Annotated in this window: 72 protein-coding genes (1 of these 72 cut by a window edge); 43 read left to right on the top strand and 29 right to left on the bottom strand. The window is 63.9% G+C overall.

The window, feature by feature from the left end; all coding sequences use genetic code 11:
• The 5 genes from BLQ85_RS04450 to BLQ85_RS04430 form a co-directional block, all read left to right on the top strand.
• The coding region (locus BLQ85_RS04450) for an electron transfer flavoprotein subunit beta/FixA family protein (protein WP_074575174.1) at nt 1–740 on the top strand (740 nt) is incomplete at its 5' end.
• 11 nt (nt 741–751) lie between these two features.
• On the top strand, nt 752–1,684 hold the full coding sequence (locus BLQ85_RS04445; RefSeq protein ID WP_074575066.1) for an electron transfer flavoprotein subunit alpha/FixB family protein: 933 nt from the start codon (nt 752–754) through the stop codon (nt 1,682–1,684).
• 117 nt (nt 1,685–1,801) lie between these two features.
• Nucleotides 1,802–3,592 carry an acyl-CoA dehydrogenase gene (locus tag BLQ85_RS04440; RefSeq protein ID WP_074575065.1) on the top strand — a complete coding sequence of 597 codons (1,791 nt, stop codon included), beginning with the start codon at nt 1,802–1,804 and terminating at the stop codon, nt 3,590–3,592.
• A 73-nt stretch (nt 3,593–3,665) separates the two neighbouring features.
• Entirely contained in the window at nt 3,666–4,628 is a 963-nt protein-coding gene (locus BLQ85_RS04435; protein WP_074575064.1) for an NAD(P)H-dependent flavin oxidoreductase, read from the top strand.
• Nucleotides 4,629–4,646: 18 nt separating this feature from the next.
• The gene (locus tag BLQ85_RS04430; protein ID WP_074575063.1) at nt 4,647–5,714 is read left to right on the top strand and encodes an acyltransferase family protein; all 1,068 of its coding nucleotides are present in this window, start codon (nt 4,647–4,649) and stop codon (nt 5,712–5,714) included.
• Between the two features lie 3 nt (nt 5,715–5,717).
• Here BLQ85_RS04430 and BLQ85_RS04425 read toward each other — a convergent pair whose 3' ends face one another.
• On the bottom strand, nt 5,718–6,065 hold the full coding sequence (locus BLQ85_RS04425; RefSeq protein ID WP_074575062.1) for a DOPA 4,5-dioxygenase family protein: 348 nt from the start codon (nt 6,063–6,065) through the stop codon (nt 5,718–5,720).
• Between the two features lie 340 nt (nt 6,066–6,405).
• Here BLQ85_RS04425 and BLQ85_RS04420 point away from each other — a divergent pair, with 340 nt between their 5' ends.
• The 4 genes from BLQ85_RS04420 to BLQ85_RS04410 all read left to right on the top strand — a co-directional run bounded on the left by BLQ85_RS04420 (nt 6,406) and on the right by BLQ85_RS04410 (nt 22,987).
• The gene (locus tag BLQ85_RS04420) at nt 6,406–8,664 is read left to right on the top strand and encodes a peptidase domain-containing ABC transporter (RefSeq protein WP_074575173.1); all 2,259 of its coding nucleotides are present in this window, start codon (nt 6,406–6,408) and stop codon (nt 8,662–8,664) included.
• A complete protein-coding gene (locus tag BLQ85_RS04415; RefSeq protein WP_074575061.1) occupies nt 8,661–10,139 on the top strand; it encodes an HlyD family type I secretion periplasmic adaptor subunit in 1,479 nt (492 codons plus the stop codon). The genes BLQ85_RS04420 and BLQ85_RS04415 overlap by 4 nt, the downstream gene beginning before the upstream one ends.
• A 169-nt stretch (nt 10,140–10,308) precedes the next feature.
• The gene (locus BLQ85_RS24130; protein ID WP_139200884.1) at nt 10,309–10,860 is read left to right on the top strand and encodes a hypothetical protein; all 552 of its coding nucleotides are present in this window, start codon (nt 10,309–10,311) and stop codon (nt 10,858–10,860) included.
• Nucleotides 10,861–10,885: 25 nt separating this feature from the next.
• Nucleotides 10,886–22,987: a calcium-binding protein gene (locus tag BLQ85_RS04410; RefSeq protein WP_139200883.1), complete on the top strand. Its 12,102-nt coding sequence runs from the start codon at nt 10,886–10,888 to the stop codon at nt 22,985–22,987.
• 100 nt (nt 22,988–23,087) lie between these two features.
• Here BLQ85_RS04410 and BLQ85_RS04405 read toward each other — a convergent pair whose 3' ends face one another.
• Both BLQ85_RS04405 and BLQ85_RS04400 read right to left on the bottom strand, forming a co-directional pair.
• A complete protein-coding gene (locus BLQ85_RS04405) occupies nt 23,088–24,005 on the bottom strand; it encodes a DUF7164 domain-containing protein (RefSeq protein ID WP_074575059.1) in 918 nt (305 codons plus the stop codon).
• On the bottom strand, nt 24,005–24,691 hold the full coding sequence (locus BLQ85_RS04400) for a class I SAM-dependent methyltransferase (protein WP_175456039.1): 687 nt from the start codon (nt 24,689–24,691) through the stop codon (nt 24,005–24,007). Before BLQ85_RS04400 ends, BLQ85_RS04405 begins: the two co-directional genes overlap by 1 nt.
• A gap of 190 nt (nt 24,692–24,881) precedes the next feature.
• Here BLQ85_RS04400 and BLQ85_RS04395 point away from each other — a divergent pair, with 190 nt between their 5' ends.
• Together BLQ85_RS04395 and BLQ85_RS04390 are read left to right on the top strand one after the other, a co-directional pair.
• Nucleotides 24,882–25,970, top strand: a complete 1,089-nt coding sequence (locus tag BLQ85_RS04395) for a PA0069 family radical SAM protein (RefSeq protein WP_074575057.1) — start codon at nt 24,882–24,884, stop codon at nt 25,968–25,970.
• A 61-nt stretch (nt 25,971–26,031) separates the two neighbouring features.
• Nucleotides 26,032–26,463 (top strand): GNAT family N-acetyltransferase, encoded by a 432-nt coding sequence (locus BLQ85_RS04390; RefSeq protein ID WP_074575172.1) that lies wholly within the window; start codon nt 26,032–26,034, stop codon nt 26,461–26,463.
• 13 nt (nt 26,464–26,476) lie between these two features.
• Here the strand turns inward: BLQ85_RS04390 and BLQ85_RS04385 are convergent, their stop codons facing one another.
• From BLQ85_RS04385 to BLQ85_RS04340, 10 genes are all read right to left on the bottom strand, one after another.
• The gene (locus BLQ85_RS04385) at nt 26,477–27,145 is read right to left on the bottom strand and encodes an amino acid ABC transporter permease (RefSeq protein ID WP_074575056.1); all 669 of its coding nucleotides are present in this window, start codon (nt 27,143–27,145) and stop codon (nt 26,477–26,479) included.
• Nucleotides 27,146–27,237: 92 nt separating this feature from the next.
• On the bottom strand, nt 27,238–28,020 hold the full coding sequence (locus BLQ85_RS04380) for a transporter substrate-binding domain-containing protein (RefSeq protein ID WP_139200881.1): 783 nt from the start codon (nt 28,018–28,020) through the stop codon (nt 27,238–27,240).
• 132 nt (nt 28,021–28,152) lie between these two features.
• Nucleotides 28,153–29,835: a phosphoethanolamine transferase gene (locus BLQ85_RS04375; RefSeq protein ID WP_074575054.1), complete on the bottom strand. Its 1,683-nt coding sequence runs from the start codon at nt 29,833–29,835 to the stop codon at nt 28,153–28,155.
• Between the two features lie 37 nt (nt 29,836–29,872).
• The gene (fghA, locus tag BLQ85_RS04370) at nt 29,873–30,745 is read right to left on the bottom strand and encodes an S-formylglutathione hydrolase (RefSeq protein ID WP_074575053.1); all 873 of its coding nucleotides are present in this window, start codon (nt 30,743–30,745) and stop codon (nt 29,873–29,875) included.
• A 5-nt stretch (nt 30,746–30,750) separates the two neighbouring features.
• On the bottom strand, nt 30,751–31,857 hold the full coding sequence (locus tag BLQ85_RS04365) for an S-(hydroxymethyl)glutathione dehydrogenase/class III alcohol dehydrogenase (protein WP_074575052.1): 1,107 nt from the start codon (nt 31,855–31,857) through the stop codon (nt 30,751–30,753).
• Nucleotides 31,858–32,056: 199 nt separating this feature from the next.
• Nucleotides 32,057–33,250 carry a glycerophosphodiester phosphodiesterase gene (locus tag BLQ85_RS04360; RefSeq protein ID WP_074575171.1) on the bottom strand — a complete coding sequence of 398 codons (1,194 nt, stop codon included), beginning with the start codon at nt 33,248–33,250 and terminating at the stop codon, nt 32,057–32,059.
• Nucleotides 33,251–33,441: 191 nt separating this feature from the next.
• Nucleotides 33,442–34,584, bottom strand: a complete 1,143-nt coding sequence (gene dnaJ / locus BLQ85_RS04355) for a molecular chaperone DnaJ (RefSeq protein WP_074575051.1) — start codon at nt 34,582–34,584, stop codon at nt 33,442–33,444.
• A gap of 199 nt (nt 34,585–34,783) precedes the next feature.
• Nucleotides 34,784–36,727 carry a molecular chaperone DnaK gene (gene dnaK, locus BLQ85_RS04350; protein WP_074575050.1) on the bottom strand — a complete coding sequence of 648 codons (1,944 nt, stop codon included), beginning with the start codon at nt 36,725–36,727 and terminating at the stop codon, nt 34,784–34,786.
• A gap of 151 nt (nt 36,728–36,878) precedes the next feature.
• Nucleotides 36,879–37,439: a nucleotide exchange factor GrpE gene (gene grpE / locus BLQ85_RS04345; RefSeq protein ID WP_074575049.1), complete on the bottom strand. Its 561-nt coding sequence runs from the start codon at nt 37,437–37,439 to the stop codon at nt 36,879–36,881.
• A gap of 125 nt (nt 37,440–37,564) precedes the next feature.
• The gene (locus BLQ85_RS04340; RefSeq protein ID WP_074575048.1) at nt 37,565–37,900 is read right to left on the bottom strand and encodes a winged helix-turn-helix transcriptional regulator; all 336 of its coding nucleotides are present in this window, start codon (nt 37,898–37,900) and stop codon (nt 37,565–37,567) included.
• A gap of 129 nt (nt 37,901–38,029) precedes the next feature.
• On the opposite strand from BLQ85_RS04340, the gene BLQ85_RS04335 reads away from it, so the two are divergent.
• Nucleotides 38,030–38,620, top strand: a complete 591-nt coding sequence (locus BLQ85_RS04335) for a carboxymuconolactone decarboxylase family protein (protein WP_074575047.1) — start codon at nt 38,030–38,032, stop codon at nt 38,618–38,620.
• Between the two features lies 1 nt (nt 38,621).
• Here BLQ85_RS04335 and BLQ85_RS04330 read toward each other — a convergent pair whose 3' ends face one another.
• Nucleotides 38,622–39,323 carry a GntR family transcriptional regulator gene (locus BLQ85_RS04330; RefSeq protein ID WP_074575046.1) on the bottom strand — a complete coding sequence of 234 codons (702 nt, stop codon included), beginning with the start codon at nt 39,321–39,323 and terminating at the stop codon, nt 38,622–38,624.
• A 153-nt stretch (nt 39,324–39,476) separates the two neighbouring features.
• On the opposite strand from BLQ85_RS04330, the gene BLQ85_RS04325 reads away from it, so the two are divergent.
• Complete coding sequence (locus BLQ85_RS04325) at nt 39,477–40,508, top strand: Bug family tripartite tricarboxylate transporter substrate binding protein (protein ID WP_083336731.1); 1,032 nt, start codon at nt 39,477–39,479, stop codon at nt 40,506–40,508.
• A gap of 65 nt (nt 40,509–40,573) precedes the next feature.
• Here the strand turns inward: BLQ85_RS04325 and BLQ85_RS04320 are convergent, their stop codons facing one another.
• The 6 genes from BLQ85_RS04320 to BLQ85_RS04295 all read right to left on the bottom strand — a co-directional run bounded on the left by BLQ85_RS04320 (nt 40,574) and on the right by BLQ85_RS04295 (nt 46,570).
• Nucleotides 40,574–40,888 carry a winged helix-turn-helix transcriptional regulator gene (locus BLQ85_RS04320; RefSeq protein ID WP_007868603.1) on the bottom strand — a complete coding sequence of 105 codons (315 nt, stop codon included), beginning with the start codon at nt 40,886–40,888 and terminating at the stop codon, nt 40,574–40,576.
• 146 nt (nt 40,889–41,034) lie between these two features.
• Nucleotides 41,035–42,096, bottom strand: a complete 1,062-nt coding sequence (locus BLQ85_RS04315; RefSeq protein WP_074575044.1) for a Gfo/Idh/MocA family protein — start codon at nt 42,094–42,096, stop codon at nt 41,035–41,037.
• A 27-nt stretch (nt 42,097–42,123) separates the two neighbouring features.
• On the bottom strand, nt 42,124–43,116 hold the full coding sequence (locus tag BLQ85_RS04310) for a Bug family tripartite tricarboxylate transporter substrate binding protein (protein ID WP_074575043.1): 993 nt from the start codon (nt 43,114–43,116) through the stop codon (nt 42,124–42,126).
• 16 nt (nt 43,117–43,132) lie between these two features.
• Complete coding sequence (locus BLQ85_RS04305) at nt 43,133–44,122, bottom strand: sialic acid TRAP transporter substrate-binding protein SiaP (RefSeq protein ID WP_074575042.1); 990 nt, start codon at nt 44,120–44,122, stop codon at nt 43,133–43,135.
• 161 nt (nt 44,123–44,283) lie between these two features.
• A complete protein-coding gene (gudD, locus tag BLQ85_RS04300) occupies nt 44,284–45,660 on the bottom strand; it encodes a glucarate dehydratase (RefSeq protein WP_074575041.1) in 1,377 nt (458 codons plus the stop codon).
• A 64-nt stretch (nt 45,661–45,724) separates the two neighbouring features.
• Nucleotides 45,725–46,570, bottom strand: a complete 846-nt coding sequence (locus BLQ85_RS04295) for a FadR/GntR family transcriptional regulator (RefSeq protein WP_074575040.1) — start codon at nt 46,568–46,570, stop codon at nt 45,725–45,727.
• 154 nt (nt 46,571–46,724) lie between these two features.
• Between BLQ85_RS04295 and BLQ85_RS04290 the strand changes: the two genes are divergently transcribed.
• From BLQ85_RS04290 to BLQ85_RS04225, 14 genes are all read left to right on the top strand, one after another.
• A complete protein-coding gene (locus tag BLQ85_RS04290; RefSeq protein WP_074575039.1) occupies nt 46,725–47,534 on the top strand; it encodes an NAD-dependent epimerase/dehydratase family protein in 810 nt (269 codons plus the stop codon).
• Between the two features lie 14 nt (nt 47,535–47,548).
• The gene (locus BLQ85_RS04285; protein ID WP_217631798.1) at nt 47,549–48,442 is read left to right on the top strand and encodes an SMP-30/gluconolactonase/LRE family protein; all 894 of its coding nucleotides are present in this window, start codon (nt 47,549–47,551) and stop codon (nt 48,440–48,442) included.
• Nucleotides 48,443–48,505: 63 nt separating this feature from the next.
• Nucleotides 48,506–49,477 (top strand): TRAP transporter substrate-binding protein, encoded by a 972-nt coding sequence (locus tag BLQ85_RS04280; protein WP_074575038.1) that lies wholly within the window; start codon nt 48,506–48,508, stop codon nt 49,475–49,477.
• A gap of 102 nt (nt 49,478–49,579) precedes the next feature.
• Nucleotides 49,580–50,068, top strand: a complete 489-nt coding sequence (locus BLQ85_RS04275; protein WP_074575037.1) for a TRAP transporter small permease — start codon at nt 49,580–49,582, stop codon at nt 50,066–50,068.
• Between the two features lie 12 nt (nt 50,069–50,080).
• Entirely contained in the window at nt 50,081–51,379 is a 1,299-nt protein-coding gene (locus BLQ85_RS04270; protein WP_074575036.1) for a TRAP transporter large permease, read from the top strand.
• Nucleotides 51,380–51,393: 14 nt separating this feature from the next.
• Nucleotides 51,394–52,968 carry a galactarate dehydratase gene (gene garD, locus BLQ85_RS04265; RefSeq protein ID WP_074575035.1) on the top strand — a complete coding sequence of 525 codons (1,575 nt, stop codon included), beginning with the start codon at nt 51,394–51,396 and terminating at the stop codon, nt 52,966–52,968.
• A 35-nt stretch (nt 52,969–53,003) separates the two neighbouring features.
• A complete protein-coding gene (locus tag BLQ85_RS04260) occupies nt 53,004–54,107 on the top strand; it encodes a lactonase family protein (RefSeq protein ID WP_074575034.1) in 1,104 nt (367 codons plus the stop codon).
• 53 nt (nt 54,108–54,160) lie between these two features.
• Nucleotides 54,161–55,150, top strand: a complete 990-nt coding sequence (locus BLQ85_RS04255) for a Bug family tripartite tricarboxylate transporter substrate binding protein (RefSeq protein ID WP_074575169.1) — start codon at nt 54,161–54,163, stop codon at nt 55,148–55,150.
• A gap of 51 nt (nt 55,151–55,201) precedes the next feature.
• On the top strand, nt 55,202–55,984 hold the full coding sequence (garL, locus tag BLQ85_RS04250) for a 2-dehydro-3-deoxyglucarate aldolase (RefSeq protein ID WP_074575033.1): 783 nt from the start codon (nt 55,202–55,204) through the stop codon (nt 55,982–55,984).
• Nucleotides 55,985–56,038: 54 nt separating this feature from the next.
• Nucleotides 56,039–56,929 (top strand): 2-hydroxy-3-oxopropionate reductase, encoded by an 891-nt coding sequence (glxR, locus tag BLQ85_RS04245; protein WP_074575032.1) that lies wholly within the window; start codon nt 56,039–56,041, stop codon nt 56,927–56,929.
• A gap of 96 nt (nt 56,930–57,025) precedes the next feature.
• Nucleotides 57,026–58,003 carry a Bug family tripartite tricarboxylate transporter substrate binding protein gene (locus tag BLQ85_RS04240; protein ID WP_074575031.1) on the top strand — a complete coding sequence of 326 codons (978 nt, stop codon included), beginning with the start codon at nt 57,026–57,028 and terminating at the stop codon, nt 58,001–58,003.
• A gap of 150 nt (nt 58,004–58,153) precedes the next feature.
• Nucleotides 58,154–59,122, top strand: a complete 969-nt coding sequence (locus tag BLQ85_RS04235; protein WP_074575030.1) for a TRAP transporter substrate-binding protein — start codon at nt 58,154–58,156, stop codon at nt 59,120–59,122.
• A 20-nt stretch (nt 59,123–59,142) separates the two neighbouring features.
• Complete coding sequence (locus tag BLQ85_RS04230) at nt 59,143–60,216, top strand: aldose epimerase family protein (RefSeq protein ID WP_254779684.1); 1,074 nt, start codon at nt 59,143–59,145, stop codon at nt 60,214–60,216.
• A gap of 47 nt (nt 60,217–60,263) precedes the next feature.
• The gene (locus BLQ85_RS04225; RefSeq protein ID WP_074575168.1) at nt 60,264–61,163 is read left to right on the top strand and encodes a dienelactone hydrolase family protein; all 900 of its coding nucleotides are present in this window, start codon (nt 60,264–60,266) and stop codon (nt 61,161–61,163) included.
• Nucleotides 61,164–61,241: 78 nt separating this feature from the next.
• On the opposite strand, the gene rpoD is transcribed toward BLQ85_RS04225, so the two are convergent.
• From rpoD to ggt, 3 genes are all read right to left on the bottom strand, one after another.
• Nucleotides 61,242–63,719 carry an RNA polymerase sigma factor RpoD gene (rpoD, locus tag BLQ85_RS04220; protein ID WP_074575028.1) on the bottom strand — a complete coding sequence of 826 codons (2,478 nt, stop codon included), beginning with the start codon at nt 63,717–63,719 and terminating at the stop codon, nt 61,242–61,244.
• Nucleotides 63,720–64,110: 391 nt separating this feature from the next.
• Nucleotides 64,111–66,108 carry a DNA primase gene (dnaG, locus tag BLQ85_RS04215; RefSeq protein WP_074575027.1) on the bottom strand — a complete coding sequence of 666 codons (1,998 nt, stop codon included), beginning with the start codon at nt 66,106–66,108 and terminating at the stop codon, nt 64,111–64,113.
• 68 nt (nt 66,109–66,176) lie between these two features.
• The gene (gene ggt, locus BLQ85_RS04210; protein WP_074575026.1) at nt 66,177–68,045 is read right to left on the bottom strand and encodes a gamma-glutamyltransferase; all 1,869 of its coding nucleotides are present in this window, start codon (nt 68,043–68,045) and stop codon (nt 66,177–66,179) included.
• 106 nt (nt 68,046–68,151) lie between these two features.
• On the opposite strand from ggt, the gene BLQ85_RS04205 reads away from it, so the two are divergent.
• Nucleotides 68,152–69,084, top strand: coding sequence for a LysR family transcriptional regulator (locus BLQ85_RS04205; protein WP_074575024.1), 933 nt, complete (start codon nt 68,152–68,154; stop codon nt 69,082–69,084).
• A gap of 19 nt (nt 69,085–69,103) precedes the next feature.
• Here the strand turns inward: BLQ85_RS04205 and BLQ85_RS04200 are convergent, their stop codons facing one another.
• Nucleotides 69,104–69,871 carry a 3-hydroxyacyl-CoA dehydrogenase gene (locus BLQ85_RS04200; RefSeq protein WP_074575022.1) on the bottom strand — a complete coding sequence of 256 codons (768 nt, stop codon included), beginning with the start codon at nt 69,869–69,871 and terminating at the stop codon, nt 69,104–69,106.
• 171 nt (nt 69,872–70,042) lie between these two features.
• The gene (locus BLQ85_RS04195; protein WP_007868547.1) at nt 70,043–71,086 is read right to left on the bottom strand and encodes a Fe(3+) ABC transporter substrate-binding protein; all 1,044 of its coding nucleotides are present in this window, start codon (nt 71,084–71,086) and stop codon (nt 70,043–70,045) included.
• Between the two features lie 132 nt (nt 71,087–71,218).
• Between BLQ85_RS04195 and BLQ85_RS04190 the strand changes: the two genes are divergently transcribed.
• Nucleotides 71,219–72,097, top strand: a complete 879-nt coding sequence (locus BLQ85_RS04190) for a patatin-like phospholipase family protein (RefSeq protein ID WP_074575167.1) — start codon at nt 71,219–71,221, stop codon at nt 72,095–72,097.
• Nucleotides 72,098–72,266: 169 nt separating this feature from the next.
• Here BLQ85_RS04190 and BLQ85_RS04185 read toward each other — a convergent pair whose 3' ends face one another.
• Complete coding sequence (locus BLQ85_RS04185) at nt 72,267–72,815, bottom strand: phasin family protein (protein ID WP_074575166.1); 549 nt, start codon at nt 72,813–72,815, stop codon at nt 72,267–72,269.
• 278 nt (nt 72,816–73,093) lie between these two features.
• Here BLQ85_RS04185 and BLQ85_RS04180 point away from each other — a divergent pair, with 278 nt between their 5' ends.
• The 13 genes from BLQ85_RS04180 (at nt 73,094) to BLQ85_RS04120 (ending at nt 86,375) form a co-directional block, all read left to right on the top strand.
• A complete protein-coding gene (locus BLQ85_RS04180) occupies nt 73,094–74,041 on the top strand; it encodes a histone deacetylase family protein (protein WP_074575020.1) in 948 nt (315 codons plus the stop codon).
• 61 nt (nt 74,042–74,102) lie between these two features.
• The gene (locus tag BLQ85_RS04175; RefSeq protein ID WP_074575018.1) at nt 74,103–75,062 is read left to right on the top strand and encodes an NAD(P)H-binding protein; all 960 of its coding nucleotides are present in this window, start codon (nt 74,103–74,105) and stop codon (nt 75,060–75,062) included.
• Between the two features lie 6 nt (nt 75,063–75,068).
• On the top strand, nt 75,069–75,512 hold the full coding sequence (locus BLQ85_RS04170) for an acyl-CoA thioesterase (protein WP_074575015.1): 444 nt from the start codon (nt 75,069–75,071) through the stop codon (nt 75,510–75,512).
• Nucleotides 75,509–76,255 (top strand): nitroreductase, encoded by a 747-nt coding sequence (locus BLQ85_RS04165; RefSeq protein WP_074575013.1) that lies wholly within the window; start codon nt 75,509–75,511, stop codon nt 76,253–76,255. The genes BLQ85_RS04170 and BLQ85_RS04165 overlap by 4 nt, the downstream gene beginning before the upstream one ends.
• A 134-nt stretch (nt 76,256–76,389) precedes the next feature.
• Complete coding sequence (locus BLQ85_RS04160) at nt 76,390–78,270, top strand: ABC transporter permease (RefSeq protein WP_074575011.1); 1,881 nt, start codon at nt 76,390–76,392, stop codon at nt 78,268–78,270.
• The gene (locus BLQ85_RS04155) at nt 78,270–79,040 is read left to right on the top strand and encodes an ABC transporter ATP-binding protein (RefSeq protein ID WP_074575009.1); all 771 of its coding nucleotides are present in this window, start codon (nt 78,270–78,272) and stop codon (nt 79,038–79,040) included. Before BLQ85_RS04160 ends, BLQ85_RS04155 begins: the two co-directional genes overlap by 1 nt.
• Nucleotides 79,033–79,689, top strand: a complete 657-nt coding sequence (locus BLQ85_RS04150) for an ABC transporter ATP-binding protein (RefSeq protein ID WP_083336742.1) — start codon at nt 79,033–79,035, stop codon at nt 79,687–79,689. Before BLQ85_RS04155 ends, BLQ85_RS04150 begins: the two co-directional genes overlap by 8 nt.
• Before the next feature lie 74 nt (nt 79,690–79,763).
• On the top strand, nt 79,764–80,120 hold the full coding sequence (locus BLQ85_RS04145) for an FKBP-type peptidyl-prolyl cis-trans isomerase (protein ID WP_007868513.1): 357 nt from the start codon (nt 79,764–79,766) through the stop codon (nt 80,118–80,120).
• Between the two features lie 100 nt (nt 80,121–80,220).
• On the top strand, nt 80,221–81,417 hold the full coding sequence (gene pncB / locus BLQ85_RS04140; protein WP_074575006.1) for a nicotinate phosphoribosyltransferase: 1,197 nt from the start codon (nt 80,221–80,223) through the stop codon (nt 81,415–81,417).
• Between the two features lie 36 nt (nt 81,418–81,453).
• On the top strand, nt 81,454–82,746 hold the full coding sequence (locus BLQ85_RS04135; protein ID WP_074575005.1) for a citrate transporter: 1,293 nt from the start codon (nt 81,454–81,456) through the stop codon (nt 82,744–82,746).
• A gap of 6 nt (nt 82,747–82,752) precedes the next feature.
• A complete protein-coding gene (locus BLQ85_RS04130; RefSeq protein ID WP_074575003.1) occupies nt 82,753–83,739 on the top strand; it encodes a 2-hydroxyacid dehydrogenase in 987 nt (328 codons plus the stop codon).
• A 41-nt stretch (nt 83,740–83,780) separates the two neighbouring features.
• Nucleotides 83,781–85,139, top strand: a complete 1,359-nt coding sequence (gene rmuC / locus BLQ85_RS04125; protein WP_371327259.1) for a DNA recombination protein RmuC — start codon at nt 83,781–83,783, stop codon at nt 85,137–85,139.
• 24 nt (nt 85,140–85,163) lie between these two features.
• Entirely contained in the window at nt 85,164–86,375 is a 1,212-nt protein-coding gene (locus tag BLQ85_RS04120; RefSeq protein WP_074575001.1) for an MFS transporter, read from the top strand.
• Here the strand turns inward: BLQ85_RS04120 and BLQ85_RS04115 are convergent.
• From BLQ85_RS04115 to earP, 3 genes are all read right to left on the bottom strand, one after another.
• Nucleotides 86,353–87,216, bottom strand: coding sequence for an LOG family protein (locus BLQ85_RS04115; RefSeq protein ID WP_074574999.1), 864 nt, complete (start codon nt 87,214–87,216; stop codon nt 86,353–86,355). The two genes, BLQ85_RS04120 and BLQ85_RS04115, sit on opposite strands and share 23 nt — an antisense overlap.
• A 108-nt stretch (nt 87,217–87,324) precedes the next feature.
• The gene (gene efp, locus BLQ85_RS04110; protein WP_007868500.1) at nt 87,325–87,879 is read right to left on the bottom strand and encodes an elongation factor P; all 555 of its coding nucleotides are present in this window, start codon (nt 87,877–87,879) and stop codon (nt 87,325–87,327) included.
• Between the two features lie 117 nt (nt 87,880–87,996).
• Nucleotides 87,997–89,130: an elongation factor P maturation arginine rhamnosyltransferase EarP gene (earP, locus tag BLQ85_RS04105; RefSeq protein WP_074574997.1), complete on the bottom strand. Its 1,134-nt coding sequence runs from the start codon at nt 89,128–89,130 to the stop codon at nt 87,997–87,999.
• Between the two features lie 64 nt (nt 89,131–89,194).
• Here earP and uvrC point away from each other — a divergent pair, with 64 nt between their 5' ends.
• Nucleotides 89,195–90,898, top strand: partial view of an excinuclease ABC subunit UvrC gene (gene uvrC, locus BLQ85_RS04100; protein ID WP_074574995.1) — the 5' portion only. Its footprint extends 267 nt past the window's final position; the window shows 1,704 of its 1,971 coding nt (coding positions 1–1,704); the start codon lies at nt 89,195–89,197; the stop codon falls past the right edge of the window.

The raw sequence follows: 90,898 nt of genomic DNA, 5'->3' as shown, positions 1-90,898 counted from the left end.
TGGTCCCCGTCAAACGTGTAGTCGACTACAACGTGAAAGTCCGCGTCAAATCCGATGGCAGCGGTGTCGACATCGCCAACGTCAAGATGAGCATGAACCCGTTTGACGAGATCGCCGTCGAGGAAGCCACGCGCCTGAAAGAAAAGGGCGTCGTCACCGAAGTCATCGCCGTCAGCTGCGGCGTTGCGCAGTGCCAGGAAACCCTGCGCACCGCCATGGCGATCGGCGCCGACCGCGCCATCCTGGTCGAGACCGCCGAAGAACTGCAGCCCCTGGCCGTGGCCAAGCTGCTCAAGGCCCTGGTCGAGAAAGAACAACCCCAGCTCGTCATCCTGGGCAAGCAGGCCATCGACGACGACTGCAACCAGACCGGCCAGATGCTGGCCGCGCTGCTGGGCTGGCCCCAGGCCACCTTTGCCTCCAAGGTCGAGGTCGAAGGCGGCAAAGCCAAGGTCACGCGCGAAGTCGACGGCGGGCTGGAAACCCTCTCGCTCACGCTGCCGGCCATCATCACCACCGACCTGCGCCTCAACGAGCCGCGCTACGTCACCCTGCCCAACATCATGAAGGCCAAGAAAAAGCAGCTCGACAGCCTCAAGCCCGAAGACCTGGGCGTGGACGTCAAGCCGCGCATCAAGACCCTGAAGGTCAGCGAGCCGCCCAAGCGCAGCGCCGGCGTCAAGGTGGCCGACGTGGCCGCCCTGGTGGACAAGCTCAAGAACGAAGCCAAAGTAATTTAAGGACTGATGACATGACCGCACTCGTTATTGCCGAACACGACAACGCCAGCATCAAGCCAGCGACCCTGAACACCGTGACCGCTGCCGCCCAGTGCGGCGGTGAAGTCCACGTGCTGGTGGCCGGCAAGGGCGCCGAAGCCGCCGCCAAGGCCGCCGCCGCGATTGCCGGCGTCGCCAAAGTCATCCATGTCGAAGGCGAGCACTTCGCCCACGGCCTGGCCGAGAACATGGCCGCCCAGGTGGTGGCCATTGCCTCCGCTTATTCGCACATCCTGTTTCCCGCCACCGCCTCGGGCAAGAACATCGCCCCGCGCGTGGCCGCGACGCTGGACGTGGGCCAGATCTCCGACATCACCAAGGTTGATGCTGCCGACACCTTTGAGCGCCCGATTTACGCCGGCAACGCGATCGCCATCGTGCAAAGCCTGGACGCCACCAAAGTCATCACCGTGCGCACCACGGGCTTTGACGCGGCAGCCGCCAGCGGCGGCTCGGCCGCGATCGAAACGCCGGCCGGTGTGGCCGACAGCGGCAAGTCGAGCTTCCTGGGCTCGGAGATCGCCAAGAGCGACCGCCCCGAGCTGACGGCGGCCAAGATCATTGTTTCGGGCGGACGCGCGCTGGGCTCCAGCGAGAAGTTCAGCGAAGTGCTGACGCCGCTGGCCGACAAGCTGGGCGCGGCCCTGGGCGCGAGCCGGGCCGCCGTCGATGCGGGTTATGCGCCCAACGACTGGCAGGTGGGCCAGACCGGCAAGATCGTGGCGCCCCAGCTCTATATCGCCGCTGGTATTTCCGGCGCGATCCAGCACTTGGCCGGCATGAAGGACAGCAAGGTCATTGTGGCGATCAACAAGGACCCCGAAGCGCCCATCTTCAGCGTGGCCGACTACGGCCTGGAAGCCGACCTGTTCACGGCCGTGCCTGAGCTGGTTGCGGCACTGTAAGTACTGAACTCCCTCCCCTGTTGGGGGAGGGCAGGGGGGAGGGTCGGCAGCGCTCGCTGCGGCCCCCTCCCAACCTTCCCCCCAGTGGGGGAAGGAGCAAGAATTTCGGAGACAAAAATGAGCTACACCGCCCCCGTCAAGGACATGCTGTTTGACATCCAGCACCTGGCCAATATCGAACAGATCGCCAAAATCCCGGGCTTTGAAGAGGCCGGCCTGGACACCGCGCAGGCGGTGCTCGAGGAATGCGCGAAATTCAATGAAGGCGTGCTGGCCCCGCTGAACCGCGACGGCGACATCAATCCCTCGAGCTGGAAAAACGGCGAAGTCACCACCACGCCCGGCTTCAAGGAAGCGTTCAAGCAATACGTCGAAGGCGGCTGGCAAGGCCTGCAGCACCCGGCTGATTTCGGCGGCCAGGGCCTGCCCAAGACCATAGGCGCGGCCTGCGGCGAAATGCTCAACTCGGCCAACATGAGCTTCGCGCTGTGCCCGCTGCTCAGCGACGGCGCCATCGAGGCGCTGCTGACTGCCGGCTCCGATGATCTCAAGGCGGTCTACCTCGAAAAACTCGTGAGCGGCCAGTGGACAGGCACCATGAACCTGACCGAGCCGCAGGCCGGCTCGGACCTGGCCATGGTGCGCAGCCGTGCCGAGCCCCAGCCCGACGGCACTTACAAGATTTTCGGCACCAAGATCTTTATCACCTATGGTGAGCACGACATGGCCGAGAACATCGTGCACCTGGTGCTGGCCCGCGTGACGGGCGCGCCCGAAGGCGTCAAAGGCATCAGCCTGTTTGTCGTGCCCAAGTTCATGGTCGGCAAGGACGGCGCCCTGGGCGCGCGCAACGACGTGCACTGCGTGAGCATTGAACACAAGATGGGCATCAAGGCCTCGCCCACCGCTGTGCTGCAGTACGGCGACCATGGCGGCGCCGTGGGCTACATCGTCGGCGAGGAAAACCGCGGCCTCGAATACATGTTCATCATGATGAACTCCGCGCGCTACGCCGTCGGCATGCAGGGCATCGCGATTGCCGAGCGCGCCTACCAGAAGGCCGTGGCGTTTTCGAAAGACCGCGTGCAGAGCCGGCCCGTCGATGGTTCGATCAAGGCCAGCGCGCCCATCATCCACCACCCCGACGTCAAGCGCATGTTGATGACCATGCGCGCCTACACCGAAGGCTGCCGGGCCATGGCCTCTGTGGCCGCCGCGGCTTACGACGCGGCCCACCACCATCCCGATGCCGAGGTGCGCAAGCAGAACCAGGCTTTTTATGAATTCATGGTGCCGCTGGTCAAGGGCTACAGCACCGAGATGAGCCTGGAAGTCACCTCGCTGGGCGTGCAGGTGCATGGCGGCATGGGCTTTATCGAGGAAACCGGCGCGGCGCAGTATTACCGCGACGCCAAGATCCTGACGATTTACGAAGGCACGACCGCCATCCAGGCCAACGACCTGATAGGCCGCAAGACCTCGCGCGACGGCGGCCAGGTGGCCAAGGCGATTGCCGGCCAGATCGAAGCCACCGAAAAACAACTCGTCAAGCAGGGCAATGCGGATGCCGTCGCTGTGGCCAAACGCCTGAAGGCCGCGCGTGAGGCCTTTGTCGATGTGGTGGATTTTGTGGCCGGCAATACCAAGGCCAGCCCCAATGCGGTGTTCGCCGGCAGCGTGCCCTATCTGATGCTCGCGGGCAATGTGGTCGCCGGCTGGCAGATGGCCCGTTCGCTGCTGGTGGCGCAGGAACAGATCGCGCAGGGGACCGACGTGGCCTTCATGCAGGCCAAAGTCACCACCGCGCGTTTTTACGCCGACCACTTGCTGACCAAGGCCCCCGGCCTGCGCGACAGCATTGTCGAAGGCGCCGACAGCGTGACCGCGCTGGCGCTGGACGCGTTCTGACAGGGCTGCCGCCACTCACCGGCGGCAGCCTGTTTTCCTGAATCCCCCTGTCTTTGATACCCACGGAGCCACCATGTCCAGACTGCCCGGCGCATTGAACCAGCTGCCCTTGCCCATCATCGGCTCGCCGCTCTTCATCATCAGCAACCCCAAGCTGGTCATCGCGCAGTGCAAGGCCGGCGTGGTGGGCGCCATGCCCGCGCTCAATGCGCGCCCGGCATCGCAGCTCGATGAGTGGCTGGCCGAAATCACCGAGACGCTGGCCGCCCACAACAAGGCCAACCCCGACAAGCCCGCCGCGCCCTTTGCCATCAACCAGATCGTGCACAAGTCCAACGACAGGCTGGAGCACGACATGGAGCTGTGCGTGAAATACAAGGTGCCCATCTACATCACCAGCCTGGGCGCGCGCGAGGACATCAATGCGGCGGCGCACAGCTACGGCGGGGTGGTCCTGCACGACATCATCAACAACAAGTTCGCGCGCAAGGCGATTGAAAAAGGCGCGGACGGCCTGGTGGCCGTGGCCGCCGGTGCGGGCGGCCATGCGGGCGTCAAAAGCCCTTTTGCGCTGATCCAGGAAATTCGCCAGTGGTTTGACGGCCCGCTGGCGCTGTCGGGCGCCATCTCCACCGGCGGCGCGGTGCTGGCCGCGCAGGCCATGGGCGCCGACTTTGCTTATATAGGCTCGGCCTTCATCGCCACCGACGAGGCGCGCGCCGCCGACGCCTACAAGCAGGCCATCGTCGACGGCAGTTCCGACGACATCGTCTACAGCAGCCTGTTTACCGGCGTGCACGGCAACTACCTCGCGCCTTCGATTCGCGCGGCCGGCATGGACCCGGACAACCTGCCCGAGGGCGACGTCAAGACCATGAACTTCGGCGGCGGCGAAGGCAGCAAGTCCAAGGCCTGGAAAGACATCTGGGGCTGCGGCCAGGGCATAGGCGCCGTCAGCAAGGTGCAAAGCGCCGCAGCCTTTGTGGAGCAGCTCAAGCGCGAATACTTTGACGCGCGCCAGCGGGTCTGCGCCTAGCAATTCGGTAGCGACCTGATGACGGCACCTCAGCGCCTCCAGGGCCTTGACGCCCTCAAAGGCCTGGCCTGCGTGCTCATCGTCTGGCACCACCTGGCTTTTTACGGACCCATGTCGGACGTGGTCTACGGCTATGCGCCCGGGCTCATGGACTGGCTTTATGACTACGGCCGCATGGCGGTGCAGCTCTTCCTGGTGGTGGGCGGCTTCCTGGCCGCCGCCTCGCTGGCGCCAAAGGGCACGGCTGTGTTCGACGCCGCCGGGCCTTTGATCCTGCGCCGTTATGGCCGCTTGGTGAAACCCTATCTGGTGGCACTGGCCGCCAGCGTTCTGGTGGCCGCGCTGCTCAGGCCCTGGTTTGACCACCCCTCGGTGCCCGCGGCGCCCACGCTGCTGCAGTTGCTGGCCCATGGCCTGTTGCTGCAGGACCTGCTGGGCCAGGAGTCGCTGTCGGCCGGCGTCTGGTATGTGGCGATGGATCTTCAGCTTTACGCGGTGGCGGTGCTGGTGTTTGCCGCTTCGCGGCGCCTGCGCACCAGCACGGCGGTGTCGGCGGGCGCCATGGCCGTTTTGCTGATCGCGTTGCTGTCCTTGCTGGTGTTCAACCGGCAACCGTCCTTTGACATCACCGCGCTGTACTTCTTCGGCGCTTACGCGCTGGGCATGCTGGCCTTCTGGGCTTCACGCGAGGCGGGTGCGCGCCGCGGGTTTTGGCTCTCGGCCATTGCCGTCCTGGGCACGCTGGCCCTGGCGCTGGATTTCCGGGGGCGGCTGGTCGTGGCCGTGGTGACTGCGCTGGTCCTGGTGTGGCTCAGCGGCGCGCCGCAAGATGCCTGGCCGCTGCGCTGGCTGCGGCAGCGCCGGCTCCAGCAGCTGGGCCGCATCTCGTACTCGGTGTTCCTGATCCACTTCCCGGTCTGCCTGCTGGTCAATGCCGTGGTCAGCCACTTCTGGCCCACGCAGCTTGCCGCGAATGCGCTGGGCATGCTGCTGGCGTTTGTGCTGTCCCTGCTCGCGGGGCAGGCGCTGTACCGCTGGGTGGAATCCGCGCCCCTGCGGTTGGCCCCTCGCAAGCTCAGCGCCTGAACCTCAACGCCTGAACATCTCGAGCTTGAGCTCGGCCGGCTGGCCCAGCCATGAGGCATGCGTGGTGTGGTCCGCCAGGTCGTCACCCGTCACCCCGTGCACAAACACATCCAGGCCCTGGCGCTCGCTCTCCAGCCAGGGGATGATGCGGTCGAACTCCGCGCTGTCAAACGACAGCTGGCAGCTCCAGCGCGGGTGCGGCCCCACTTCGCGTTCATGCACGCGGCCCACACCCACATGGAACAACTCGCCGGCCCGGCTTGCCAGCGCGCGCGCCTGCTCCACGGTGTCCGGCCCGAAATAGAGATGGGCGTGGTAGTGGCGGTGGATGTTTTCGGGGCGTTGAATCATGGCGGACACGAATATAGGGGGTGTTCGGGATCAATTATTGCGGCTTGGCCGTGCCATGGCGCAGGCAAGGGCTTTGCCTGCTGCTGTTGCGGGCTCCTCTGTTTAGAGGAGGCCTGCGGCCGCAAATGTCGGCCCATTTACAAATGCACTGGTTTTCCCTGGAAAAAATTCCAGGAATGCAACACAGAAGAAGAAATAGTAGTTGCCAAGTGTTTTTTGACTCTAAACTGATCCGGCCGTGTTAGCAGGCGCCAGGAGGCGCACTGGCAGGAGATAAATGAAACGCGCAAGTGGCGCGACAAATAACAGTAGCTGGTTCAAGCGCAACGGGTCGGGGATGATGGATAAAAAAGTATCGGGCGATGCCTTCTTCTGGGCATTGCAGGGGGTCTGCGCCTTACATCGCAAGCCGTTTTCGGATGCGCTGGCGCGGCAGCAATTGGCGGCGCCTTACACAACCCGCTCCTTGCTGGAGGCCATGCAGGCCTACGGCTTTGACGCTGTTCACCACAAGGCCAAGGCCGAAAAGCTGAACAAGGAAAGTTTTCCACTGATCGCCTGGCTGCAGCCCAAGGCGGCCAACCCCGCTCCGGCCCAGGCGGCCGGTGAGGACCCAAAAGACCCCGGCACGGAAGAAGCGCAGGCACCCGAACAAACAGCGCCCGCCCTGGTCCTGCAGGCCGATGCCACCAAGCTGCTGCTGATCGAAGCCGGCGACGCCAACCCGCGCACGCTGGAGCTGGCCGAGTTTGCCCTGCGCTACAGCGGCCACATCACGCGCGTGACGCCGCAGGCCGACCCGGCCGCCGACCCCGACAGCGACGCCCAGGCGCGGCAGTCGCGCAAATTCGGTTTCAGCTGGTTTGTGCCCGAGCTGCTCAAGCACAAAAAACTCTGGCAGGAGGTGCTGCTGGCCTCCCTGGTCATCCAGCTCATCGCGCTGGCCGCGCCGCTCTTTACCCAGGCCATCATCGACAAGGTGGTGGTGCACCGCACCGAAAGCACGCTCATCGTCATCGCCATCGGCATGCTGGTGTTCATGACTTTCTCCGCGGCGCTGTCCTGGTTGCGCCAATACCTGGTGCTGCACACCGGCAACCGGGTCGATGCGGTGCTGGGCTCCTCGGTGTTCGAGCGTTTGTTCAAGCTGCCGCCGCTGTACTTCCAGCACCGGCCCACCGGCGTCATCGCGGCGCGGCTGCACGGCGTGGAAACCATTCGCGAGTTCATCGCCAGCGCGGCCGTCACGCTGGTGCTGGACTTTCCCTTTTTGCTGATCTTCGTCGCCATCATGTTTTATTACAGCGTCACCCTGACGCTGATCGTGCTGGCCATCCTGGCCGTCATCGTCGGCCTGAGCCTGGTGGTGGCGCCGCTGTTCCAGGCGCGGCTGCAGGAGCAGTTCCAGATGGGCGCGCGCAACCAGGCTTTCCTCACGGAATATGTTGTGGGCCTGGAAACCGTCAAGTCGCTGCAGCTCGAGCCCCAGCTCAACAGCAAATACAGCGGCTACCTCGCCAGCTATTTGCAGGCCGGCTTCGCCACCAAGCAGCTGGCCAATACCTACAACACCGCGTCCAACCTGCTTGAACAATTGATGAGCCTGCTGATCCTGGGCATAGGCGCTTACACCGTCATGCACAGCAAGGAGTTCACCATCGGCATGCTGGTGGCCTTCCAGATGTTCTCGGGCCGTCTCTCGCAGCCCATGCTGCGCCTGGTGGGCCTGTGGCAGCAGTTCCAGCAGGCCAGCCTGTCGGTCGCGCGCCTGGGCGACTTGATGAACGCGCCGATAGAGCCCTATTCAGTGATTCCCGCGCGCGACACCGCGCGCAAGGGCGAGATACAGATCCACGACATCGCCTTTAAATACGCCGAGCACCTGCCGCTGGTGTATGAAAACCTCTCGCTGAATGTCAAGCCGGGCCAGATGATAGGCATCATGGGCCCCTCGGGTTGCGGCAAAAGCACCTTGGCCAAGCTGCTGCAGGGCTTTTACCAGCCCAGCGCCGGCCGCATCCTGATCGACGGCATAGACATACGCTACCTCTCGGCCAACGAGCTGCGCAGCCACTTCGGCGTGGTGCCGCAAGAGACCATGCTGTTCAGCGGCACCATCTACGACAACCTGCAGATGGCCAGCCCCAACGCCACCTTTGAGCAGATCACCGCCGCCTGCAAGATGGCCGAGATCCACAGCGTCATCGAGGCCCAGCCCCAGGGCTACCAGACCGAAATCGGCGAGCGCGGCGCCGGCCTCTCGGGCGGGCAGAAGCAGCGTATCGCCATTGCGCGCGCGCTGCTCAAGCGCCCCAGCATCCTGGTGTTTGACGAAGCCACCAGCGCGCTCGACGGCCCCACGGCCGAACACTTCGCGCAAACCATCAATGCCCTCAAGGGCAAGGTCACCATGCTCTTCATCACCCACGGCCTGCCCAAGGGCCTCAAGATAGACGCGGTGTTCCGCCTCACGGCCACGGGCGCGCAGCTGATGTCGCCCGCGCCAGGCCAGCCCGGCAAGGTCACGTCCATGGGCCATACACCTCACAGCGGAGGCGCCACGCTGCGCACCGTGCCCAAGCCGGAGGGCGAGGAATGAGCGCCATGCCCCCCAACGCGCAGCAGGCCGGTTCACCGCAACCAGAGGCCCCGGCCGCCGCCGCGCAGGCCTCCACACAAGCTTCCGCCAAGGTCGTTCCGCTGCGCCCGCCCAGCCAGTGGCATGACCCGCTCAGGCTGATACAGAACGAGCCCCCCAGCGAGTTCGGCCGCATCGTGCTGTGGTCCGTCTCGGCGCTGGTGTTTATCCTGCTCATCTGGGCCGCCATCGGCAAGCTCGACATCATCGCCACGGCCGAAGGCAAACTCGTGCCGCAAACCCTGGTCAAGATCGTGCAGCCCGCCGAGCCCGGCGTCGTCAAGGAACTGCTGGTCAACGAAGGCGACACCGTCAAGCGCGGCCAGGTGCTGGCGCGGCTGGACACGACGCTCGCCAGCGCCGACAAGGCCGGCATCAGCAGCGACCTCGCCACCCAGCAACTGCAGATGCGCAGGCTCGAGGCCGAACTGGCCGACCAGCCCATGCTGCCCAAGGCCGGCGACGACCCGCAACGCTTTGCCCATGTGCAAAGCCAGTACATCGCCCACCGCAAAGCCTTTCTCGACAGCCTGGACCAGGAAAAGTCCATGCTCACCAAAGCCGAGCATGAGAAAAAAGGCGCAGCCGAAATGCTCACCAAGCTGCAGCAAACCTTACCGACCTACCAGCGCACCGCCGCCGCGTACGAGAAGCTCGAAAAAGAAGGCTTTATGGGCAGCCTGGCCGCCGCCGACAAGCAGCGCGAAGCGATAGAAAAAGCCAAGGACCTCGACGCCCAGCAATCCGCCGTGCAGGCCTTCACCGCCACCATCGCCGCGCAAACCAAAAAAATCAGCCAGCTGCAAAGCGCCTACAAAAGCGAGCTGCAAAAAGAGCTGGCCGAAGTTCGCGCCAAAACCGCGCAGCTGCAACCCACGCTCGACAAAAGCATTTACAAGGAAGGCCTGATGGAGCTGCGCGCCCCGCAAGACGGCGTCATCAAAGACCTGGCCACCACCACCGTGGGCGCCGTCGTGCAGCCCGGCAGCGTGGTGCTGACCTTGGTGCCCCAGGGCGAGCAGCTGTTTGCCGATGTCTCCATCAAGAACGACGACGTGGGTTTTGTGCAAGTGGGCCAGTCGGCGCAGGTCAAGCTCGCGGCCTATCCGTTTCAAAAGTACGGCATGTTGATGGGCAAGGTGATCCACATCAGCGCCGACGCCACGCAGAACAACCAGGGCAGCGGCAGCGCGTCATCAGCCAGCGCCGGCTCAAGCGCTGCCGATGCCGCGGCGGCTGCGGCTGCCGCCATGGCCACCTACAAGGTGCGCGTCAAGCTCGATGAGCAGGTTCTCAAGGATCCGCAGGGCAAGGCCCTGGTCATCACGCCGGGCATGCAGGTGGTGGCCGAGATCAACCAGGGCAAGCGGACGGTGCTGGAGTATTTGCTGTCGCCTGTGCAGAAGGCGGTGCAGGAGTCGGGGAGGGAGAGGTGAGGGGGTACATGGTGCTTATTCAGATGCTGGCGAGAAGAGGGGAAAGGTCACTGCCGGCTAACACAAGAATTGGCGCAATGCTGTTTAGTGGTTTTAATTTGATTGGAGTATTGCTGTGAAGGCCTCCCAATGTAGTGACCCCGTTCAATCACCCATTAAGCGTAGCCGCTTGATCATCGGTTGGGGCGTGGTGATCGGGCTGAGTTTTTTAGAACTGATGGCTTCTCTATATGGCAGGCCTTCGGTGCTTGTGCCGTATCCAGAAATCACCGCATTTGTTGCCGCAGTCGGCCAGTGGGTTCCGATGGTGCAATCCTTTGCGCGTTGTGCGGCAGGCCTTGATACGGGAAGTGGACTAATGTTGGCGTTAGATGCAGTTTTTTTTCCAATCAAACTTGTCGCACTCTACTATGCACATCCCAGACAACTACTGCAATTAGTTAGAGGTTGGCGAGCAGTTTGGGGCGCCTTTTACGTCTTCTTGTTTGCCGCGGTTGCGTTGGTCCCCACCTACATCTGGGGCTGGTTATTTGCACCTGGAGACGCTGGACTAGCTTCAATCAATAGAAAGACTTCAGCGCTATGTGCCGGCGGTGGAGCAGCCTTCTTTGCAGCTTTGATTCAGGGTGGATTCGCGTTGTCATGCGCGTACTTTTCCGTCGTTATCTTGAGATCCGTTTTCGATAGCTTGGTCAGAGTGTTCACCATTCACGAACGCTAATTTTTAGTCCTTCGAGGGGAAATATATGGGAATTTTGCTCAAATACGAACAATACGGCGAGTGGCGTGATGCTCCCGCTAACGACGGCACCGCAGTCATGATTGGTGCGATTGCCTCCGAAAGCGTCGATAAGGCACTTAGTTGGCTTCTAACAGCCTCGCCTAAGTTGGTCCAAGATGTTATTTCAGGTGCCCGCATCAACGAAGTCAATGCGTTGGCAAATTACGGGCTCTCAGCCAGTTTGCACCGAAAGTTGACCGAAATTGCGAGTCAGGTGACAAATCCCGTTGCGCTTGCCTATTACGAGCGACTCATCGCCGAAGCCGCGGGCGACATGAATGCATCGCGAATTGCGTTGGCCAATGCTCTTGGGCTGCCGCAGAACCTCGAGTTGGCAGATCTTGCCCGCAGGGCTTACGGCGAAAAGGTCGCGGCAGCCATCAGCACTGGGGTGAGCTCGTTTGCTGGTGCAGCGTGGACGGCATGGAAACTCAAAGTAATTATCGATAATCCTGACAATTTAACGCCTGAAAAGGTGGCTGAAGGGTACCGCAAAGAACTGATTAACTTTTCAACGAGTGCCATTGGTGAGATAACCGCCGGCTATCGAAAATTCATCAACACTGGCGTGGTGCTTGAAATGCCCACTTGGTTGAAGCGCTTTGCTCAGCCGCAAGCCGCTCCTGCCGCCGTTTTGACAGGGGCAACGGGGGCGAGGGCTCTGTACATAATCGCCCGCAGTACGATCGCGGGGGCCCTTTCCAGTCTTGCTTTTGAAGGTGGTTGGATGGCCGGTACTGTCCTTAAGGACGTCAGTTTTTTTGGTACGCCGCTGCAGGACTGGTTCAGCGGAGGAATTGGCGCGATAGCGAGTTTGTTTGAAGATCCTCGCGCGCATTCCGAGCCAATCGCACTGCTAGCGGGTGTATTGTCTCGTGTAGCTCCGCGTTCCAATGTTGATCAGCTTGCGGCCCTGTTAAAAGCAGCGACGCTGGAAGACAACCCACTAAAAGAATCGGTCGCGATATTTGCGCAAATCTACCGTGCAGTTACGGGCAGTCCTCTGGCGCAACTGCCGACTACAGAGTTGGCCTTCGCCAAATTGGTTGGGAACTTTTTTGTCCAGCAAGCGAACGCAAGTTTTGACGGCACGTTGGTGTTGTTACCTCAGAACATTAAGCCGACGCACATCGCTCATCTGTATGCATTGGTACAACTCAACTCATTTGCCATTGAGGGCTTGAACTATTCAAGCTTTAACGGCAATGGGGAACTGGATATTTATGATCCTGTCGAAAAAACAGGAACGTTAACCACGGATTGGGTGAAGGACCGCACAGCATTGTTGGCTGCTCTTGTTGCAAGCCGTACAGCCAACAATGACAGCATTGGTTACAGCAGTCTTCTGCGGAATGATCGCAGTTATGAATTTCGCTACATCGATCCCACAACGGGGGTAGAGCGCATTCTTCTTGGGGAGAATACCGCTCGCCAGGGTGGCGTCACGGGGCCGGTACCTAGCCAATTGATTGCTTTTGGCGATGACCAAGCCAACTTCCTCACTGGCTCGGACAATAAGCTAGAGGATCGCCTTTACGGCGGTGGTGGCAATGACACCTTGAGAGGCAAAGCCGGAGGCGACTATCTCGAAGGTGATGCGGGCGATGACACACTGGATGGTGGCGCTGACGGCGACACGCTGGTGGGTGGCGCAGGCGCCGACGTTTACCTGTTCTCCGGCGTCTTTGGCAAAGACACTATCCTCGATGCGGACGGGTTGGGCCAGATAAAAATTGATGGCTTGACCATTGACACTGCCAAAGCTTCGGGCCGGCGCAACGTATGGATTGCTGAACTCAGTTCGGGGGCCAAGGTTGAACTGACTGTCTACGACGATGCCCGTTCAGCGACCGGCAAAAAACTCGTCATTACCCGTCCCGGCAGTGTGGACAATTCTGTCACCATCAATAATTTTGACCTGATCAAGGCCCAAAACGGCGGTTACCTGGGTATCCAGCTCGCAAGTGCGGTCAAGCTCGTTTTGCAAGAAGGGGGAGGCAGCAATCCCTTCACGGACACCAGTTTTAATCCCGCCACAGTCAGCGGTTCCAGTTTGATCGACGAAGGAAGCGGCAGCCCTTACGTCCTCTTCCTGAACATTGCTGCCAAGGCGGGCGATACCATCACGCTGAGTTTGTCCGCGATGGGAGACAAATTCAAAGTCGTCCTGGGCGACAGGACGGTGGATGCCGATGGCGCCGTGATCACCTTGGCCGAAGGCCAGGACAAGGTCACTTTTTCGCTGGTGCAGACAGGCGATGTGACCGCCGACGCCAATGGACTTCTCAGCGCGAGTTACCAGGGAAGCAATCAGACTGCCGATTCCAACCCTTGGACCATCAACCTCAAGGATGCGGGGGAAGTCGCCAAGACCTTCATTGGCGACCAGCGCGGCCAAACCGTCACCAACCCGCAAACCGGCGACCAGTCCTACGACTGGGCCAGTACTAGCTGGACGGCGGAGGGCGTGCTCACCGGAGGGGTTGTTGATGCCGGCTACAAGGATGTGATCAAGGGAGGTGCCGGCAATGACAAGATTGACGGCAAAGGCGGCAATGACCTTCTTTATGGTGATGACGGTAACGACGAGATCGACGGCGGAACTGGCGACGACCTGATAGGCGGCGGCAAGGGCAGCGACACCATCAATGGCGGTGCGGGCAATGACATCATCCTGAGCGCTACCAGCGTGGCCGGCTCCCAGCGTGGAGGGCCTACCGACAACTGGGATCCTTCATTGCTCTACCACGGCGGCGGCACCGAGATGGACGATGCGTCGGACGCCATCGATGCCGGAGATGGCAGCGACCTGGTGTATGCCGGCCGTGGCGACGACCGCATTGAAGGCGGTGCAGGCGACGACAAGCTCTGGGGCCTGGAGGGTGATGACATCATTGAGGGTGGTCTTGGGGACGATGAGCTGCGCGGAGACGGCGTTAACACACCGGGTGGCTATGACTACACTCCGGCCGCGAATCACGGCAGCGACTTTCTGGATGGCGGCGAGGGTAACGACAAGCTCTGGGGATACGGCCAGGACGACTCGCTGTTTGGCGGCGCGGGCAATGATGTTCTGTGGGGTGACGCGTCCAGCTCAGTTTTGTCGGGCGAATACCACGGCAGCGATTATCTCGATGGAGAGGATGGCGACGACATACTGGTCGGTTATGGAAAAGCCGACACCCTGTATGGCGGGGCCGGCAATGACATTCTGATCGGTGACGCCGCGGAATCCGAACTCGCGGGCCAGTACCACGGCGACGATTACCTCGACGGAGAGGATGGCAACGACCATCTCACGGGCAACGGCGGCAATGACACGCTGTATGGCGGGGATGGAGCCGATGTGCTTTGGGGCGATGCTGCGGAGCTTGCCGGCCAATACCATGGGAGTGACTACCTGGACGGAGAAGCCGGTGACGACATTCTTTACGGCTTTGGGGGCAGTGACACTCTTTACGGCGGTGACGGCGACGACTCTATGGAGGGTGACGCTGCGGAGTCCGTTATCGCCGGCGAATACCAGAGGGATGACTACCTGGATGGGGAGGACGGAAACGATCACCTCTGGGGCGGCGGGGGAAATGACACGCTGTATGGCGGAGATGGTGACGATCAAATAAAGGGCGATGCGGATGAATCTTTGCTGGCAGCTGAATACCATGGGGACGACTACATCGACGGTGAAGACGGCGACGACCTGATCATCGGCGATGGTGGCAATGACACCCTGTATGGCGGAGACGGTGACGACGAATTGCAGGGCGACGCCCGTGAAGAAGATCTGGCCGGCGAATACCATGGCGACGATTACCTGAACGGGGAGGGCGGCAACGACACGCTGTTCGGCGCGGGAGGCGACGACACGCTTTACGGCGGGGAAGGTAACGACAACCTGCTGGGTGATGGGGTTGAATCCGATGTGTCCGGCGAATACCACGGCAACGACTTCCTCGATGGCGAGGCGGGCAATGACAACCTGACGGGTAACGGCGGAGACGATACGCTGATAGGCGGCACCGGCAACGACAAGCTCTATGGCGATAACGATGATGAAGACTTTTTGCAAACCCAGTACCACGGAAATGATTCTCTGGATGGTGGCGACGGTAACGACTACGCCGAAGGCGGTGGTGGCGAAGACACCGTCCTGGGCGGCGCCGGGGACGACGTTCTCTGGGGCGACGCAGCCGAAAGCAAGGTCAGCCTGGAGTTCCATGGCAACGACACCCTGGACGGCGGGGCCGGTGCGGACGTGCTGGTTGGCGGCGGCGGAAATGACATCCTGCTCGGCGGTGATGGCAATGACACTCTGCGCGGAGACACTGGCAACGACCGCCTCGAAGGCGGCGCCGGCGACGACATCCTGTTGGGGGGTGACGGCGACGACATCCTGATCGATACCGAAGGCAACAACACTTTCGACGCGGGTTCGGGCAATGACACCGTCACCATGGGTGACATGGACAACAACCTGCAGGGTGGTGAGGGAAGCGACACCATTGCCGCGGGCAATGGCCACAACATCGTCAACGGCGGCTCCGGGAACGACAGCATTACTGCGGGTAATGGCAACAACACCTTGAGTGGCGATGACGGCAATGACACCATCACTGCAGGCAGCGGGAACAATACTCTCAGTGGTGGAGTCGGGAACGACAGCCTCACCACCGGCGACGGCGACAACACCTTGAACGGCGACGACGGTGATGACACCATCGTGGCAGGTGACGGCAACAATAATCTCAGTGGTGGAGTCGGCAACGACAGCATCACGGCCGGCGACGGCGACAACACCTTGAACGGCGACCAGGGCAGCGACACCATGACCGCCGGTTCGGGCAACGACACGCTGAACGGCGGTGAGGGTAACGATATGCTCTCAGCCGGTAACGGCAACAACATCCTGCTGGGGGGTAACGGCAACGACAGCCTGACCTCCGGCACGGGTGTCGACAACCTGAGCGGCGGCTACGGCAACGACACGCTGCATTCGGGTGGCGGCAACGACGTGCTCAACGGCGGTGACGGCGACGACATGCTGTACGGCGAAGGCGGCAACGATGTGCTCTACGCCAGCCGCGGCAATGACACGCTGGCCGGCGGCGACGGCCTGGACACCTATGTGCTGAACTACAGCGCCGACCGCAGCAAGGTGGTCGATAACTCCGTCGAGGGTTCGGTCGTCAAGCTGGGCGCGGCGGGCATGAAGTTCGAAGACCTGTATGCCACTCGGCGAGCCAATGACCTGGTGGTCGAGGTGCGCGGCACCTCGGCGTCCATGCGCATCAAGGACTATTACGCTTCCACCCAGACCTCCTGGGTGTTTGAGGATGCGCAGGGTAACACCACCACGGGCGAAGCACTCGTGGCGGCCAGCCAGACGGATTGGGCCCAGCTGCAGGCGAATTTGCTCAAGGATTTCCAGTCCAGCGCCTTGGGTTCAATTTCGCGGGGCTACTCCGATGGCGGCTACACGCAGCGGGTTGATGGTTCGTGGTACCGGGCCGCCAGTTATGAGGTGGACATTTCCAAGGCCTATGTCAAGAGGACGGAGCTCTTCAAGGATCTCTCGGGTGTAATCACTGCTCACGTTGCTGCTGAGGAATGGAGCGGGGATCTGCCATCGCAGCCCGCCACGGACACGACTGCCACGGTCACCTTTCAAACAAACGCGGTTGCCGACGGTACAACGACGCTTCAGTCCTATAACTATGCCTTCAACTTCGAAAATGCGTGGAGTTCGGTGAACTGGACAAAAGATCCCAGTTCCCACTTTGAATCGGACTGGAATCTTGTGTATGACGCCGGCCTGATGGGCTACATTGGCTACACACGGGTTGACATCGATACGGACTACTACACGGGCAAAGTCAACCAACTGACCTTCCAGGACCCTGGCGCGCCCGCGCTGGCCGGCAATTTGCCGAGCTATGTCGCAGTTGACTTCTGGCACCGCCAGGACAGCTACAACCTCGGCCTCTCGATACTGGCCGACGGCGACCAGACGGTGTCGGCCGACGGCTATTCAGCCGTGATAGGCGGCACCGGCAATAACATAATTTACGGCGCCGGTTTTGCCTATGGCGGCACCGGCAACGCGCAGCTGATAGGCGGCGGCACGCTGATGGCCGGCACCGGCGACCAATTGCTGCAGTTCGGTCAAACCATGGTGGTCGGTGACGGCCACGACACAGTGGTGGGCCGCGACAGCAGCCGCATCCTGGTCAACCCGGACAACCTGGGTATAGACCTGATTGGCCAGAGCTTCGATTGGGAATCCGACCTAGACAACTTCGGGCAATCTCTGGAGATCAAGGCGATTTACCAGGCCCTGGGTTTTGAAGACTGGAAAAAGAACTACCAGTATGGCGGGAAACACCGCCTGGACTTCGGTGAAGACTTCGTGGGCTATTTCGATTCCCTGGAGGATGCACGCGCCGCCTTTGTCCCTAGCGACGCCTGGCCCACGTTCGACATCGCGATGGCTTATGCCTTCACGACCTGGCGATATGTGGAGCCTTTGACGGCGCTGTACAAGACGCCCTACACCAGCGTGGAAGACCCGGCCAGCGGGTTGGTCGCCAGCAGCTATTACGCTGCGCATGGCATCACGCCCACCCTGCTGACGGCGAATGATTTTGCGGCATTGCAGCCGCTGCTCCAGGCCGAGCTGCTGCCCCAGGGTATCGTCAGCTTTGGCCCCGGGCTCTCGCTGGCGGACCTGACCCTGTCTTGGGGAGAGGCGGTGGGCTCCCTCGACGGCGCCACGCATGTCACACTCGACATTCTGTGGGGAGCCGACCAGGGCATACGCATCATGATGCCGCGCACTGGCGATGGGCTGAACAGCGTGGTTCAGCAGTTTGAGTTCTCCGACGGCACGGTCAGCAGCCTGCTGGACCTGATCGCCCTGGCGCCGCCCGCGCCCGACTTTGACCTCGGCTATGCCCGGCTTTACGCGGGCATGGGTGCGCAGACCGCAGATGCGGCCGACGTGGCCGGCATTCGCGCAGCAGTCGCATCCGCCGGCGAACTCAAGGTCGAGAGCGATGGTGTGGACCTCGTGATCTCCATCATCGGCAGCAGCGACAGCCTGCGGATTACCGGCTGGTATGCCGATTCCAGTGCCATGTCTCAGGCGGTGCTGTTCACCTCGGGCGGGGCCACGCTTTCCGCGGACGAGTTGACCGGCAAGGGCTTGCTCAAGGACGGCAGCGCTGGCGACATGGACCTGTACGGTGTACCCGACTTTGCCACCACCTTTATCGCAGGGCCGAATACCCGCATGACGGGCAATTCGGGCATGGACATCTATGTCTATAACGCGGGCAGCGGCGAGGTGCACATCAGCGACCCGGGCGGCGGCACCGTGCGTTTTGGCAGCGGCGTCAGCGCCACCGCCACACTGGGCCTGGGCGATGGCTCGCTGCTGATCCAACTGGGAAGCCAAGGTGACCAGATTTACCTGGAAAACTTCGACCCAAGCGACGCCGAAAACTTCGAAAGCGTGTCGGACTTCGAGTTTGCCAACGGCAGCACGCTGAGCCTGCAGGACTTGCTGGACCAGGGCTTTGACCTGTCGGGCACCTCGGATGCCGACACCATCACCGGCACCAGCGTGACCGACCGCATGCTGGCGGGTGCGGGCGACGACCTGCTGCAAGGCGGCAGGGGCGACGACACGCTGGACGGCGGGGCCGGCAGCGATGTGTATCTCTTCAGCCGCGGCGATGGTGTGGACACTATCCACGAAGGCGATGCAACGCCTGGCAATGTGGACACCATCCGCTTTGATGATTCCGTCAGCGTGGCGGACGTCAGGGTCAGCCGCGAAGGCTTGAACCTCTACCTCAGCATGGACGGCAGCACGGATCGCATCGAGATCAGCAACTGGTTTGCTGAGGGCGCCGACACGGTGGAGCAGGTCGAGTTTGCCGATGGCACGGTGTGGGGCAAGGCCGAGCTGGAAGCCAGGTTGCCGATAGCCATCACGGGAACCGAAGGGGATGATGAGCTGAGCGGCTCGGAGGCCTTTGAGGTTTTCAACGGCCAGGGCGGCAATGACATACTGAGCGGCGGCGCGGGCAACGATGTGTACCTGTTCAAGCGCGGCGACGGCCAGGACATCATCGACGACTATGACGAAACCCTGGGCAATATCGACACCATTCGATTTGACAGCGGCATTTCAGCGACCGACGTCAGGGTCACTTTCGATTCCTATGGGCATTTGTCCCTGAGCATAGACGGCACCGAGGACCGTATCCAGCTCAACTCCTGGATGCAAGGCGAGGCCTACCAGGTCGAGCGGGTGTTGTTTGCCGACGGCACCGTGTGGCAGCAGGAAGACCTGGCTGCCATGGCTGTGTTTGGTCCTACCGAAGGTAATGACTACCTGGAAGGAACGGAAGACGGTGATTTCCTGAGAGGCCTGGGTGGCGCCGACGAGCTGTACGGGCAGGGCGGTAACGACATCATTGCCGGTGGCAGTGGTGACGACTACCTGGACGGCGGAGCGGGCGATGACCTGCTGGAGGGCGGTACTGGTAACGACACCCTGAATGATGGTGCCGGCAACGATGTGTACCTGTACAGCCGGGGCGACGGCTCTGATCGCATCCAGGATTATGACGAGACGGTTGGCAACATCGATACCCTGCGGTTCTATGACGGAACGATCACCACCGCTGACATCAAGGTAACCCGGGGCCTGACTGACCTGTATCTGCACATCGAAGGCACGGGTGACCGGATTGCCCTTAACGACTGGCTAGGCGATGAAGGAAGCCGGATTGAGCAGGTTGAGTTTGCCGATGGCACGGTGTGGGATGCTGCCATGCTGGAAAGCCTGATCACCATGGCATCGGGCACTGAAGGTGACGATTCCCTGTACGGTACGGAGGCCTCGGAGGTGCTCAATGCACTTGGTGGCGACGATGATCTTGTGGGTAATGGTGGTGACGACACGCTTGATGGCGGTGCGGGGAATGACTACCTCGAGGGCGGTACAGGTAACGACGTGTACCTGTTCGGCCGCGGCAGCGGGAATGACGAGATTTTTGACTACGACGAAACCGCCGGCAATATCGACACGGTCCGTTTCGACGCAACAGTTGCTCCCGGCGACATCAAGCTCACGCGTGACAGTTCCAGCCTCTTCCTGACGATTGACGGGACGAGCGACCGGATTACCTTGGGTGGCTGGTTTGCGGACCAAGCCCACCAGGTCGAACGAATCGAGTTCGCCGACGGAACGGTCTGGACCAAGGCCGACGTGGAGTCATTCCCCGTGGTGTTTGCGGGCACCGAAGGCGATGACATGCTGGCGGGTACCGATGGTGCCGACCTGCTCGAAGGCGGTGGCGGCAATGACACCCTCAATGGCGGTGCCGGCAACGACGTTTACCTGTATAAGCTTGGAGACGGCTCGGACACCATCAACGAATACGATCCCCTGGACGGCAATGTTGATACTGTCCGTTTCGACAGCTCGGTGACCGTGTCTGACGTCCAGGTAACGCGTGATGGCAGCAATTTATACCTGGGAATCAACGGCACGGCAGATCGGATCACGCTGGCCAGCTGGTTTAGCAATGCCGGCAGGCGGATAGAGCAGGTCGAGTTTGCCGATGGCACGATTTGGGATACCTCGGCCCTGGCGGCGACGGCGGTGTTCTCGGGTACTGCGGGCGATGATGTCGTGATGGGGTCAGCGCTTGGCGACGTGATCGATGGCGGCACGGGCAACGATACGCTCTATGGCGGCACAGGTAACGATGTATATCTGTACAAGCGCGGCGACGGCTCGGACACCATTGGCGAGTCCGATGACACCGTGGGCAATATCGATACCCTCCGCTTCGGCGATGCGGTGCTGGCGAGTGATGTCAAGATCACTCGCAATGCGTGGCATCTCTTTTTGCAGATAGAGGGTACGGCTGATGTGATCACGGTGAAGAACTGGTTCTTTCACGAAAGATACCGGATTGAGCAGATCGAGTTTGCCGATGGAACCGTGTGGGACAAGGCCCAGGTAACTGCCTTGGTGGCGGCCGCCGTGTTCGTCGGCACCAGCGGCGATGATTATCTGTGGGGAAGCGCGGATGTTGAGACGATGGAGGGCGGGGCCGGTAACGACACGCTTCGCGGTGAAGCCGGTAACGACGTTTACCTGTACAAACGGGGCGACGGCACGGACACCATCACCGATCACGACGAATCCGCAGGAAATATCGACACGGTCCGCTTCGACAGCTCGGTGACAGTGGCCGACATCAATGTGACCCGGGACCAGGCCAATCTCTATTTGGGCATCAATGGCACGACGGACCGCATTATCCTGAGCAACTGGTTTGATGGCGATGCCGACAAAGTCGAGCGCGTCGAGTTCGCCGACGGTACGGTATGGGGCCTGAGTGATCTGCTGGACTTGAGCATTATTCGTGGCACGGCAGGGGACGATTCCCTGTCCGGCACCGTGGGTGCCGACGTACTGCAAGGGCTGGGCGGTAACGACCTGCTGAGCGGTGGCTTTGGTAACGATGTCTACCTCTACAAGCGCGGAGATGGGTCGGACACCATCGCCGATTCAGACTCTCAGAGTGGCAACGTCGATACCGTGCGTTTCGACAGCTCGGTGGCCGTGTCGGACGTCAAGGTGACTCGCGATGGCTACAACATGTACCTGAATATCAACGGGACTTCGGACCGGATCACGCTGCGGGACTGGTTCAGCAGCAATAACAACAACGCCTACAAAATCGAGCAAATCGAGTTTGCCGATGGTACGGTCTGGGGTACCTCAGCCCTGGCAGCCATGGCGGTGTTTGGCGGAACCGCAGGCGATGACTCCTTGATGGGCTCTGTCCAAGGTGATGTGATGGACGGAGGGGCCGGCAATGACCTGATCAATGGCAATCTTGGCAACGACGTCTACCTGTATAAGCGGGGGGACGGCTCGGACATGATCAGCGAATACGACACGGCGGTGGGCAATATCGACACCCTGCGCTTTGATAGTTCAATAGCAGCCGCCGATATCAAGTTCAACCGTGACCACTGGAATCTCTACCTGAGCATAGAGGGCACGACGGACGTGATCACGCTGGGCAGGTGGTATTTGAACGACGCCTACAAGATCGAGCAGGTGGAGTTTGCTGACGGTACGCTGTGGAACAAGACCGATTTTGCCGCCATGGCGGCTGACGTGGTTTTTGGCGGCACTGAGGGCAGCGACACCCTGTACGGAGTTGCAAGCAATGACATCCTGAAAGGGCGTGGTGGCAGCGACTCGCTTTACGGCGGGGATGGTTTCGATGTGCTGGAAGGCGGTGCGGGAAATGACTCCCTTACGGGCGGCATTGGCAGTAACTACCTTGATGGAGGTGACGGGTCCGACACCTTGAGCGGTAGCGAGGCTGACGCCGACCTCTTCATCGGTGGCACCGGAAACGACGTGGTCAACCTCGGCAATGGGAAAGACCTCATCGCCTTCAATGTCGGCGACGGACAGGATACGGTGTACGCAAGCGGTGCATCCGTGAGCCCGAACGACACCATTAGCCTGGGCGGTTCCGGTTTGAACTATGCCAACCTGAGCCTGCAAAAGAGCAGTAACGACCTGGTGCTCAAAATCAGTGCAACGGACCAGCTGACTTTCTACAACTGGTACGGCAACACCGCCAGCCGGAGCGTGCTGAACCTGCAATTGGTATCCGAAGCCATGGCCGCCTTTGATGCGAATTCCACCGACCCGCTGCTCAACAAAAAGGTACAAACCTTTGACTTCCAGGGCCTGGTCGGCGCGTTCGACGCGGCGCGCACGGCCACACCGGGGCTGAGCAGTTGGGCGCTGAGCAACGGGCTCACGCAGTTCCACCTGGCGGGCAGCGACAGCGAAGCCCTGGGCGGCGACCTGGCCTACCACTATGGCGCGGACGGCACGCTGGCCGGCATGGGCCTGGGCAAGGCGCAGGAAGTGCTGACGAATGCGCAGTTTGGTGCGCAGGCGCAGGCCGTGCATTCGACGGCCAGCTTGCAAGAGGGGCTGATTCGACTGGGCTAAGCGGATGGTGAGTGCCGCGGCTGATTTGGTTCAGCCGCGGCAAGCCCGTGTCACGGCTTGGGGCGGGTCTGCTTCCGTACCGCAGTTCCGGCGCGCAGGTTCAGTACGGGTATTGCGTCGCCGACTTGATGTCGTCCAGCGGCGTGGCCGCTATCCAATGGGCGTACTGGTTGACCTTGCGGGTGTCCAGGCCGGTCGGGTTGATGTGCTTGTAGCCGCCATTGCGAAACTTCGACTTTGAAAAATAATCGTCGGTGTGGATCGCGTGGATGTGCAGCGTGAACTCGTCGATATGACCGACGACATAACTTTCGAGGTCCAGGATGCGCTGGTAGGAATGGCGTAAAAAAGCCTGGTGGTTTTCATTGGCCGCAATCTCCCCCGCATACAGGGTGATCACGCCCTTGAACCAGCCCGGCCACTGGCCTTCGCCATGGGCGTCAAAGTGTTCGAGCAAGCGCTCGCACCAGTAGGTTTGCCGCTCCAGGAAGAAGAGGACCAGCGAGGATTCGGCGAGGATGGACGAACCGCAGCCGAAGCTTCTCTGGTGGGCGACGCCGTGGGCTTCGCAAAAGGCGACCATCTTGTCCCACACTTGCTGGTTCTCCGCATAACGGCCGCGCCCCAGCACCGGGAAGTTGGGGCGAAAGTTTGCCAGGTGGCGGGTCAGGAAGACATCGGCGTCGGTGCGAAGCAGCCATTTGTACCGGCCGGCCAAGTGGGCCGTGTGTGGGCCTGAAACGCAGGCGATGGAGTTGATGAAGTGGTAACCCTTCCAGCGCCCCTCGCGGGAGATGGGCTCTGCGGCGATTTTGATGACACCGGGGTCGCCTTCGGGCAAGCGGTCCCAGGCTTTGGGGTGGCAGACCACAATGAGGTCGGAGCGGCGCCAGACACCTGAATGGATCCAGCTTTTGTAGATCCAGCCGAATTCTTCATACATGGACGGGTGGTCGTCGATGTAGAGCAGTATGCCGAGGTCCTTCTCGTGTGCCTGCGCGGAAGTTGTTGGGGCCATCAGAAGTTGCGGTAGGTATAGGAGTTGCCGTCTATCACCTCGGTGTGCGAGACGATGCTGGCCAGCAGGTGCGCCGGCTTGAAGGGGGCGCCCGTGCCCATGCGCGTCACGGTGGGCGGGTTGGCATTGATGTCGCCGACCAGGCGGTCAAAAGGCATGGGGCTGGTCTGGTAGCCGCGCAGCAGGAAGAACTGCATGACTTCCGAACGCATCCAGGCCCAGCGGTCATGCCAGATGAAATCACGCTCGGACCACACGGAGATGTGGGACTCGTGGTGGTCCAGATTGGCCTTGGCCGTATCGTAGTAGCTGAACTCGGGGGCGATGACCAGCAGGTAGCCGCAGCGGTAGGTCAGGAAGTTCAGCAGGTCCAGGCCCCTGGACTTGGGCAGGTGCTCTATGCAGTCGCCGATCACGACCAGGTCATAGGTTTCGTTTTTGTGGTGGTGGATCAGGTCGTAGGCGTCCATCACGCGGACGTCGTTGTACTTGGCGCGGAGGTCGAACTGGGCCACGTAGTCGGCTGAGATTTCCGTGGCGCGTATGTGGGCTTGCGGTGCGGCCTGCCTGACCAGCTCCGCGTATTTGCCTTGGCCCGCGCCTATGTCGAGGACGGTGGTGGGCGAGATTTTCCGTATGACTTCAAGCGTCAGCGGGTCGAACACGGTTTCCGAGAGTCCAGCCACAGGTTTCTTTCCGTGAGGTGTTGTGAAGAGTGGGTGAGCGTCTGCGTTTGTCCCAGTTCGCAACCTTAAACGAAGACGAGGGATGGCCCGGCTGTGGGCCGGAAAAATGTTTACAAATAAGGCATGGATGAGTGCTTGATGGCGGTGGCTGGCCACTTTATACTGTATATAAATACAGTATTTAAGTATCATGTCCGAAGCCACCATCCCCCTGCACGCCATCAAGGGCCGCGGCACCGCCACGCGCATCGCGCACCGGTTTGAAAAAGACGTGCGCACGGCCTGGGACGACGGCTGGGGCACGCTGGAAGAGGGAATGGTGGGCGAGGCGCCGCGGCTGGAAACCACGGTGACGATGGAAGATGCCCGCAGTGCCATTGTGCGCAACGACTCGCCGGACATCTTTTTTGACTACAGCATCAATCCCTACCGGGGTTGCGAGCATGGCTGCGTGTACTGCTATGCGCGGCCCACGCACAGTTACCTCAATCTTTCGCCGGGCCTGGACTTCGAAACCAAGATCATCGCCAAGCGCAATATCGCCGAGGCCTTGCGCGCCGACCTGGGCAAGCGCAGCTATGTGCCACGCCTGCTCAACATAGGCTCGGGCACCGACTGCTACCAGCCGGCCGAGCGCGAGCTGCGGCTCACGCGCGGCCTGATCGAGGTGATGCGCGATACCTGCCATCCGTTTTCTTTGATCACCAAATCCAGCGGCGTGGAGCGCGACCTGGACCTGATCGCTCCGCTGGCGGCCGACAAGCTGGCCGCCGTGTACATCACCATCACCACGCTGGACGGCGAGCTTGCGCGCAAGCTGGAGCCACGCGCCGCGGCGCCGCACCGCCGCCTGCGCACCTTGCGCACCCTGGCCGAGCACGGCGTGCCTGTGGGCGTGAGCGTGGCGCCGCAGATTCCCTTTGTGAACGAGGACATGGAGCAGGTACTGGAAGCCGCCTGGGAGGCCGGCGCGCGTTCGGCGTTTTACACGGTGATCCGCCTGCCCTGGGAAGTGGCGCCCCTCTTCAAGGAATGGCTGGAGCTGCACTACCCTCAGCGCGCCGCGCGCATCATGGCGCGCATCCAGGAGATGCGCGGCGGCAAAGACTACGACAGCGATTTCGCCTCGCGCATGAAGGGCTACGGCCTGTGGGCCGACCTGATCAAGCAGCGCTTTGAGAAATGCTGCAAGCGCCTGGGTTTTAACCGGCAGCGTGTGGAGCTGGACTTGAGCCGCTTCAGGCCGCCGGGTGCTGCGGGGCAGGGCAATCTGTTCTGACGGCCCGGCAGCTTGGGGTCGCGAGGGCTATAGTGCAAGCCCAACATTGAAGGAGTTCATCTTGGCATTCGAATGGAAACATTCATCGGAGGGCGTGGACTGGGACGCGCTCTCGCATCTTTACCGGATCGCCCCTTTGGGCGAGAAGAAACCGGCGGACCTGAAAGTCGTGTTCTCCAACAGCCTGTTCAAAAGTTTTGTGTACGAGGGCGGCCAGCTGGTTGGTGCGGGCCGCGCGCTGGCCGACGGCATGGACTGCTCGTATATCTGCGACATCGCGGTGCACCCGAAGCACCAGGGCGTGGGCCTGGGCAAGGAGATTGTTGCCTCGCTGGTCGGCCTCTCGAAGGGCCACAAGAAGATCATCCTCTATGCGGTGGCCGGCAAGGAGCCGTTTTACCGCAAGCTGGGCTTCAGGCGTATGTTGACGGCGATGGCGATTTTCAGGAACCAGGAGCAGGCGCTGCAGAGCGGACTGATCAGCGAGAACTGAAGCGATCCAATTTCTAGCGCAGATAGCTGCGGTTCAGCTGCACTTCAAGCTTGCTCTGCAGCTTCTCAAAAGTGGCGCTCATGGCCCAGTAAATGCCCGCCGCCGCCAGGTACAGCGGGAAGGGCTGGAAGGTGGTGGCGATCACTTCCTTGGTGGCCAGCATCAGCTCGCCGACGGCGATCACCGAGACCAGGGAGGTGTCCTTGATCAGGCTGATCAGGCTGTTGGACAGGCTGGGCACGGCCAGCCTCAAGGCCTGCGGGCCAATCACGTAGCGCAGGGTCTGCACCTGCGTGAGGCCCAGGCTGCGGGCCGCGTTCCACTGGCCGTGCTCCACGCCGTTGATCGCACCGCGAATCGTTTCCGACAGGTAGGCGCCCACGTTGAGGCTCAGGCCCAGGATGCCGGCGCTGATGGGGTCGAACTGTATGCCTATGCTGGGCAGGCCGAAGTAGATGACAAAGAGCTGCACCAGCAGCGGCGTGCCGCGCATGCAGCTGACATACAGCGCCGCGAACTGCGACAACCCCGGCACCTTGGCCAGCCGCGTGATGGCCACAAAGGTACCGACGATGGCGCCGAAAAAAATCGATGCGACGGCCAGCAACAGCGTCCATGCGGCGCCCTTGAGCATCAAGGGCAGCGCGTCGCGCAGCAAAGAGGTCAAGCCAGACAAGTCCATGATGGGGGTCTCCACAAATAAAAACCCCGGCTGCGCGCCGGGGTGTTTCAGGCGCCGAAGGAAGGCGCGCGGCTGGATTGATGTTACTTCGATTACTTTGCGACAGGCGGCTTGCTCACGTCGCGGTCAAACCACTTGGTGGAGATTTTCGCGAAGCTGCCGTCGGCCTGCAGGTCGGCCAGTGCCTTGTCGAGGGCGGCTTTGAACTTGGGATTGTTCTTGACGAAGGGAATGCCGGATTTTTCCAGGTCGCCCACGGGTGCGCCCGGCTTGAGCGGCAGCTTGGTCTGCTTGACGATGTAGGGGATCAAGAGGCTGTCGTTCAGTGCCGCGTCGATGCGGCCCAGTGCCAGGTCCTGCAAATACTCCTGCGCGCCGGGATAGGTCTTGACGTCTATGCCGCCGACCTTTTTAGCGATGTCGGCGTAGTTGGTGCCTTGGCCCAGGCCCAACTTTTTGCCCTTGAGGTCGGCCAGCGATTTGAATTCGCGCTTTTCGTCCTTGCGGATGATCAGCTGCGGCGCCGAGATGGTGTAGGGCTCGGAGAAATCAAAAGTCTCCTTGCGTTTGTCGGTGATGCCGACCTGGTTGATCACCACGTCGTACTTGCCGGCTTGCAGGCCGGCCAGGATGGCGCTCCATTCGCTGGTCGAGAACTCGGCCTTCACGCCCAGCTTTTGCGCCAGGGCATTGGCCAGCTCGACTTCAAAGCCGGCGAGCTGGCCGCCTTCCTTGTAATTGAACGGGGGATAGGTGCCTTCGAGGGCCACCTTGAGCGTGCCGCGCTGCTTGACGGTGTCCAGCAGGTCGGCGGCGCTGGCGCCGAAAGCGAGTGTCAGAAGGAGTGCGGAGGCGACGGCCTTGCGAATATTCATATTCAACCCTTGCATAAGAGAATTGTTATTGAGATGAAATGTGAATATTAGGCGCATCGCCAGGCGGATGCATGGCGGGCCTTTAAAGCCCTACATGGCATCTGGTGATGGTCGACGTTGCTGAGAAGATGCTCAGGGTTTGGCGCAGCGCGCGTAGATGTCGAGCGCGGATTTGTAGACGCTGGTCTGCACATTCATCAGGCCCAGCACCGAATGAAAGTAGTTGTCGTGGCTGACAGGCGTATCGAGTTGCTGTTTGAGGCAGGCCGTGCTCAGCTTGCTGCGCTGCTCGAAGCCGGGCGACAGCCATGTGATCCAGGGCACGCGCTTTTGCACGTCGGGCGCGATGCCATAGGGCATGCCGTGCAGGTAGAGGTTGTTCTCGCCCAGCGATTCGCCGTGGTCGGCCAGGTAGAGCAGGGCGGGCGCGCTGCGCGCTTCCTGCGCCTTGAGCCACTGGATGGAGGAGGCCAGCAGCTGGTCGGTGTAGACGATGCTGTTGTCGTAGGCATTGACGAGGCCTTCCTTGCTGCAGCTTTGCAGCGCGTTGTCGGCGCACTCGGGCAGGAATTTTTTCACGGCTTGCGGCGAGCGTTTGTAATAAGCCGGGCCGTGGCCGCCCATCTGGTGCATCACCACCACCACGCCTTTGGCGCGGCGCTCGGGGGGCAACGCGGCGATGCGCTCGTCGATGCCGCGCAGCATCACCTCGTCAAAACATTCGCCGCTGTCGCACAGGCCGGGTACCTGGAGCTGCACCGTGTTGACGTTGGGAACCCGGTCGCACACGCCCTTGCAACCCGACTGGTTGTCTATCCAGAGCACGGCAAGGCCGGCGCGCTGCAGCACGTCGAGCAGGCCTTCGTAGTTGGCCGGCCGCGAGTCATAGGCCTCGCGTCCGAAATGGGAAAACATGCAGGGCACGGAAGCGGCCGTGCTGGTGCCGCAGGACCAGGCGTTGCGCAGGCTCACCACGTTCTCTTTGGCCAGCAGCGGGTTGGTGGGGCGGTTGTAGCCGTTGAGCGAGAAATTGCCGCTGCGCGCCGTCTCGCCCAGCACCAACAGCAGCAGCGGCGGCTTGTTTTGCGCGCTGTAGCTGGCGCCCAGTTTGGCGTCTTCGCCGAGCGGCAGCACCATGGACTCGTCGCGCTGGAAGGGCTTGGCCGCGATGGCGCCCAGTGCGTAAAAGGAATTGAGCGGGTTGATCAGGTAGCGCACATGGGTGTAGTTGCGCATGACCGAGGCGATGCTCTGGAAAAACAGGAACACCACCAGCACCAGCAGCACGGAGGTGCCGGCCAGCGTGGCGAAGTTGCCCAGCAGCTGCCGTGCGGCACTGGCCCGCCTGACTTTCTGCCGCCACAGCAGCACCAGCGGCAGCACCGCCAGCACCAGCACCGTGGCCAGTAAACGCCAGTTCAGCAGGTCGCGGGTTTCGCGTACATCGGTCTGCAGGGTGTTGACCATCATGGTCTTGTCGATGACCACGCCGTAGGCCATCATGAAATAGGCGCCGAAGGCCGCAGCGAGCAGGAACAGGGTGATGGCCGGCTTGAGCGTCCAGCGCCAGGCCAGCAGGCTGAGCAGGGCCGTGGTGGCCAGCGTGATCACCAGCACCAGCGCGACGCTGATGACGGCGGCCTGGCCGCCGTTCAGACCAGGCAGGCGGAACAGCTCGCGCCACAGCGCGACGTTGCACACGGTGGCGATCCAGATGCTGGCCAGCACCACCAGCCACAGTGGGCGCATGCCGCGAGCGGGTTGATGGGGTGGGCGGGGAAGGGTTCCGGCGTCGGGCGGGGCTTGCAGCGGCATAGCGCTGGATTGTAGGGGTCGTGGGCTTATGGGGCCCTTAAGCCCGGGCCGTCAAACCCAGTTGCCGCGCATGGTGGTGCAGGTGTTCAGCCATGAAGCTCGCGATGAAGTAATAGCCGTGGTCGTAGCCCGCATGGCGGTGCAGTTGCAGCGGCTGGCCGGCCTTGGCGCAGGCGGCTTCAAACAGCTCGGGGTACAGCTGTTCAGCGAGGAATTTGTCGGCCAGGCCCTGGTCTATGCGTATGCCGCCGGGGTAGGGCGCGGCGGGCATGAGGCTCATCAAGGCGGTGGCGTCATGCTCTGCCCAGCTTGATTCATCGCTGCCGAGATAACCGGTGAAAGCCTTGCGCCCCCAGGGGCACTGGCTGGGTGCGCAGATGGGCGCAAAGGCCGAGACCGACTTGAACAGGTCCGGATGCCTGAGCGCGAGTGTCAGCGCACCGTGGCCGCCCATGGAATGGCCGAAGAGGCCAATGCGCGCCGCGTCAAGCGGCAGGGTACCGGCCAGCAGCGGCAGCAGCTCCGCCGTGATGTAGCTCTCCATGCGGTAGTGCCGTGACCATGGAGCCTGCGAGGCGTCGAGGTAAAAGCCCGCTCCCACGCCAAAGTCCCAGCTCTCGGTTTCGCCGGCAATGCCTGCCCCGCGCGGGCTGGTATCGGGCGTGACCAGGGCCAGTCCCAGTTCGGCCGCCAGGCGCTGTGCGCCAGCTTTGACCATGAAGGTCTCTTCGGTGCAGGTCAGGCCCGCGAGGTAGACCAGAAAGGGCACCTTCTGCCCGGCCGCGGCCTGCGGCGGGAGGAACACCGAGAACTTCATTGGAAGGCCGATCTCGCGCGAGCCGTGCTGGTAAAAGCGCTGCAGGCCGCCGAAGCAGCCGTGTTCGCTGAGGAGTTCGGGTGTGCTTGCCATGCCGCTCAGTACAGGACCACGCCGCGGATAGATTCGCCGCTTTTCATTAAGTCGAAACCCTTGTTGATGTCCTCCAGTGGCATGGTGTGCGTGATCAGGTCGTCGATGTTGATCTTGCCTTCCATGTACCAATCAACAATCTTGGGCACGTCGGTGCGGCCGCGCGCGCCGCCGAAGGCCGAGCCTTCCCATTTGCGGCCGGTGACGAGCTGGAAGGGCCGGGTGCTGATCTCGGCACCGGCTTCGGCCACGCCAATGATGATGCTGCGGCCCCAGCCCTTGTGGGTGCATTCCAGCGCCTGGCGCATGACCTTGGTGTTGCCTATGCATTCAAAGCTGTAGTCGGCGCCGCCGTCGGTCAGCTGCACGATGGCGTCGACCACGTTCTCGGTTTCTTTCGGGTTAATGAAATGCGTCATGCCGAATTTGCGCGCCATTTCCTGCCGCGCGGGGTTGATGTCCACGCCTATGATTTTGTCGGCGCCCACCATCTTCGCGCCCTGGATCACATTGAGGCCTATGCCGCCCAGGCCGAACACCACAACGTTGGCGCCGGCTTCGACCCTGGCGGTGAAGAGCACCGCGCCTATGCCGGTGGTCACGCCGCAGCCGATGTAGCAGACCTTGTCGAAGGGCGCGTCCTCACGGATCTTGGCCAGCGAGATTTCGGGCGCGACCGTGTAGTTGCTGAAAGTGGAGGTGCCCATGTAGTGGAAGATGGGCTTGCCGTCCAGGCTGAAGCGGCTGGTGGCGTCGGGCATCAGGCCCTTGCCCTGGGTGCCGCGTATCAGTTGGCACAGATTGGTCTTGCGCGAGAGGCAGAACTTGCACTGCCGGCATTCGGGCGTGTAGAGCGGGATGACGTGGTCGCCTTTTTTGAGGGTGGTCACGCCGGGGCCTACGTCGACCACGATGCCCGCGCCTTCATGGCCCAGGATGGCCGGGAAGATGCCTTCGGGGTCGGCGCCCGAGAGTGTGTAGTAGTCGGTATGGCAGATGCCGGTGGCCTTGATCTCGACGAGCACCTCGCCGAACTTTGGGCCTTGCAGGTCCACGGTTTCAATCGTCAGGGGCTGGCCTGATTTCCAGGCGACGGCGGCTTTGGTTTTCATGGTGAGAAGGCTTGTGTTGGAGAGGTGGGCGAAGGCGCGTTGCGCTGCATTACGCTGCGTAAAGCACTATAAGCCAGTCCCCCTGGAGCGCGGCCCGCAAGATGTTTCATTTTGAGAAAACACCGGCCGCGGTCCCAAAGAAAAAGCCGCCTGGCTCCCGGAAGGGAGCAGGCGGCTCGCGTCGTATGAAGGGGGCGGCTTAGCGGCCGGCTTCCTTCAGGTACTGCGTGCGCGCGGCAATCGCGGTGTCGGTGAAGTCAGTGAACACGCCGTCCACGCCGGCGCGGTAAAAGGCCAGGTACTCGGCCTTGGGGTCGCCCTGGTAGTCGATGGCCAGGCGGCGGCGCTCATTGCGGAAGGTGAAGGGGTGGACAAACAAGCCGGCCTTGTGCGCATCAGCCACCAGGCTGGTGGCGGGCAGCGAGGTCGAGTCGGCATCGTTGAGCTTGCCGTCGCCATTGATGTCGACCTGCTTGCCGTCGGCGCCTATGGTGCCCTTGGTGCTGATGATGTAGCGCTTCCAGGGGCCTATGCCGTCGGCATAGGTCTTGATTTCGGCCAGGCCCGCGGGCGTGACCATGGCGTCGAAGAAGCGCTTGTCGCCGGCCAGGGTCCAGTCATAGGGGCGGTCGCTGGGCAGGGCAAAGGTCACCTTGCCGGTCTTGGGGTCTATGCCGTCGCCGTCTATGAGCTGGATCAGGCGCGTGTTCAGGCCCTTGCTCTTCATGTACTTGAGGCTGCCCGGTTCAAAGGACTGCACGTAGATGGGCGCGGTCTTGCTGTTCCAGCCGGCGGCATTGATGATGGCGATCAGCTTGTCTTCCATCGGCAGGCCGCGCTCGCGGAAGTAGCTCGGGTTCTTGGTTTCGGGGTAGATCGCAATGGTGCGGCCGGTCTTGGCGGACTGGGCCTTGGCCAGGTCCACGACTTCCTGGAAGGTCGGCACCTTGTACTGGCCGTTGAACTGCTGGGGGCGCTCGGCGTCGGTCGAGACCGCGCCCAGGGTGCGGATTTCGGCCAGCGTGAAGTCGTCGCTGAACCAGCCGGTCTGGGTCTCGCCGTCAACCTTGATGGTCTTCTTGCGCGAGGCGAATTCGGGGTGTTTGGCCACGTCGGTGCTGATGGCCAGGTTGGGGTCGTGGCGCGTCATCAGCACGCCGTCCTTGGTCACGACCAGGTCCATCTCGATCACGTCGGCGCCAAGTTCGATGGCGCGCACATAGGCTTCCAGCGTTTCTTCAGGGATGTAGCCTGAAGCGCCGCGGTGCGCGATGACCAGCGGTGCCTTGCCGTCGAGGGTGGAGAGGCCGGCTTGCGAGGGCGTGCCCGAAGAGGAGCAGGCGGCCAGCAACACGCTGCTGCAGACGAGGGCGAGCAAGCCGCCATGCTTCATGGTCAAGGCCTTGCGGGTCAATACGGTCATTTTATTTTCCTGAGTTAAAAAGGCTGATCGTAGGCGCGCGATGACGACAGGCCTGTGACAGGGTGTGCGTCTTGTTGGCAAAAACAACAGCCGCAGCTTTTCGGCCGGGCATAAAAAATGCCGGAACAGGTCCGGCATTTTGGGGTCTGGGCAAAAAACGTTCAGGCGCTGAAGAAGCTCTTGAGCTTGTCGGCCCAGCCTTCTTCGCTGGGTGAATGTTTGGCGCCGCCTTTTTTCAGCGACTCATCGAGTTCCTTGAGCAGCTTGCGCTGGTGCTCGGTGAGTTTGACCGGTGTTTCCACGGTGATGTGGCAGTACAGGTCGCCGGGGTAGCTGGAGCGCACGCCCTTGATGCCCTTGCCGCGCAGGCGGAACTGCTTGGCGGCCTGCGTGCCTTCGGGGATGTCGATGGCGGCCTTGCCGGCCAGGGTCGGCACCTCGATCTCGCCGCCCAGCGCGGCAGTGGTGAAGCTGATGGGCACGGCGCAGTGCAGGTCGTCGCCGTCGCGCTCGAAGATGTCGTGCTTCTTGAGGCGGATCTCGATGTAGAGATCGCCGGGCGGGCCGCCGTTGGTGCCGGGCTCGCCGTTGCCGGTCGAGCGTATGCGCATGCCGTCGTCTATGCCCGCGGGAATTTTCACTTCCAGCGTCTTGTTGTTCTTGGTCTTGCCCACGCCGTGGCAGGTCACGCAGGGTTCGGGGATCAGCTTGCCCGTGCCCTTGCACTGCGGGCAGGTCTGCTGCACGCTGAAAAAGCCCTGGCGCATCTGCACCACGCCGTGGCCGTGGCAGGTGGTGCAGGTCACCACCTTGGTGCCGGGTTTGGCGCCGCTGCCGTGGCAGGTGTTGCAGTCGTCCCAGCTCGGGATGCGGATCTGCGCTTCCTTGCCGTGGGCCGCTTCCTCAAGCGTGATTTCCATGGCATAGCTGAGGTCGCCGCCGCGGTAGACCTGGCGCCCGCCGCGCTGCTGGCCGCCGCGCTGGCCGCCGAACACGTCGCCGAAGATGTCGCCAAAGGCTTCGGCAAAGCCGCCGAAGCCCTCGGCGCCGGGGCCGCCGCGCATATTCGGGTCCACGCCCGCATGGCCGTACTGGTCGTAGGCCGCGCGTTTGTTCTCGTCGGAGAGCATCTCGTAGGCCTCTTTGGCCTCCTTGAATTTTTCCTCGGCGACCTTGGATGCATCCCCCTGGTTGCGGTCGGGGTGGTGCTTCATCGCGAGCTTGCGATACGCTTTCTTGATGTCCTCGTCACTGGCATTCTTGGGAACGCCCAGTGTGTCGTAATAGTCTTTTTTGGTGGCCATGGCAGCTCAGGGTCTTCGTTGATCGGGTCGTCGGGTCAGCCGGAAAGCGGGCGGTCAAACCGGGCATTCGCGGGTGGCGGCAGATGCGCAAAAGCGGAAAGCCGGGATTGCTCCTGGTTTCCGCCTTTTGCATCCGCCTGTGCCGCCTGCCTTTGCATGCAGTTATCGCGCCAATGCGGGGCTTGTTGCCTTAGGGCGCTCAGCCTTTTTTGACTTCCTTGACTTCAGCGTCCACGACATTGTCGTCGGCCGGCTTGGCTTCCGCCTGCGCCGCGCCTGCCGCGCCCGCGTCGCCACCGGCTGCCGCCTGCGAAGCCTGCATGTCGGCGTACATCTTCTCGCCGAGCTTCTGGCTGGCTTCCATCAGGGCCGTGTTCTTGGCGTCGATGGCGGCCTTGTCGTCGCCCTTGAGCGCCTCTTCCATGTCCTTGATGGCGGTCTCGATCTTTTCCTTCTCGCCGGCTTCGAGCTTGTCGCCGTATTCGCCCAGCGATTTCTTCACACTGTGCACCAGGGCTTCGGCGTTGTTCTTGGCGGTCACGAACTCGACCTTCTTCTTGTCTTCTTCGGCGTTGAGCTCGGCGTCTTTCACCATCTGCTGGATTTCAGCTTCGGACAAACCGGAGTTGGCCTTGATGGTGATCTTGTTTTCCTTGCCGGTGCCCTTGTCCTTGGCGCCCACGTGCAGGATGCCGTTGGCATCGATGTCGAAGGACACTTCGATCTGCGGCGTGCCGCGCGCGGCCGGCGGGATGCCCTCGAGGTTGAACTCGCCCAGCGCCTTGTTGCCCGAGGCGATTTCGCGTTCGCCCTGGAACACCTTGATGGTCACGGCCGGCTGGTTGTCCTCGGCGGTCGAGAAGGTTTGCGCGAACTTGGTCGGGATGGTCGTGTTCTTCTTGATCATCTTGGTCATCACGCCGCCCATGGTTTCAATGCCCAGGGACAACGGGGTGACGTCGAGCAGCAGCACGTCGGTGCGGTCGCCGGACAGCACCTGGCCTTGAATCGCGGCACCCACGGCCACGGCTTCGTCGGGGTTCACGTCCTTGCGCGGCTCCTTGCCGAACAGCTCCTTGACCTTTTCCTGCACCTTGGGCATGCGGGTCTGGCCGCCGACCAGGATCACGTCATGGATGTCGGAGGCGCTGACGCCGGCGTCCTTCATGGCCACGCGGCAGGGGGCGATGGTGCGCTCGATCAGCTCGTCGACCAGGCTCTCGAGCTTGGCGCGGGTCAGCTTGACCAGCAGGTGCTTGGGGCCGGTCGCGGGGTCGTGCGCGATGTAGGGAATGTTGACTTCGGTCTGCGGGCTGTTGGACAGCTCGATCTTGGCCTTTTCGGCGGAGTCCTTCAGGCGCTGCAGGGCGACCACGTCCTTGGACAGGTCGATGCCGCTGTCTTTCTTGAACTCGGCCACGATGTAGTCGATGACGCGCTGGTCGAAGTCTTCGCCGCCCAGGAAGGTGTCGCCGTTGGTGGACAGCACTTCGAATTGTTTTTCGCCGTCGACGTCGGCGATCTCGATGATGGAGATGTCGAAGGTGCCGCCGCCCAGGTCATACACGGCGATCTTGCGGTCGCCCTTTTCCTGCTTGTCCAGGCCGAAGGCCAGGGCCGCGGCTGTAGGTTCGTTGATGATGCGCTTGACGTCCAGGCCGGCGATGCGGCCGGCGTCCTTGGTGGCCTGGCGCTGCGCGTCGTTGAAGTAGGCGGGCACGGTGATCACGGCGTCGGTGACCGGCTCGCCCAGGTAGTCTTCGGCGGTCTTCTTCATCTTGCGCAGGATGTCGGCGCTGACTTGCTGGGCCGAGATCTTCTTGCCGCGCACTTCCACCCAGGCGTCACCGTTGTCGGCGGCCACGATGGAATAGGGCATGAGGGAGATGTCCTTCTGGACTTCTTTTTCGCTGAACTTGCGGCCGATCAGGCGCTTGACGGCGTACAGCGTGTTCTTGGGGTTGGTCACGGCCTGGCGCTTGGCGGACGCGCCGACCAGCACTTCGCCGTCTTCCTGGTAAGCCACGATGGAAGGGGTGGTGCGCACGCCTTCCGAGTTCTCGATGACGCGGGGCGTGTTGCCCTCCATGATGGACACGCAGCTGTTGGTGGTGCCCAGGTCAATGCCGATGATTCTTCCCATGATATTTACTCCTGCTTTTTTGATTCGTGAAGATTAAAAGTGGTGTGGCCGGGGTCTGTCCCTGGCCGCTGTGAATGACTATGTTGATAACTTGTGGGTAAGTTGATGGGCTTCAAGGGCCTCAACATGTTTTTGCATTCTTGCCGGGTGTTTATTTGGGGGCTGCCACCGTGACCAGGGCGGGGCGCAGAACGCGCTCGGCGATCAGATAGCCTTTTTGCAGCACGCTGACCACCGTGTTGGCTTCCTGGTCGGCCGGCACCATGCTGATGGCCTGGTGCTGGGCGGGGTCGAACTTGGTGCCTGCGGCGGGGTCGATCGCCACCACCTTGTTGCGCTCGAGCGCGCTCTTGAGCTGCTTGAGCGTGGCTTCGGCGCCTTCGCGGATCTGCTCGGGCGTGGCTTCCTTGATGGCCAGGCCGGCTTCCAGGCTGTCGGCCACAGGCAGCAGGCTTTCGGCAAAACTCTCCAGCGCGAACTTGCGGGCCTTGGCGACGTCCTCGTCGGCGCGGCGGCGAGCGTTTTCGGTCTCGGCCTTGGCGCGCAGGTAGCTGTCGGCCAGCTCGGTGTTTTTGGCCTGTAGCGTGGCGACTTCGGCCTGGGCCACGGTCAGCGCGTCAAATTCGTTGGCGGCCTGCGCCGCTTCCAGCTCTTCAGGGCTGGGTTCACCGCTAAGGTTTTGATTTTGTTCGGGTTGTTTGTTTTCAGACATGCGAGGCAACAGGGTTGGTGTTGGTAAGGTTCCCAACTGGGGATGGCAAAGCCCTTTTCAAGACAAGGGCTTCAGTTTTGGCTACGAAAGTTTTGGCCGCCGGGAGGCCGGGCGGCCGGCTTGGCTTATGCGTCCTGGGCGGCCCATTCTTCTGCCCACTGGTGGAGCGGTTTGAGCTTGTGCAGCAGGCCGCTGCCCGTGGCGGTGAGGCCGTAGCCGCCGCTCCCGAGTTCGACCAGCCGCGCTTCGCGCAACTCCTTGAGCCTGTCGTTCATGACCGAAGGCGACATGTTCCCGGCGCTTGCTGCCAATTGCCGGAAATTTTGCGCCTGCCCATCACGCAGCTCCCACAGCAGCCGCAGCGTGCCGCGGCGGCCCAGCAGGTCCAGCAACGCCATCACGGGCCGGCCCGTGGCGGAGCCGCGGACCGGTTTACCGGGAAGGGGGAGCGTGGAAGTCATGCCCCGGATTGTAGGGGCTGCGCCTGTCGTGTTCGCGACGGTCGCTACGGAATGCGTAGCGATATAGTTGCCATTCGCTACGAAATCCGTAGCGAAATCCAAGCTTTCAATACGAGGAGCCTTATCAGCATGACTTCGACGATAAACACCACGGCCCCTGAACCACGCATCACGCCGCTGGAGCCGCCCTACACCCTGGAGCAGGATGCGCTGCTCAAGAAGATCACGCCGCCCGGGGCGCCCAATGTGCTGGCGCTGTTTCGTGTGTTGGCCGTCAATCCCGGGCTGGCCGAACGTATGCCGTCATGGGGCGGCTACTTGCTCGGCCGCAGCGCCAGCCTGTCCCTGCGCGACCGCGAGGTGGTGATCAATCGCGTCTGCGCGCGCTGCGGGGCGGAATACGAGTGGGGTGTGCACGTCAGCGCCTTCGGCCGGGCGGCGGGTTTCAGCGACGCGGACACGGCCGCGATTGCCGATCCGGCATCGGATGGACGCGGCCTGGCGCACCGAGACAAGCTCTTGCTGGAACTGGTCGATGAGCTGCATGACCGCAGCACGGTCAGCGATGCGCTATGGCAGGAACTGGCGGCCCTGTGGTCGCCGCCCCAGCTCATAGAACTGCTGATGCTGGCCGGCTGGTACCACGCGATCAGCTATGTGTGCAATGCGGCGCGCGTGCCGCTGGAGCCCTGGGCGGCGCGCTGGCCGGCAAGGGAATGACTCAAGCTGCCGCGCGTTTTTGCAGGCGGGCCATGAGTTCGCGCTTGTTGTCGCGGCTGCGGTGGGCGTGCTCGCGCGTCAGCGCCTCGGCGCGCGCGCCTTCGCCGGCCAGCAGGGCGGCCAGCACGTCTTCATGGTCGCTCTGGGCGCGCTGGATGAAGCCGAACTCCAGCAGCGGCAGCGAGCCATTCAGGCTTAGCGCGCCGGCCCCGGCCATGGGGGTTTTGCTCACATGCGCGAGGGCCGAAACCAGCGTGCTGTTGCCGGCGGCGGCCACCAGCGCGGCGTGAAAGCGCGCGTTCATGGGCACCCAGCGGGCCGCGTCGATCACATGGCCGGCGGCAGCGGCCTTCTCCAGCAGCAGACGACCCTCGTCTATGCAGGCCTGCAGCTCTGCCTGGGTCTCGGGGTTGATGCCGCGCTCGGCTGCCTGCCGCGCCGCCATGCCTTCGAGCACGCCGCGCACATCGACAGCGTTGGCGATCTCGTCCACACTGAACTGCCGCACGCGAAAGCCGCGCGTCGGCAGGCGCTCCAGCAGGCCTTCTTTTTCAAGCTCACCGAGTGCGATGCGTATGGGTGTGCGAGACACTGCCAGCTGGGCGGAGAGCTCGAGTTCCACCATGCGTTCGCCGGGCGCTGCCTGGCCGCTGAGGATTCTTCGCCTCAACTCGTTGGTGGTGTAGTCGATCTGTGAGGACATAGGATTCTGGTGGAATAGTTTTGAAATTATTGCATGCAAAAATGGCGTAACCTAGGGTTAACTAGCTATTTGCCGATGTTATTGCGTGCAATAAAATAAGATCACTAAGAATTTTATGCCTTGCCCCGGTGCACGCATTTCCCAGGAGACACGATGAATTTGCCGCTTCGCCATGTTCCCCATCGCCCGCCGTTGTCGGCTTTCCTGCTTCGCCGCTTGTTCCAGGCCTGCACGGCTATGGCCGCGCTGGCCCTGATGGCGCCTTCCGCCCAGGCCCAGCCGGCCGCGGCTTATCCCAACAAACCCATCAAGCTGATCGTGCCCTTTCCGGCCGGCGGCGGCGGTGACACGCTGGCACGCCTGGTCATGCTGCGTGCCGCCAAGGAACTGGGCCAGCCCATCGTGGTGGAAAACCTGGGCGGCGCCGGCGGCAACGTGGGCAGCGCGGCCGCGGCCAAGGCGCCGGCCGACGGCTATACGCTGCTCTACGGCACCAACGGCACGCATGCCATCAACCATGCGATCTACAAGTCGCCGGGTTTCAGCGTGCGCGACTTCGAGCCGGTGAGCCAGCTCACGCGCATCGCGGCCATGGTGGTGGTGCGGCCCACGCTGCAGGTCAACTCCATGGCCGAGCTCACCAAACTGCTCAAGGCCAATCCGGGCAAATACACCTTCGGCTCGGCCGGCAACGGCACGACCTCGCACCTGGCCGGGGAGATCTACAAATCGCGCGCGGGCCTGGCGGTGGTGCACATTCCCTACCGTGGCGGCGCGCAGGCCATGACCGACCTGATGGGCGGGCAGGTCGACATGATGATCGAGGTCATGCCCAATGCCGCGCCCCAGGCCAAGGGCGGCCGCGTCAAACCGCTGGCGGTGACCACGGCCACGCGCGTCGCGGGCTGGCCCGAGCTGCCCACCATCGCGGAGTCGGGCCTGGCCGGCTTTGACGTGAGCGCATGGGACGCGATTTTTGTACCGGCCGGAACGCCGCGCCCCATCGTCAACCGGCTGAACGATGCGATCCACAAGGCACTGGCCGATCCTGAGTTGCGCGCGCAATTGCAGTCGCGCGGCGCCGAGGCCGCGCCCGGCACGCCGGAAGAATTGGCCAGACACATTGCGAGCAACATGACGCTGTGGGGCGATGCGGTGAAGCGTTCGGGCGCGGCGGTGGATTAGGAGGGCGCAGCCCGCCACAAAAAAAGCGACCAGGTGGTCGCTTTTTTTTGTGGAACCGGCGAAGTTCAAGGCTTGGGTTTTTTGGCCTGGCTGAGTACCCATTTGCCGGCGAAGGCCTGCAGGTCGTTCAGTCGCTTGAGCAGGTCGGCGCCCAGCGTGGTGACGATGTAGCCTTCATTGCCATGGCTGATCAGGCCGGCCGCGCGCAATTCCTTGATGCGGGTGTTGAGGGTGTTGGGCGTGATGTTGCCGACACTGTCCTGCAGCAGGCGAAAGGTCTGGGGATGGCCGTCTTTGAGCGCCCACAACACGCGCAATGCATAGCGTGCTTCCAGCAATTCAAGTAGCTGGCCTACCGCTGCATTTTCTTTGGCGCTCATCAGCTCATCTCCTCGGTCACAATCCGGTCACAGGTGGTCGTTAAGCAAAAAGCTTCTATTGTCGGGGCCAAATATAACGCAATTTCCTGACTGCTACGAGTTTTATAGCTGCACATGCCCGCCACGTCTGGACGACGGCCCCGCAGCTACATCATGAGAAGAATCGCTTGCGAATGCAAGGCCACCGCGGCGCCGGATCGTGACGATGCCATGACGGCTTCTATCACTTGTTGCACACCCAGCGCGGAGCGCCCGCTGACGGCGGGCGCCGTGCCGGTTTTCACCGCGCGTATGAAATCCTGCAGCACGGTTTTGTGCGCGGCATGGTCGAAGGCCATGGGGTCCGCGCCGCCGCCCGAGGCCTGGCGACCACCGGCGCTCACGCTCCTGCCGTCCTGGAAAGCAGCCCGCATCTCGCCGCCTTCCAGCGTCGCCGTGCCGCGCGTGAAGTTGAACTCCAGGCGCTCAGGAAAGCCCGGGTAGGCCGCCGTCGTGGCTTGCAGAATCGCCACCGCGCCGCTGTCGTAGTGCAGCAGCGCGGCGGCCGTGTCCTCGCCTTCCATGCGGTGCACGGCACTGGTGCTCGCTGTGCCGGTCACGCGTGCCGGCATGCCGATCAAATCCAGCAGCAGGTCCAGCGTGTGGATAGCCTGCGTGATCAGCACGCCGCCGCCGTCACGCGCCAGCGTGCCGCGACCGGGCTCATCGTAGTAACTCTGCGGCCGCCACCAGCGCACGGCGGCACTGGCGCTCACCAACTGCCCCAGTTCGCCCGACGCGATCAAGGCGCGCAGCGTCACCGCCGCTTCGCGCAGGCGGTGCTGCAGCATCACGGCGAGTGTGACGCCGGCTTGCTCGCAGGCCTCGACCAGCGCGTTGGCACGGTTCAGGTCTATCTCCAGCGGCTTTTCGACCAGCACATGTTTGCCCGCGCGCGCGAGGCGCTGCACGGTCTCAAGATGCGTGTTGGGCGGCGTCAGCACCAGCACGGCTTCAATGCCGGCATCTTCGAGGATGTCCTCCAGCCGCGTGGTCTTGCGCGCGCCGGCCGGCACTTGCACGGCCGCCAGCCGTTCGGCGCTGCGGCCATAAACATAAACCAGCTCGGCTTCGCCGGCCAGGTCCCGCAGGCTGTGAAAATGCGGCGCGGACCCGAGGCCCGCGCCTATGACGGCAACGCGCAGCCGCCGGGAGGAGGGTAAGGGCATGGTTTTGTGGGGGCTGGGCCCGGCGCCTCAATCGGCGGTGATACGGCGGGTCTCTATCAAGGTCTTCCAGCGCGCCCATTCGCGCTGCTGGAAAGCGGTGAATTCTTCGGGCGTGCTGGCGACGACTTCCAGCCCCTGGTCCAGCATGCGTTTTTTGAGTTCGGGGTCTTGCATGGCGGCAATGACTGCATCGCTCAATGCCTTCTTGGTGGCGGCCGGTAGTCCTTTGGGCGCGGCCATGCCTTGCCACGAATACACCTCGGCGCCCTTCACGCCGGCCTCGGCCAGGGTGGGCACTTCAGGCAGCACGGGCGAGCGCTTGTCGCCGGTGACGGCAATGGCGCGCAGCTTGCCCGCGCGTATGTGCGGCAGCACGGCGTTCACGTTCTGGAACGAGAAGTCGACCTGGTTGCCCAGCAGGTCGTTGACCGCAGGGGCGCCGCCTTTGTAGGGCACGTGCACGCCTTCGGTTTTGGACTGCTGCCAGAACAGCTCGGCCGACAGGTGGTCGGACGAACCATTGCCCGAACTCGCGAACGAGACTTTGCCAGGCGTCTTGCGCAGCAGCGCCAGCACATCGTCCAGGCTGCGTTCGGGCCGTGCGGCATTGGCGACCAGCACATTGGGCGCTTGCACCGGCACGCTGATGTAGTCGAAATCTTTGGTGGCGTCATAGGGCACGCCTTTGAGCAGGTGCGGCGCGACGACAAAAGCGCCCAGCGAGGACACCAGCAGCGTGTAGCCGTCGGCGGGCGCACGCTTGACCTGGCCGGCGCCTATGGTGCCGGTGGCGCCCGGCCGGTTGTCGACCACAAAGCTGCCGCCCAGCCTGGCCTGCAGCTGCAGCGCGAGTGCACGCGCCACCATGTCGGTGGAGCCGCCCGCGGGAAAGGGCACGACGATGACCACGGGCCTGGCCGAAGGCCAGGCGCCTTGGGCCCAGGCGGGCAGGGCCGAAATTGCCAGCAGGGGCAAGGCGGCGCCGGCCAGCGCCGATTGAATAAGGGAACGGCGTTTCATGGGGCTTCCTTCCCGCCTACTTGATGGCCTGGATGCGCTCGTACAGGCTCTTGGGCCAGGGCGCGTCGGCGGCGGTCAGCGAGGGCAGCACGGCGGCCGCGAAAGGCGCGCGGTCCACCTTGTTGACGGTCTTGCCCTTTTTCTCGAACTCGGCGACCAGGCGGTTTTCCGCATCGACGATGTCCTGGCTGGCGCGGCTGGAGGCCTCCCACAGCACCTGGTCGAAGATCTTCTTGTCGGCGTCGCTGAGCTTGGACCAGACCGAGCCCGAGACGGCGGTCACCAGCGATTCGGTGATGTGGCCCGTCAGCGTGATGTATTTCTGCACTTCATAAAACTTCTTGGCCTCGATGGTCGGCAATGGGTTTTCCTGCGCATCGACGGTGCCGTTCTGCAGCGCGAGGTAGACCTCGGCAAAGGCGATGGGCGTGGGGTTGGCGCCGACCGCCTTGGGGAACATCACGAACAGCGGCGCATCGGGCACACGCAGCTTGAGGCCCTTCATGTCCTCTGGCTTGAAGATGACCTTGTTTGAGGTCATGTGGCGCAGGCCGTAATAGGTGTAGCCCGCGATATGCTGGCCGCCGGTCTTGCTCGCATAACCCTGGGCCAGTTCCTGGAAGATGGGGCCGTTGCGGAAAGCCTGGAAGTGGTTGTAGTCGCGGAACACAAAAGGCGCGGCGGCAATCGACAGCGGCGGGTAGGCGCGGCCGGCAAAGGCGGCGCCGGTGTAGATGATGTCCACGGTGCCCAGTGTCAGGCCCTGGTTGATCTCGGTTTCCTTGCCCAGCGACGAGGCCGGGAAGACCTCGACCACATAGCGGCCGTTGGTCTTCTTCTTGATTTCATCGGCGGCCCAGACGGCCTGCTTGTGAAAGGACTCGGACGTCTCGTAGACGTGCGCCCATTTGAGTTTGGTCTGGGCGGCCGCGCCGCCCGCGCCCAGCGTGCCGGCCAGGGCCAGCAAGGTCGCGCCCGCAAGGCTGCAGAGGGTTCTGCGTTTCATGTCTTGTCTCCTGATGTTTGTATTAATAGTGAGTGGGTATCGCCGGTGAAAAAGGCGCCGGGGTATACCGCCCCCGACGCCCGACTGGGCTATGGCCACGCCCAATGACAAAACAAAAAAAGACCTGCGGGAGCCTCTAACTTCCCGCAAGCCTGCTGTGTTTAGCGCACCATGCAGGGCATCTTGTTGTTGAAGGCCCAGCCCGGGATCAGGTATTGCATGGCCACGGCATCGTCGCGCGCGCCCAGGCCGTGCTTGAGGTAGAGCTGGTGGGCTTTTTCCACCTCGGCCATGTCCAGCTCCACGCCCAGGCCGGGCTGCTTGGGCACCGCGACTTCGCCATTGACGATTTGCAGCGGCGCCTTGGTCAGGCGCTGGCCGTCCTGCCAGATCCAGTGCGTGTCGATCGCGGTGACCTTGCCCGGCGCGGCGGCGGCCACGTGCGTGAACATGGCCAGCGAAATGTCGAAGTGGTTGTTGGAGTGCGAGCCCCAGGTCAGCCCCCAGGTCTGGCAGACCTGCGCCACACGCACCGAACCCTGCATGGTCCAGAAGTGCGGGTCGGCCAGCGGGATATCCACCGACTGCAGGTGAATGGTGTGCGAGAGCTCGCGCCAGTCGGTGGCGATCATGTTGGTGGCAGTCGGCAGGCCCGTGGCGCGGCGGAACTCAGCCATGACTTCGCGGCCCGAGAACACGCCTTCGGCGCCGCAGGGGTCTTCGGCGTAGGCCAGTTCCTTGTGGCGGTCCTTGCAGATGCGGATGGCGTCCTTGAGCAGCCAGCCGCCGTTCGGGTCCAGCGTGATGCGCGCCTCGGGAAAACGTTCGGACAGCGCGACGATGGCTTCCATCTCTTCCTCGCCGCGCAGCACGCCGCCCTTGAGCTTGAAGTCCTTGAAGCCGTAGCGTTGGTAGGCGGCTTCGGCCAGCGCGACGATGCCCTTGGCGTCCATCGCCGCCTCATGGCGCAGGCGCAGCCAGTCGTCCTGGGCGTCGGGCGCCGATGCGTAGGCCAGGTCGGTCTTCTTGCGGTCGGCGACGTAAAACAGGTAGCCCAGCATGGCCACCGAGTCGCGCTGCTGGCCTTCGCCCAGCAGGGCCGCGACCGGCACGCCCAGGAACTGGCCCAGCAGGTCGAGCAGGGCGCTTTCCACGGCGGTCACGGCGTGGATGGCCACGCGCAGGTCAAAGGTCTGGTTGCCGCGGCCGCCGCTGTCGCGGTCGGCAAAGGCGGTGCGCAGCGTGTTGAGAATGCGGTTCCAGTCGCCTATCGACTGGCCTTCGATGAGCGGGGCCGCATCGTTGAGGGTCTTGCGTATCTTCTCGCCGCCCGGAACCTCGCCCACGCCGGTGCGGCCGGAGCTGTCGGTCAGGATCAGGATGTTGCGGGTGAAGAAGGGGCCGTGGGCGCCGCTCAGGTTTAGCAGCATGCTGTCCTGGCCGGCCACGGGAATCACCTGGACGCGGGTGATGCGGGGCGTTTGTGAAGCGGCGGGTGGGAAAACGGGGGAGGCTTGGGGGGCTTGGGAAGCGGGCATACCGGGCGTGTTGTAGTGGGTTGATAAAGCTGATTTATCAGTTATCGTACAACTCGCCGATTCTTTATGCAACCAGGTTTGTACCCAGGGTCTGGGTGGCCGGGGTGTCCGCGGGCTCCCCGGGCGGTTGCATGGTGTGCGCGTTATTGCCCCGGCGCAGCCGCTCGCGGCTGTTGGACAGGTGGGTGCGCATGGCGGCGCGCGCCGCCTCGGCGTCCTGGTTGCGGATGGCGTTGTAAATGCTTTCGTGCTCGCTGTTGACACGCTGCAGGTAGTTGAAGCGGCCCTCGGGCGCGCTGTGCGCCGTGTTCACGCGGGTGCGCGGGATGATCATGGTGCCCAGGTAGGTCATCAGGTCGGCGAAATGCCGGTTGCCGGTCGAGCGGGCCACTTCCATGTGGAACTGGAAGTCGGGCGGCACGGCGTCGGAGTCCAGGCTGATGGAGTCGTGGAAGGCGCGCAGGGCGGTCTCCATGGCCTTGAGGTTTTCCGGCGTCCGCCTCTGGGCGGCCAGGCCCGCGGCCTCGGTTTCCAGGCTGATGCGCAGCTCCAGCACCGAGATCACGTCGGCCACGGTGGCGAAGTCTTCGGCGGTGATCTTGAAGTTGCCGGCGTTCTGCGGCTGCAGCACAAAAGTGCCTATGCCGTGCCGGGTTTCCACCAGGCCCGAGGCCTGCAGCTTGGACAGCGACTCGCGCACCACGGTGCGGCTGACATCGAAGCGGGCCATGATTTCGGCTTCGGTGGGCAGTTTCTCGCCGGGCTGCAGGCGGCCCTCACGGATGCTGCTGGCCAGGCTTTCAACGATCTCGCCCACCAGCCCGCGGGGCCGGCGCACGCGCGGCAGCTCCTCGTGAAAGGCAGGCGTAAGGCCTGCTTCCGGGCGACTAGGGGTTTTCCTTGAGTCCATTAAAAAACCATTGACAAGCTAGGGGGCGAAACCGAGAATTCTTAGTCATCAGACAACCTATGACTGATGCATTTGTAGCTTGACTTTAACAAACTCCGAAAAAAAGTCCAGTGTTTGTCGGCGTTTATCGCGGCACTGGACCCGGACGTAAAAAATGACCATCAAAGTTCATGAGAAGCTGTTGCTGACCGGCGCGGCCGGCGGTTTGGGCAAGGCCCTGCGCGAGCGCCTGAAGGCCAATTGTTCGGTGCTGCGCCTGTCGGACGTCCAGCCTTTCGGCGCCGCCGCGGCCGGCGAAGAGGTCGTCCTGGCCGACCTGGCGGACTCCGCCGCGGTGCACACCATGGTCCAGGGCGTGGATGCCATTGTCCACCTGGGTGGCGTCTCGGTGGAAGGGCCTTTCGGCCCCATCCTGCAGGCCAACATCCTGGGCGCCTATAACTTATATGAGGCGGCGCGCAAGAACGGCGTCAAGCGCATCGTCTTTGCCAGCTCCAACCACGTCACCGGCTTTTACCGCCAGGACCAGACCATCAACGCCGACCACCCGCCGCGCCCCGACGGCCTGTACGGCCTGAGCAAGGCCTTCGGCGAAGACCTCTCGCGCCTGTATTTCGACCGCTACGGCATTGAAACCGCCTGCGTGCGCATAGGCTCTTCCTTCGCCGAGCCCAAGGACCGCCGCATGCTGGCCACCTGGCTGAGCTTTGACGACCTGCACCGCCTGATCACCGCCTGCCTCACCACGCCGGTGCTGGGCCACAGCATCGTGTTCGGCATGTCCGACAACGCCGTGACCTGGTGGGACAACAGCCGCGCCCGTCACATCGGTTACGTGCCCAAGGACAGCTCCGACATCTTCCGCGAGGCCATTTACGCCCGCACGCCCGCGCCCGACCTGAAGGACCCGGTGGCCCAGTACCAGGGCGGCGGCTTTGTCGTGGCCGGCCCTTTCGGCGACTGAGCGGCAGGCACAGCATGAGCGAATTGCAGGTTGAACTGGTTCTGGATGCGCGCAACGGCGTGGGCGAAAGCCCGGTCTGGGACGCTGCCGAGCAGGCGCTGTACTGGGTCGACATCCCGGCGCGCCGTTTGTGCCGCTGGAGCGTGGCCGATGCCGCGCTGACAGAGTGGCTGGCCCCTGAAATGCCCGCCTGCATCGCCCGCCTGGGCAATACGCGGGACTGGATCGCCGGCGCCGAGAGCGGCGTCTTCCGCCTGAGCCCCGGGGCCGGCGGCCAGCTGGGGTTCCAGCGGCTTGCCGGCGTGAGCCATGCGCAGGCCGGCATGCGTTTTAACGACGGCCGCTGCGACCGGCAAGGGCGCTTCCTGGCCGGCACCATGCAGATGAATATGGCCGCCGGCGCGCGCGTCGGCAGCGTCTACAGCTACCAGGGTGACGGCCTCAAGGTGCTGCTGGAGGGTTTCATCACGCCCAACGGCATGGCCTTCAGCCCGGACGGCCGCACCATGTATTTGTCCGACTCGCACCCTTCGGTGCAGTCGGTCTGGGCCTTCGACTACGACACCACAACCGGCACGCCGTCGAACCGCCGTCTTTTCATCGATATGAACCCGCTGCCCGGGCGGCCCGACGGCGCGGCCGTCGACGCCGACGGCTGCTACTGGATCTGCGGCAACGACGCCGGCCTGGTCCACCGCTTCACGCCCGCCGGCAAGCTGGACCGCTCGCTGGCCGTTCCCGTGAAGAAGCCCGCCATGTGCGCCTTCGGTGGCGCCGGGCTGGACACCCTGTTCGTGACATCGATACGCCCCGAAGGTGTCGATCTCTCTGACCAGCCGCTGGCCGGCGGTGTGTTCGCGTTGCGCCCCGGCGTGCGCGGGCTGCCCGAAACCGCGTGCCTGTATTAAAAAAAGTTCCCGCTACCCCTTTCCCGCTACCTGCTTTCCACCACCAACCTTAGAGGATGAGACATGAAGATTAAAAAAACACTGTTCGCCGTCGCCGCCGCGCTGGCCATGGCGCCGCTGGCCGGCTTCGCCACGGAATTCCGTTCTTCGGATATTCACCCTGACGGCTACCCCACGGTGGAAGCCGTGAAGTTCATGGGCGAGCGGCTCAAAGTGCTGACCAACGGCAAGCACAGCATCAAGGTGTTCAACAACAGCGCACTCGGCAGCGAGAAAGACACGATCGAGCAGACCAAGATCGGCGCCCTGGCGATGACGCGCGTGAACATCGCGCCGATGAACAACATCTGCCCCGAAACGCAGGTCCCGACCATGCCTTTCCTGTTCCGCTCCAAGGATCACATGCGCCACGTGCTTGACGGCCCGATCGGCGAACAGATCCTGGCTTCGTGCGCGCCCCAGGGCTTTATCGGCCTGGCGTACTACGACAGCGGTGCGCGCAACCTGTACACGGTCAAGAAGCCGGTTCGCTCGCTTGCCGACGCGAAAGGCCTGAAAGTGCGCGTCCAGCAGTCGGACCTGTGGGTCTCCTTGCTCGAAGCCATGGGCGCCAACGCGACGCCCATGCCCTTCGGCGAGGTCTACACCGCGCTGAAGACGGGCCTGGTTGACGCCGCCGAAAACAACTACCCCTCGTATGAAAGCTCGCGCCATTTTGAAGTGGCCAAGTTCTACTCCATCACCGAGCATTCGATGGCGCCCGAGATGCTGCTGTTCTCCAAGCGCACCTGGGACGGCTTGAGCGCCGATGACCAGAAGGCCATCCGCCAGGCGGCCAAGGAGTCGGTGCCTTACATGCGCAAGCTGTGGGACGAGCGCGAAGAAAAATCGCTGGCTACCGTCAAGGCCGGTGGTGCCGAGATCATCCAGGTGGACAAGGTGTCTTTCCAGAACGCCATGAAGCCCGTTTATGACAAGTTCATCACCGACGCGGCGCTCAAGAGCCTCGTCAAACGCATCCAGGACACCAAGTAAGTCCTGATCCCGCGCCGGCCTGTTGGCGGCCGGCGCGTTTTACGGCATTCCTGCCGCTTGGAAAAATTTCTCTGGGGCGGCCTTCACTTCCGCACTTTATTTATGTACACAAAAATTTGTCGTGGGCTCGCCCGGACTTGCATGTGGCTGGGCATTTTCGGCCTTGTGGCGGTGATTTGCGCCGTCAGCTGGCAGGTCTTCGGCCGTTATGTCCTGAATAACACCCCCACTTGGGCTGAGAGCCTGGCCTTGCTGCTGGTGCTGTATGTCACGATGTTCGGCACGGCTGTGGGCGTTCGTGATGCCGGCCACATCGGGCTGGAATCCTTTCTGGTTCTCGCGCCGGAAAGCATTCGCCTGAAGATGGAATACCTGATCCACGCATTGGTATTGCTGTTCGGTGCCGCCATGGCCTACAACTGCGCCTCGCTGGCCCAGTCCGTGTGGAGCTATCGCCTGCCCACCCTGTGGATTTCCGAGGGATGGCGCTATGTTCCCGCAAGCATTGCGGGCGTTCTCATCGTGATGTTCTCCATTGAACACATCATCGCGCTCGCCAAGGGCCAAGAAGTCGAACCCGCCTGGGGCTGAGAGCCAACCATCATGACCATTCCACTCCTAATTCTCTGCATCTCCTTCACGCTCTTTCTTTTGCTGGGCGTGCCGGTGGCGTTTGCCATAGGCCTGTCGGCGCTGGCCACGCTGCTCTATGAAGGCCTGCCGCTGGCGGTCGGTTTCCAGCAGATGACCTCGGGCATGGGGATTTTTTCCTTTCTCGCGATCCCGTTTTTCATCTTCGCCGGTGAGCTGATGCTCTACGGCGGTATCGCCGACCGCATCGTGAACCTGGCCCGCAACCTGGTCGGCCATGTGCGCGGCGGCCTGGGCATGTCCAACGTGGTGGCCTGCACCTTGTTCGGCGGCGTTTCCGGCTCTCCCGTGGCCGACGTTTCGGCCATGGGCGCCGTGATGATCCCGATGATGAAAAAAGAGGGCTACCACGCCGACTACGCCGTCAACGTGACGACGCATGCCGCGCTGGTGGGCGCCCTGATGCCGACCAGCCACAACCTGATCATTTATTCGCTGGCTGCCGGCGGCAAGGTTTCGATTGCCGCGCTGATCCTGGCGGCGCTGCTGCCTGCCGCCATCCTGACCATCTGCAACCTGGCGGCGGCCTACCTGGTCGCCGTGAAACGCGGTTATCCGGCAGGCAGTTTCCCGGGATGGGCGATCGTGGCGCGTTCGCTCGCCGCGGCGCTGCCGGGCCTGATGATTGTGGTGCTGATTCTCGGCGGCATTCTTTCCGGCATCTTCACCGCCACCGAGTCCGCCGCCGTGGCTGTCTTGTATGCGCTGGCCCTGACCGTCTTCGTCTACCGCACGCTCAAGTGGGAGCACTTCATCAAGGCCGCCTCCAAGGCCGTCAAGACGACCGGCGTCATCCTGCTGCTGATCGGCATTTCCAGCACCTTCGGCTACCTCATCAGCCTGTACGGCGTCGCGGAACTGACGGGGCAAATGCTGTCGCAGGTCACCACCACGCCGTGGGTGATCTTCCTGCTCATCAACATCATCCTGTTCGTGCTGGGCACCTTCCTGGACATGGCGGCCACCATCCTGCTGTGCACGCCGATCTTCCTGCCGATTGCCCAGCATTACGGCATGAGCTCGGTGCAGTTCGGCATTGTGCTGCTGATCAACTGCGCGCTGGGCCTGAACACGCCGCCCGTGGGCACCACCCAATTCGTGGGCTGCGCCATAGGCGGGGTGTCCGTCGGCACGGTGATGCGCACCATCTGGCCTTTCTACGGCGCGCTGATTTTCGCGCTGGCGCTGGTCACGTTCATTCCGGCCTTCTCCATGTGGCTGCCCAGCCTCTACATGACAGTCGGTAAATAAGGACATCGCACGCCATGGCCGCACCGCTCCACATCCGCATGCATCCTCGCGACAACGTCGCGATCGTCGCCAATGACGGCGGCCTGCCCGAGGGCAGCGTTTTTGAGGGCGGCCTGCGGCTGGTGGAGCGTGTGCCCCAGGGCCACAAGGTGGCGCTGGTGGACCTGCCCAAGGGCACGGCGGTGCTGCGCTACAACGTGCCCATAGGCTATGCGCTCAAAGACATTCCGGCCGGCAGCTGGGTGCATGAGCGCCTGCTGGAGATGCCCGACGCGCGCACGCTGGACAACCTGCCCAAGGCCACAGTGCGGCCCGAGCCGCTGCCGGCGCTGGAAGGCTACACCTTCGAGGGCTACCGCAACCCGGACGGCTCGGTCGGCAGCCGCAACATCCTGGCCGTCACCACCACGGTGCAATGCGTGGCCGGCGTGGTGGACTTCGCCGTGCAGCGCATCAAGGCCGAGCTGCTGCCGCGTTTCCCGAACGTGGACGACGTGGTGGGGCTGGAGCACACCTACGGCTGCGGCGTGGCGATTGACGCGCCCGATGCCATCATCCCCATCCGCACCCTGCGCAACATCAGCCTGAACCCCAACTTCGGCGGCGAGGTCATGGTGGTGAGCCTGGGCTGCGAGAAGCTGCAACCCGAGCGCCTGCTGCCGCCGGGCAGCATACAGATCGTCGACGAGCGCAACGTGGCCGACGTGGGCACCAGCGCCGAAGCCGCGCTGGACGTGGTCTGCCTGCAGTCCGAGAACCACATCGGTTTCATGTCCATGATCGACTCCATCATGCAGACCGCCTTGCTGCACCTGGAGCGGCTCAATGCGCGCAGGCGCGAGACGGTGCCCGCCAGCGAACTGGTGGTCGGCGTGCAGTGCGGCGGCAGCGACGCGTTTTCCGGCGTGACGGCCAACCCGGCGGTGGGCTTCGCCACCGACCTGCTGGTGCGCGCCGGCGCGACGGTGATGTTTTCCGAGACCACCGAAGTGCGCGACGGCATAGACCAACTGACCTCGCGGGCCAGCACGCCGGAGGTGGCGGAGGCCATGATCCGTGAGATGGCCTGGTACGACGCCTACCTCAAAAAAGGGCAGGTGGACCGCAGCGCCAACACCACGCCGGGCAACAAAAAAGGCGGCCTGTCCAACATTGTTGAAAAGGCCATGGGCTCCATCGTGAAATCGGGCAGCGCGCCCATCAGCGGTGTGCTCTCGCCGGGCGAGAAGGTCAAACAGAAAGGCCTGATCTACGCCGCCACGCCCGCCAGCGACTTTATCTGCGGCACGCTGCAGCTGGCCGCCGGCATCAACATCCATGTGTTCACCACCGGCCGCGGCACGCCTTACGGCCTGGCCGAAGTGCCGGTCATCAAGGTGGCCACGCGCAGCGACCTGGCGCGGCGCTGGCACGACCTGATGGACATCAACGCCGGGCGCATCGCCGACGGCGACGCCACGATTGAAGAGGTCGGCTGGGAGCTGTTCCGCTTCATGCTGGACGTGGCCAGCGGACGCAAAAAAACCTGGGCCGAGCACTGGAAGCTGCACAACGCGCTGGTGTTGTTCAACCCGGCCCCTGTGACCTGAGCCGCATCCACAACACAAACAGAAGGAGACAGACCATGACCATCGTTCCACCCGGCCTGCGCGCGCTGCGCCTGGCCTTGCAATTGTTCGCCGCAATCGGCCTTGCGGCCGTCGCCGGCGGGGCCTGCGCCGCCACCTGGGTGTATGTGTCCAACGCCGACAGCCAGGAAATATCGGTGCTGGAGCTGGACCGCAGCCAGGGAACACTCAAGCCGGTGGAGACCGTGAACGTGGGCGGCACCGTGATGCCCATGGCCGTGAGCCCGGACAAGCGTTTTCTGTATGCGGCGCTGCGTTCGCAGCCTTTTCGCGCCGTGAGCTTCGCCATCGACGGCGCCAGCGGCAAGCTGCGCAAGCTGGGGGAGGCGCCCTTGGCCGACAGCATGGCCAACATCGACACCGACCTGACGGGCCGCTGGCTCTTCGCGGCGTCCTATCCCGGCCACAAGATCACCGTCAACAGCATCGACAAGGAAGGCAAGGTAGGCGCCATCCAGCAGCTGATTCCCGGGATCGCGAATGCGCATGCCATCCATGCCGATTCGGCCAACCGCTTTGTGCTGGCCACCAGCCTGGGCAACGACAACGTCTCAAGCTGGCGCTTTGATGCCGCCACCGGCGTGCTTTCGCCCAACGACCCGGCGCTGACCGCCAGCGCCGCGAAATCCGGCCCGCGCCATTTTGTCTGGGACAAGGCGCAGCGCTTTGCCTACCTGCTCAATGAGCTGGACGCGCAACTCCAGGTCTTCGCCTGGGATGGCGCGCGCGGCACGCTCAAGCTGCTGCAGACCCGCACCACGCTGCCGGCCGGTTTCGCGGGCAAGCCCTGGGCCGCCGACTTGCACTTCACGCCCGACGGCCGCTACCTGTATGCCTCGGAGCGCACCTCCAGCACGCTGTCGGCCTTCCGTGTCGATGCCGCCACCGGCCTGCTGGAGCCCCTGGGCCAGACGCCCACCGAAAAAACCCCGCGCGGTTTTGCCATCGATGCGCAGGGACGCTACCTGATCGCGGCGGGCCAGGATTCGCACAGCGTGTCGGTGTACGCCATTGATGCCGCGACCGGCGCGCTGGGCGCGCCCAAGCGCCTGCCCGTCGGCAAGAACCCGAACTGGATTGAGATTGTCGAGATGCCCTGAGCGCGTGAAGCGCCCGGCAACTTTTATCTGACACACACAAAGGACTCATCATGATGCAACGCCGCACCCTGCTCAACACCGCGCTGGCCGCCATGGCCGGTTTTTCAACGCTTCCCGCATTCGCGCAAGGCAACTGGCCGACGGGCAAGCCCATCACCTACCTGGTGCCCTTCGCTGCGGGCGGCACCACCGACGTGCTGGGCCGGCTGATCGGGCAGAAGCTGGGCACCGCGCTGGGCACCACCATCGTCGTCGACAACAAACCCGGAGCGGGCGGCAGCGTCGGTTCGGAAGTCGGCTCGCGCGCCGCGCCGGACGGCTACACCCTGGTGGGCGGCACGGTCAGCTCGCATGCGATCAATGTGAGCCTGTATCCCAAGATCGGCTACGACCCCATCAAGTCCTTTGTGCCCGTCACGCTGATAGGCACCAACCCGCTGGTGCTGGTGGTCAACCAGGCCAGCCCCTACAAAACCTTGAAGGACGTGATCGAGGCCAGCAAGGGCAAAAGCGGCGGGCTGTCGTCGGCCTCGGCCGGCACCGGCACCTCGCAACACCTTTCGCTGGAGCTGCTGGCCTTTCGCTCCGGCGTGAAGTTCACGCATGTGCCTTACAAGGGCAGCGGCCCGGCCATCCAGGACGTGATAGGCGGGCAGGTCGACATGATGTTCGACACCAGCGTCGTCGCGGCGCCGCATGTGCAAAGCGGCAAGCTGCGCGCGATCGCGGTGACGTCCGCCAGCCGGCTGCCATCCATGCCGGATGTGCCGACGGTGGCTGAATCCGGCCTGCCGGGCCTGGCGAATTTTGAAGTGCTCTCCTGGCAGGCGATTTTTGCGCCGGCGGGAACGCCCGCCCTCATGGTCGACCGCCTGCACAAGGAAATCGGCCGCATCCTGGCGGAACCCGAGATGCAGGCAAAACTCAAGGGCTTCGGCATGGAGCCGGCCAACATGACGACGACCCAGATCGCCGCCTTCCAGCGCGCGGAAGTGGCCAAGTGGGCACAGGTCATCAAGGCCGCGAACATCAAGGCCGAATAAAGCCCGGCGGACCGCAAATCGAAGCAACCGACATCGTAGAAGCAAACCACCATGACACAAGCAACTCCCTACCAATCCTTTCCCAACAGCTTCAAGCGAGACCTGCTGGCCGGCAAAAAACTGATAGGCTGCTGGTCCTCGCTGGCCAACGCCATCACCACCGAGGTGCTGGGTGTGGCCGGCTTCGACTGGATCCTGCTGGACGGCGAACATTCGCCCAATGACGTGGGGACCTTCATTCCCCAGCTGATGGCGCTCAAGGACAGCCCGAGCGCGCCCTTTGTGCGCCCCACCAGCAACAACGAGGTCGAGATCAAGCGCCTGCTCGATGCCGGCTTCTACAACTTCCTGGTGCCTTTTGTCGAAAGCGCCGACGAGGCACGGCGCGCGGTGGCGGCCACGCGCTACCCGCCGCAGGGCGTGCGCGGCGTGTCGGTCTCGCAGCGCAGCAACCGCTACGGCACCGTGCCCGACTACTTCAAGGGCATCAACGACCAGATCTGCGTCGCGGTGCAGATCGAAAGCAGCGCAGGCGTCGCGGCCGCGCGCGCGATTGCCGAAACAGAGGGCGTGGACTGTATTTTTGTCGGCCCCTCGGACCTGGCCGCCGGCCTGGGCCACCTGGGCAACGCGGGCCACCCCGACGTGCAGAAAGCCATCGCCGGCGTGTTCGCCGACGCCAAGGCCTGCGGCAAGCCCACGGGCATCCTCGCGCCGGTGGAAGCCGACGCGCGGCGCTACATGGAGATGGGCGCCACCTTCGTCGCCGTGGGCAGCGACCTCGGCGTGTTCCGCGCCGCCACGCAAGCCCTGCACGACCGTTACCGCACCTGACGCGCCTGAGGGGCGCAGTGTTTTTCTGACTGGATTTTTGACTGGAGTATTTGAATGAGCAAGCTTGGATTTATCGGCCTGGGCATCATGGGCAGCCCCATGGCGGCGCACCTGATTGCGGCAGGGCACGAGGTTTTCCTGAACACGCGGGGCAAGGTGCCCGCCGAACTGCTGACCGGCAAGGGCAAGGCCTGCGACTCCATCGCCGAGGTCGTCAAGCAGGCGGACATCATCTTCATGATGCTGCCCGACACGCCCGACGTGGCCAAGGTGCTGTTCGGCGAAGGCGGCGTGGCCGGCGCGCTGACCAAGGGCAAGACGATTGTCGACATGAGCTCCGTCTCGCCGATGGACACCAAGGAATTCGCCGGGAAGATCAACGCCCTGGGCTGCGACTACCTGGACGCCCCCGTGTCGGGCGGCGAAGTCGGCGCCAAGGCGGCCAGCCTCACCATCATGGTGGGCGGCCCGCAGGCGGCCTTCGACCTCGTCAAGCCGCTGTTCGAGCTGATGGGCAAAAACATCACGCTAGTGGGCGGCAACGGCGACGGCCAGACCTGCAAGGTGGCCAACCAGATCATCGTGGCGCTGAACATCGCGGCCGTCGGTGAAGCCCTGCTGTTCGCCAGCAAGGCCGGCGCCGACCCGGCCAAGGTGCGCCAGGCGCTGATGGGCGGTTTTGCCTCCTCGCGCATTTTGGAAGTGCATGGCGAGCGCATGATCAAGCGCACCTTCGCGCCGGGTTTCCGCATCGGCCTGCACCAGAAGGATTTGAACCTCGCGCTCAGCGGCGCGCGCACTCTGGGCCTGGCCCTGCCGCAAACGGCGGGCGCCGCCCAGCTGATGCAGGCCTGCGCCGCCAACGGCATGCAGGACCTGGACCATTCCGCCTTGGTGCGGGCGCTGGAGTTGCTGGGCAACCACGAAGTCGCGAAATCGGCATAAACCGGACAGAGCAGACAGGCGCGTGCGAGGAGCCCGAAAGAGGCTCTCGGCGCGGCGGAGGGGTACCCCCGTTTTTCGAACATTCAGGAGACAGACATGGCTATCAATCGACGAGAACTTATTGCGGCTTCATTGGCCGTGGGTGTGGGTGCCGCAAGCGGCGCCGCAAATGCCCAGGCCGGATGGCCGTCCAAACCGATACGCCTGGTGGTGCCTTATCCGCCGGGCGGCTCTTCGGACATCATCGCGCGCGCCATTTCGCAGCCGCTCGCCGAGGCGCTCAAGCAGTCGGTCATCGTGGACAACAAGGCCGGCGCCAACGGCAACCTGGGTGCTGACATCGTGGCCAAGTCCGCGCCCGACGGCTACACGCTGCTGCTATGCGACACCGGCGCGCTGGCCATCAGCCCCTCGGTCTATCCCAAGCTGGGCTTTGATCCGTCCAAGGACTTGCGCGGCGTCACCATGCTGGCGTATTCGCCGCACCTGCTGGTGGTCCATCCCTCGGTGCCCGTGAGCAACCTCAAGGAGCTCGTGGCCCTGTCGCACAAGACCGAGCTGAACTTCGCGGTGACGGCCATGGGCAGCGCGCCGCACCTGGCCGGCGTGGCGGTCGAGCGGGCCAGCAAGGCCAAATGGCAGTACATCCCCTACAAGGGCGGCTCGCAAGCCGTCAGCGACACCATCGCGGGGCAGACGCAGATTTTGATGAACGGCATGCTGGCCACCTTGCCGCATGTGCAAAGCGGCAAGCTCAAAATCCTGGGCGTTTCCAAGAGCACGCGCATGCCGCTGATCGGCAATGTGCCGACGCTGGCGGAGCAAGGCCTGGCCAACTTCGAATCCGGCACCTGGCAAGGCCTGCTGGTGGCCAACGGCACGCCGCCGGCCATCATCAACCGCCTGAACACCGAACTCATCAAGATCATCCGCAGCCCCGACATACGCGCCAAGCTCGCGGGGCAGGGCGCGGAAGTCGTGACCATGACGCCGGCGCAGCAGGACGGCTTCTTCAACCAGGAGCGCGGCCGCTGGGCCAAGGTCGTGTCGGACGCCAACATCAAGCTCGATTGAAAACGGCTTGCGTGAATTAATGGTGATATCGCTCCATATCCTTTGAGAAGGGCGAGTCATCCGTGCGAACATCCCCTCAGGGATTGATCACAAAAAATACAAGACTGCCCGCCAGAGGCAGCTGTAGAGCCCCACATCCAGGAGACAAAAATGCGTACATCTTTCAAGGGGCTTTTATGCCTTTCCCTCGCGCTGTGCGCGAGCGCCGCGATGGCCCAGGCCAAGCTGAGGGCCTGGAACATCCACCCCGACGGCTACCCGGTCTCCGAAGCCATGAAGAGTTTTGTGGAGCAGGTCTCCAAGAGCACCGGCGGCCGCTACAACATAGAGCTTTTTAACAGCGGCGCGCTTGGCGACCAGCCCAAGGCGGTGCAAATGCTCAAGAGCGGCGAGATCGACGTGGCCGAGTTCAGTTCGGGCCCCTTGTCGGACGCGGTGCCGGGCATCAAGGTGCTGAACCTGCCTTTCCTCTTCACCGATTCGGCCCATATGTTCCGCCACCTGGACGGCAAGCTGGGCGAGCGCTTTTCCGCCAACCTGAAATCGGCCGGCTTTGTGGTGCTGGGCTGGTATGACGGCGGCGGCCGTTCGTTTTACTGCGTCAAGCCCGTCAACAACCTGCGGGACCTGGCCGGCATGAACATCCGCGTGCAGCAGTCCGAGGTCTACATCGAGATGGTCAAGCTCATGGAAGCCAAGCCGGTGGCCTTGCCCTTCAAGGACGTGCTAGTCGCCCTGGAGCAGGGCAAGGTCGATTGCGCCGAGAACAACCTGCCTTCCTATGAATCCACGGGGCATTACAAGGTGGCCAAAAACGTCTATGTGACCAACCACGTGATATCGCCCGAGGCGTTGGTGGTGTCGACCAAACTCTGGGACAAGCTCAGCAAGGAAGACAAGGCCGCCTTCGCCGAGGCCGGCGCCAAATCCGCGATCCTGATGCGCGAACTGTGGAACAAGCGCGTCGCCGCGGCCCTGGAGGCCACGACCAAGCAGGGCTCGCAGTTCGTCAAGGTCAAGGACGTATCGCCCATGGTCAGGCGCATGGGGCCGCTGTACGGCAAGTACATGGCCGACCCGACCACACGCGAAGAACTGCTGACGATTATTGCCAAGTGAGCGGCCCGGACCATACCCTTTTGCTCGATCCCACCCGTTTCGCGCGCGAGATCGACGGCAAGCCCGTCAGGCTGTTCACCCTGCGCAACCAGCGCGGCATGGCGGTGTGCGTGACCAACTACGGCGCCAAGATAGAGCAGCTGCTGGTGCCCGACCGTGCGGGACGTTTTGACGATGTGGTGCTGGGTTACGACAGCATTGAAGGCGTGGTGGGCGGCGCGCCCTCCGTGGGTGCTTTTGTGGGGCGCTATGCGGGGCGCATAGAGAACGCGCGTTTCACGCTGGGCGGCACGGAGCACCAGCTGGCGGCCAACAACGGCCCGCACTGCCTGCATGGCGGTCTGCGGGGTTCGCGCTTCCAGGTTTTCGATGCTGTGCAGCACGACGCCTGTAGCGTGGAGATGCGTTATGTGTTTGCCGACGGCGAGGAAGGTTTTCCCGGTGCGTTGGCCTTGCGCCTGCTGTACCGCGTGACGGAGGCGAATGAGCTGGCGCTCGATTACGAGGCCGTGGCGCTGGATGCGCCCACCATGGCCAACTTCACCACCCACGCTTTTTTTAACCTCGAAGGGGTGAACAGCACGCACAGCGCCAGCGCGCTGGGGCATGAAGTGATGATCCGCGCGAGCCGTTATTTCGAAATGACCCCCGAACTGATCGCCACGGGCAGGCTGCTGCCGGTGGAGGGCACGCCATTTGACCTGCGCCAGCCCACGGCGCTCGAGACGCGCGTGGGCAGACCGCAAGCCGCAGGCGGGGTTGCCGGCTACGACGACTGCTTTGCGATAGAGCGCAACGCGGCCGAGGATGGTGAACTGGCGCTCTGCGCGCGTGTGAGTGCACCTGCCAGCGGCCGTGTGATGGAGGTCTGGTCGAGCGAGCCCACCATGCAGTTTTACACCGGCATGCTGGCCGGCGAACCCCTGGCCGGCGGGCCGGGCAAGGGCGGCAGGCGCTATGTACAGCAGCAAAGCCTGTGCTTTGAGCCTCAGGGCTACCCGAATGCGCCCAATATCCCGGCCTTTCCTTCGGCCCTGCACCTGCCGGGGCAGGCGCGCCAGGGCCGCACGCTGTACCGCTTCAGCACGGCATAAACAAGCCCCGCATGTCAGAATGTTCCGGCAACTACAGGGAGCCGGGCATGCACTGGTTGAAACAAGGATGGGCGATTGGCCTGGTGTGGGTGGCGCAGCTCGCCGCCGTGCCTGCCTGGGCGCAGCAGCCGCCCGAGCGTGTGCCGCCGCAAATCGTCAAGCTGCCGCTGCTCATCGACAACAAGCAGGTTGAAGTCGTCACCCACGTCTACAAGCCCGAGGGCGAAGGCCCGTTTCCGCTGGTGATTTTTTCCCATGGGCGGGCCCCCTCGCGTGCCGACAGGGCCAGGCTGGAGTACCCGGTGCTGGTCGGGCACGCGAATTACTGGCTTCTCAAGGGGGTGGCCGTGGTGGCCCCGGTCAGGCCCGGTTACGGCGACACCGGCGGGCTGGACCGCGAAGACTCCGGGGCCCGCTGGAGCGGCAAGGTCTGCGGCGGCGATCCCGACTTCACGCGCGTGGCCAGCCAGGCCGGCAAGACGGTGGTCGCGCTGCACCAGTGGGCGCTGCAGCAACCCTGGGTGCGCAAGGACAGGCTGTTGCTGGAAGGCCAGTCGGTGGGCGGCATGACCACGGTGTCGGTGGCCGCGCTCAACCTGCCGGGCGTGATAGGCGCCGTCAATTTCGCGGGCGGCTCGGGCGGTAACCCTGCAGATTCACCCACCAAAAGCTGCGGGCCCGACAACCTGCGCAAGACTTACGGCGAACTCGGCAAGCTGGTCAAGGTGCCCAGCCTGTGGCTGTATGCCGAGAACGACCAGTACTGGGGCGCCGAGGCGCCCCGCGAGTGGCATGAGGCCTTCAAGGCGGGCGGCAGCGACACACAGTTCGTCCAGACCGGGCCGCTGGCCGGGCACGACGGGCATTCGCTGCTGACCTATGGCGGCAAGATGTGGTCGGTGCCGCTGGACGCCTTTGTGCGCAAGGTGGGGCTGACGGCGCCCTGAGTTTCTAAGAACAGGTTCTTAGGCGTAAAAAAGCCCGGCGCCTTGCGGGGCCGGGCTTTCGGGGAGGGCGGATGCCGCTTACAGCGTGTCGATAAAGCTGCGCAGTTTGTCCGAACGCGAAGGGTGCTTGAGCTTGCGCAGCGCCTTGGCTTCGATCTGGCGGATGCGCTCGCGCGTCACGTCGAATTGCTTGCCGACTTCCTCGAGCGTGTGGTCGGTGGACATCTCGATACCGAAGCGCATGCGCAGCACCTTGGCTTCGCGCGGCGTCAGGCTGTCGAGGATGTCCTTGACCACGTCGCGCAGGCCGGCCTGCATCGCGGCTTCCAGCGGCGCGGTGTTGGCGCTGTCCTCGATGAAGTCGCCCAGGTGCGAATCGTCGTCGTCGCCGATCGGCGTTTCCATGGAGATAGGCTCCTTGGCGATCTTCATGATCTTGCGGATCTTGTCTTCCGGGATCTCCATCTTGGCGGCCAGGATGCTGGCGTCCGGCTCGAAGCCGAATTCCTGCAAGTGCTGGCGCGACAGGCGGTTCATCTTGTTGATGGTCTCGATCATGTGCACCGGGATGCGGATGGTCCGCGCCTGGTCGGCGATGGAGCGCGTGATCGCCTGGCGAATCCACCAGGTGGCGTAGGTCGAGAATTTGTAGCCGCGGCGGTATTCGAACTTGTCGACGGCCTTCATCAGGCCGATGTTGCCTTCCTGGATCAAATCGAGGAACTGCAGGCCGCGGTTGGTGTACTTCTTGGCGATCGAGATCACCAGGCGCAGGTTGGCCTCGATCATCTCTTTCTTGGCGTCGCGCGAGTTGGACTCGCCTTCGTTCATGCGCTTGTTGATGTCCTTGAGCTGGGCCAGCGGCACCACCACGCGGGCCTGCAGTTCGGCCAGCTTGGTCTGCAGTTCCTGGATGGGCGGCACGTTGCGCGCCATGACCACGGACCAGGGCTTGCCGGCGGCGACCTGTTTTTCAACCCATTTCAGGTTCAGCAGGTTGGGCGGGAAATCCTTGATGAAGACTTCCTGCGGCATGCCGCACTTCTCGACGATGATGCGGCGCAGCTCGCGCTCCTTCTTGCGCACATCCAGCACCTGGCCGCGCAGCATGTCGCAGAGCTTTTCGATGGTCTTGGCGGTGAAGCGCACGGTCATCAGTTCGTCGCTCAGGGCTTTTTGCGCCTTCACATAGGTGGGCGTGCCGTAGCCTTCCTTGTCGTAGGTCTTGTGGACCTTCTCGAACAGGGCGGCGATCTTGTCGAAGCGGCTGAGAGCTTCCTTCTTGAGTTCCTCGAGCTTTTTGGTCAGGGCCTTGGAGCCGCCCTTGCCGTCGTCGTCGTCTTCCTCGTCGAATTCGTCGAAGTCTTCCTCGGCCACGTAGTCGTCGGCCTCGTTGGGGTTGGAGAAGCCGTCGACCACGGTGGAGATGACGATCTTGCCTTCGCGGATTTCCTCGCCCAGGCGCATGATTTCAGCGATGGTGGCGGGGCTTTCCGAGATGGCTTCCATCATCTTCATGAGGCCGCCTTCGATGCGCTTGGCGATCTCGATTTCGCCTTCGCGCGTGAGCAGCTCGACCGTGCCCATTTCACGCATGTACATGCGGACGGGGTCGGTGGTGCGGCCGAATTCGCTGTCGACGGTGGACAGCGCCGCTTCGGCTTCTTCCTCGGCTTCCTCTTCGGTCGCGACCGTGGGGCCGGTGTTGTTCAGCAGCAGGGTTTCGGCGTCGGGCGCCTGCTCGTACACGGCCACACCCATGTCGTTGAGCATGTTGACCACGACTTCCAGCGTTTCGGCGTCGACCAGCTTGTCGGGAAGGTGATCGGAGATTTCGCCGTGCGTGAGGTAGCCGCGCGTCTTGCCGAGCTTGATCAGGGTCTTCAGGCGCAGGCGGCGCTTGAGCATGTCTTCTTCGGAGAGGACGGTTTCGTCCAGGCCGAATTCCTTCATCAAGGCGCGTTCCTTCGCCTTGCTGATTTTCATGCGCAGCGGTTTGACCTTCTCGGTCGTCTCCGCCACGGGTTCGCCGACCAGGTCGTCTTCAATGTCGGACAGGTCCAGGTCTTCGCCGTCCTTGGGCGCGGCGGTGGCGCTCTTGGGCTTGCGGCCGCGCTTGGCGCCGGTGGTGGCGGCAGGCGCGCTGCCGTCGGCCGCCGGGTTCTTGGGCGGGCGGCCGGGTTTCTTTTTCACGGGCACATCGGCGGGTGCGGCGAGAGGCTTGGATTCGGGGCTGGACTTGGTCGGCACGGCAGGAGCTTTCTTCAGGGGCAAATCGGAAATCGCGGATTTCGCGGTTTTCAGGGGGGCTTTGCTCGCCAGGGCATTGGGTTTGCTGGGTTTGACAGATATGGCGGTTTTTCCGGGTTTTTCAACCTTGCCGCTCTTGGCCGCGGGCTTGGCCGGGGCTTTGGCTGCTGCTTTGACTGGAGGCTTGGCTGCGGGCCGGGCAGCGGCTTTGGGCGCTGTCTTGGCTTTTGGCTTGGCGGCGGCTTTGGGCTGCGCGCCTTGCGGCTTCTTGGACGTGCTCGGCTTCTTCGGCTTGGCAGTAGGCATGGGACCTCCAGTTGTCGGAAAAATTGTTCTAAATATCTATCGGCTACCAGTAAACAAAAATGCGCCTTGGCGCCTGCGCAAAGCACAGGCACGGCGGCAAGGATTCAGAGTCAGGAACAAGAGGACGGAAAAACAGGCCGGGCAGCGCCAGGGGCACGTTTCGGTTTATTTTTCCGGGCAAGCTGTTTGGGCGAACATTTGGTGTGCAGTCCTTGCGGTATTCCCTGGGGGAAGTGGCCGTCTCATCTGTGAGTTCCCCGAAGTTTCAGGGTGGCCGGGCCGGAGGTGCTGCTGTCGCGCTTGCCGTCGAAAATCGGATTATACCCTGTTGCCTGTTTTTTGGGCGTTTTTTCACCCACCAAAACAGCTATTTTTCGGGCGCCGGGCCGCCCTAGCGGGCCGTGTCGGCCGGGGTTTTGAGGCTGGCTAGCAGTTCCAGGTAACGCAGGCGGGCGTCCGGATCGGTGGCGGCGCGGGCGGCCAGCTCGCTCATCTCCTGCTGGCGGCGCAGGCGCAGCAGCTGGTCCAGGATGTTCCTGACCTCGGTCCAGTCGCTTTCTATGCCTTCGGGAATCTGCGCGATCTGGGCGGTGGCATGCCTTTCGTAGGCATGGCCGCGTAGGCCCTCGCGCAGGGCCGCCCAGGGCTGGGGGCCGTGTTCGTGCAACTGGCTCTCCAGCCAGACGAAGAGCGGGCCGTGGGGCTCGGGCAGCTCGACGAGCAAATGATGTTCTTCGGTGCTGAGCCTGTCCCAGGTCTGGGCTTCAGTCAGCAGCAGCCTGAGCACCCGGTCTTCGCGGCTGGCCGGCAGAATGCGCCCGGCCACGCGGCGCGGCGCCCGGGCGCCGCTGCTGCGCTCGCCAAAGCTGCGGCCCGGGGCCGACGGGGGCGGGTAATAAGCGGAAGGCTCGGAACCGCTGTAATCGCGCTCTTCGGGGTAGTCCGGCGGGTAGCCACCGGGATCGGGCATGTCCGCATGGTGAACCGGGGCGGGCGCGGCGTCCTGCCTGTGGCCCTTGCCTTGCCCGCGCGGGCCGCCGCTGTTTTTGTTGCCCGATTTATAGCCCGTGGCGGCCGGCTGCCACAGCTGCAGCAGTTCGCGGCTGTCGATCAGCACCTTGTCGGCGATCTCGGCCAGCAGCTGGCGCTTGAGGGCGCCGTCGGGCATCAGGCTCCACAGGGGGCGGGCATTGCTGGCCATGTGGGCGCGTCCTTCGGCGGTGTCCAGGTCACAGCCCTCGGCGGCCGCTTCGAGCAGGAAACGGCTCAGCGGCACGGCCTTGCTGACGTAGGCGGCAAAGCCTTCCTTGCCGTGTTCGCGGATGTAGCTGTCGGGGTCGTGCTCGGCCGGCAGGAAAAGGAACTTGACGGTGCGCACGTCGGTGGCAAAGGGCAGGGCGGCGTCCAGCGCCTTGCGCGCGGCGCGGCGGCCGGCACTGTCGCCGTCAAAGCTGAAAACCACCGAATCGGTGAAGCGGAACAGCTTTTGCACGTGGTCGGCGGTGCAAGCCGTGCCCAGGGTGGCCACCGCGTTGGCAAAACCCAGCTGGGCCAGCGCCACCACGTCCATATAGCCTTCTGTGACCAGGGCGTAGCCGTGTTCGCGCAGGGCGGTTCGCGCCTCGAACAGGCCGTAGAGCTCGCGCCCCTTGCTGAAGACCGGGGTTTCGGGCGAATTGAGGTATTTGGGCTTGTCGTCTCCCAGCACGCGGCCGCCAAAGCCTATGCATTCGCCCTTGACGTTGCGGATGGGGAACATGACCCGGTCGCGAAAGCGGTCATAGCGCTTGGCCTCGCCGGCGGCGTTTTCCTCGCCGGGCTCGCCGGTGATGACCAGGCCGCTTTCGACCAGCAGCGGGTCGTTGTAGTCGGGAAAGACGCTGGCCAGGCTGCGCCAGCCTTCGGGCGCATAGCCCAGGCCGAAGGTCTTGGCGACTTCGCCCGAGACGCCGCGGCCCTTGAAGTAGTCGATGGCGCGCTCGGAGTTGCGCAAGGCCTTGATGTAGGCGGTGCCGGCTTTTTCGAGCACGCTGGTGAGCGTGGCCTGCTGCTCGCGCATCTGCGCGGCGCGGGCGCGGTCCTGCGGCGAAACGTCGTCCTCGGGCACCTGCAGGCCGTATTGCTGGGCCAGGTCCTTGACGGCCTCGATGAAGGTCATGCCGGCGTGCTCCATCAGGAAGCTGATGGCGTTGCCGTTCTTGCCGCAGCCGAAGCAGTGGTAGAACTGCTTGGAGGGGCTGACGCTGAAGGAGGGCGATTTTTCGCCGTGGAAGGGGCACAGGCCCATGAAGTTGGCGCCGCCCTTTTTGAGCTGCACATGGCGGCCCACGATATCCACCACGTCGGCGCGCGCGAGCAGCTCCTGGATGAATGATTGCGGAATGGCCATCAAGGGATTGTAGAAACAACAAGGCCCTGCGACGGCAGGGCCTTGTAATTCACGGGGTATAGGGCGGTTTAGTCACCCAGGACCAGCCCCTCGCGCCGCGGGTCGGCGCCGCCGAAGAAGCCTTCGGGCGTTTTCTGGATGGCCTGCAGGCCGCTGGTCATGGTTTGCTCGCGCACCTCGGCGCCGCGGCTGCGCAGCGCCTCGACGGTGGCCGGCGAGAAGCGTTTTTCTTCCAGGATGCTCGGGCCGTTGAGCGAGCCGAAATTGGGCAGGTCTATGGCCTGCTGGGCGTTCAGCCCCCAGTTCAGCGTGCCGTACAGGGTTTTGGCCGTGAAGTGGATGATGAGGGCGCCGCCGGGGCTGCCGCCGCTCATGACAAGCTGGCCCGAGTTCTTGTCGAACACCAGCGTGGGCGCCATGGACGAGCGCGGGCGCTTGCCGGGCTGCACGCGGTTGGCCACGGGCTTGCCTTCGGCGTCCGTCGGGGCGAAGCTGAAGTCGGTGAGCTCGTTGTTGAGCAAAAAGCCGCCGGCCTTGCCAGTGCCGCCGTCGGTCATCAGGCGCGAGCCGAATTGGTCTTCAATCGTCGTGGTCATGGCGATCGCATTGCCGTAGCCGTCGATGATGCTGATGTGCGAGGTGCCGTACTCGGGCTGCTCGGGCATGGGCGCGTAAGCCGTCTTGACGGCGCCCGGCACGCCGGGTTTGGCGGTCTTCATGCTGGGGCCGGTGGGCTGTATCAGCTTGGCGCGCTCGCTCAGGTAGGCGGGGGCCAGCAGGCTCATCCAGCTGCCGCCCGGCGGCTGCACAAAGTCCGGGTCGCCCAGGTACTGGCCGCGGTCGGCAAAGGCCAGGCGCGAAGCCTCGGTGTAAAGGTGCAGCCAGTCGGCCGAAGGCGTGGGTGCAACCGTGCCGGGGGCGCCGCCGCTGCCGGTGACCAGGCCCAGGGTGCTTGCCGGCGTGTTGCTCAGGATGCCAAGGATCTGTCCGACGGCAATCGCGCCCGAGCTGGGCGGCGGCATGCCGCAGAGGCGATAGGCCTTGCCGGCGGCGTTGTAGTCGGTGCAGATCGGGTCGCGTTTTTTGGGCTGGTAGCCGGCCAGGTCGGCCAGGGCCAGCTTGCCGGGGTTGCTGGCGTGGCCCTGCACCTTGGCGACGATGGCCTGGGCGACCTGGCCTTCGAGCAGCGCGCTCGATCCTTTGGCTGCGATCTGGCGCAGCACCTCGGCCAGGGCCGGGTTGCGCAGGGTCTGGCCCACGTCCACCGGGCTGCCGTCGGGCTTGTAGAAGTAGGCGGCGGCCGTGGCGTCCTTCTTGAGGTGCTGCTCGCCTTTGAGCAGGGTGTTCAGGCGTGGGCTGACCTTGAAGCCGCCTTCGGCCAGCTGGATCGCCGGCGCGAACAGCTGGGCCCAGGGAAGCCGGCCGTACTGCTTATGGGCCATCTCGAGCATGCGCACGGTGCCGGGCGTGCCAACGGAGCGGCCGCCGACCACGCCGTCGTAAAACGCCATGGGCTTGCCGTCGGCGCCGATAAAGAGCTTTTCATCGGCGGCTGCGGGCGCGGTTTCGCGGCCGTCAAAGGCCTCGACCTTGCCGCCGCTGGCATGCAGCAGGAAGGCGCCGCCGCCTATGCCGCTGGATTGCGGCTCCACCAGTGTGAGCACCATTTGCACGGCAATCGCGGCGTCTACGGCCGAGCCGCCAGCCTTGAGCACCTGGTAACCGGCGTCGGTGGCCAGCGGGTTGGCGGCGGCCACGGCGAACTTCTTCGTGGCCCAGCCCGGCTTGGGCGTGAAGCCCGAGGAGCCTTCTGGCTGCATGTACTTGGCGCCGCGCGCGACTTCGTCGGCCGGGACCTGGTAGGTGAAGGAGGAGGGGCTGCTGGCGCAGGCGGCCAGCAGCGCGGTAGCCGCCAGTGCCGGGAAGGCGTGTCTCATGGGATATCCTTGACTGTAGTTTTTGCTTGGGGGGCTGTAGGCCCGCCGGCAAATATAGCCAGCGGCCCCGCGCCTCACAATGGCGTTTCGGAGAAATCACTCTTCCATGGAATTTGACAATCTCGATGCCTTGCGTGTGCTGCTGGCCACCGCGGAGACCGGCAGCCTCACGGGTGCGGGCAAGCGCTGCCGGCTCTCCACGGCCGCCGTCAGTGCGGCGATCAAGCGGCTGGAAACCTCGCTGGGTGTGCGCCTGTTCGAGCGCACCACGCGCGCCGTGCGGCCCACGGCCGAAGGCGCGGTCATGGTCGAGCACGCGCGCCGCGCGCTCGAGCTGGTGGCCGAAGGCCAGGCCAAGGTGCGCGCCGGCACCTTCGGCCTCACGGGCAGCATACGCATCACCGCCACGGCCATGCTGGCGCGCGAGATGCTCGCCTACTGGCTGGCGGAATTCGCCGCGCAGCATCCCGGCATCGAGATCGACCTGCAGATCAGCGATGCGCGCGTGGACCTGGTGCGCGAAGGCATAGACGTGGCGCTGCGCAACGGGCCGCTGATGGACTCCACCCATTCGGCGCGCCTGCTGGCGCCGGCCCGCCGCATCGCCTGCGCCAGCCCCGACTACCTGGCGCGCCGCGGAACGCCCGTGCAGCCCTGCGAACTCGCGCAGCACGACTGCCTGGTCTGCCACGTGCGCGAGCGCCGGCAGGACCAGTGGCAGTTCGAATTGCAGGGGGAGGCCAGCGCGCCTTTCCAGGTGCGCGTGGCCGGGCCGCTGGCCTGCAATGACGCCTCCATCGCGCTGCAGTGGGCGCTGGAAGGGCGGGGCATCGTTTACCAGTCCGAGATCGACCTCATGGCCTCGCTAGCCGGCGGCAAGCTGGTGCGCCTGTTCGAAGGCCACCTGGGCGAGCCGGCGCCGCTCTATGCGGTGGTGCCGAGCCGGCGTTATGTGCCGGCCCGCGTCAACGAGGTGATAGACAGGCTGTCGGCGCTGCTGACCGACAGGCTGGCCGCGCTGCATCCGCCCGCGGCCTGAGCCCGTCCAGCGCGAAAACTCAGCGCGGTGCGAGGCGGATCGCGCCGTCCAGGCGAATCACTTCACCGTTGAGCATGTCGTTTTCGATGATGTGTTTGGCCAGGCGCGCGTAGTCTTGTGGCGTGCCCAGGCGCGAGGGGAAGGGAACGCCGGCGGCCAGCGAGTCCTGCACTTCCTGCGGCATGCCGAAGAGCATGGGCGTGCCGAAGATGCCGGGGGCAATCGTCATGTTGCGGATGCCGTTGCGCGCCAGGTCGCGGGCAATCGGCAGGGTCATGCCGACGATGCCGCCCTTGGAGGCGCTGTAGGCGGCCTGGCCGATCTGGCCGTCGTAGGCCGCCACCGAGGCGGTGGAAATCAGCACGCCGCGCTCGCCGGTGGCTTCGGGCTCGTTCTTGCACATGGCGTCGGCCGCCAGGCGGATCATGTTGAAGCTGCCGATGAGGTTGACGGTGATGGTCTTGCTGAACAGGGCCAGGCCGTGCGCGCCGTTCTTGCCCACGGTTTTTTCGGCGGGCGCAATGCCGGCGCAGTTCACCAGGCCCATCAGCTTGCCCATGGCGAGCGCCTTGGCCACCACGGCCTGGCCGTCGGCCTCCTGGCTCACGTCGCACTTGACGAAAGCGGCCTTGTCCGCGCCCAGCTCCTTGGCGATGGCTTCGCCCTTGTCGGCTTGCATGTCGGCAATGACAACCTTGGCGCCATTGGCCACCAGCATGCGCGCCGTGCCTTCACCCAGGCCCGATGCGCCGCCGGTGACGATAAATACTTTGCCTGCGATTTCCATGGTGATTCCTTGAATGAAGAGTGGGAGGTTTAAATGGGGTTTGTGTCAACGCCAGGGCCCGCATACGGCTGGGCGACATGACGTTAACGTAAACGTCAATTATGGCCCATGAAAAAAGCCCGGTGCCTGTCGGCGGCCGGGCTTTTGCAAAACAAGGGCGCTGGCTGGTTCTTATTTGTAGCCGACGCGGTCCAGCATCTGCTGCACCTTGAGCTGGTTGTTGCCCACGGCGCTGATCGGGATGGTTTCGGACTTGAAGCTGCCGTTGCCGGAGGGGCTCATGGCCTTGAGCGCCGGGTTGCTGACGCCCAGGCCCGGCACGGCGGGCCATTCGTTGTTGCCGTTGGCGAAGTATTCCTGCGCGCTCGGGCTGGCCAGGTATTCCATGAACTTGACGGCGTTGGCCGTATTCTTGGCATTCTTGGCGACGGCCGCGCCGGCGATGTTCACATGCGTGCCCCAGCTGTCCTGGTTGGGGAAGACCACACCGACACGGTCGGCCACGACTTTGTCGTCGGGCGCGTTGGAACGCATGATGCGCGCCAGGTAGTAGGTGTTGGTCAGCGCGATGCCGCATTCGCCGCTGGCCACGGCCTTGATCTGGTCGCTGTCGCCGCCCTTGGGGTCGCGCGCCATATTGGCCACCAGGCCCTTGAGCCACTGCTCGGCCTTGGCTTCGCCCAGGTGCTCGGTCACCGCGCCGAACAGCGAGAGGTTGTAAGGGTGGGCGCCCGAGCGGGTGCACAGCAGTCCCTTGTTTTTCGGGTCGGCGAGTTTTTCATAGGTATCTACATCGGCCTTCTTGACCTTGAGCTTGTCGAACACCACGACGCGGGCGCGGGTCGAGAAACCGAACCAGGTCGTGCCCTCGGCGGTTTCCTTGGCGCGCAGCTTGGCGGGAATGGCGGCTTCGAGGGCCGGCGACTTGATGGGCCGGAACAGGCCGTCCGCATCGCCCTTCCAGAGGCGGGCCGCGTCGACCAGCAAAATCACGTCGGCGGGGGAGGCCGCGCCTTCAGCCTTCAGGCGGGCCAGGATGCCGGCGTCGTCGGCGTCCACGCGGTTCACCTTGATGCCGGTGGCCTTGGTGAAGTCGCTGTAGAGCTTTTCGTCGGTCTGGTAATGGCGGGCAGAATACAGGTTGACCACCTGCTCCTGGGCCGATGCCAGGCCTGCCAGCAAGAGCAGCGACGAGAGAAGCACTTTTTTGAACATAACTTTCCACTTCCTTACAGGTATTTTTAAAGCCCGGCCATGATAAAGCAAATAAGAATCATTCTTGGCAGAGTCCCTACGCTGGGCACGTTTTCATGCGAGCCAGGCAGGTATGCAGGCGCCTGCATGGCCATGGCGATACTGCTGCTGGCCGGCTGCGCCGTCATGCCGTCCGGCCCGGTTGCGACCGTGCCGCCGCCGGCTGAGGCCGCCAGAAAGCCCGTGCGTGTAGGGCTGGCGCTGGGCGGTGGCGCGGCGCGCGGTTTTGCCCATGTGGGCGTGATCGCCGTGCTCGAGGAGGCCGGGCTCAAGCCGCAACTGGTGGTCGGCACCTCGGCCGGCAGCCTGGTGGCGGCGCTGTATGCCAGCGGCAAGACCAGCGCGCAGCTGCAGCAGACCGCGCTGAACATGGAGGAGGTGGCCATCACCGACTGGATGCTGCCCATCTTCGGCCGCGGCATGTTCCGCGGCGACGCGTTGGCCCGCTATGTCAACGACCTGGTCGCCAACCGCACCATGGAGAACATGGCGATTCCACTGGGCATCGTCGCCACCGACCTCAACAGCGGCCAGGCCGTGCTGTTTCAGCGCGGCGACACCGGCACGGCGGTGCGCGCGTCGAGCGCGGTGCCGGCGGTGTTCCTGCCGGTCAAGATCAACGGCCGTGAGTATGTGGACGGCGGCCTGGTGTCGCCGGTGCCGGTGCGTTTTGCGCGGCAGATGGGCGCCGATATCGTGGTGGCCGTCGACATCTCGAGCCCGCCGGAAGGCAATCCCGCGGGCGATACCCTGCAGATCCTGCTGCAGACCTTTGCCATCATGGGCAAAAGCATCAACCAGTACGAGCTCAAGGATGCCGACGTCGTCGTGCGTCCCTCGCTGACAGGCCTCAAGAGCGCCGACTTCTCGGCGCGCCAGCGCGCCATCGATGCGGGCCGGGCGGCCATGCTGGCGGCGCTGCCGCAGCTCAAGGCCAAACTCGAGGCTGCGGCGGTTACGGCGCAGAAATAGACAGAGATAGCGCAGGCAAAAAAAAGCCCAATCTTGCGATCGGGCTTTAAGGGGTCCGTGAAAATGAATTTCGGAAGGGACCCGAGGAGACAACTGGCTTGAAACCCTGTTCAGTCAAACAGGATTCGCGAAACAGGCTCCGTGAAGGTTAGCGCGCAAGGCGCTGCGATCAGCGCTTTTTGGCGGTGGTCGTCTTGGTGGCGTTCACGGCGGAAGCAGCCACCGTGTTGAAGTTGGCTTCAGCGATGTCGGTGGCTTGCTTGACGGCCTTCTGGACCGACTCGAAAGCGTTGTTGGCGGCGGCGACGGCGCTCTTCAGGACAGCCACGGCGGTTTCGGAACCGGCCGGTGCGTTCTTGGCGGCGTTGTCGACCAGGCCGACGAATTTTTTCTGCGCATCAGCAGCCTGGGTTTCAAAGGTCTTGCCCAGTTCAGCGCCAGCGGCCGAAGCGATGTCATAGAGGTGACGGCTGTAGGCGGCGGTCTTTTCAGCCAGGGGCTGGACCAGGCCGGCTTGCAGGGCCAGCAGTTCTTGTGCGTCTTTCACGCCCAGCACGGCTTGCGTGTGGTTGGCGCTTTCAGCCAGGGCGGCCTTGGTGGCCTGCACGTTCAGTTCGACCAGTTTCTCAACGCCTTCGAAGGCTTTGTGGGTCAGGCCAAACATGGTTTCGATGTTGGCTTTGTGGGAAGCGAGGACTTGTTCAGCGGTCAGCATAATGAATCTCCAAAATAGGTTTAGGTGAGGGCAATGGTGTTGCTTTGCGCTGAATTGCTGCACTGCAACATAAGTCCAAGTATAGGGACTGTGTGCACCATTGCAAGTATTTTATGTTGCGATGCACCAATTTAGAGGCCAAGCCCTAGGTAACGCTCTGAAACAGCGCTGAAAAGTACCCAAAAAGGACTACTCGACTCACCCTGCATGCACCCATTCTTCTAAGTGTGTGGCCCGAGGCCACAATGGCCTCAGCCCCGAAATCGCAACACCTTCACATCTTGCAAGCCTTTTACGCCGACAACTTTGTTTTGCCGCTGCCGCCCGGCCATCGCTTTCCCATGGCGAAATACCGTTTGCTGCGCGACCGCCTGGTGAATGAACGCCCGCGGGTGCGCATGGCGCAGGCGCCAGCCGCAACAGACGGCGAGCTCGCGCTGGTGCATACGCCGCACTACATAGACGCCATCAGCCACGGAACCCTGCCGGCCGCGGCCCAGCGTGAGATCGGTTTTCCCTGGAGCCCGGGCATGGCCGAGCGCGCGCGCCGCTCGGCCGGCGCCACGGTCGCGGCGGCCCGTGTGGCCATGGGTTCGCCGGGCCGGCCGGGGGAGGGCATCGCGGCCAACCTTGCCGGAGGAACGCACCATTCCTATGCGCACAAGGGCGGCGGGTTTTGTGTGTTCAACGATGCGGCCGTGGCCGCCAGGCTGATGCAGGCGGAATGGGCGCGGCAACACAGGCACGGGCGCAAGCCGCTGCAGGTCGCCATCATCGACCTCGACGTGCACCAGGGCAACGGCACGGCCAGCATCTTTGCCAGCGACCCCAGCGTTTTCACGCTGTCGCTGCACGGGCAGAAGAATTTTCCCTTCCGCAAGGAGGCCAGCGACCTCGACGTGGACCTGCCCGACGGCTGCGGCGACGCGGCCTACCTGCAAGCGCTGGAGCATGCGCTCGACGAACTCGAGCGGCGCTTCGAGCCCGGCCTGGTCCTGTACCTGGCCGGTGCCGACCCCTACGAGGGCGACCGCCTGGGCCGCCTGGCGCTCAGTTTCGACGGCCTGGAGGCGCGCGACCGGCGCGTCTTCGACTGGGCCTGGCAGCGCCGCATCCCGCTGGCATTTGCCATGGCCGGCGGCTACGGCGTCAACATCGACGAGACCGTGCAGGTGCAGATGAATACTTACACGCTGGCGCTCGAATACTGGGCGCGCTGGAATCCCTAGCATTGCTGCTACATTGCCTCAGATTCGCTTCGGCGACCCTTGGACATAGAAAAGCAAAAACATGCCGCCGAACACCACCGATATTCCCGCCCATCCTGAAAAACCTTCCCTTGCGCGTGTCCTCGTCCTCGGCGGCACCGGCTTTATAGGCCGCCATGCCGTGGCGGCACTGCACGCATCGGGCGCGCAACTCGCGATAGGCAGCCGCCACCCCGAGCGCCACCAGGCCGCTTATTCCTTTGCCGACATGCGCCTCGCGCGTTTTGAACAACTGCTGCAGCCCGATGCCTGGGCGGAGCTGCTCAAAGACGTGGATGTGGTCGTCAACTGCGTGGGCATACTGCGCCAGCGGCCGGGCGAGTCCTACGACCATGTGCACCACCGCGCGCCCGCGGCGCTGGCCGTCGCCTGTGCCAAGGCGGGCATACGCTTCATACACACCTCGGCCCTGGGTTTGCACGAAGGCGCCAAAAGCCGCTTCCTCTCGAGCAAGCTGCTGGGCGAGCGCGCCATCGCGGCTTCGGGCAGCGACTACGCCATCGTGCGCCCCTCGCTGCTCGACGGTGAGGGCGGCTTTGGCGCGCGCTGGCTGCGCGGCCTGTCGCGCTCACCCGTGCATGGCATTCCGCGCGGCGCGCGGGGCGGCATCGCGGCCATGACGGCCACCGACCTCGGCCTGGCCTTCGCCGCCCTGGCGGCCATGCCGTCCCTGGCCACCCACCGCGAGGTCGAACTGGGCGGCAGCCGCCGCTATGGCTATGCGGAATACCTGCGCGAACTGCGCGCCGACTACACCGCCACCCGCGCACTGCAACTGCCGCTGCCCAACTGGGCGGCACGGCTGGGCGCGCATGCCTGCGATGTGCTGCATTTCTCGCCGTTTTCTTACGGGCACTGGATCTTGCTGCAGCGGGACAACATCCCTGTGCCAAACCGGTTGCCCGAATTGCTGGGACGCGAGCCCCACGCCATCGGGTCAAGGATGCCCGCGAGCCGGGTGCGGCCCGCGCTGGCAAAATAAGGCCTCATGAGTTCCCCGACACGGCCGCAAGCCGAAGCCCGTAGCGCCTACAAAGCTTTCCGCGACATCGGTACCCGCTGGTCCGACAACGATATTTACGGCCACGTCAACAACGTCGTTTACTACAGCTGGTTCGACACCGCCGTCAATGGCCTGCTCATCGAACGTGGCGCCATCGACATCCACACCGGCGGCGTGATCGGCCTGGTAATAGAGACCCAATGCAACTACTTCGCACCGCTGGCTTTTCCCGAGCCCGTGGTGGCCGGAATCCGCGTGGCGCATGTGGGTTCGTCCAGCGTGCGCTACGAAGTGGCCTTGTTCCCCAACGATGAAAACCAGCTGTGCGCGGCCAGGGGCCATTTCATCCATGTTTACGTCGACCGCGCCACGCGCCGGCCGGCGCCGCTTCCACCCGAACTGCTTTCCGTACTGGAGACCTTGCGATGACCCAGGCACCGCCCGCGCCTTCCTATATCACCCCGCGCCAGGCCGGCGATGCGCGCAATGCGGTCGATGAAGCCATCGTGAGCCGCCAGTCGATACGCCAGTTTTTACCCAAGCCGGTGCCGCGCGAAACCATCGCCCACCTGCTGGAGCTTGCCAGCCGCGCGCCCTCAGGCACCAACACCCAGCCCTGGAAAGCCTATGTGCTGCAGGGCGCGAGCCGCGACGTTCTGGTTGAAAAAGTCTGCAATGCCCACGACGCGTTGCATGCCAACCCGGCCCTGGCGGCCGAATACAAAGAGGAATACGACTACTACCCCGAGAAGTGGGTGTCGCCCTACATCGATCGGCGCCGCGCCAACGGCTGGGGCCTTTACGGCCTGCTGGGCATCACCAAGGGCGACAAGGACAAGATGCATGCGCAGCACCACCGCAATTTCAAATTCTTCGATGCACCCGTGGGCCTGATGTTCACGCTGGACCGCGTGATGGGCCGCGGCTCGCTGGTGGATTACGGCATGTTCATGCAGAACCTCATGGTGGCCGCGCGCGGCCTGGGCCTGCACACCTGCCCGCAGGCCGCCTGGAACGGTTTCGGAAAAATCATCTTGCCGCACATAGGCGCGGGTCCTGACGAGATGCTGGTGTGCGGTATGTCGCTGGGCTATGCCGATGAAACGGCGCTGGTCAACACTTTCAGAACGCCGCGCGTGCCGGCCACCGAGTTCACGACCTGGCTGGACTAAGTAGTGCCCCCATGCTTTTCACTGCGTGTAATGCGCTGTCCCCCGAGGGGGCGCCGCGCCTGCGGCCCGGCAAAGCCGGTTCCGCGGCCCCTGCTGGAACTGGAACCCCTGGTTGATTGCAAGGAATTGAGGGCGTGACCGTCTCCATAGTGCAGCTGCTCGGTGGACTGTCTTACGCCACCACGCTGTTCCTGATGGCGGCGGGCCTCACGCTGATCTTCGGCGTGACCCGCATCGTGAATTTCGCGCATGGCAGTTTTTTCATGCTGGGGGCGCTGTTCACGGCGCACTGGGTTACCCGCTGGTTTCCGGCCTGGGGTGAAAGCGCGCCGCTGTACTTGATGGCGATTTTGATGGGGGCGGCCTGCGCGGGCCTGGCGGGTGCCGCGGCGGAGTTTTTGCTGCTCAGGCGCATGAGCGGCGCCCCTGAGTTCTACCAGCTGGTCGCCACTTTCGGCCTGACGCTGGCAATGCACGATGCCATGCAATGGGGCTTCGGTCCCGACGAGGTGTTCGCGCCGCGCTTTCCGGGCCTCAAGGGTTCGGTGCAGATCGGCGATGAGCTTTTCCCGGTCTACCAGCTCGCAATGATCGCGCTGGGCCCGTTGGTCTGGCTGGGGCTGCACTTGCTGCTGCGGCGCTCCCGTTTCGGCCAGCGCCTGCGCGCCGCCACGCAGGACCGCTCCATGCTCGCGGCGCTGGGCGTCAACCCGCGACCGCTGATGCTGGGCGCCGTGGTGCTGGGCTGCGCGCTGGCGGGCCTGGCCGGCGCGCTGCAGCTGCCGCGCGAGCCCGCCCACCTGCAGATGGACATGAACGTGATCGTCGAAACCTTTGTGGTGGTGGTCACCGGCGGGCTGGGCAGCATAGGCGGCGCTTTTGTGGCGGCGTTGCTGATAGGGCTGGTCCACGCCTTCGGCATCAATGTATTTCCGCAGGCCACGCTGGTCATCGTGTTCCTGACTATGGCCGTGGTGCTGGTGTTCCGGCCCCAGGGGCTCAACGGCAGGGCGGCCTCGGCGCAGGAGGCCGGCAGCGGCGTGCGCGAGGCGGCCCAGAAATTTCGCGGGCTGGCGATGGGCGCGGCCGGGTCTTCGGCCATCGCCGCGGCCTTTGTGCTGATGGCCGGCTTGGCGTGGGCCGGCGGCCCTTATTGGCAGGCCCTGGCGGCCGATGCGCTGATCCTCATGATTTTCGGCATCAGCCTGCAGTCCATGATGGCGCTGGGCGGCCTGGTCAGTTTTGGCCATGCCGCCTTTTTTGCGCTGGGCGCTTATGGCGCGGCGCTCTCGCACAGCCTCTGGGGTGTTTCGCTTCCGCTGGCACTGGCGGCCGGTTGCGGCGCGGCCCTGGCGGTGGCTGCAGTGTTCGGCGCGGCGGTGGTGCGCAGCAGCGGCGTGTACCTGGCCATGCTGTCGCTGGCGCTCGCGCAGGTGATCTGGGCCGGTGCCACGCAGTGGGTGGAACTCACCGGCGGCGACAACGGCCTGATAGGCCTGACGCTGGTCGGCGACGAAGGCCGGCCGGTGTTTTACGCCCTGCTGGTGGGGCTGGCGCTGGTGTCCGTGGCGGCCCTGCGTTTTCTGGCGCGCTCGGTCATGGGGGCCGCGCTGCAGGCCCTGCGTGACGCGCCTTTGCGCGCCTCGGCCTCGGGGCTGGCGGTGAACTGGCTCAAATACCGGATTTTTGTCGAGAGCGCCGTGCTCGCGGGCCTGGCCGGCGGCCTGTTCGCCGCGCACAAGGGCGCGGTGTTTCCTTCGCTCGCGTCGGTCTCCACCTCCGTCGATGCCTTGCTGGTGGTCTTGCTGGGCGGTGTGCACCAGCTCTGGGGCGCGGTCGCGGGCAGCATGGTGCTGAGTTACGCCGGGGCTGAGCTGGGCCGTGAGGTCACTTACTGGCGCGGCTTGCTGGGCGTCTTCATCATGCTGATCATGGCGGTCTCACCCTCGGGGCTGCTGGGCTTGCTGCCGCGCCTTGTTGGCGCCTGGCGGCGCCGCTCCGGAAGGAGCGCCTGATGCTGCAGGTCCGGCAACTCGTCAAACATTTCGGCGGCTTGCGCGCGGTCGACGGCGTGAGCTTCGAGGTGGGGCCGGGCCAGTGCGTGGCCCTGATAGGTCCCAACGGCGCGGGCAAGTCCACCACCTTTGCCTGCATTGCCGGCCAGTACCCGCTCACGGGCGGCGACATCGCCTGGAATGGCCAGGCGCTGCAGGGGCTCAGCCCGCAGGCGCGTCTGCGGCTTGGCGTGGCCCGCACCTTCCAGGTGGCCCAGGTGTTTGAAGCGCTCACGGTGCTGCAGAACGTGCAACTGGCGATTCAGGCGCGCCTGGGCCAGCGGGCCGTCTCCGCTTTCAGGCGCCTGGATAGCCAGTCGCGCGAGCCGGCCCTGGCGCTGCTGGAACAAACCGGCCTGCAGGCGCTGGCCGAGCAGGACGCGCTGAGCCTGCCCTACGGCGCGAAGAAGCGGCTGGAGCTGGCCCTGGCGCTGGCGGCCCGGCCGCGGCTGCTGCTGCTCGACGAACCGGCCGCCGGCCTGGCCGGACCCGAGCGTGCCGAGCTGATGCAGCTCGTCAAGCGCCTGGCGGGGCAGGGCATGGCCGTGCTTTACACCGAACACAATATGGACGCCGTGGCCGGCGTGGCCGACCGCGTGCTGGTGCTGATAGAAGGCCGGCTGGCGGCGCAGGGCTCGTTCGATGAGATCTCGCGCGACGCCGTGGTGCGCAGCCGCTACCTGGGCCAGGCGGGCGGTGAAGCTGGCAGCGAAGGAGGTGGCCATGCTTGAGGTCGACCAGCTCAATGCCTTCTACGGCCCGGCCCAGGCGCTGTTCGGGGTGTCGCTGCAGGTGGTGCCCGGTGAACTGGTGGTGCTGCAGGGCCTGAACGGCGCCGGAAAGTCCACGCTGCTCAAGTCCCTGATGGGCCTGGAGGTGCGCACCGAAGGCTGCATCCGATACCGCGACCCGGTGGGCCCCCAGGGCGCGGGCCTGGCCCCGATTGAACGCTGGGACACACACCGCCGCGCCCAGGCCGGCCTGGGTTATGTCGCCGAAGACCGCCGCCTGTTCACCGAACTCACGGTGCGCGAAAACCTGCGCATCGCAGCGGGCCGCGACCTGCAGGCCCAGGAGGCCAGGGCGCTGGACCTGTTCCCCGCGCTCAAGGCCATGCTGGGGCGCCGCGCCGCCCAGATGAGCGGCGGCGAGCAACAGATGCTGGCGATTGCCCGCACGCTGATGACCGGCCCGCGCATCCTGCTGCTGGACGAACCTTGCGAGGGCATTGCCCCCGTGCTGGTGGAAGCGATTCGCGACGCGCTGCTGGCGCTGCGCCGGCAAGGCCTGGGCCTGCTGGTGGCCGAGCAGAACCAACTGCTGGCTGCCCGCGCTGACAGGCTGGTTTTGCTGGTTGCGGGTAAAGTCAGGGGTTCGTGAAGAAAGACCTGCTTCTTTCCTGTTTTTTTTCTTTTCCCTCTTCTTTTTAATCCTCCATTCCCTCAAAGGACCCCATGAGCAACATCACCACCACCGCCTCCGGCTTGCAGTACGAAGACACCGTGCTGGGCACAGGCGCCATCGCCAAGGCCGGCCAGAACGTCAAGGTCCACTACACCGGCTGGCTTTACAACGACGGCGTGCAGGGCGCCAAGTTCGATTCCAGCAAGGACCGCGGCCAGCCTTTCGAGTTTTCGCTGGGCGCTGGCCAGGTCATCCGCGGCTGGGACGAAGGCGTGCAGGGCATGTCGGTGGGCGGCACGCGCCGCCTGATCATTCCGGCCGCGCTGGGTTACGGTGCGCGCGGCGCCGGCGGCGTGATTCCGCCAAATGCCACGCTGCTGTTTGAAGTGGATTTCCTCGGCACCTGAGCCGGCGCGCGTTGGATGCCCGCCTGCATGGTTTGCAGCGGGCTTGTTCACCTGATTAACCGCCAAGGCGCCCCGGCGCCGCGGCCCTCAAGCGTTCTCCATGATCATCACCAGTCTGATCGATACGGATTTGTACAAGTTCACCATGATGCAGGTGGTCTTGCACCAGTTTCCGGGCGCCGAGGTGGAGTACCGCTTCAAGTGCCGCAACGCCGGCGCGACTGGCATAGGCGACCTGGCGCCCTATGTGACCGAGATACGCGAGGAAATCCGCGGCCTGTGCAACCTGCGTTTCCAGGATGCCGAGCTGGCCTACCTCAAGGCCATGCGCTTCATCAAGAGCGACTTCGTCGACTTCCTCGGCATCTTCCGCCTCAACGAAAAATACGTGAGCGTCACGGCGCTGCCCTCGGGTGAGATCGAGGTCTCCATCAAGGGCCCTTGGCTGCACACCATCCTGTTCGAGATCCCGGTGCTGGCCATCATCAACGAGGTCTACTTCCGCAACACGCAGAAAAAAGCCGACTTCGCCGAGGGCCGCAGGCGGCTGGACACCAAGATTGGCGAGCTGCAGGCCGAAGGCCTGGGCGCGCTCAAGATCGCCGACTACGGCACACGCCGCCGCTTCGGCAAGGCCTGGCACGAGGAAGTGCTGCGCACGCTGGCCGGGCGCCTCGGCACGGGGATGCAGGGGCAGTTCGCCGGCACCAGCAACGTGCTGTTCGCGATGAAGCTGGGCCTGACGCCGCTGGGCACCATGGCGCACGAATACCTGCAGGCCTGCCAGGCGCTAGGGCCGCGGCTGCGCGACAGTCAGGTCTTCGCTTTTGAGTCGTGGGCCAAGGAGTACCGCGGCGACCTCGGTATCGCGCTGTCCGACGTCTACGGCATGAGCGCCTTCCTGCGCGACTTCGACATGTATTTCTGCAAGCTGTTCGACGGCGCGCGCCACGACAGCGGGGATCCGTTCCAGTGGGGCGAGCGCATGCTCGCGCACTACAGCAAAAACCGGGTCGACCCCAAAACCAAGACGCTGATCTTCAGCGACGGTCTCACGGTGCCGCGCACCATAGAGCTGTACCACCAGTTCAAGGGACGCTGCCAACTGGCCTTCGGCATAGGCACCAACCTGACCAACGACCTCGGCTACGAGCCGCTGCAGATCGTCATCAAGATGATCCGCTGCAACGGCCAGCCGGTGGCCAAGCTTTCCGACACCCCTTCCAAGAACATGTGTGATGACGAAAAATACCTGGCCTACCTGCGCCAGGTGTTTGAAATCGCCTCACCGGCATAATCGACCGCTTACTTATCTTTTATCCAGAACCAGCGCGTGGCTATTGCAGGTATCCCCCTTGATTTTGTGCTGTTCGGCCTGACGCTGCTCGGTGTGGCGCTGTTGCACCGGCACACGCTCAAGGTGGCGCTGGCGGGCCTGGTGGTGATCACGCTCTACAAACTTGTGCTGGGCGATTTTTTCGGCACGCCCGGCCTGGGCGGCCTGCTGCAATTGCTGGCGCATGAGTGGGTGACGCTGGCCAACCTGCTGGGCCTGTTGCTGGGTTTCGCACTGCTGTCAGACCACTTCGAAAAAAGCGGCATCCCGGCGCTGCTGCCGCGCTACCTGCCCGACGACTGGAAGGGCGGCTTCGTGATGCTGCTACTGGTCTTTGTGCTCTCCAGCTTTCTCGACAACATCGCGGCGGCCATGATAGGCGGCACCATGGCGTCCGTGCTCTACCGCAAGCGCGTGCACATCGGCTTCCTGGCCGCCATCGTGGCCGCCAGCAACGCCGGCGGCTCGGGCAGCGTGGTAGGCGACACCACCACCACCATGATGTGGATTGCCGGCGTCTCGCCGGGCCAGGTCTTCGAGTCCTATGCGGGCGCTGTGGTGGCGCTGGCCGTCTTCGGCGTGATCGCGGCGCGCCAGCAGCATGCGCTGCAGCCCATCATGAAGGAGGCTGTGCCGGGCGCGCAGCTGCACTGGGCGCGCCTGGGCATCGTCGCCATCATCCTGCTGTCGGCGGTGGCCGCCAATGTGTACTTCAACCTGCGCGACCCCGCGGTGCTGGAGCGGCTTCCGGTGATAGGCATTGCAGTCTGGGTGGCGATCGCGCTGACCACGCCCTGGCGCCGTTCCAACTGGGGCCTGTTGCCCGAGGCCACGCGCGGCAGCGTCTTCCTGCTGTCGCTGGTGCTGTGCGCTTCCATGATGCCGGTGCAGCACCTGCCGGCCGCCAGCTGGCAAACCGCTTTCGGCCTGGGTTTTGTGAGCGCGGTGTTCGACAATATCCCGCTCACGGCGCTGGCCCTGCGCCAGGGCGGCTACGACTGGGGTTTTCTGGCCTATGCCGTCGGCTTCGGCGGCAGCATGCTGTGGTTCGGCTCCTCGGCCGGCGTGGCGCTGGCCAATATGTACCCCGAGGCCAGGTCCGTAGCCGCCTGGCTCAAGGGCGGCTGGCATGTGGCGCTGGGCTATGTGCTCGGCTTCTTCGTGCTGCTGGCCGTGCTGGGCTGGCACCCCGACGCGCCCCGGGTCCGGCAAGCTGCGGGCACTTCTCCTTTTACCTCGGTTATTGGTTTGTCCGCTGAACCGGTAGCATCGTCTTTCACCTCATCCTGAACCATCATGAGCAAGCCCAAAATCCTCGTCGCACGCGCCGTCTTCCCCGAAGTCATCGCCCGCCTGGAGCAGCATTTCGACGTCGAATCCAACCAGGCCGACGAGACCTGGTCCAAGGCCCAGCTGACCGAGCGCCTCAAGGGCAAGGACGGGGCCTTCACTACTGGCGGCGACAAAATTGACGCGGAGGTGCTGGCCGCCTGCCCGGGCCTGAAGATCTGCGCCAACATGGCCGTGGGCTACAACAACTTCGACATCGATGCAATGACCGCGGCTGGTGTGCTGGCCACCAACGCGCCCGACGTGCTGACCGAAACCACGGCCGACTTCGGTTTTGCGCTGCTGATGGCCACGGCGCGCCGCGTGACCGAGAGCGAACACTATCTGCGTGCCGGCAAATGGACCAAATGGAGCTACGACATGTTCGCCGGCTCCGACATCCATGGCGCCACGCTGGGCATCCTGGGCATGGGCCGCATAGGGCAGGGCATTGCCAAACGCGGCGCCCACGGTTTCGGCATGAAGGTGATTTACCACAACCGTTCGCGCCTGGACGCGGCGCTGGAAGCCGAATGCAAGGCCAGCTACGTCGGCAAGGAAGAGCTTCTGAAGACGGCCGACCACCTGGTGCTGGTGCTGCCGTATTCGCCGGCCTCCCACCACAGCATCGCCGCGGCCGAACTCGCGCTGATGAAGCCGACCGCCACGCTGATCAACATCGCGCGCGGCGGCATCGTGGACGACGCCGCGCTGGCCGCGGCCCTGCGTGACAAGCGCATCGCGGCCGCCGGGCTGGACGTGTTCGAGGGCGAGCCCAAGGTGCACCCGGACCTGCTGACGGTACCCAATGTGGTGTTGACCCCGCACATCGCCAGCGCCACCATTCCCACGCGCATGGCCATGGCCAGCCTGGCCGCCGACAACCTGATCGCGTTTTTCGGCGGCAAGAAGCCGCTGACTCCGCTCAATCCCGCGGTACTGGCCGGAAAATAAACCCATCAAGCAAGTAGAAGCAGCAAGCGGACAATGCACACATGATGGAAAACTGGCTGATCATCGCCCTGGCTGTGGCCAACCTGCTCTTGCTGGTGTGGCTGCTGCTGCGCAAGCCGGCGGAACCTTCGGATACGGGCCGCACCGAGCTGCTCACGACCATCGCGGCGGGTCACGACAAGCTGGAGCGCGAGCTGCGCCGCGAGATCGGCGACAACGCGCGCAGCGGCCGCGAGGAGCTGGCGAAAACTTTCGCCACGTTCCAGCAAACCCTGGTGCAGCAAAGCGCCGAAGCCACCCGCACGCAGAACACCCAGATCGACGCGTTCGCGCAGCAGCTCACCCTGCTGCAAAAAACGCTGTCTGACACCCTGAGCACGCAGCTGCAATCGGTCAGCGAGTCGAATGCCAGGCGCATGGGTGAAGTGCGCGAGACGCTGGAAAAGCAGCTCGCGCAGCTGCAGCAGACCAATTCGGCCAAGCTCGACGAGATGCGCAAGACGGTCGACGAAAAGCTGCAGACCACGCTGGAAACCCGCCTGGGCGAAAGCTTCAAGCAGGTGGCCGACCGGCTCGAGCAGGTGCACAAGGGCCTGGGCGAGATGCAGACGCTGGCCCAGGGCGTGGGCGACCTCAAGCATTTGCTGACCAATGTGAAGACGCGCGGCATTTTCGGCGAAGCGCAGCTCTCGGCCCTGCTGGAGCAGGTGTTTACCGCCGACCAGTACGCGGCCCAGGTCATCACGCGCCGCGGCGGCAAGAACCCGGTCGACTTCGCGATCAAGCTGCCGGGCCGCTCCGATTCGGGTGAGCCGCTGTGGCTGCCGATAGACGCGAAATTCCCGAACGAAGATTACGAACGCCTGCTGGACGCGCAGCAGCGCGCCGACGTGCTGGGCGCGGAAATCGCCGGCAAGGCGCTGGAAGCGCGCATACGCCTGGAAGCCAAATCGATTTCCGACAAGTACATAGACCCGCCTTACACCACCGATTTCGCCATCCTGTTCCTGCCGACCGAGGGCCTGTATGCCGAAGTGCTGCGCCGACCAGGTTTGATGGAGTTCCTGCAGCGCGACCACCGTGTCACGCTGGCCGGCCCGACCACGCTGCTGGCCATGCTCAACTCCCTGCAAATGGGCTTTCGCACGCTGGCGCTGGAAAAACGCTCCAGCGAAGTCTGGCAGGTGCTGGGCGCGGTCAAGACCGAGTTCGGCAAGTTCGGCGACGTGCTGGCCAAGGTCAAATCCCAGACCGAAACCGTGCTCAACACGCTGAGCAGCGCCGAGCAGCGCAGCCGCGTCATGGGCAAGGCCTTGCGCAACGTCGAAGCGCTGCCCGAAATCGAATCCGCCCGCCTGCTTCCATTGGACCCTCTTGACAAAGACCTGGACAACCCCTGATGCACCGCGCATGAGCTGCGCCGCATGACGCCTGAACTCGCGCGCCTGATCCTGGCGCAGATCTGCCTGCATGCCTGCATGGCCGGCACACGCATGGCGGCGCCTTTGCTGGCGCTGCGCGAAGGCTACAGCCCCGCGGCGGTTGGTGTGCTGCTCGCGCTGTTTGCCTTGACACAGGTTTTCCTGGCGCTGCCCGCCGGCCGTTTTGCCGACCGGCACGGCCTGCGGCGCCCCATACGCTACAGCGTGTTCGCCGCGGTGCTGGGGGCCGGAGCGGCGGTGGCTTTTCCGGTGTTCCCGGTGCTGTGCCTGGCGGCGCTGCTCACGGGCGGCGCCACCGGCGCGGCGGTGATTTCGCTGCAGCGCCACGTGGGCCGCGCGGCGGTCGGGGCGCTGGAGCTGCGCCAGGTGTTCAGCTGGCTGGCTATAGGCCCGGCGGTGTCCAATTTCATCGGGCCGTTTTCGGCCGGCTTGCTGATCGACCATGTGGGCGCCGTCCCCGGCAGCACCTCGGGCTACCGCGCGGCGTTCTTGCTGATGGCGATACTGCCGCTGGCCTGCTGGTTCCTGGTGCGCAAGACGCGCGAGCTACCGCCGGTAATCGCCGCCAGCGGCGGCCCGCAGCCCAGGGCCTGGGACTTGCTGCGCCAGGCCACCTTCCGCCGCCTGATGCTGGTGAACTGGTTTTTGTCGTCCTGCTGGGACGTCCATACTTTTGTGGTGCCCGTGCTCGGTTTTGAGCGCGGCATCAGCGCCTCGGTGATAGGCACTATCCTGGGTTCGTTCGCGGTGGCCGCGGCGCTGATCCGCATGGTGATGCCGCTGGTGGCGGCCCATTTGCGCGAATGGAAAGTGTTGGCGGTGTCCATGCTGGTGACAGCGCTGCTGTTCGGCATCTACCCGCTGATGCGCTCTGCCATCGGCATGGGCCTGTGCTCCATCCTGCTGGGCTTGGCGCTGGGCATGGTGCAGCCCATGGTCATGAGCATGCTGCACCAGATCACGCCGGAGGCGCGCCACGGCGAGGCACTGGGCTTGCGGCTGATGGCCATCAATGCCTCGAGCGTGGTCATGCCCATGCTGTTCGGCTCAGCCGGTGCGCTGATCGGGATCGCCGGGGTGTTCTGGACCACCGGCGCGATGGTGGGCGCGGGCTCACGCGCGGCCTGGCTGCTGAAGGACAGCATGCCGGCCCACGGCGGGCACGGCGACATCAAAGACGGTAAAAGTCCTTGATCAGGTCCCAGGCGACCTGCGGGTCGTCCACGTACTGGAACAGCTTGAGGTCGTTCGCCGAGATCACGCCTTCTTCCACCAGCATCTCGGTGTTGAGCAGGCGCTTCCAGTAGCTGCTGCCGAACAGGATGATGGGCACCGGCTTGGCCTTGCGGGTCTGCACCAGGGTGATGACCTCGAACAGCTCGTCCAGCGTGCCGAAGCCGCCCGGAAACACCACCAGGGCCTTGGCGCGCATCATGAAATGCATCTTGCGCAGCGCGAAGTAGTGGAACTTGAAGGAGAGTTCGGGCGGCACGTAGGGGTTGGCCGCCTCTTCCATGGGCAGTACGATGGCCAAGCCCACGCTGAGGCCGCCGGCCTCGTGCGCGCCGCGGTTGGCCGCCTGCATGATGCCCGGGCCGCCGCCGGTGCAAATGAAGAGCTTGGTTTCCGGCGGCTTGTCGCTGCTGTACTGCGCCACCAGCTTGCCGAAGGCGCGGGCGCTTTCGTAATAGTGGGCGTTGCGTGCCAGCTTTTTCGCGCGGTCTATCACCTCGGGGTCGCCGCCGGCCTCAGCCTCGGCCACCATCAGGGCGGAATCCTCCTCGCTGCGAAAGCGGGCGCTGCCGAACACCACCACGGTGTTTTCAATGCCGTGGGCCTGCTGTTCCAGGTCCGGCTTGAGCAGCTCCAGCTGAAAGCGTATGCCGCGGGTTTCACGCCGTAGCAGGAATTCCGGGTCGGCAAAAGCCAGGCGGGAGGCGTCGGCTTCGAGCGGGTTGCCTTCGCTGGCGTGGGCTTGCAGTGCCGCCCAGGCATTGGCCAGGCGGCTGACGGATAGATCCTGTTTTTGTTCCATGGGCTTATTGTCAACGATCAGGGAGGGCGGCCGCTTTTCCCGGCACTGGCGCGGGACGCAGAAAGCAAAAAGGCTCCCTGAGGAGCCTTTTTTGTGCCGAGTGGGGGTTTACACGCGTTTGCGGTATTCGCCGGTGCGGGTGTCGATTTCGACCACGTCGCCTTGGGCCACGAAGATGGGCACGCCGATTTCAAAACCGGTGGCGATCTTGGCGGGTTTCAGGACCTTGCCGGAGGTGTCGCCCTTGACGGCGGGTTCGGTCCAGGTGATTTCGCGCTGCACGCTGGTGGGCAGTTCCACCGAGATGGCCTTGCCGTCATAGAACACGACTTCCAGCTCCATGCCGTCTTGCAGGTAGTTGAGTGAGTCGCCCATGTTTTCGGCTTCGACTTCGTACTGGTTGTACTCGGAGTCCATGCAGACATACAGCGGGTCGGCGAAGTAGGAGTAGGTGCAGTCCTTCTTGTCGAGGACGATCTGGTCCATCTTGTCGTCGGCCTTGAACACGACTTCGGTGTTGAAGTTGGCGACCAGGCTTTTGAGCTTCATGCGCACGGTGGCGGAATTGCGCCCACCGCGGCTGTATTCGGTCTTGAGCACCACCATCGGGTCCTTACCGTGCATGATGACGTTGCCGGCGCGGATTTCTTGAGCGATTTTCATAGCAGTTTCACTGAGGTAGGCCGCTAAACGCTTGCACCGGTGTGCAGGTTCCGCGGCGGGTTGTGCAGGACGCCAAGACCTGGTTGGTCTTCGGGCTGGTCTGCAAAGCCCATGATTTTAACGTTTTTTTGCCACAAAGCCGAGCAACCGGGTCGCCAGGTCGTCCTGGGCCGCCAGGCGGGCTAGCCCCGCCCGGGTAGCGGCCTGCCAGGCGGGCAGGTCGGCAGCTGGGAGCAACGGGCCCGCCGCCGTGCCTTGGGGCGCCTTCCGGCGGTTCCAGGCGGCATGAAACGCGCGCAGGGAGGGCGGCGCCTGCAGCCAGTCCAGAAAGGCCTGGAGCTTGCCCTGGTGGGCGTCGTCATGCTGGGGGTAAATCTGCCAGACAAAAGGCCGGCCGGCCCAGAGCGCGCGTACCACCGAATCTTCGCCGCGCACGAAATTCAGGTCGCAGGCCCAGAGCAGGTGGTCAAACTCCGTCTGCGCCAGTAGCGGCAGGTAGGAAATCGAAAGCTGCGTGTCCCCGGTTTGGCCAGGGTTATCGGCGGCAAGGGCCCGTACTGCAGCGGCCGCGCGCCCAGCGGCCACCAGCAGGCGCACCGGCCGGCCTAGCAGGCCCTGCCGCGAGAACTGCGCGAGCAGGCCTTGCAGCGCCGGGGGTTCGTAGCAGAACAGGGATACCAGGGTTTGTCCCTCGCTGGGGATTCCATGGGCTTGAAGCCACCTGGCGCGATCAAACTGCGCCTGTCGTTCCAGCAAGCCGGGCTCCCGCAGCAGCCCGCCGGTGTTGTCGGTGAAACCGGGGTAGAAAAACCACTTGGTCCAGCCGGCCGCCGGGCCGTTTTGCACAGGTGAGGGCAGGGTGTGGGAACGCTCGACATAGTCCTCGGCGGACAGGTATTCGAGGTTGATCCAGACGGGCTTGCGGCCGCCTGCCTGCGCGGCATGGGCGCAGGCGGCCAAAAACTCGGGCGCTATTTCACAGCCGAAAGCCTCGACCAGCACCTCGGTCGGCTGCTGCGCAAGCCCGGCGGCCTGCAGGTCCAGCGGCTTGCCATCCTGCGGCCAGGGCAGCACGCGAACCCCCTTGCATCCGGCCGGCGCCATCCAGCGCAGGGCCGAGGCATCGTCCACCCAGAGCCGCACCGTGTGGCCCCGCGAGGCCAGGTCAGCGGCCAGGCGCCAGCAGATGCCAATGTCCCCGAAGTTGTCGATGACTTTGCAAAAAATGTCCCAAATGCGCGCGGTAGCCATGGCGGGTATTGTGATGCAGCGGGTGCTGCAGCCTCAAAGCGCCGCTACACGGCAAAATAGGGGAATGCCTGAACATCCCTCCGTTGAAAAGCCAAGCTCCGGGCATGCGCCCGAACTGCTGGCCGAAGTGGCCGCGCTGCCCGCCTTGCCCGGCGTCTACCGCTACTTCGATGCGGAAGGCGGCGTGCTTTATGTCGGCAAGGCGCGCAACCTCAAGAAGCGGGTCTCCAATTACTTCCAGAAGAACCACGGCGGCACGCGCATAGGCCACATGGTGACCAAGATCGTCCGCATGGAGACTACGGTGGTGCGTTCCGAGGCGGAAGCGCTGCTGCTGGAAAACAACCTGATCAAGACGCTCAACCCGAAATACAACATCCTGTTTCGGGACGACAAGAGCTACCCCTACCTCAAGCTCACCGGCGCGCGACCGCCCGTGGAGGGCGAGGCGCCGGCGGCCGCGGTGTTCCCGCGCATTGCCTATTACCGCGGCGCGGTCGAGAAAAAGCACCGCTACTTCGGGCCTTACCCGAGTGCCTGGGCCGTCAAGGACACCATCTTGCTGCTGCAAAAGGTGTTCCGGTTGCGCACCTGCGAAGACACGGTGTTCAACAACCGCACGCGGCCCTGCCTGCTGTACCAGATCAAGCGCTGCTCGGCGCCCTGTGTGGGCCATGTGTCGCCCGAGCAGTACGCGCTGGACACCGCCAACGCCGAACGCTTCCTGCAGGGCCAGGCCCAGGACATCCTGACCGAACTCGAGAAAAAAATGCTGGCCCATGCCGAGAGGCTGGAGTTCGAGCAGGCCGCCGAACTGCGCAACCAGATGTCGGCGCTGTCCAAGGTGTTGCACCAGCAGTCCATGGAAATCGGCGGCGACAAGGACGTCGACATCCTGGCGGTGAAAGTGCAGGGCGGCAAGGCCTGCGTCAACCTCGCCATGGTGCGCGGCGGGCGCCACCTGGGCGACAGGGCTTACTTTCCGAGCCATGTGGAGAACGCGGCCGACGTCGCGGCGCTCGATGCCGAGACCGGCACGGAGGCCGCGCCGGTTTCGGCGCCCGCGGCCAAGCCGCTGGAAGCCCTGGTGCTGGAAGCCTTTATCGCGCAGCACTACATCGACGTGCCGGTTCCGCCCACGCTGGTCTGCAGTGAGCCCGTGGACAAGGAATTGATGGAGGCTCTGAGTACCCAGACCGGCACCAAGGTCACGGCCATCCACCAGCCGCGCGAGCAGCGCCGTATCTGGCTGGAGATGGCGCAGAAAAATGCCGGCCTGCAGCTGGCCCGGCTGCTGGCCGAGCAGGGCTCGCAGCAGGCGCGCACGCGCGCGCTGGCCGAGGCGCTCGATTTGCCGCTGGACAACCTGGACACGCTGCGCATCGAGTGCTTCGACATCTCGCACACGGCCGGCGAATCGACGCAGGCCTCCTGCGTGGTGTTCCAGGAGCACAAGATGGTCAACAGCGAATACCGCCGCTACAACATCGAGGGCATCACGCCCGGCGACGACTACGCCGCCATGCGCCAGGTGCTGACGCGCCGCTACACCCGCCTGGCCGAAGCCGCGCGCAACGGCGAGGCCAAGCTGCCCGACCTGGTGCTGGTCGACGGCGGCAAGGGTCAGGTGTCCATGGCGCGCGAGGTGTTCGAGGAACTGGGCCTGGACCTGGGGCTGATCGCCGGCGTGGAAAAAGGCGAGGGCCGCAAGGTCGGCCTGGAAGAGCTGGTGTTTGCCGACGGACGCGACAAAGTGTATTTAGGACGG

The organism is Polaromonas sp. JS666 (genome assembly GCF_900103405.1).
Classification (GTDB): domain Bacteria; phylum Pseudomonadota; class Gammaproteobacteria; order Burkholderiales; family Burkholderiaceae_C; genus Polaromonas.
Note: the sequence above shows the minus strand (reverse complement) of the source record. Positions and strands in the feature narration are given on the sequence as shown.

What these genes read in the sequence shown, in the direction of transcription:
- BLQ85_RS04385 (WP_074575056.1), bottom strand. Translation starts at nt 27,145, where the DNA reads ATGGACTTGTCTGGCTTGACCTCTTTGCTGCGCGACGCGCTGCCCTTG.
- BLQ85_RS04420 (WP_074575173.1), top strand. Translation starts at nt 6,406, where the DNA reads ATGGATAAAAAAGTATCGGGCGATGCCTTCTTCTGGGCATTGCAGGGG.
- BLQ85_RS04395 (WP_074575057.1), top strand. Translation starts at nt 24,882, where the DNA reads ATGTCCGAAGCCACCATCCCCCTGCACGCCATCAAGGGCCGCGGCACC.
- BLQ85_RS04290 (WP_074575039.1), top strand. Translation starts at nt 46,725, where the DNA reads ATGACCATCAAAGTTCATGAGAAGCTGTTGCTGACCGGCGCGGCCGGC.
- BLQ85_RS04275 (WP_074575037.1), top strand. Translation starts at nt 49,580, where the DNA reads ATGTACACAAAAATTTGTCGTGGGCTCGCCCGGACTTGCATGTGGCTG.
- BLQ85_RS04405 (WP_074575059.1), bottom strand. Translation starts at nt 24,005, where the DNA reads ATGGCCCCAACAACTTCCGCGCAGGCACACGAGAAGGACCTCGGCATA.
- ggt (WP_074575026.1), bottom strand. Translation starts at nt 68,045, where the DNA reads ATGAGACACGCCTTCCCGGCACTGGCGGCTACCGCGCTGCTGGCCGCC.
- BLQ85_RS04435 (WP_074575064.1), top strand. Translation starts at nt 3,666, where the DNA reads ATGTCCAGACTGCCCGGCGCATTGAACCAGCTGCCCTTGCCCATCATC.
- BLQ85_RS04375 (WP_074575054.1), bottom strand. Translation starts at nt 29,835, where the DNA reads ATGCCGCTGCAAGCCCCGCCCGACGCCGGAACCCTTCCCCGCCCACCC.
- BLQ85_RS04145 (WP_007868513.1), top strand. Translation starts at nt 79,764, where the DNA reads ATGAGCAACATCACCACCACCGCCTCCGGCTTGCAGTACGAAGACACC.
- BLQ85_RS04190 (WP_074575167.1), top strand. Translation starts at nt 71,219, where the DNA reads ATGGCGATACTGCTGCTGGCCGGCTGCGCCGTCATGCCGTCCGGCCCG.
- fghA (WP_074575053.1), bottom strand. Translation starts at nt 30,745, where the DNA reads ATGGCAAGCACACCCGAACTCCTCAGCGAACACGGCTGCTTCGGCGGC.
- pncB (WP_074575006.1), top strand. Translation starts at nt 80,221, where the DNA reads ATGATCATCACCAGTCTGATCGATACGGATTTGTACAAGTTCACCATG.
- BLQ85_RS04360 (WP_074575171.1), bottom strand. Translation starts at nt 33,250, where the DNA reads ATGAAGCATGGCGGCTTGCTCGCCCTCGTCTGCAGCAGCGTGTTGCTG.
- BLQ85_RS04195 (WP_007868547.1), bottom strand. Translation starts at nt 71,086, where the DNA reads ATGTTCAAAAAAGTGCTTCTCTCGTCGCTGCTCTTGCTGGCAGGCCTG.
- glxR (WP_074575032.1), top strand. Translation starts at nt 56,039, where the DNA reads ATGAGCAAGCTTGGATTTATCGGCCTGGGCATCATGGGCAGCCCCATG.
- dnaJ (WP_074575051.1), bottom strand. Translation starts at nt 34,584, where the DNA reads ATGGCCACCAAAAAAGACTATTACGACACACTGGGCGTTCCCAAGAAT.
- BLQ85_RS04305 (WP_074575042.1), bottom strand. Translation starts at nt 44,122, where the DNA reads ATGAAACGCAGAACCCTCTGCAGCCTTGCGGGCGCGACCTTGCTGGCC.
- BLQ85_RS04260 (WP_074575034.1), top strand. Translation starts at nt 53,004, where the DNA reads ATGACCATCGTTCCACCCGGCCTGCGCGCGCTGCGCCTGGCCTTGCAA.
- BLQ85_RS04175 (WP_074575018.1), top strand. Translation starts at nt 74,103, where the DNA reads ATGCCGCCGAACACCACCGATATTCCCGCCCATCCTGAAAAACCTTCC.
- dnaG (WP_074575027.1), bottom strand. Translation starts at nt 66,108, where the DNA reads ATGGCCATTCCGCAATCATTCATCCAGGAGCTGCTCGCGCGCGCCGAC.
- BLQ85_RS04365 (WP_074575052.1), bottom strand. Translation starts at nt 31,857, where the DNA reads ATGAAAACCAAAGCCGCCGTCGCCTGGAAATCAGGCCAGCCCCTGACG.
- garD (WP_074575035.1), top strand. Translation starts at nt 51,394, where the DNA reads ATGGCCGCACCGCTCCACATCCGCATGCATCCTCGCGACAACGTCGCG.
- BLQ85_RS04130 (WP_074575003.1), top strand. Translation starts at nt 82,753, where the DNA reads ATGAGCAAGCCCAAAATCCTCGTCGCACGCGCCGTCTTCCCCGAAGTC.
- rpoD (WP_074575028.1), bottom strand. Translation starts at nt 63,719, where the DNA reads ATGCCTACTGCCAAGCCGAAGAAGCCGAGCACGTCCAAGAAGCCGCAA.
- BLQ85_RS04235 (WP_074575030.1), top strand. Translation starts at nt 58,154, where the DNA reads ATGCGTACATCTTTCAAGGGGCTTTTATGCCTTTCCCTCGCGCTGTGC.
- BLQ85_RS04120 (WP_074575001.1), top strand. Translation starts at nt 85,164, where the DNA reads ATGACGCCTGAACTCGCGCGCCTGATCCTGGCGCAGATCTGCCTGCAT.
- BLQ85_RS04315 (WP_074575044.1), bottom strand. Translation starts at nt 42,096, where the DNA reads ATGCCCTTACCCTCCTCCCGGCGGCTGCGCGTTGCCGTCATAGGCGCG.
- BLQ85_RS04440 (WP_074575065.1), top strand. Translation starts at nt 1,802, where the DNA reads ATGAGCTACACCGCCCCCGTCAAGGACATGCTGTTTGACATCCAGCAC.
- BLQ85_RS04320 (WP_007868603.1), bottom strand. Translation starts at nt 40,888, where the DNA reads ATGAGCGCCAAAGAAAATGCAGCGGTAGGCCAGCTACTTGAATTGCTG.
- BLQ85_RS04445 (WP_074575066.1), top strand. Translation starts at nt 752, where the DNA reads ATGACCGCACTCGTTATTGCCGAACACGACAACGCCAGCATCAAGCCA.
- earP (WP_074574997.1), bottom strand. Translation starts at nt 89,130, where the DNA reads ATGGCTACCGCGCGCATTTGGGACATTTTTTGCAAAGTCATCGACAAC.
- garL (WP_074575033.1), top strand. Translation starts at nt 55,202, where the DNA reads ATGACACAAGCAACTCCCTACCAATCCTTTCCCAACAGCTTCAAGCGA.
- BLQ85_RS04335 (WP_074575047.1), top strand. Translation starts at nt 38,030, where the DNA reads ATGACTTCGACGATAAACACCACGGCCCCTGAACCACGCATCACGCCG.
- BLQ85_RS04205 (WP_074575024.1), top strand. Translation starts at nt 68,152, where the DNA reads ATGGAATTTGACAATCTCGATGCCTTGCGTGTGCTGCTGGCCACCGCG.
- BLQ85_RS04200 (WP_074575022.1), bottom strand. Translation starts at nt 69,871, where the DNA reads ATGGAAATCGCAGGCAAAGTATTTATCGTCACCGGCGGCGCATCGGGC.
- BLQ85_RS04280 (WP_074575038.1), top strand. Translation starts at nt 48,506, where the DNA reads ATGAAGATTAAAAAAACACTGTTCGCCGTCGCCGCCGCGCTGGCCATG.
- BLQ85_RS04425 (WP_074575062.1), bottom strand. Translation starts at nt 6,065, where the DNA reads ATGATTCAACGCCCCGAAAACATCCACCGCCACTACCACGCCCATCTC.
- BLQ85_RS04115 (WP_074574999.1), bottom strand. Translation starts at nt 87,216, where the DNA reads ATGGAACAAAAACAGGATCTATCCGTCAGCCGCCTGGCCAATGCCTGG.
- BLQ85_RS04270 (WP_074575036.1), top strand. Translation starts at nt 50,081, where the DNA reads ATGACCATTCCACTCCTAATTCTCTGCATCTCCTTCACGCTCTTTCTT.
- BLQ85_RS04330 (WP_074575046.1), bottom strand. Translation starts at nt 39,323, where the DNA reads ATGTCCTCACAGATCGACTACACCACCAACGAGTTGAGGCGAAGAATC.
- BLQ85_RS04165 (WP_074575013.1), top strand. Translation starts at nt 75,509, where the DNA reads ATGACCCAGGCACCGCCCGCGCCTTCCTATATCACCCCGCGCCAGGCC.
- BLQ85_RS04310 (WP_074575043.1), bottom strand. Translation starts at nt 43,116, where the DNA reads ATGAAACGCCGTTCCCTTATTCAATCGGCGCTGGCCGGCGCCGCCTTG.
- BLQ85_RS04410 (WP_139200883.1), top strand. Translation starts at nt 10,886, where the DNA reads ATGGGAATTTTGCTCAAATACGAACAATACGGCGAGTGGCGTGATGCT.
- BLQ85_RS04285 (WP_217631798.1), top strand. Translation starts at nt 47,549, where the DNA reads ATGAGCGAATTGCAGGTTGAACTGGTTCTGGATGCGCGCAACGGCGTG.
- gudD (WP_074575041.1), bottom strand. Translation starts at nt 45,660, where the DNA reads ATGCCCGCTTCCCAAGCCCCCCAAGCCTCCCCCGTTTTCCCACCCGCC.
- BLQ85_RS04415 (WP_074575061.1), top strand. Translation starts at nt 8,661, where the DNA reads ATGAGCGCCATGCCCCCCAACGCGCAGCAGGCCGGTTCACCGCAACCA.
- grpE (WP_074575049.1), bottom strand. Translation starts at nt 37,439, where the DNA reads ATGTCTGAAAACAAACAACCCGAACAAAATCAAAACCTTAGCGGTGAA.
- efp (WP_007868500.1), bottom strand. Translation starts at nt 87,879, where the DNA reads ATGAAAATCGCTCAAGAAATCCGCGCCGGCAACGTCATCATGCACGGT.
- BLQ85_RS04255 (WP_074575169.1), top strand. Translation starts at nt 54,161, where the DNA reads ATGCAACGCCGCACCCTGCTCAACACCGCGCTGGCCGCCATGGCCGGT.
- dnaK (WP_074575050.1), bottom strand. Translation starts at nt 36,727, where the DNA reads ATGGGAAGAATCATCGGCATTGACCTGGGCACCACCAACAGCTGCGTG.
- BLQ85_RS04380 (WP_139200881.1), bottom strand. Translation starts at nt 28,020, where the DNA reads ATGAATATTCGCAAGGCCGTCGCCTCCGCACTCCTTCTGACACTCGCT.
- BLQ85_RS04170 (WP_074575015.1), top strand. Translation starts at nt 75,069, where the DNA reads ATGAGTTCCCCGACACGGCCGCAAGCCGAAGCCCGTAGCGCCTACAAA.
- BLQ85_RS04340 (WP_074575048.1), bottom strand. Translation starts at nt 37,900, where the DNA reads ATGACTTCCACGCTCCCCCTTCCCGGTAAACCGGTCCGCGGCTCCGCC.
- BLQ85_RS04295 (WP_074575040.1), bottom strand. Translation starts at nt 46,570, where the DNA reads ATGGACTCAAGGAAAACCCCTAGTCGCCCGGAAGCAGGCCTTACGCCT.
- BLQ85_RS04155 (WP_074575009.1), top strand. Translation starts at nt 78,270, where the DNA reads ATGCTGCAGGTCCGGCAACTCGTCAAACATTTCGGCGGCTTGCGCGCG.
- rmuC (WP_371327259.1), top strand. Translation starts at nt 83,781, where the DNA reads ATGATGGAAAACTGGCTGATCATCGCCCTGGCTGTGGCCAACCTGCTC.
- BLQ85_RS04150 (WP_083336742.1), top strand. Translation starts at nt 79,033, where the DNA reads ATGCTTGAGGTCGACCAGCTCAATGCCTTCTACGGCCCGGCCCAGGCG.
- BLQ85_RS04240 (WP_074575031.1), top strand. Translation starts at nt 57,026, where the DNA reads ATGGCTATCAATCGACGAGAACTTATTGCGGCTTCATTGGCCGTGGGT.
- BLQ85_RS04325 (WP_083336731.1), top strand. Translation starts at nt 39,477, where the DNA reads ATGAATTTGCCGCTTCGCCATGTTCCCCATCGCCCGCCGTTGTCGGCT.
- BLQ85_RS04430 (WP_074575063.1), top strand. Translation starts at nt 4,647, where the DNA reads ATGACGGCACCTCAGCGCCTCCAGGGCCTTGACGCCCTCAAAGGCCTG.
- BLQ85_RS04225 (WP_074575168.1), top strand. Translation starts at nt 60,264, where the DNA reads ATGCACTGGTTGAAACAAGGATGGGCGATTGGCCTGGTGTGGGTGGCG.